At 68.1% G+C, this 113,146-nt stretch carries 105 protein-coding genes, 2 pseudogenes and 1 riboswitch (2 of these 108 cut by a window edge); of the genes and pseudogenes, 40 read left to right on the top strand and 67 right to left on the bottom strand.

The window, feature by feature from the left end; all coding sequences use genetic code 11:
- The 19 genes from G6N56_RS03325 to G6N56_RS03240 all read right to left on the bottom strand — a co-directional run.
- Positions 1 to 497, bottom strand: the 5' portion of a protein-coding gene (locus G6N56_RS03325; protein ID WP_085256900.1) for an Rv1815 family serine proteinase. It extends 175 nt beyond the left edge of the window; the window shows 497 of its 672 coding nt (coding positions 1-497); its start codon is at positions 495 to 497; its stop codon lies off the left edge, out of view.
- Between the two features lie 100 nt (positions 498 to 597).
- Complete coding sequence (locus G6N56_RS03320; protein ID WP_085256702.1) at positions 598 to 1,536, bottom strand: sterol desaturase family protein; 939 nt, start codon at positions 1,534 to 1,536, stop codon at positions 598 to 600.
- 96 nt (positions 1,537 to 1,632) lie between these two features.
- A complete protein-coding gene (locus tag G6N56_RS03315) occupies positions 1,633 to 2,340 on the bottom strand; it encodes an MgtC/SapB family protein (RefSeq protein WP_085256901.1) in 708 nt (235 codons plus the stop codon).
- Between the two features lie 146 nt (positions 2,341 to 2,486).
- Positions 2,487 to 2,810 (bottom strand): DUF732 domain-containing protein, encoded by a 324-nt coding sequence (locus G6N56_RS03310; RefSeq protein ID WP_085256703.1) that lies wholly within the window; start codon positions 2,808 to 2,810, stop codon positions 2,487 to 2,489.
- A 29-nt stretch (positions 2,811 to 2,839) separates the two neighbouring features.
- On the bottom strand, positions 2,840 to 4,243 hold the full coding sequence (locus tag G6N56_RS03305; RefSeq protein WP_085256704.1) for a PPE family protein: 1,404 nt from the start codon (positions 4,241 to 4,243) through the stop codon (positions 2,840 to 2,842).
- 70 nt (positions 4,244 to 4,313) lie between these two features.
- Positions 4,314 to 5,624 (bottom strand): PPE family protein, encoded by a 1,311-nt coding sequence (locus G6N56_RS03300; RefSeq protein ID WP_085256705.1) that lies wholly within the window; start codon positions 5,622 to 5,624, stop codon positions 4,314 to 4,316.
- Positions 5,617 to 5,889, bottom strand: a complete 273-nt coding sequence (locus G6N56_RS03295) for a hypothetical protein (RefSeq protein ID WP_142280687.1) — start codon at positions 5,887 to 5,889, stop codon at positions 5,617 to 5,619. The genes G6N56_RS03300 and G6N56_RS03295 overlap by 8 nt, the downstream gene beginning before the upstream one ends.
- A gap of 375 nt (positions 5,890 to 6,264) precedes the next feature.
- Entirely contained in the window at positions 6,265 to 6,399 is a 135-nt protein-coding gene (locus tag G6N56_RS29380) for a hypothetical protein (RefSeq protein ID WP_264020926.1), read from the bottom strand.
- A 222-nt stretch (positions 6,400 to 6,621) separates the two neighbouring features.
- On the bottom strand, positions 6,622 to 7,797 hold the full coding sequence (locus tag G6N56_RS03290) for a PPE family protein (protein WP_085256706.1): 1,176 nt from the start codon (positions 7,795 to 7,797) through the stop codon (positions 6,622 to 6,624).
- A gap of 413 nt (positions 7,798 to 8,210) precedes the next feature.
- Positions 8,211 to 8,382, bottom strand: a riboswitch (M-box (ykoK) riboswitch).
- 138 nt (positions 8,383 to 8,520) lie between these two features.
- Positions 8,521 to 9,732: a PPE family protein gene (locus tag G6N56_RS03285; RefSeq protein ID WP_085256707.1), complete on the bottom strand. Its 1,212-nt coding sequence runs from the start codon at positions 9,730 to 9,732 to the stop codon at positions 8,521 to 8,523.
- Positions 9,733 to 10,541: 809 nt separating this feature from the next.
- Positions 10,542 to 12,374 (bottom strand): type VII secretion AAA-ATPase EccA, encoded by a 1,833-nt coding sequence (gene eccA / locus G6N56_RS03280; RefSeq protein WP_085256708.1) that lies wholly within the window; start codon positions 12,372 to 12,374, stop codon positions 10,542 to 10,544.
- Complete coding sequence (eccE, locus tag G6N56_RS03275) at positions 12,371 to 13,573, bottom strand: type VII secretion protein EccE (RefSeq protein WP_085256709.1); 1,203 nt, start codon at positions 13,571 to 13,573, stop codon at positions 12,371 to 12,373. The genes eccA and eccE overlap by 4 nt, the downstream gene beginning before the upstream one ends.
- A 19-nt stretch (positions 13,574 to 13,592) precedes the next feature.
- Complete coding sequence (locus G6N56_RS03270) at positions 13,593 to 15,431, bottom strand: type VII secretion-associated serine protease mycosin (RefSeq protein ID WP_085256710.1); 1,839 nt, start codon at positions 15,429 to 15,431, stop codon at positions 13,593 to 13,595.
- Positions 15,409 to 16,926, bottom strand: a complete 1,518-nt coding sequence (eccD, locus tag G6N56_RS03265) for a type VII secretion integral membrane protein EccD (protein ID WP_085256711.1) — start codon at positions 16,924 to 16,926, stop codon at positions 15,409 to 15,411. The genes G6N56_RS03270 and eccD overlap by 23 nt, the downstream gene beginning before the upstream one ends.
- Positions 16,927 to 17,201: 275 nt before the next feature.
- Entirely contained in the window at positions 17,202 to 18,104 is a 903-nt protein-coding gene (locus G6N56_RS03260) for an ESX secretion-associated protein EspG (protein WP_085256712.1), read from the bottom strand.
- An 84-nt stretch (positions 18,105 to 18,188) separates the two neighbouring features.
- Positions 18,189 to 18,473 (bottom strand): WXG100 family type VII secretion target, encoded by a 285-nt coding sequence (locus G6N56_RS03255; RefSeq protein ID WP_085254792.1) that lies wholly within the window; start codon positions 18,471 to 18,473, stop codon positions 18,189 to 18,191.
- A gap of 50 nt (positions 18,474 to 18,523) precedes the next feature.
- Positions 18,524 to 18,820: a WXG100 family type VII secretion target gene (locus G6N56_RS03250; protein WP_085256713.1), complete on the bottom strand. Its 297-nt coding sequence runs from the start codon at positions 18,818 to 18,820 to the stop codon at positions 18,524 to 18,526.
- A 218-nt stretch (positions 18,821 to 19,038) separates the two neighbouring features.
- The gene (locus G6N56_RS03245) at positions 19,039 to 19,338 is read right to left on the bottom strand and encodes a PE family protein (protein WP_085256714.1); all 300 of its coding nucleotides are present in this window, start codon (positions 19,336 to 19,338) and stop codon (positions 19,039 to 19,041) included.
- A 351-nt stretch (positions 19,339 to 19,689) separates the two neighbouring features.
- Positions 19,690 to 19,989: a PE family protein gene (locus tag G6N56_RS03240; protein ID WP_085256715.1), complete on the bottom strand. Its 300-nt coding sequence runs from the start codon at positions 19,987 to 19,989 to the stop codon at positions 19,690 to 19,692.
- A 1,053-nt stretch (positions 19,990 to 21,042) separates the two neighbouring features.
- Between G6N56_RS03240 and G6N56_RS03235 the strand changes: the two genes are divergently transcribed.
- The 4 genes from G6N56_RS03235 (at position 21,043) to G6N56_RS03220 (ending at position 25,682) form a co-directional block, all read left to right on the top strand.
- Positions 21,043 to 22,359 (top strand): PPE family protein, SVP subgroup, encoded by a 1,317-nt coding sequence (locus tag G6N56_RS03235; RefSeq protein ID WP_142280688.1) that lies wholly within the window; start codon positions 21,043 to 21,045, stop codon positions 22,357 to 22,359.
- A gap of 18 nt (positions 22,360 to 22,377) precedes the next feature.
- Positions 22,378 to 23,751 (top strand): PPE family protein, encoded by a 1,374-nt coding sequence (locus tag G6N56_RS03230; protein ID WP_085256717.1) that lies wholly within the window; start codon positions 22,378 to 22,380, stop codon positions 23,749 to 23,751.
- A 192-nt stretch (positions 23,752 to 23,943) separates the two neighbouring features.
- Positions 23,944 to 24,255 carry a DUF732 domain-containing protein gene (locus G6N56_RS03225; protein ID WP_232069203.1) on the top strand — a complete coding sequence of 104 codons (312 nt, stop codon included), beginning with the start codon at positions 23,944 to 23,946 and terminating at the stop codon, positions 24,253 to 24,255.
- A 191-nt stretch (positions 24,256 to 24,446) separates the two neighbouring features.
- A complete protein-coding gene (locus G6N56_RS03220) occupies positions 24,447 to 25,682 on the top strand; it encodes a tetratricopeptide repeat protein (protein WP_085256719.1) in 1,236 nt (411 codons plus the stop codon).
- Between the two features lie 74 nt (positions 25,683 to 25,756).
- Here G6N56_RS03220 and G6N56_RS03215 read toward each other — a convergent pair whose 3' ends face one another.
- The 4 genes from G6N56_RS03215 to G6N56_RS03195 all read right to left on the bottom strand — a co-directional run bounded on the left by G6N56_RS03215 (position 25,757) and on the right by G6N56_RS03195 (position 32,120).
- On the bottom strand, positions 25,757 to 26,848 hold the full coding sequence (locus tag G6N56_RS03215; protein ID WP_180150470.1) for a hypothetical protein: 1,092 nt from the start codon (positions 26,846 to 26,848) through the stop codon (positions 25,757 to 25,759).
- A 50-nt stretch (positions 26,849 to 26,898) separates the two neighbouring features.
- Positions 26,899 to 28,551, bottom strand: a complete 1,653-nt coding sequence (locus G6N56_RS29930) for an ATP-binding cassette domain-containing protein (RefSeq protein ID WP_232069202.1) — start codon at positions 28,549 to 28,551, stop codon at positions 26,899 to 26,901.
- Complete coding sequence (locus tag G6N56_RS03200) at positions 28,548 to 29,576, bottom strand: ABC transporter substrate-binding protein (RefSeq protein WP_232069201.1); 1,029 nt, start codon at positions 29,574 to 29,576, stop codon at positions 28,548 to 28,550. Before G6N56_RS03200 ends, G6N56_RS29930 begins: the two co-directional genes overlap by 4 nt.
- Positions 29,577 to 29,768: 192 nt before the next feature.
- Positions 29,769 to 32,120 (bottom strand): hypothetical protein, encoded by a 2,352-nt coding sequence (locus G6N56_RS03195; RefSeq protein ID WP_085256721.1) that lies wholly within the window; start codon positions 32,118 to 32,120, stop codon positions 29,769 to 29,771.
- An 85-nt stretch (positions 32,121 to 32,205) separates the two neighbouring features.
- Here G6N56_RS03195 and G6N56_RS03190 point away from each other — a divergent pair, with 85 nt between their 5' ends.
- Positions 32,206 to 33,132 (top strand): LysR family transcriptional regulator, encoded by a 927-nt coding sequence (locus G6N56_RS03190; RefSeq protein ID WP_085256722.1) that lies wholly within the window; start codon positions 32,206 to 32,208, stop codon positions 33,130 to 33,132.
- 171 nt (positions 33,133 to 33,303) lie between these two features.
- On the opposite strand, the gene G6N56_RS03185 is transcribed toward G6N56_RS03190, so the two are convergent.
- The 4 genes from G6N56_RS03185 to G6N56_RS03170 all read right to left on the bottom strand — a co-directional run bounded on the left by G6N56_RS03185 (position 33,304) and on the right by G6N56_RS03170 (position 37,008).
- Positions 33,304 to 34,536, bottom strand: a complete 1,233-nt coding sequence (locus tag G6N56_RS03185; protein WP_085256723.1) for a PPE family protein — start codon at positions 34,534 to 34,536, stop codon at positions 33,304 to 33,306.
- 11 nt (positions 34,537 to 34,547) lie between these two features.
- On the bottom strand, positions 34,548 to 34,847 hold the full coding sequence (locus G6N56_RS03180) for a PE family protein (protein ID WP_085256724.1): 300 nt from the start codon (positions 34,845 to 34,847) through the stop codon (positions 34,548 to 34,550).
- Positions 34,848 to 35,013: 166 nt separating this feature from the next.
- Positions 35,014 to 36,264 (bottom strand): PPE family protein, encoded by a 1,251-nt coding sequence (locus G6N56_RS03175; protein WP_085256725.1) that lies wholly within the window; start codon positions 36,262 to 36,264, stop codon positions 35,014 to 35,016.
- Positions 36,265 to 36,813: 549 nt separating this feature from the next.
- Entirely contained in the window at positions 36,814 to 37,008 is a 195-nt protein-coding gene (locus G6N56_RS03170; protein ID WP_085256726.1) for a ferredoxin, read from the bottom strand.
- Positions 37,009 to 37,253: 245 nt separating this feature from the next.
- Here G6N56_RS03170 and G6N56_RS03165 point away from each other — a divergent pair, with 245 nt between their 5' ends.
- Positions 37,254 to 38,426, top strand: a complete 1,173-nt coding sequence (locus tag G6N56_RS03165) for a cytochrome P450 (RefSeq protein WP_085256727.1) — start codon at positions 37,254 to 37,256, stop codon at positions 38,424 to 38,426.
- A gap of 40 nt (positions 38,427 to 38,466) precedes the next feature.
- Here the strand turns inward: G6N56_RS03165 and eccCa are convergent, their stop codons facing one another.
- Together eccCa and eccB are read right to left on the bottom strand one after the other, a co-directional pair.
- Positions 38,467 to 42,630 (bottom strand): type VII secretion protein EccCa, encoded by a 4,164-nt coding sequence (gene eccCa, locus G6N56_RS03160; RefSeq protein WP_085256728.1) that lies wholly within the window; start codon positions 42,628 to 42,630, stop codon positions 38,467 to 38,469.
- A complete protein-coding gene (eccB, locus tag G6N56_RS03155) occupies positions 42,627 to 44,141 on the bottom strand; it encodes a type VII secretion protein EccB (protein ID WP_085256729.1) in 1,515 nt (504 codons plus the stop codon). The genes eccCa and eccB overlap by 4 nt, the downstream gene beginning before the upstream one ends.
- 410 nt (positions 44,142 to 44,551) lie before the next feature.
- Here eccB and malQ point away from each other — a divergent pair, with 410 nt between their 5' ends.
- The 4 genes from malQ to G6N56_RS03135 all read left to right on the top strand — a co-directional run bounded on the left by malQ (position 44,552) and on the right by G6N56_RS03135 (position 48,505).
- The gene (gene malQ / locus G6N56_RS03150; protein WP_085256730.1) at positions 44,552 to 46,693 is read left to right on the top strand and encodes a 4-alpha-glucanotransferase; all 2,142 of its coding nucleotides are present in this window, start codon (positions 44,552 to 44,554) and stop codon (positions 46,691 to 46,693) included.
- Positions 46,694 to 46,749: 56 nt separating this feature from the next.
- Positions 46,750 to 47,631 carry an LLM class F420-dependent oxidoreductase gene (locus tag G6N56_RS03145; RefSeq protein ID WP_085256731.1) on the top strand — a complete coding sequence of 294 codons (882 nt, stop codon included), beginning with the start codon at positions 46,750 to 46,752 and terminating at the stop codon, positions 47,629 to 47,631.
- 10 nt (positions 47,632 to 47,641) lie between these two features.
- Entirely contained in the window at positions 47,642 to 48,112 is a 471-nt protein-coding gene (locus tag G6N56_RS03140) for a nuclear transport factor 2 family protein (RefSeq protein WP_085256732.1), read from the top strand.
- Between the two features lie 129 nt (positions 48,113 to 48,241).
- The gene (locus G6N56_RS03135) at positions 48,242 to 48,505 is read left to right on the top strand and encodes a LapA family protein (protein WP_408632684.1); all 264 of its coding nucleotides are present in this window, start codon (positions 48,242 to 48,244) and stop codon (positions 48,503 to 48,505) included.
- A 24-nt stretch (positions 48,506 to 48,529) separates the two neighbouring features.
- Here G6N56_RS03135 and G6N56_RS03130 read toward each other — a convergent pair whose 3' ends face one another.
- Positions 48,530 to 48,958, bottom strand: a complete 429-nt coding sequence (locus G6N56_RS03130) for a type II toxin-antitoxin system Rv0910 family toxin (protein ID WP_180150468.1) — start codon at positions 48,956 to 48,958, stop codon at positions 48,530 to 48,532.
- A 111-nt stretch (positions 48,959 to 49,069) separates the two neighbouring features.
- A complete protein-coding gene (locus G6N56_RS03125; protein ID WP_085256735.1) occupies positions 49,070 to 49,627 on the bottom strand; it encodes a hypothetical protein in 558 nt (185 codons plus the stop codon).
- 229 nt (positions 49,628 to 49,856) lie between these two features.
- On the opposite strand from G6N56_RS03125, the gene G6N56_RS03120 reads away from it, so the two are divergent.
- From G6N56_RS03120 to G6N56_RS03110, 3 genes are all read left to right on the top strand, one after another.
- Positions 49,857 to 51,641: a DUF4407 domain-containing protein gene (locus G6N56_RS03120; RefSeq protein WP_085256736.1), complete on the top strand. Its 1,785-nt coding sequence runs from the start codon at positions 49,857 to 49,859 to the stop codon at positions 51,639 to 51,641.
- A gap of 138 nt (positions 51,642 to 51,779) precedes the next feature.
- On the top strand, positions 51,780 to 52,121 hold the full coding sequence (locus G6N56_RS03115; protein WP_085256737.1) for a DUF732 domain-containing protein: 342 nt from the start codon (positions 51,780 to 51,782) through the stop codon (positions 52,119 to 52,121).
- Between the two features lie 167 nt (positions 52,122 to 52,288).
- On the top strand, positions 52,289 to 52,738 hold the full coding sequence (locus tag G6N56_RS03110; RefSeq protein ID WP_085256738.1) for a DUF6941 family protein: 450 nt from the start codon (positions 52,289 to 52,291) through the stop codon (positions 52,736 to 52,738).
- A 26-nt stretch (positions 52,739 to 52,764) separates the two neighbouring features.
- Here G6N56_RS03110 and G6N56_RS03105 read toward each other — a convergent pair whose 3' ends face one another.
- Together G6N56_RS03105 and G6N56_RS03100 are read right to left on the bottom strand one after the other, a co-directional pair.
- Positions 52,765 to 53,559, bottom strand: coding sequence for a DAPG hydrolase family protein (locus G6N56_RS03105; RefSeq protein WP_085256905.1), 795 nt, complete (start codon positions 53,557 to 53,559; stop codon positions 52,765 to 52,767).
- On the bottom strand, positions 53,556 to 54,896 hold the full coding sequence (locus tag G6N56_RS03100; protein ID WP_085256904.1) for an FAD-binding oxidoreductase: 1,341 nt from the start codon (positions 54,894 to 54,896) through the stop codon (positions 53,556 to 53,558). Before G6N56_RS03100 ends, G6N56_RS03105 begins: the two co-directional genes overlap by 4 nt.
- A 73-nt stretch (positions 54,897 to 54,969) precedes the next feature.
- Here G6N56_RS03100 and G6N56_RS03095 point away from each other — a divergent pair, with 73 nt between their 5' ends.
- The gene (locus G6N56_RS03095) at positions 54,970 to 55,707 is read left to right on the top strand and encodes an IclR family transcriptional regulator (protein WP_408632683.1); all 738 of its coding nucleotides are present in this window, start codon (positions 54,970 to 54,972) and stop codon (positions 55,705 to 55,707) included.
- A 6-nt stretch (positions 55,708 to 55,713) separates the two neighbouring features.
- Here the strand turns inward: G6N56_RS03095 and G6N56_RS03090 are convergent, their stop codons facing one another.
- Genes G6N56_RS03090 through G6N56_RS03070 form a run of 5 tightly spaced genes read right to left on the bottom strand, consistent with a single transcriptional unit; the run spans position 55,714 to position 59,123 of the window.
- On the bottom strand, positions 55,714 to 56,721 hold the full coding sequence (locus G6N56_RS03090; RefSeq protein WP_085256740.1) for an aromatic/alkene monooxygenase hydroxylase subunit beta: 1,008 nt from the start codon (positions 56,719 to 56,721) through the stop codon (positions 55,714 to 55,716).
- Positions 56,722 to 56,725: 4 nt separating this feature from the next.
- Complete coding sequence (locus tag G6N56_RS03085) at positions 56,726 to 57,037, bottom strand: MmoB/DmpM family protein (protein WP_232069200.1); 312 nt, start codon at positions 57,035 to 57,037, stop codon at positions 56,726 to 56,728.
- Entirely contained in the window at positions 57,018 to 57,383 is a 366-nt protein-coding gene (locus G6N56_RS03080) for a Rieske 2Fe-2S domain-containing protein (protein ID WP_085256742.1), read from the bottom strand. The genes G6N56_RS03085 and G6N56_RS03080 overlap by 20 nt, the downstream gene beginning before the upstream one ends.
- Positions 57,376 to 57,624: a toluene-4-monooxygenase system B family protein gene (locus G6N56_RS03075; protein WP_085256743.1), complete on the bottom strand. Its 249-nt coding sequence runs from the start codon at positions 57,622 to 57,624 to the stop codon at positions 57,376 to 57,378. Before G6N56_RS03075 ends, G6N56_RS03080 begins: the two co-directional genes overlap by 8 nt.
- An 11-nt stretch (positions 57,625 to 57,635) precedes the next feature.
- On the bottom strand, positions 57,636 to 59,123 hold the full coding sequence (locus G6N56_RS03070) for an aromatic/alkene/methane monooxygenase hydroxylase/oxygenase subunit alpha (RefSeq protein ID WP_085256744.1): 1,488 nt from the start codon (positions 59,121 to 59,123) through the stop codon (positions 57,636 to 57,638).
- A 193-nt stretch (positions 59,124 to 59,316) separates the two neighbouring features.
- On the opposite strand from G6N56_RS03070, the gene G6N56_RS03065 reads away from it, so the two are divergent.
- Positions 59,317 to 59,943, top strand: a complete 627-nt coding sequence (locus G6N56_RS03065) for a MarR family winged helix-turn-helix transcriptional regulator (RefSeq protein WP_232069199.1) — start codon at positions 59,317 to 59,319, stop codon at positions 59,941 to 59,943.
- 65 nt (positions 59,944 to 60,008) lie between these two features.
- On the opposite strand, the gene G6N56_RS03060 is transcribed toward G6N56_RS03065, so the two are convergent.
- The 6 genes from G6N56_RS03060 to G6N56_RS03035 all read right to left on the bottom strand — a co-directional run bounded on the left by G6N56_RS03060 (position 60,009) and on the right by G6N56_RS03035 (position 64,563).
- The gene (locus G6N56_RS03060; protein WP_085256745.1) at positions 60,009 to 60,299 is read right to left on the bottom strand and encodes an ANTAR domain-containing protein; all 291 of its coding nucleotides are present in this window, start codon (positions 60,297 to 60,299) and stop codon (positions 60,009 to 60,011) included.
- A gap of 303 nt (positions 60,300 to 60,602) precedes the next feature.
- Positions 60,603 to 61,967, bottom strand: coding sequence for a wax ester/triacylglycerol synthase domain-containing protein (locus G6N56_RS03055; RefSeq protein WP_085256907.1), 1,365 nt, complete (start codon positions 61,965 to 61,967; stop codon positions 60,603 to 60,605).
- Positions 61,968 to 62,091: 124 nt separating this feature from the next.
- A complete protein-coding gene (locus G6N56_RS03050) occupies positions 62,092 to 62,457 on the bottom strand; it encodes a carboxymuconolactone decarboxylase family protein (protein ID WP_085256746.1) in 366 nt (121 codons plus the stop codon).
- A gap of 17 nt (positions 62,458 to 62,474) precedes the next feature.
- A complete protein-coding gene (locus tag G6N56_RS03045) occupies positions 62,475 to 62,897 on the bottom strand; it encodes a DUF302 domain-containing protein (RefSeq protein ID WP_085256747.1) in 423 nt (140 codons plus the stop codon).
- A gap of 37 nt (positions 62,898 to 62,934) precedes the next feature.
- Positions 62,935 to 63,204 carry a metal-sensitive transcriptional regulator gene (locus tag G6N56_RS03040; RefSeq protein WP_085256908.1) on the bottom strand — a complete coding sequence of 90 codons (270 nt, stop codon included), beginning with the start codon at positions 63,202 to 63,204 and terminating at the stop codon, positions 62,935 to 62,937.
- Positions 63,205 to 63,318: 114 nt separating this feature from the next.
- Complete coding sequence (locus tag G6N56_RS03035; RefSeq protein WP_085256748.1) at positions 63,319 to 64,563, bottom strand: CaiB/BaiF CoA transferase family protein; 1,245 nt, start codon at positions 64,561 to 64,563, stop codon at positions 63,319 to 63,321.
- Between the two features lie 266 nt (positions 64,564 to 64,829).
- Between G6N56_RS03035 and G6N56_RS03030 the strand changes: the two genes are divergently transcribed.
- Genes G6N56_RS03030 through G6N56_RS02995 form a run of 8 tightly spaced genes read left to right on the top strand, consistent with a single transcriptional unit; the run spans position 64,830 to position 73,475 of the window.
- Positions 64,830 to 65,693, top strand: a complete 864-nt coding sequence (locus G6N56_RS03030; RefSeq protein ID WP_085256749.1) for a mycofactocin-coupled SDR family oxidoreductase — start codon at positions 64,830 to 64,832, stop codon at positions 65,691 to 65,693.
- A 59-nt stretch (positions 65,694 to 65,752) separates the two neighbouring features.
- Positions 65,753 to 66,700 (top strand): thiamine pyrophosphate-dependent dehydrogenase E1 component subunit alpha, encoded by a 948-nt coding sequence (locus tag G6N56_RS03025; RefSeq protein ID WP_232069427.1) that lies wholly within the window; start codon positions 65,753 to 65,755, stop codon positions 66,698 to 66,700.
- A 2-nt stretch (positions 66,701 to 66,702) separates the two neighbouring features.
- Positions 66,703 to 67,713 (top strand): alpha-ketoacid dehydrogenase subunit beta, encoded by a 1,011-nt coding sequence (locus tag G6N56_RS03020; protein ID WP_085256751.1) that lies wholly within the window; start codon positions 66,703 to 66,705, stop codon positions 67,711 to 67,713.
- A complete protein-coding gene (locus tag G6N56_RS03015) occupies positions 67,706 to 67,942 on the top strand; it encodes a biotin/lipoyl-containing protein (protein ID WP_085256752.1) in 237 nt (78 codons plus the stop codon). Before G6N56_RS03020 ends, G6N56_RS03015 begins: the two co-directional genes overlap by 8 nt.
- Before the next feature lie 16 nt (positions 67,943 to 67,958).
- The gene (locus tag G6N56_RS03010; RefSeq protein ID WP_085256753.1) at positions 67,959 to 68,831 is read left to right on the top strand and encodes an enoyl-CoA hydratase/isomerase family protein; all 873 of its coding nucleotides are present in this window, start codon (positions 67,959 to 67,961) and stop codon (positions 68,829 to 68,831) included.
- Positions 68,832 to 68,841: 10 nt separating this feature from the next.
- The gene (locus G6N56_RS03005) at positions 68,842 to 70,368 is read left to right on the top strand and encodes an acyl-CoA synthetase (protein WP_085256754.1); all 1,527 of its coding nucleotides are present in this window, start codon (positions 68,842 to 68,844) and stop codon (positions 70,366 to 70,368) included.
- Between the two features lie 15 nt (positions 70,369 to 70,383).
- Entirely contained in the window at positions 70,384 to 71,778 is a 1,395-nt protein-coding gene (locus G6N56_RS03000; protein WP_085256755.1) for an aromatic ring-hydroxylating oxygenase subunit alpha, read from the top strand.
- Positions 71,775 to 73,475 (top strand): FAD-binding protein, encoded by a 1,701-nt coding sequence (locus G6N56_RS02995; RefSeq protein WP_085256756.1) that lies wholly within the window; start codon positions 71,775 to 71,777, stop codon positions 73,473 to 73,475. Before G6N56_RS03000 ends, G6N56_RS02995 begins: the two co-directional genes overlap by 4 nt.
- A gap of 85 nt (positions 73,476 to 73,560) precedes the next feature.
- Here the strand turns inward: G6N56_RS02995 and G6N56_RS02990 are convergent, their stop codons facing one another.
- Both G6N56_RS02990 and G6N56_RS02985 read right to left on the bottom strand, forming a co-directional pair.
- Positions 73,561 to 74,397 (bottom strand): enoyl-CoA hydratase-related protein, encoded by an 837-nt coding sequence (locus G6N56_RS02990; RefSeq protein ID WP_085256757.1) that lies wholly within the window; start codon positions 74,395 to 74,397, stop codon positions 73,561 to 73,563.
- Positions 74,398 to 74,549: 152 nt separating this feature from the next.
- On the bottom strand, positions 74,550 to 75,101 hold the full coding sequence (locus G6N56_RS02985) for an SAM-dependent methyltransferase (RefSeq protein WP_085256758.1): 552 nt from the start codon (positions 75,099 to 75,101) through the stop codon (positions 74,550 to 74,552).
- Positions 75,102 to 75,113: 12 nt separating this feature from the next.
- On the opposite strand from G6N56_RS02985, the gene G6N56_RS02980 reads away from it, so the two are divergent.
- Positions 75,114 to 75,749 carry a TetR/AcrR family transcriptional regulator gene (locus tag G6N56_RS02980; RefSeq protein ID WP_085256759.1) on the top strand — a complete coding sequence of 212 codons (636 nt, stop codon included), beginning with the start codon at positions 75,114 to 75,116 and terminating at the stop codon, positions 75,747 to 75,749.
- A gap of 124 nt (positions 75,750 to 75,873) precedes the next feature.
- Here the strand turns inward: G6N56_RS02980 and G6N56_RS02975 are convergent.
- Positions 75,874 to 76,626 (bottom strand): annotated as a pseudogene (locus G6N56_RS02975) (hypothetical protein); the annotation flags it as partial.
- 234 nt (positions 76,627 to 76,860) lie between these two features.
- Here G6N56_RS02975 and G6N56_RS02970 point away from each other — a divergent pair.
- From G6N56_RS02970 to G6N56_RS02960, 3 genes are all read left to right on the top strand, one after another.
- The gene (locus G6N56_RS02970) at positions 76,861 to 77,532 is read left to right on the top strand and encodes a TetR/AcrR family transcriptional regulator (RefSeq protein ID WP_085256909.1); all 672 of its coding nucleotides are present in this window, start codon (positions 76,861 to 76,863) and stop codon (positions 77,530 to 77,532) included.
- Between the two features lie 151 nt (positions 77,533 to 77,683).
- On the top strand, positions 77,684 to 78,115 hold the full coding sequence (locus G6N56_RS02965; RefSeq protein WP_180150543.1) for a hypothetical protein: 432 nt from the start codon (positions 77,684 to 77,686) through the stop codon (positions 78,113 to 78,115).
- Between the two features lie 62 nt (positions 78,116 to 78,177).
- On the top strand, positions 78,178 to 78,807 hold the full coding sequence (locus G6N56_RS02960; protein ID WP_085256761.1) for a cutinase family protein: 630 nt from the start codon (positions 78,178 to 78,180) through the stop codon (positions 78,805 to 78,807).
- Between the two features lie 34 nt (positions 78,808 to 78,841).
- On the opposite strand, the gene G6N56_RS02955 is transcribed toward G6N56_RS02960, so the two are convergent.
- The 3 genes from G6N56_RS02955 to G6N56_RS02945 form a co-directional block, all read right to left on the bottom strand.
- Positions 78,842 to 79,219, bottom strand: coding sequence for a DUF5073 family protein (locus G6N56_RS02955; RefSeq protein ID WP_085256762.1), 378 nt, complete (start codon positions 79,217 to 79,219; stop codon positions 78,842 to 78,844).
- Positions 79,219 to 80,004, bottom strand: a complete 786-nt coding sequence (locus tag G6N56_RS02950) for a heavy metal-binding domain-containing protein (protein ID WP_085256763.1) — start codon at positions 80,002 to 80,004, stop codon at positions 79,219 to 79,221. Before G6N56_RS02950 ends, G6N56_RS02955 begins: the two co-directional genes overlap by 1 nt.
- Before the next feature lie 68 nt (positions 80,005 to 80,072).
- Positions 80,073 to 80,963: an SDR family NAD(P)-dependent oxidoreductase gene (locus G6N56_RS02945; protein ID WP_085256764.1), complete on the bottom strand. Its 891-nt coding sequence runs from the start codon at positions 80,961 to 80,963 to the stop codon at positions 80,073 to 80,075.
- A gap of 605 nt (positions 80,964 to 81,568) precedes the next feature.
- Between G6N56_RS02945 and G6N56_RS02940 the strand changes: the two genes are divergently transcribed.
- From G6N56_RS02940 to G6N56_RS02920, 5 genes are all read left to right on the top strand, one after another.
- Entirely contained in the window at positions 81,569 to 82,378 is an 810-nt protein-coding gene (locus G6N56_RS02940) for a SigB/SigF/SigG family RNA polymerase sigma factor (protein ID WP_085256765.1), read from the top strand.
- A 105-nt stretch (positions 82,379 to 82,483) separates the two neighbouring features.
- The gene (locus G6N56_RS02935; RefSeq protein WP_085256766.1) at positions 82,484 to 83,116 is read left to right on the top strand and encodes a hypothetical protein; all 633 of its coding nucleotides are present in this window, start codon (positions 82,484 to 82,486) and stop codon (positions 83,114 to 83,116) included.
- 57 nt (positions 83,117 to 83,173) lie between these two features.
- Positions 83,174 to 83,665 (top strand): DUF2231 domain-containing protein, encoded by a 492-nt coding sequence (locus tag G6N56_RS02930; RefSeq protein WP_085256767.1) that lies wholly within the window; start codon positions 83,174 to 83,176, stop codon positions 83,663 to 83,665.
- 157 nt (positions 83,666 to 83,822) lie between these two features.
- Positions 83,823 to 84,293 (top strand): hypothetical protein, encoded by a 471-nt coding sequence (locus G6N56_RS02925; RefSeq protein ID WP_085256768.1) that lies wholly within the window; start codon positions 83,823 to 83,825, stop codon positions 84,291 to 84,293.
- A 123-nt stretch (positions 84,294 to 84,416) separates the two neighbouring features.
- Positions 84,417 to 85,295 carry a DUF4344 domain-containing metallopeptidase gene (locus tag G6N56_RS02920; protein ID WP_085256769.1) on the top strand — a complete coding sequence of 293 codons (879 nt, stop codon included), beginning with the start codon at positions 84,417 to 84,419 and terminating at the stop codon, positions 85,293 to 85,295.
- On the opposite strand, the gene G6N56_RS02915 is transcribed toward G6N56_RS02920, so the two are convergent.
- Positions 85,279 to 85,800 carry a nitroreductase family deazaflavin-dependent oxidoreductase gene (locus G6N56_RS02915; protein WP_085256770.1) on the bottom strand — a complete coding sequence of 174 codons (522 nt, stop codon included), beginning with the start codon at positions 85,798 to 85,800 and terminating at the stop codon, positions 85,279 to 85,281. The two genes, G6N56_RS02920 and G6N56_RS02915, sit on opposite strands and share 17 nt — an antisense overlap.
- Before the next feature lie 139 nt (positions 85,801 to 85,939).
- On the opposite strand from G6N56_RS02915, the gene G6N56_RS02910 reads away from it, so the two are divergent.
- The 4 genes and pseudogenes from G6N56_RS02910 to G6N56_RS02895 all read left to right on the top strand — a co-directional run bounded on the left by G6N56_RS02910 (position 85,940) and on the right by G6N56_RS02895 (position 91,021).
- Positions 85,940 to 87,202 (top strand): M24 family metallopeptidase, encoded by a 1,263-nt coding sequence (locus G6N56_RS02910; RefSeq protein ID WP_085256910.1) that lies wholly within the window; start codon positions 85,940 to 85,942, stop codon positions 87,200 to 87,202.
- The gene (locus G6N56_RS02905) at positions 87,192 to 88,310 is read left to right on the top strand and encodes a M24 family metallopeptidase (protein WP_085256771.1); all 1,119 of its coding nucleotides are present in this window, start codon (positions 87,192 to 87,194) and stop codon (positions 88,308 to 88,310) included. Before G6N56_RS02910 ends, G6N56_RS02905 begins: the two co-directional genes overlap by 11 nt.
- 307 nt (positions 88,311 to 88,617) lie before the next feature.
- On the top strand, positions 88,618 to 89,991 hold the full coding sequence (locus G6N56_RS02900) for an HNH endonuclease signature motif containing protein (RefSeq protein ID WP_085256772.1): 1,374 nt from the start codon (positions 88,618 to 88,620) through the stop codon (positions 89,989 to 89,991).
- Positions 89,992 to 90,003: 12 nt separating this feature from the next.
- Positions 90,004 to 91,021, top strand: a pseudogene (locus tag G6N56_RS02895) (IS630 family transposase).
- On the opposite strand, the gene G6N56_RS02890 reads toward G6N56_RS02895, so the two are convergent.
- From G6N56_RS02890 to G6N56_RS02865, 6 genes are all read right to left on the bottom strand, one after another.
- On the bottom strand, positions 90,985 to 91,749 hold the full coding sequence (locus G6N56_RS02890; protein ID WP_085256773.1) for an SDR family NAD(P)-dependent oxidoreductase: 765 nt from the start codon (positions 91,747 to 91,749) through the stop codon (positions 90,985 to 90,987). The pseudogene G6N56_RS02895 and the gene G6N56_RS02890 sit on opposite strands and share 37 nt — an antisense overlap.
- Positions 91,746 to 94,112 carry a CaiB/BaiF CoA transferase family protein gene (locus G6N56_RS02885; RefSeq protein ID WP_085256774.1) on the bottom strand — a complete coding sequence of 789 codons (2,367 nt, stop codon included), beginning with the start codon at positions 94,110 to 94,112 and terminating at the stop codon, positions 91,746 to 91,748. The genes G6N56_RS02890 and G6N56_RS02885 overlap by 4 nt, the downstream gene beginning before the upstream one ends.
- A 7-nt stretch (positions 94,113 to 94,119) precedes the next feature.
- Positions 94,120 to 95,091: an enoyl-CoA hydratase/isomerase family protein gene (locus G6N56_RS02880; RefSeq protein WP_085256911.1), complete on the bottom strand. Its 972-nt coding sequence runs from the start codon at positions 95,089 to 95,091 to the stop codon at positions 94,120 to 94,122.
- 35 nt (positions 95,092 to 95,126) lie between these two features.
- A complete protein-coding gene (locus G6N56_RS02875; protein WP_085256775.1) occupies positions 95,127 to 95,963 on the bottom strand; it encodes a mycofactocin-coupled SDR family oxidoreductase in 837 nt (278 codons plus the stop codon).
- Positions 95,960 to 97,165, bottom strand: a complete 1,206-nt coding sequence (locus G6N56_RS02870; protein ID WP_085256776.1) for a cytochrome P450 — start codon at positions 97,163 to 97,165, stop codon at positions 95,960 to 95,962. Before G6N56_RS02870 ends, G6N56_RS02875 begins: the two co-directional genes overlap by 4 nt.
- A 276-nt stretch (positions 97,166 to 97,441) precedes the next feature.
- Positions 97,442 to 98,101 carry a TetR/AcrR family transcriptional regulator gene (locus G6N56_RS02865; RefSeq protein WP_085256777.1) on the bottom strand — a complete coding sequence of 220 codons (660 nt, stop codon included), beginning with the start codon at positions 98,099 to 98,101 and terminating at the stop codon, positions 97,442 to 97,444.
- A gap of 138 nt (positions 98,102 to 98,239) precedes the next feature.
- Here G6N56_RS02865 and G6N56_RS02860 point away from each other — a divergent pair, with 138 nt between their 5' ends.
- The gene (locus G6N56_RS02860) at positions 98,240 to 99,058 is read left to right on the top strand and encodes a sugar phosphate isomerase/epimerase family protein (protein WP_085256778.1); all 819 of its coding nucleotides are present in this window, start codon (positions 98,240 to 98,242) and stop codon (positions 99,056 to 99,058) included.
- Here G6N56_RS02860 and G6N56_RS02855 read toward each other — a convergent pair.
- From G6N56_RS02855 to G6N56_RS02840, 4 genes are all read right to left on the bottom strand, one after another.
- Positions 99,046 to 100,035: a Gfo/Idh/MocA family protein gene (locus G6N56_RS02855; protein WP_085256779.1), complete on the bottom strand. Its 990-nt coding sequence runs from the start codon at positions 100,033 to 100,035 to the stop codon at positions 99,046 to 99,048. The genes G6N56_RS02860 and G6N56_RS02855 overlap by 13 nt on opposite strands.
- Positions 100,036 to 100,053: 18 nt before the next feature.
- Positions 100,054 to 101,289, bottom strand: coding sequence for an FAD-dependent oxidoreductase (locus G6N56_RS02850; RefSeq protein ID WP_085256780.1), 1,236 nt, complete (start codon positions 101,287 to 101,289; stop codon positions 100,054 to 100,056).
- Between the two features lie 31 nt (positions 101,290 to 101,320).
- Positions 101,321 to 102,946: a purine-cytosine permease family protein gene (locus tag G6N56_RS02845; RefSeq protein WP_142280705.1), complete on the bottom strand. Its 1,626-nt coding sequence runs from the start codon at positions 102,944 to 102,946 to the stop codon at positions 101,321 to 101,323.
- Positions 102,947 to 103,235: 289 nt separating this feature from the next.
- Positions 103,236 to 104,864 carry an arylsulfatase gene (locus tag G6N56_RS02840; RefSeq protein ID WP_085256912.1) on the bottom strand — a complete coding sequence of 543 codons (1,629 nt, stop codon included), beginning with the start codon at positions 104,862 to 104,864 and terminating at the stop codon, positions 103,236 to 103,238.
- Positions 104,865 to 104,970: 106 nt separating this feature from the next.
- Here G6N56_RS02840 and G6N56_RS02835 point away from each other — a divergent pair, with 106 nt between their 5' ends.
- The gene (locus tag G6N56_RS02835; protein ID WP_085256782.1) at positions 104,971 to 105,999 is read left to right on the top strand and encodes an NAD(P)H-dependent flavin oxidoreductase; all 1,029 of its coding nucleotides are present in this window, start codon (positions 104,971 to 104,973) and stop codon (positions 105,997 to 105,999) included.
- 22 nt (positions 106,000 to 106,021) lie between these two features.
- Here the strand turns inward: G6N56_RS02835 and G6N56_RS02830 are convergent, their stop codons facing one another.
- Positions 106,022 to 106,246: a hypothetical protein gene (locus G6N56_RS02830; protein WP_085256783.1), complete on the bottom strand. Its 225-nt coding sequence runs from the start codon at positions 106,244 to 106,246 to the stop codon at positions 106,022 to 106,024.
- 417 nt (positions 106,247 to 106,663) lie between these two features.
- On the opposite strand from G6N56_RS02830, the gene G6N56_RS02825 reads away from it, so the two are divergent.
- Positions 106,664 to 107,761: an FHA domain-containing protein gene (locus tag G6N56_RS02825; protein ID WP_085256784.1), complete on the top strand. Its 1,098-nt coding sequence runs from the start codon at positions 106,664 to 106,666 to the stop codon at positions 107,759 to 107,761.
- A gap of 8 nt (positions 107,762 to 107,769) precedes the next feature.
- On the opposite strand, the gene G6N56_RS02820 is transcribed toward G6N56_RS02825, so the two are convergent.
- From G6N56_RS02820 to G6N56_RS02800, 5 genes are all read right to left on the bottom strand, one after another.
- Positions 107,770 to 108,588 carry a class I SAM-dependent methyltransferase gene (locus tag G6N56_RS02820; protein WP_085256785.1) on the bottom strand — a complete coding sequence of 273 codons (819 nt, stop codon included), beginning with the start codon at positions 108,586 to 108,588 and terminating at the stop codon, positions 107,770 to 107,772.
- A gap of 3 nt (positions 108,589 to 108,591) precedes the next feature.
- Positions 108,592 to 109,860, bottom strand: a complete 1,269-nt coding sequence (locus G6N56_RS02815; protein WP_085256786.1) for an amidohydrolase family protein — start codon at positions 109,858 to 109,860, stop codon at positions 108,592 to 108,594.
- Positions 109,861 to 109,911: 51 nt separating this feature from the next.
- Positions 109,912 to 110,685, bottom strand: coding sequence for a class II aldolase/adducin family protein (locus G6N56_RS02810; protein WP_085256787.1), 774 nt, complete (start codon positions 110,683 to 110,685; stop codon positions 109,912 to 109,914).
- Positions 110,672 to 112,288: a class I adenylate-forming enzyme family protein gene (locus G6N56_RS02805; protein ID WP_085256788.1), complete on the bottom strand. Its 1,617-nt coding sequence runs from the start codon at positions 112,286 to 112,288 to the stop codon at positions 110,672 to 110,674. Before G6N56_RS02805 ends, G6N56_RS02810 begins: the two co-directional genes overlap by 14 nt.
- Positions 112,289 to 112,378: 90 nt before the next feature.
- A complete protein-coding gene (locus G6N56_RS02800) occupies positions 112,379 to 112,687 on the bottom strand; it encodes a hypothetical protein (protein ID WP_142280690.1) in 309 nt (102 codons plus the stop codon).
- Between the two features lie 190 nt (positions 112,688 to 112,877).
- On the opposite strand from G6N56_RS02800, the gene G6N56_RS02795 reads away from it, so the two are divergent.
- Positions 112,878 to 113,146, top strand: the 5' portion of a protein-coding gene (locus tag G6N56_RS02795; protein ID WP_085256789.1) for a hypothetical protein. 46 nt of this gene lie beyond the right edge of the window; the window shows 269 of its 315 coding nt (coding positions 1-269); its start codon is at positions 112,878 to 112,880; its stop codon lies beyond the right edge, outside the window.

Genomic DNA, 113,146 nt, shown 5'->3' with positions numbered 1-113,146 from the left:
CCGTGCGACATGGTGAACCACCCGTTGTTGACGCTTTCCACGGTGCCGCAGGTTTCACCGGTGATGATGCCGAAGTGGCAGACCGGTTGCCCCTGCTGGAGCGCCGCGCCCGGATTGTTCTCCAGCCGGCGCCCACCGGGCAGCACGTTGCTCACCGCGACGCTGTCGTCGAGCACGATCGCCTCGTAATCGGAAATGACCTGGTCGGTGGTCACCGTCGTGCCGCTGGGCGTGTTGTCGCGGAATGTCGCGAGACGGCCGATGGGGCGGTTGTCCCGGTCGAAGACGACCCCCGCCCCGCGGCAGTGCCCGGCGGTGAAGGCGACCCGCATCCCCGGGTCGACATAGCCCAGCGTGCAGAGCCGGGTGTCTTGGTGGATCTCCATGCCCGGGAAGACCAGGATGGGATCGGCGTTGGCTGGCGCGGGCGGCAGCCAGCCCAGAACCGCAACGGAGACCGACGCGGCGAACGCGCGTAAAGCCAGGCGGCGCACCATGAACTCCGATCCGTCGTGGTGATGAAGTACCGACCGCAAAGTCGAGAGTACGGCGTTATGTGTCCCCTCTGTGACTGTTTCGTTATGCGGGGCCCGGGCGTTACGGGGAGGTCACGACGGCAATGGGATCGGCCGCCCGGGCGGCCGCCTGCGGCGCCCACCCCGGCGGCCCGAAGACGTAGCCAAGCCGGTCCCGGAGGCGGTTGGCCCTACGCCAGTCGCGGGCGATGGCGACGTATTCACGCGTCTGCAGCTTCCAGATGTTGAACGTGTCCACCGGCTTGGTGAGGCCGTAGTGCGGCCGGAACACCTCGGCCTGGAAGGTGCCGAAGAGCCGGTCCCACACGATCAGGATCCCGCCATAGTTCTTGTCGAGGTACAGCGCGTCCATCCCGTGGTGCACGCGGTGGTGTGACGGCGTGTTGAAGACGAATTCCAACGGCCGCGGCAACTTGTCGATCCGCTCGGTGTGGATCCAGAACTGGTAGATCAGGCTCACCGAAAACGAGAAGAACACCATCCAGGGCGGAATGCCCAACAGCGGCAACGGGACCCACATCAGGATCTCGCCGCTGTTGTTCCACTTCTGGCGCAGCGCGGTGGCGAAGTTGTAGTACTCGCTGGAGTGATGTGCCTGGTGCGTCGCCCAGATCAGCCGTACCCGGTGGGCGATGCGGTGGTAGGCGTAATACAGCAAGTCGACCCCGACCAGCGCGGCGACCCAGGTGTACCACCGGGTGGCCGAAAGGTGCCACGGCGCCACGTAGGCATAGAGGGCTGCGTAGCCGAATAGGGCCAGGGTCTTCCAGGCGGCCGTGGTCCCCACCGAAACCAGGCCCATCGAGATGCTCGTCAGCGAGTCGCGGGTGAGGTGTGCCCCCGAGGCCGGCCGGGCGGCGTCGCTTTCGACGAGGCGTTCGAGCTTGCGCGCCGCAGTCCATTCGAGGGTCAGCAGCAACAGGAAGAAAGGGATGGCGAACAGCACCGGGTCCCGCATCTGCGGGGGCAGTCCGGACAGGAAACCGGTGACGGTATTCACACGAACAGGTTACGACCCCGGGTACGACGCTCGCCGCGAGTGGTGCACGTTTCACTCGTCTGGCACGGGCCCGCCCGGCGCTTGAGCCGCGCGCCGTCACTCCGACTGGGCCTTGTCCCCCGCGTACCACTGCACCGCACGGACACCCGGCTGCAGGGACAGCTCCGCGACCAGCTGCTCCAGGCGGGCCGGCGGGTGGCCGTCCATGAGCAGATGGGCGGTCAGGGTGATCTCGTCGTCAGTCACGTTCCCGGTATGGATGCCGCGCAGCGTGATGTCGTTGCCGGTGAGGTTCTGCACGATCTGGGCACGGGCATACTTCTCCGTTTTCGGCCGGCACACCACCTGCACCAGGTAAGGGCGCAGGCTCTCGTCGTCGTCGCCGCTGTTGTCATGGTCGATCAGCCGGCCGAGCGGGCGCCCGAACAGGTGGATGGCGATGACGGTGGCGGTGCCGATCAGCGTGAAGACGAGGTGGCCGGAGGCGGCCAGCACGCCGATCGCGGCCGAGCACCACAGGGTCGCCGCGGTGTTGAGGCCGCGCACGTTGACTCCCTCGCGCAGGATCACCCCACCGCCCAGGAATCCGATGCCGGACACCACATAGGACGCAACGCGGGTGGGGCTGCTGTCCTCGGTTGCCGCCGCGTACAGCACGAACAGCGTCGCACCCCCGGCGACCAGCGCATTGGTGCGCAGGCCGGCCCGGCGCGCGCGCCACTGCCGTTCGAAGCCGATCAGCGAGCCGCAACCCACTCCGACAGCGAGCCGGACCGCGAAATCGGCGACGCTCAATGTCTGCATGCAGCGCACCCCCTTCCCGCCCGCCGCCGGTTACCCGCGATCGGTCCGGACAAGCACGGGCGGCGCGGGTCGGCGCAGCTAACCACGTCCGGGTGAACGACAGGTAGACCGGGGGCTAACCGGGTCGACCGTCGGCCACCGCGGCGCTACGCCTTGGAAAGCTGATGCGGGCAGTAGAACTTCGCGGCGATCATGGCGAAATTGGACGCCTGCTCCATGTCCATCCCGGGGTTGTGGGTCTTCACGTCGTGCACGAGCTCCAGGCCCGATTCGCCGTTGTTGAGGCATGAGCAGACCGCCTTGCCGGACGCGATGACCGCGTCGGGGTTGGCATAGGTCATGCCGACCTGGTGCAGCGCGGCCAAGAAGCCCGCGTCGTCGCCGGCCGGTGGCGGCGGTGGGTCCGCCGATGCCGGCGACGCGAATCCGATCGCAACGGTCGTTCCGAGCAGTGCCAGAAGCAGTCTCATAACTGACCATCCTCCAATCGCGTTGGGCGCTAACCTATTTGCGCGTCCGTGGGCACGACCTGTGGCTTGTCGCCCTTCTTCAGGTGCACCGCGTGGATCCCGGGTTTCTTCGCCAGCTGCTCGAGCAGAGCGTCGAGACCCTCCTGGTCGACGTTGTGGTGCTGCACGCTTTCGGGCTTCTCCGATATCTGGGCGACGATCCGCTTCAGCTTCTCCGGCGAGTGGGCGTCCTTGAGTTCCTTCATCGGCTTGACGCGGCCTCGGACGCCGTTCCGGCTCAATGCGCTGGGAGCCCCGGCGCCCAGGGCGCTGCCGAGCATCCCGGCCACCGACATCGAACTGAGCAGCCCACCCTGACCGAGCGCCGCAGCAGGCACCGCTTCCGGCCCGGCGGCGGACAAGGCCGCGGCGACCGTTCGGATGGTGGGCGTGGCCGCGGCCCAGCTCGGCGGGACCGACAGCTTGCCGACCAGGGTGCCGGCGTTGCCCATGCTTCCCGTGACCGCGTTGAACAGCGTGCCGCGGGTGAATCCGGCGGCCCCGAGGCCGGCGCCCAGCGCGTCCTTCGGCAAAGCGCCATACGCGATGGGCGGGGCGAACTTCAGGAACTGCGAGACGGGGAAGTTGGTCAGCAGCCCGATGTCGTTGAACCCGGTGGTGAAGCTCAACGGAACCTTGACCGCGTTGTACAGGTTCGTGTACAGAGTTGACGCGCCGGATCCGAACAAGGAGTTCAGCAACCCGTTCAGGGTGGTGGTGTAGTCGGTGCTGAGATTCGACAGCGTGGCCAGCAGCGGGTTCCCCGCTCCCAGCGGGTCCAGGGCCTGGGTGAGCAGGGTCCCCACGTTGCCGAGTGGGCTCGCGGCCGCCTGGGTCACGGCGGCGGCCTGGTTGGCCAACCCGCCTGCGTTGGTGATCTGGGGCGCTTCCTGGAACGGCGTGACATTGGCGGCGGCGGCCGACGAGCCCGCATAGTCGTCCATGGCCACCGCGTCCTGCACCCACATCTCGGCGTACTGGACTTCGGTCGCCGCGATGGCCGGGGTGTTCTGCCCGAAGACGTTGGTTGCGACCAACTGGGCCAGCAGGCTGCGGTTGGCCGCGATCTCGGTCGGCGGCACGTGCGCCGCGAAGGCCGTCTCGTACGCGGTGGCCGCCGCGGTGGCCTGCGACGCGGCCTCGGCGGCCTGCGCGGCGGTGCCCTGCATCCAGGCGAGATAGGGCGTCACCGCGGCCGCCATGTTGAGCGACGAGGGACCGGTCCATACCCCGTTGGTCAAGCTGTCGATCACCGATGAATACGAGGACACTGTCGACTGCAGTTCGCCGGCCAGCCCCTCCCAAGCCGCCGCCGCGGCCCGCAGCGAGGCGGAGCCGGGACCGTCGTACATCCTGGCGGAGTTGAACTCCGGGGGGAACGCTGCGTAGATCATTTCTGTACCCCTTGCCTGGTGATGCGCGCCTGGGTGGATGGTGCTGGGCGGACGTGGGTCGGCACGGCGCTCAGTCCTCGAGCGCCGGGATCACGATGATGGTGGCGGCGGCGGGGTCGGCCTCGGCGACGATGCCGCCGAGCGAGCCCATCGCGGCCCCGCTGCCGCCCGCGGGCTGGAAGGCGACGGCGCCGACTGCGCGTCCGGCCAGGCTGGACAAGGCCATTTGGCTGAAGACGCCCTCCTCGCCCGCGAACGCGGTAGCGGCGGTGGCGGTGTTGGCGGGCAGCACCTGGGCGAGCGTCTTGATCGTGGGGGCCGCCTCGGTCCAGCCCTGCGGGACCGACATGCTGCCGACCAGCGCCGACTTGCCCATGGAGCTCGAAATCGGTGTGACGGCCGAGCTGAGCATCGGCTTCACCGCGCTGGCCCCCTGGGTGAGCGGTGCCAGGGCCCCCGTGATGGCCTTTGGTCCAGCGAAGTAGGCGGCGGCGCTTTGCCCGTTTTGGCCCCACGCGTATGCCTGCCCGAACGACAGGAAGGGACCACCGGGGATGGAGCTGAGGCCCTGGAGTGAATACGGGCCGGAGGCGGCGGTGCTGAAGATGTTGTTCCACGCCGTCAGGTCGGCCTGCAGCCCGGCCGGGAGCGGCGGCAGGTTGACCAACTGCGGCAGATCGAGTCCCGACAGCAGATTCCCCGACGTGGTCGGTGAGTTCAGCAAGCCGCTGCCCAGCCCCTGCAGCGCGCTCGGCAGCGAGTTGATGAACTGGGACAGCTCCGTTCCGATGTCCGCCGCGGGGGTGGCGGTGGCCTGGCTGGCCGCCGCGGCCTGCATTGGCGCCGCCGCGGAATTTGTCGTCTGCGGCGGCTCGACGAACGTCTGGAGCTGGGTCGCCCCCGCCGAGGAGGTGGCGTAGGCGTACATGGCGGCGGCGTCCTGCGCCCACATCTCCATGTACTGCGCTTCGGTCGCCGCGATCGCGGGGGTGTTCTGCCCGAGGAAGTTGGTGGCGATCAGGGCCATCAGGAGCGCGCGGTTGGCGGCGATGACCGGTGGCGGCACCGTCGCGGCGAAGGCGGTCTCGTAGGCGGCGGCGGCGAGCTTGGCCTGGGAGGCCGCTAGCTCGGCCTGCGTGCCGGTGGTGTTCATCCACGCCACATAAGGCGCGGCCGCCGAGGCCATCGCGATCGAGGAGGGACCGGTCCACGGGCCGGCGGCGAGACCCTGAACGGTGGCGCCGTAGGAAGCCGCCGTCGATTGCAGCTCAGCGGCCAGGTCGTCCCACGCAGCCGCGGCGGCCAACAGCGGCCCCGATCCCGCGCCGACGTACATCCGGCCCGAGTTGATCTCCGGCGGAAGCGCCCCGAAATCAAACATCGATATCCTCCACTCCCCTCAAGTGGCCGCCATGGTAGGCGCCGCTCAACTGCTCCTGCCGCATCGGCGCCGAAGCTCTAATCAAATCCATCGAAACGGTTCCGCCGAGCGACGGTAGGGCCCCAATCTCTTTTTTGGGAGAAATGGCGATGACGGCCCCATTCCGTTCACCCACAAGCATCGCCCAATGTAGCGACCATCGTGACCGAACGGTATTCGCATTGCGTTCCTGTGCAGTAATCAAAAGGTTAAAAGTAAATGTCATGAGCCGACCCCCGGGTGTGAGATCCACTCATTCGAGCTAACTTTCGGACAGCCATAAGCCCTAATCAGCGACTACCACGCAGCACAAAATTAACGAGCGCCGAGGCGTTTCGTCAGAAATCGAATTGCTTGCGGGTTCACACGAGAGCCGCCGCTTTGGCGGGTTTTTTAACAGTTTTCTAACGTCGCTAGTAATTGGACAGTGCGCCCATTCCCGGCGACCTCCTATGTCGGCGTAAACAAAAGAATTGGTTTATTCGACACGCATAGAACTACGCCGATCCGAGGCCGATCAAGATTGGCCGACGAGATCGGCTTCATTTGTGCGTTATGGCAGCGGCGGTGTCCGTGCCGGCCACGTGGAGCCGACGAGCCGCTACTGCCGGCCGTTGCGGTTGGGCTGCCCGTAGACCACTGACCCGACCGTCGTAGGCCATCCGACGACGCGGCCCCGGGCGCACCCGGAGGCGCAGTGGGCGTCGAAGTCGCCGAATTGGTGGTTGATCGTCATCCGCTACTCCCCTGAATTTCATCTAGCGTACGCATCCATAGCTGCAGTAGCACTGGTTAGCTACTGGGTGTTTACTGTGAGGGCAGTACGTCTCGTTTGCCGTGGTAGGCGCCCTCAGAGAGGCCTGGCCGCGGCGCCACCGGGTGGCGAGGATGTTGCGGAGCGGTCAATCCGCGCTCTCCCCCGATGTGAGGACGACGCTTCCACCCGGCGGCTATCGGGCTAGCCGGCGGCGGGTGGGCGAGCCACGAAACTGGGACGGAAACCGTACTGTGGCATCGCACGCCCGTACGGCTGGCCCCCCACGGCCCCGATGGGCATGCCGGGCGCGCCGGTCGCCATTGCGGGCGGCGGGGCGACCATCGGCGTGCCGCCCAGTGTCGAAGCGAGCGGGCTCGTCAGGGGTGCGGGCGCCGTCCAGCTAGGCGGCACCGAGACCGGGCCGACCATCGACGCGCGGCCCAGCCCCGCCGACACCGGGGTGCCCGCGCCGCCCAGGCTCGCGATACCCGAGATCCCCTGGCCGCCCGCTCCGATAGCAGCACCGGACAAGGGCGACGCAACCGACCCCGCCACGTCGCTGGTGGCACTGCCGCCGGCGCCCAGCAGCGTCGAGCTCGTCACCGCCGACACCACCTGTTCGGGGTTGAACGCCCCGGTCGACGTCAGCGTGTTCCAGAAGTTGCTGTTGGGATCCAATACCGAGGTGACGCCCGATGACGGGGCCGACGCCGGCGAGGCGAGATTTTGCAGCACCGCAGGCACGGCGGTGGTGAACTGCGCCAGGGTCGATTGCTGGGCGCCGGCCGGCGTCCCGGCGGCCTGCGTGACCGCGGCGGCCTGGCCGGCAATCCCGCCGGGGGTGGTCGTCTGCTGCGGCTGGGTGAACGGGTCGAGTTGCGCGGCCGTCGCCGATGAAGCCGCGTAGCCATACATTGCGGCCGCGTCCTGGGCCCACATCTCCGCGTACTGCGCCTCCGTGGCGGCGATCGCCGGGGTGTTCTGTCCCAGGATGTTCGTCGCGATCAGCGCCATCAGCTGGACGCGGTTGGCGGCGATCACCGGCGGCGGAATGGTGGCGGCGAATGCCGCGTCGTAGGCCGCCGCCGCCCCCTCGGCCTGGGCACCGGCCTGCTCCGCCTGCGCGGCCGTCGAGCCCATCCACGCCACGTACGGCATCGCGGCGGCCGCCATCGCCGCGGCTGCGGGGCCGTGCCACTCCTCGCCCCACAGGGCGGACAGCACCGAGTGATACGACAACGCGGTGGACCGCAGCTCCGCGGCGAGTCCCTTCCACGCCGATGCCGCGGCCAGCATGGGGCCGGAACCCGCACCCGAATACAAACGACCCGAATTGATTTCGGGTGGCAGCGTTGCAAAGTCAAGCACCGCGGTCATCGCCGGCCCCCCGACTGAAGAGCGGCCGCGGGTGCGGTCAATTGCGTTGCGGCCAAGAACGATATGCGGTCGTCCCGGGTCGCTGGTGCGGAATTGGTGGCTACAAACGACATCGGAGTTCTCCTCGCGGCAGGCGAGCGGCCCGCGCCCCGGCAGCCATTGATCACCGCCGCCCGCGCATGCTCGCACCGCGCACGCGAAGCGGCGCGATCGCGTGCGGGTAAGTCCTTGCGGGAGAACCTGTTCAGGCTGCGGAAGCAGAGCCGGGGCCGGATCGCAACGAAATGGTCGTCGATTTCGGATACGGACTGTCGTCGGAGCTCATCTCGCTCTCACCTCCTCACGGCCAGGGCACACGGGGATGCCATAATGCGCACGCGCGGGAGAGGGCACACGGGAGAAATTACCCGGACGCCGCACCCCTCTCGTCAGAGCTTTGGCACCACACGGCGTATCCGATCTCGACCGGAAGCCACTTGGGCTCAACCCTTAAGCCGGGAAGAGCTGTCCTGACCCTGGGCGTCTTTCGACGTTCGAGGTCAGTGGCCTATGTCCGTGCAGACGCCTCACCTAGCGAGGTGCATGCAAGGGCCATGGTGCACCGAACTCGTCGACGCGTCAAGCGCAACCGCGGCTGTCGACCGTTGCTGCGGCGCCGCGCCGTGTCGTGGCATCATCCCGCACTGCGCGAACCCTGTGTCGCACTAAGGTTTTGGCGACCCCCTAGCCGGCGGCCGGCGGGCGCGGCATGACCGTCACGTTGAATCCGTACCGCGGCCCGTTGCCGAAGTGGCGCCCAGCGTTGCTCACGGCGGGGATGCCCGGCATGCCCGGTACGCCGGCCGGGGTCTCCGGCAGGGTGGTGCTGTTCCACCCGCCACCCGAAAGCGCCGCGCCGGCATGGTTTTCCACCTGAGCGGCCACGGTCCAGGCCTGCGGCACGGACAAACGCCCAACCGCTGCCGCCTGGTTCACGCCGGCCGAGACGCCGCCGAACTGCACATCCGGCACGGCCGGCGAGCCGAGCGGCGCGACGGCCGAGCTGTATGGCACGACGGGCGTGCCCAGCGGCGCCCAGGTCTCGTTGCCGGAACCGGCGCCCATTGGCGGCAGTGCGGTGGCTCCCGGTTCCCCGGCGACGGCCACCGCGTTGATGTCGGCCATCGACGCCGTCACGGTCTGCTGGACGATGGCGGGGCTGGTATACCCCGCCGACACGAACCCGTTGACGAAGTTCGAGTCCAGGAAGTCCCAGAGGCTCGTCGGGCCGTCGGCCGCCGGCGTCGCTAGTTGTTGCAGCGCCGCCGGAACCGCGGACGTCAGCTGACTGAGGGTCTCCTGCGCGCCGGAGGCCGCCGGCGCGCCGGTGGCCTGGGTGACGGCCGAGGCCTGATCGGTCTGTCCCGTGGGATTCGTCGTCTGGGGCGGTTGCACAAACGACTTCAGGTCGGCCGCCGACGCCGAACTCGCGGCGTAGCCGTACATCGCCGCCGCATCCTGCGCCCACATCTCGCCGTACTGAGCCTCGGCCGCGGCGATCGCGGGCGTGTTCTGGCCCAGCAGGTTGGTCGCCACCAACGCCGCAAGCTGAGCGCGGTTGGCCGCGACCGCCGCCGGAGGTACCGTCATGGCGAACGCCGCCTCGTATGCGGCGGCCGCCGACGATGCCTGGGCCGAGGTTTGCTCCGCCTTCACCCCGGTGAGAGTCATCCACAGCATGTACGGCGAGACGGCTGCCGCCATGGTTGTCGACGCGGGCCCCAGCCAGCCCTCACCGACCAGCCCCGAAATCACGGTTTGATACGACGACGCCGTCGAATGCAGTTCGGCGGCCAAGCCGTCCCAGGCGGCCGCGGCGGCCAGCATCGGTGCCGAGCCGGGACCAAAATACATTCGCGTGGAATTGATTTCCGGCGGCAATGCTCCGAAGTCCATTGTCGGCCCCGTCAACCTTTGATAACCGCGTTGGGGGCTTCGCTGGACACCGATAAGCTCGGCGGGTTTGCGAATGAATTTCGAGCGCGCACCGCGAATTGCGGTGGCCTGGGGCGTGATGCACCGGCCGGTTCGGCCGGCGGCCCCAGTCTTGTCACAGCATGGAACATCGGACTTCTCCTTACGGGATTGCCCGACCCGGCCGTGGCCCAGGAACTGTCACAAACTGCCGGCAGGCGTGCGCATCGTCGGGTCAGCGCGCTCGGTCGCTTGGCCCACACCTGCCCAGACGGAGGACATGCGCCGCGGCCGGATCGGGGGAATTCTCATCGATTCGATACAGCCGCTGTCAATCGGACCAGTTCACGCACCTCCCGTCACGTGTAGGCACGGGGTGCCCTGATGGTTGCACAACAGCGGAGAAGGTCACCGGCCGCGATCTGCCCGGTGCAGCGCCCTCTCATCGGAACTTCATAGCTACGAAAGCGTATCCGGCGCGCATAAAGTCAGGCGGCTTTTCCGCTCATTTCAACCCCAAACGATAGACGACACAAATGGTTTGGCATCCCGCTGGAAGCCGGAGTTGCCGGCAGATATCGGAATTTACGCGACAGAAACTGCGGGTAACCGGGTGTCAATGCAAATCGAGGCAATCAGGGCGCCGAGCGGTGAGTGACTCGCCGTGCGGCGGCAACGGACACCGTTTGCGGCGAACCATGACCCGCTGCGCCGGCTGCAACAAAACCCGCCGACGGCCGCCGCCGCGGCCGCGGAAGTTAGCTGCCGAGGAACTTCGACGGCCTGGGAGGCTAGCTCGACTTGTTTTCGGCTACCGCCGCGCCCAGGCCCTCCGCGAGGTCTTCGCGGGTGAGCCTGGTGAACCGCAGCAACTGAGCGTTGCTGAATTCCGTGAGGTCGCTGGCCAGCACGTCGTCCAAATCCTCGTCGTCCAGGCGGAAGCTGCGGTGATCGCGGGCCTTTTCCACCACGTTCCGCACAAAGCCGGCATTACCGAGCGTGTCGATGCCGCGAATCAGGTCCCCGTCTTCCGAGTAGCTCTCGTCCAGGTAGAACTTCGTGTACGACGGCAGGAGCACCTCGACGTCCTCGTCGGTGATGATGTCCTGGTTCTCCTGCCCCATCAGCTTTGTCAGCGCGACCAACTCGTCCGGCTTGTAGCTGAAGAACTCGATAACGGTCGAAAAACGCCGGCGCAGACCCTGGTTCACGTCGAGCATCTTCTCCATCGCCTTGGCGTAGCCGGCGCCGAAGACAACCAGCTCGTCGCGATGGTTCTCCATGTAGAGCAGCAGGGTGTTGATGATCGCGTTGCCGTAGGGGTCGCCCTGCTGGTAGCCCTTCTCGTGCAGGGTGTGCATCTCGTCGAAGAACACCGCCCCGCCCAGAGCGCCCTCGAGCATCTCCTCGGTGTTCTTCTCGGCGTCGGCCATGTACCGGCCCAATAGCTTGGTGCGGCTCGTTTCCACCACCACGGGCTTACGCAGCACGGTCAGCCCGCACAGCTGCTTGCTGAACGCGCGCGCCACCGACGTCTTGCCGGTACCTGGGGGGCCCAGCAACAGGGTGTGGCGCGACGTCACGGGCACCGGCAGTCCCATCTTGGCGCGCGCCAGGTTCACCTTGGTGGTCGACTTGATCAGCTTGATCTCACGCTTGGCACGCTCCATGCCGAGCATCGCGTTCAGCTCGGCATCCCCTTCGGCCAGGTACTTGGCGGCCTCCACGGCGTGGCGGGCCGCCTCGGTCTGGGCGCGGCTCGGCGCGCTGTCCGCGTCCCACGGATCGGTGCGGGCCTCGATCGTCTCGGGGTCGGTGACCACGAGCCGGTAGTTGGGGTTGTCCAGCGCCTCCCGGGCGGGGGCGAATTTCGGATCGCGCGAGTAGACCCGGCGGAGCAGCTCGATGGCCTCTTCTTCCCGGCCGACGTGCCGCAGGCACATGCCCTGGGTGTAGAGGGCAATGTTGGCCGCGCCGGGCACGCGGTCCCCTTCGATGGCGGCCTCGCCGCGGCGGAAGGCCTCTTCGAAGACCCCGAGGGAGGCCAAAGCCGTCGTCGCCATCGCCGCGCCCGCCGCCTTCAGCTCGGGTTGGCGCCACTGCTTCCCCTCCGGGAATTGCAGGAGCACGTCGGGCCAGCGTCCGGTGCGGAAGAACAACACACCGCGGACGTAGGCGAACAGTTCCTCCTCGAACGGCTGGCGCGGCTCGACGCCGTCGAGCAGCTTCGCCGCCTCCTCGTAGCGCTTGGCCTCGGCAAGGACGGCGGCAAATGCGCAGGCCAGCGACTCGACGCTGGTGACGGCCAGCCGAAGGAACAAGCCGTCGGAAACCTCGGGCCGGAACTGCAGCTCCGTCACGCCGAGCCGGCGCGTCTCCCAGCCGAACGTCCTGACGGCAGCCCACGCTCCCGCGAGCACCTCGATGCTCTGCTCGCCGGCGAGCATCCGCGCCAGCCAGGCGTCGCACATCCCGGGATCCAGGGCGGTCGCGGTGGTGAACATCTGCGCCGCGACCTGGGGGTTGTGGCTCGGTTGCAGCCCGTTCACCGAGATACCGGATGCCAGCAGCCCGGCGACCAGTGCGTTACGGGCGTCTTCGGCGATTGATTGCGAGCGCGTCATTGCGCCGCGGGCACGCCCGCCGAGCTCTCCTGCACCTGACCGACGGACAGGACCAGCTCATCGTCGTCGTGCAGACCACGGCTCGGCACGACCAGCTGCGTGCGGATCGTGGGGGCGGGCAGGCTCGCGCGCACCGCCGCCAGCTGCCGGCCGGTGAGCCGGTTCAGCCCCGCCGAGACTTCCCGCGGCAGTCGGCCGTCGCTGTGGTAGCGCACCCAGGCCGACACCTGCGGCCGGCCGGCCCAACTCGTGAGCCGGATCGTGAGCACGGTGGCGTCGGTGTCGGGACGGAACAGGTCCTCCAGCGTCTCAGTGCTGATGTCCGAGGGCGTCAACCAGAAGCTGGTCGCGAACCCGTTGAAGTGCTTGAGGTGTCGCCATCCCGGGCGGCTCCACGTGGGCTCGAGGTTGGCGAGCACGGCTTTGTCGACCTCGACGAGCTCGTCGGCCGTCAGCGGCCGCGCCGCACAGCTCTGGCCGTCGAGATCCTGCGCCAGCCGCTCGGTAGCCGCGACCAGCGTCGATGCCAGCGAATCGCGGGTCGCCACGGCGGCGACGTTGCGCTGCGGGTTCATCCGCAGCACCAGCCAGGTGCGGCGAACGTATGAGGCCGGCTGGTCGGTCACCAGCCCCCACTCCTCGGGGCCCCAGTCGTCCAGCTTCGACAGCTCGGCGGCGCTGTCTTCCGGGCCCCCGCGGCGTACCTTCACCGAGACGATGTCGATGCCGTCGAGGTTGATGTCGAACTGGCGCAGTCCGGCGGCGACCGACTGCACGAGCAGGGCGGCCTGCGAGGTGCGATGGCGATGACGTCCCGCCGGGTCCTCCCCGCCGTCGATCGCGATCACGGTGACCAGGCGACCCTGGTAGCCGCGCACACCCACCTTGTCGCGCCCGTACTTGCGCTGGTAGTCGGCCGCCGGGGTGCAGCCCGCGGCCAGCGAGCTGCCCGGGTCCGCGGACCAATCCCACAGCCACGAGGCCAGCCCCGCGGTCACCGTGAGGCCGTGGTGGGTGACCAGTGACAGCAGCGTCACCAGTACCGCGAGACCGACACCGACCCAGAACGCGATGCGATGCTCGCCCTGCCACGATTCCGGGCAGTGGCTGGCCACTACCAGGATCAGGATGTCGACCAAGAACACCGCAGTGACGCGCGACCACGCCAAAGACAACCCAAAACTGCGCTGAGCCTTCATTGCTATTGCTGCTCCGCCCTTATTGCTGCTTCCGCGATCGCTTCATCAGCGTCGTGGTACCGAAGATCGCCCCGCCGATCAGTAGCGCACCGGTGAGCCCGCCAGCGGCGACCCACACCGGCACCATATCGCGGCCCGGTGTCGCACGAGGAATGTTCAACGGGGCCGACAAGCGCTGCGGCGGTTTGAGCGGACCGTCGGGAACGTCCCATGTCAGGGCCGCCACCGGGTCGACGAGACCGTAGCCGATCTGGTTGTCGACGCCGCGTGCGGGCGCCCTGGCGGTGCGTTCCAGGCGGTTGATCACCTGGTAGGCCGAGAGCTGCGGGTACTTGGCGCGGACCAGGGCGGCGACCCCGGACACGATTGCGGCCGAGAAGCTCGTGCCGGACGGAACCAGCAGCGAGTTGTCCGGGCCGTCGATCGCGTTGATCAGGCCGTCGTCCCGGGGCGAGAGCCCGACGACATCGGTCCCGGGCGCGGCGAGCCCCACCCACGGGCCGGAGACGCTCGTCGACCCCTGGCCCTGGCCGCCTTGCGTCAGCGGCCGGCCGTCGGTGTCGACCGCGCCGACGGTCAGGACGTAGTCGCTGAACCAGGCCGGCGTCACGACAGTCGTGACTCCGCTCCAGTCGCGGGGGTCCTTCGGCTGCATCGGATCGAACGCCGGGTTCTGCTTGCAGTCCTTCTTGCTGGTGTCGCCGGCCGCGGCCACGATGACGGCGTTCTTGTCGACGGCCGCGTACCGCACCGCGGCGCCCAGCGTGCGCTGGTCGATGATGTTGCGCGCGCTCATGCAGGTCACGTCGGAGATGTTGATCACCGAGGCCCCCAGGTTGGCGGCGTGCACGATCGCCCGCGCCATGGTCTCGACGTCGTCGATCTTCGCCCGCGTCTGCGGATCCTCGTCACCGGTGTACGCGTCCTTGAGGCCGAAGGCCTGGCTGGACTGCCGGATCGCGATGATGTCGACGTCCGGTGCGATCCCGCTGAAGGCGTCGGGCGCGGCCGAGGGAGCCGGCGCCGGCGGCGGGGGCGGCTTGGGCGCCGGATCCAGCGGCCGCGGGCCGCGCTGATTGTCGACCGCGGCGATCCGCCCGCCACCGGAGTAGCTCGGGATCGTGACCGTGCCGCCGCCGTGGTTGGCCGCGCCCGGGGCCGCCGGAGCGCCCGGGGCTGCCGGAGCACCCGGCCCTGGCGGCGGGCCCTGGGGCGGCGGTGGCGGGGCTCCGAAGGGTCCGGGAGGCGGAGCGTCCGAAGGCGGCGGGGGCACCATGGTGACGGTCTGCGGCAGAGGCGACAGTGTCACCGTCTGCGGCGGAGGCGCTTTGGGGGGCGGCTCGGTCGTGGGGATCGTGACCGGCCGGCGCGGCGCCGCGGGCGGCGCCGCCACGCCGTTGGCCGGGGCCGCGCCGATCATCGACGCCACGATGGTGCCGTGCGCGTCGCAGTCGGACAGGCCGTCGCCGCCCATCACGTAGTCGCCGCCCGGGATCAGGTGCGGGAACCTCGGGTGCGGGGTGACACCGGTGTCGATGACCGCAACCTTCTGCCCGGCACCGCGCCCGAACTGCCACGCCTCCTGGAGGTTCAGCAGGTCCATGTACTTCGGCTGCAGTCGGAAGTCGGTGCCCGGCAGGACACCCACCTCAGTGCAGTACGAGTTCTGCTTCATGGGCGCCGGCGGCCCGGGCGGGCCGTCCGGCGGCACCGCGGCCGGGTCGACCGTAGGAGGTGAGATCGCGTACGCCGGGGGCAGCCCGGCCAGGGCACCCGAAGCAAGCAAGAGCGCGGCGATGGTCACGCGGGTCGCGCGACCACGCCGCACCTTGCGACTAGCGGTATCGGATGGCTGCATAAACGTTCATCAACCACAATGCCAGGGGGAAGATCGGCATGAGGCAGAGGTACTCGATCCATTCCACGAACTTGCGGAACAGCGGGCTGTAGATGGTGTTGGGCACCACGGCCGCGGCCGTCAGGCCCGCCGCGGGCAGCAGCACCAGGATGGCCGCGCTGATCGAGACGGCGAGCGGCGACTGCAAGACCAACGCGTACCGGGCCACCACCGTGAACACGATCAGCACGGCGGTCACTGCCAGGGTGATGGCCTGCCAGCGGTCCACGTAGGAGCGGCCGCGAAGCATCAGGAAGCCCGCGCTGAACCCGGCCAGCAGGAGCGGCAGCCAGCGCTGTCCGGTGTGCGGGTCGGCCAGCGCGGTCAAGGACACCACCATCAGCACGCCCAGCCCGACGAGCAGGCCGGTCAGGAAGGAGCGGGCCCGTTCGGCCTGCAACAGGACGTCGCGGACGGACGCCGGGCCCTCGAGGACCGGCGGGCCACCCTCGGAGCGCACCACGGTGGTGGGCAGGTCGGGACGCGCCTCGAACACCCACCGGCTGGTGGCCGACGGGAACACGGGCAGGCGGATGCCCGCCAGCCGCCGCGACAGCGCCGGCGCCCCGTGGTAGACGAGCACGCACAGCAGCACGACGGACGTGAACAGGGTCACGGCGCTGGTGTTGGCGATCATTCGCGCCAGGGCGGCGATACCGGTCACCAGGGTGACGGTGACGATCGCGGTGTAGAGCCCCAGCCGGCGCCCGGTGAAGCGCAGGGCGAGCATCGCAGAGATGGTGAGCACGCCGAAACCGAGCACGGCGTGGGGTGAACCCACTCCACCCGGGGGCGCCGCGGCCGCGGCCACCGACAGCGGGGCGAGCGTGCTCAGCAGCAGCAGGTCGCCCACGCGGCGGTCCTGCTGGGTCTGCGCCCGCATCAGCATCAGGAGCGAGACTCCCAGCATGACTGCGGCGATCACGGCGGCGTAGACAGTGGGCAGCCACGAGTTGTGGTGCCAGCGGTACCAGCCCAGCAGGGCGGCCGCGGAGGTGACGCCGACCGCCACCATCGAGGCGCCCACCTGCACGGCGACGACGGGGTCGATCGCGGCGAATCGTTTGCTGAGATTCGCCGCAACCGCGGTCGAGATGTGCTCGATGACCTGGGAGCGGTGCTCGGTGTCTTGGATGAACCGAATCCACAGCCGGTCGCCGTCGTAGACGTCCTGCTCGGTGAGGGACTGGGTGGCCCGCAGCGGCGTTCCGTCCACGAGGCACAGGGCCCACCTGCCGCGGCCCTTGGCCTCCAGCGGCGTCTCACCGAGCTCCCGCAGCCGGCTGTTGACGACCTTCAGCAGCGGGTCCGTCATGACCGAGACAGGGGCGTTGGCGTCCAGCAGGACGCCGATCTGGACGCCCTCGCCGGCCATGATGCCGACCACTACCGCCCGAGGCTGCGAGATTCCCTCGACATCAGCCTGTGGTGCTTCAACTCCCACTACCGCAGTCATCGCCCTACGGCCCCTTTCATGGTGAATGAGTAAGCCCGTGCCGCCAGCCCCGCGGGAGCCGCCGGAAGCTGGGTCGATCGACTCGCCGAGGCGCCAGGGCCCCCCGGGAGGTCCAGCTCGACTAATTCGGATTTCATCTGCCTCGCCTTGCGATCAAGAGTCGTGGTGACACTGGTTTGGGATTTGCTGATGATTCTAGAGAAGTATGCCGCGTTCGCATCTCGACCGCTTGTTATGCGCAAAAGCATTGGTAAACATTGTGTTTCGCGACCGATTCACACCCTTCGGTGCGTTTTCCATTCGCCGTAGGGCAGCGTGTCGAGCACCGTCTTGACGCCGACCTGCACTAGCTGGGGTGTGGCGGGGCAGATAGCCAGCCACGCCTCGCCGGAACCCGCGGTGCGCGCCTGCTGGTACATCGCGATGCGGCCGCCCGACCCGTCCTTGAGTGACAGGACGGAGGCGCTGGGGCCTTTGGCGTCGTCGCGGTACTGGCGCGCGTACACGGCCACCTCGGCCGCCGGGTCGGACAGCGCCTGACCCAGGGCGGCCACCGTGGCGGCGCTGATGCCCATCCGTCGCAGGTCGCCGCCGGAGAACACGTTGAATCCCGACTCCTGCCACGACTTCGTCGCTTCCAGCATTTCCTCGAGTGGCACGTTGACGGCGTTGATCGCCGCCGGCTCCGCATGGTGAATGGATTCGAGGCCGTCCATGACCAACGCGGCGATGGAGGCGCTGTCGGCGATGGCGACGTCGTCGACGGTGATGTCGCTGCCGACCCGCACGGCCGACACCCAGTGCTGCCCGCGCCGGGCGAGGACGACGCGGAACTCGTTTTCGGGGATGTCCCGCGATCCGGGCGGCTGGTTCTCGTCTTCGACCACGCCGTAGAGCAGCTTGCCCCGGGACAGCAGGGCGACCACCTCGAGGTCAGGCGCCGCGAGAACCCGCATCCGGGCGGCGACCTGCTCGTGTACCTCGTCACCGACCACGATGCCCTGCTCGCGCATCACCGCCATGCCGGGATGCTCGTTCAGCCAATCACTGGAGTCGGTGGAGACGTAAGGCCGGCACCGCAACTCCGGAGCGACGTGCCGGATGTCCAGGAGTGCCTGAAGCATCCAGAAGCCGTCGACGTTGACGGTGATGTCGGTGCGGGTGCTCTGTTGGTCCATCTGTCCCTCGAAGTCGAAGTGGTCGGTAACCGCAGGACGCGGCAGCACACCGACGTGGTGTGCTGCCGCGCCTGAAGTTGGGAGTTAGGCCCAGCTGGACCCGACGGCGCTGTCGGTGCTCGCCATGTTGCTGCCGGCGGTCTGCACCTTCTGGCCGTGGGAGTTGGCCTGCTCGTAAATCACCTGGAAGTTACGACCCAACTGGGTGATGAACTCCTGGCACGCCACCGAACCGGCGCCGCCCCAGAAGTCACCGGCGGCCAGCACATCGCGAACGATGGCCTGGTGCTCGGCTTCCAGCGATGCGGCCTGCGCGCGGATCAGGGCGCCGTGCGAGTCGACATCGCCGAACTGGTAATTGATGGTCATTTCGGTGTTCTCCTAACGTCTGAGAGGGTACGCAGCCTCAGCTTTTAGCGCTAGCTGCCGAGGATCTGCTGGGAGGCCTGCTCTTGCTGCTCGTAGTTGTTCGCGTCGCGGATCAGTCCGTCGCGCACGCCGTGCAGCATGTTCACGATGTTGCGGAAGGCCTGGTTGACCTGGCCCATGGTGTCGTAGGAGGTCGCCTGGGCCTGGCCGCTCCAGCCGGCACCGGCGATGTTCATCGACGACGCCCACATCTTGCGGGCCTCGTCCTCAACGGTCTGCGCGTGGGTCTCGAAACGACCGGCCATCGCCCGCATCTCGTGCGGGTCAGTCATGAAGCGTGTAGCCATGATCCTTTTCTCCTTAATATTCGGGATTTGCTGTGTTCTCAGGGATGGTCTGATGGCTACGCGGAAAGCAACCACCGAACCGGATAGTTGAAGATAAGTTCCCCCGCCCGTCGTTCCTCAGATAGTCGCGTGGCACGGCGGGCACGCCAGACCCAAACCGCGGTGTTTGGGTACGCGGAGGTCAATCACCGACTGCGTGGCCGGCGTGGTGTGTTCGATCAGCCGGCGGCGGCCGCGTTGGCGGCCTCGGTCGCGGCGTACGAACCGGAGCTCGTCGCCAGGGTGTTGACGAACATCTCGTGAATCGCGGCGGCCTGGGCGCTCACCGCCTGGTACATCTGCGCGTGCGCGGCGAACTGGGCCGCGGTCAGCGCGGACACCTCGTCGGCGGCGGCGGGCACCACCCCGGTCGTCGGGGCCGCAGCAGCCGCGTTCTGAGCGCTCATCGCCGAGCCGATGCCCTGCAAGGTCCCGGCTGCCGCGGCCAGCGCCTCGGGCTGTGTCGTCACGAACGACATAGTTGTTTCCTCCTAAGTAGATCCCCCACACTCTGCAGAGAGAGTAGATGAAGGCGCTCTCCGGGAGGCCGTCCCGAAGGAGCCCGTTTGCAATTGTTCACTGAACGGTACGGCGAATTCACTTTTAGTAACGACACAGTAACAGCGACGGGGCCCGCTTGGCCTCTTCATCAGCAAACTCACAGCGCCGCGACAGGAAGCCATAGCATCGCCGCTCCCCGAGCTGGCCGGTTCCGGGATCCCAGGACGGGCGCTCGCCGGCCCAACGAGCCACGGCACCCGTCGTCCGGTGGACCCCCGCCGGGGAGGCGAATCCCGTCGGTAGCCAGCCGAGGCTGCTCGCCAACTTCCTCAGCCGGCCGCGGCCGCGTTGGCGGCCTCGGTCGCCGCGTACGACCCGGAGCTGACCCCCAAAGCGTTGACGAACGCCTCGTGAATTGCCGTGGCTTGGGCACTGACCGCCTGGTACAGCTGGGCATGGATGGCAAACTGAGCCGCCGTAAGCGCGGACACCTCGTCGGCCGCTGCAGGCACCACCCCCGTGGTCGGAGCCGCTGCGGCCGCATTCTGGGCAGTCAGGGCAGAACCGATCGACTGCAAGGTGCCGGCCGCCGCGGCCAATGCCTCCGGCTGCGTGGTCACATATGACATCTTTAGCTCCCTCGTCGAGTAGCCGTTTCAACGGAAGTTCCGTCGGGCAGCACAGTACGTCGCTTCGGCGGAACGCCGCTCCGGGGAAATTCGGCGGCCGCCGGGACAGGTACGGCTTCGCCTCCGCCCACGGTCGTTCATCGGCGGTTAGTCCGCCGTTTGGACGGCAGTTAGGTCTCCGTCGTCTACCTGCGGGTCTTGGCTTCGGGGAGGATCCATGGGCACGCGTGCGCATGACGCCGTGGCCATGGGCGTGGATCATCGCCGGCGCCGAAAGCATTGCGGCAGGCAATAAAATCCGGCAGCAGAAAAGCCGATCACGCGCACAGCTAACGACTCAGTTTTCGGTGTCCGGCGTCGCCGCGGCGACTCCTAGTCGAATCCCTCGGTGTGGCCGAATTCCGGGCGACACCGAAACGCAGCGGACCGCCGGCAAACTCGCCACACACAACGCGGGCGGCTTCGCCGTCGCCGGATGGCGATCATGCGAAGGGTCATGGGAATTACCGCGCCCGGCGTAACGCCGCGCCCCGCGCCGACCCGGCATGCTGCCCGGACGCGCCCCGCCTGAACCCGGGGGCCGCCCGTGCGTCCGCGCCCGAGCTGGCCGCCGGGCTCCCCAAATGGCCCTTACGACAACGCCTTTCGTGGCGGCACCCGGCGGTCGTCCGTCGCCTCGCGGTATCGTCGTCATGCGGGCGTCCTGCCCGGGTCGTTCCCACCCGCGTTTGAAGGTTGTCGAACTTATTCGCGGCAAGATTCTATCCGGGACGTCGGGACGGCCCGTCGTCCGCACTCGCGTCCGGATGCGTGTCCGGATCTCCGATTTGTGCAGGCCACACCCGCTCAGCTAGGCCGTCGCCACCGAACCGACCACCTGACCCGCGCCCACCCGGGTGGGAGTAACGGGGCATCGCCCGTCGTCTCGGCAGACCTGGAGTGCGGCAAAGCCAGCTAATGTGCCGACAGCAGGACGTACACGAAAATTCCGTCCCGTCCGCGCAAGCATTTCAGGGCGTTGGGGGCCCTCACGACCGGAACGAGGGGAAGCTGATGGATTTCGGAGCGTTACCGCCGGAAATCAATTCAGGCCGGCTTTATTCCGGACCAGGCTCGGCGCCATTGCTGGCCGCCGCCGCGGCCTGGGATGGATTAGCCGCAGAGTTGAATTTCACCGCGGCGTCTTACGGGTCGGCCATCTCCGAGCTCACAGGCACTTGGCAGGGGCCGTCTTCGGCGGCGATGGCGGCCGCGGCGGCGCCGTACGCGTCGTGGTTGACCACCACCGCGGCGCAAGCCGAACAAGCGGCGCTGCAAGCCAAAGCGGCGGCGGGCGCTTACGAGGCCGCCTTCGCGGCCAGTGTGCCGCCGCCGGTGATCGCGGCCAACCGCGCACTGCTGGCCGCGCTGGTTGCAACCAACTTCTTCGGCCAGAACACGTCGGCGATCGCCGCCGCGGAAGCCACCTACGCGGAATTCTGGGCCCAGGACGCCGCCGCAATGTACGGCTACGCGGGCTCCGCGGCGGCGGCCAGTCAGCTCGCCTCGTTCAGGGAACCGCCGACAACCACCAACGGCAATCCGGCGGCCAATCAGACCTCGGCGGACGCCCTGTCGGACATCTCCACGTTCCTCGCCACCGTGCAGAAGCAGCTCGCGACCCAGATCGCCCAGCTGCAGAGTCAGGTGGTGAGCTTTACGAACAGCGTGGTCGGGCAGACCCCGAACCTCGTTCCCCCGTCGACTTGGACCGGGTTCACGGCGTTCACGGACGCGAACAACGTCATCAAATCCCTCACCGCGGTGATCAACGCCACCGGAGCGTCCCCCTACACGCCGTTCGGCGTCGCGAACATCATGAAGAACTGGTACCAGGTTTCGATCAGTATCCCCAGCCTGGGTACCGGCATCCAGGGCATCGGCCCGCTGGTGCACCCCAAAGCCCTCACCGGCGTGTTGGCGCCACTGCTGCGCAGCGACATGTTGACGGGAGCCGCCGGGGCCCACGTGGCGGGTTATTCGGCGGTCACCGGGGCGACCGGCCGTGCCGAGCTCATCGGATCGCTGTCGGTGCCGCAGAGCTGGGCCGCGGCCGTCCCGGCCGTCAGGTTGGCGGCGACGTCGATGCCGGAGACCGCGGCCGAGGCGGCTCCCGCGGTCGCTGCTAACGGTCGATCGGCGATGTTCGGCGAGACCGCGCTGGCGAGTCTGGCCGGACGCGCGTTCGGGGACACCGCTACGCGGTCGGTTGGCAGAACCCCCACGCGCGCGCTGGCGGGAAACATCCCGCGCTTTACCGACGGTGTGGTCGCCGAGGACAACATCGCAACCACAGCGACAATCATCGTCATACCGCCGAACGCGGGATAACCAGGGAAAGGCACGGCAATGGCATTGGGGATATTTGGGGATTTCGCATCCCAGCCGCCGGAACTCATCTCCGCCAAGATCTATTCAGGGCCCGGTGCTGGCCCGCTGCTTGCCGCGGCCCAGGCGTGGGAGGCGTTGGCGGGAGAGCTGCAGACTACGGCTGCGTCCTACGGAGCGGCCATCGCCGAGCTCGGTGCGTCATGGCAGGGTCCCTCGTTCGATTCCGCGGCCGCCGCGGCGTCCCCCTATGTGACATGGTTGTCGACCACAGCGGCTCAGGCCGAGCAGGCCGCCGCCCAGGCGCGGACCGCCGCCAGCGCCTACGAGGCCGCGTTCGCCGCCACCGTGCCGCCTCCGGTGATCGCCGCCAACCGCGCCCAGCTGGCATCGCTTGTCGCGACGAATATCTTCGGGCAGAACAATTCGGCGATCGAGGCCACCGAAGCCGAGTATGAGCAGCTATGGGCCGAAGACGTCGCAGCCATAACTACGTACGCCGGCTCGTCGCTGGCCGCGACTCAGCTGACCGCGTTCACCGAGGCGCCGCAGACCACCAGCGGCGGCGCGGCGGCGGCTGCCACCACGGCCGCCGCCGTCACTCCGCAGTCGATAATCACCCAACTGGAAGCGATTCTCACGCAGCTGACCACGGGCGTCACCACGTTCACCACGGACTACTCCACCTTCTGGGAGAACTTGATAACGAAAATCACCGGCAATACGCAGATCGCGACTGTCTGGGAGTCCCTGTATTCCTTCATCTCCGGTGCCGGCAGCCAGGCGACGTGGACCAACGTCGTCAACAGTAGCTCGAGCCTTGGCATCGGCCAGTGGAAGAACTTCTTCGTCTATCAGCCGTGGAGCGCGAATATGGCGAAAGGGAGCCTGGCCGGTGGACTGTCATCGGGGGCGCCCGGAATCCTGGCGAGGCCCGCGTCGGCAGTCCTGGGTAGTGCGCCGGCCGTGGGGAAGCTGTCCGTGCCCGCGAGTTGGGCAAGCGCGACTCCGGCGATTCGGCTCGCCTCTACCGTCTTGCCGAGCACCAGCGCGGCGGCGGCTCCGGCGGCTGGTTTGGCGGACCTGTTCAACTCGGCTGCCACCGCGGGCAGCTTCGCGGGAGGCGCGCTGGGAACGCCGCTCGCCAACGTTGCCAGTAGGACGACCCGCGTCCAGCCCGCTCCGAGCACCGCCAAGCGCAAAGCGCCAGTCGCGCTGGACCGCGTCATTGCGCAGTTGCAAGAGCAGCCCGACGTGGTGCAGCACTGGACCGTCAGCGAATCCGAACTCGATGACCTGGTTGCGGAACTCTCGATGAAACCCGGCGTCCACGCGGTGCACGTCTGCGCCGAAGGCGAAGCCGCCGTAGCGGCGCCCCAATCCCATTCGGGTTGAGCGAGTATCCCATGGGCATCGAGCGTCGAAGGATCGCGGCATCCGGGACCGGCCGTCCCGGAATGGCTTCGGCCGCGGGCCAATTCGTCAGGAGTCGCCGACCGGAAGGACGTCCGAGGAGAGGGGCGGCATTTCATGCGGTATAGAGGACCATGGTTTGCAAAGCTGCTGCTGGCGCTTCTGGGCACGCCGATGGGAATCGTCGTTGCGTGGCCTGCCCACGCGGAACCCGGCATCGACGAGCCGCCTAACGGAGACGATGGGGCATTTCTGTCTTCCCTGCACCAGTTGGGAATCAATTTCGGCGACCCCAGCCAGGCGATAGGCGCCGCGCACTCGGTCTGCGGCCTGATCCAACGAGGCGAATCGGGCCTGGAGGTGCTCAATGATCTCCGCGACCAGAACCCCGGGCTTTCCACTAACGGTGCTGCCCAATTCGCGACGGTCGCGGCTAAACACTATTGCCCGCGGCAACTCGAGCCGAACGACCACGGGATCAAGTAGCGCCGAATCTGCCTGCATGACTTGCCGGTACCCACGCGAACGCGATTCGGAGATGCCTACGGCGCCGGTTTGGTCGATGACATTGCAGGACAGCGCGAAAGACGGAGCAACCAGAGTTTCGTCATTCGCCGTCTCGGCCGTAGGTTTAACGGTTCTTCGACAGCCTGTGGGCAGAAAAGCTGAGGAGACGGGTGCCGCAATCTGAATCGCCGCCGACGGCGGGCCTCTGGGACGCCGAACGTTTGATGCGCGCCAGAGACTTCGCGTCGGCGGCGGAGATCCTCGAGGATATCGTCGAGCACGACGACAATCTTCAAGCCCTCTGCATGCTTGCGTCGTCGCTGCTGGAAGTCGGAGAACATCGGCAAGCGCTTCACTACGCCTCGCTCGCGGCGCAACGGGAACCCTCCCTCGCGCCCGCCAGGGACTTGCTTGGCAGGGCGAACGCGGCGTTGGGGCACTTCGCGTCCGCGTTGTCGGAATACCGCGCTCTCGCCGCCCTTTGTCGCGAACAGAGCCCGGCACCGCCCGACGAGTTCTCGATACCGGCGCACTTCGCGTTGCACAACATCGAACAGATCGCCCATATCCTGGCCGCCGAGGATTCCGAAAAGCGGGCATTCGCTGGCGTGGCCACAGACGAACTCCCCGCCTTGCGCCGCCAGCTCACGGACCTGATTGATGCGTCCGATGGGGCGGCGCCCTGGGTGTCCGTCCAGGGGAAAAACGGCCGTATCCTTGCGGATCCGCCCTACGTACGCGCTTCGGAGGAGCGCCTGCCAAGGTATTTGAACCCGGGCATCGACTACGCAAAGTTGCAAAACGCCATCGTCGCAGACCGGCGCAGGGTCCAGGTGATCGACGAATTTCTGACGCCGGCCGCGCTGGCTCAAGTCCGGAAGTTTTGCCTGCAGTCGACGGTCTGGCGTCATTCGTACGAATACGGCTACATAGGTGCCTTCCCCCAGGACGGATTCGCCAGCGTCTCGCTGTTCGCCATAGCCGAAGAGCTCTTGGCGGCGCTCGGCGAGGCGCTCGACGGCTATTACTTCGCGCAGTGGTGGGGATTCGTCTACAACGCCAACCTTCCGGGTGTCGACGTCCACGCCGACGATTCCGATTTCGCCGTGAACCTCTGGATCACTCCGGATTCCGCAAATCTGGACCCGAGTCGAGGTGGCCTCGTGGTGTGGGACAAGACAGCACCGAGCGACTGGACTTTCGAGGATTACAATGCCGGAGGGACCCGGGTCAGGCGGTTCCTCGAACAGCAGAGCGCCAAGCCGAACATCGTGCCCCATCGCGAGAACCGGGCGGTTCTGTTCGGCGAGCATCTCTTTCACCAGACAGACGAGTTCACCTTCGCGCCCGGGTTCGCCAATCGGCGACGCAGTTTGACCTTCTTGTTCCGACGCCGCAAGCAGTAGCTCGGGGAGGCGCGGCAGCTACCGAACCGCATGTTATTCACGATGATTTGGCGCCTGGATCGGCACCCCCCGGTTCATCGGACCTTCCCGGCTGCGGTGAATGCTGTGTCGAGGGTGATGGTTCTTTCGGCCTTCGCGTACCAGCCCTGCGGGGCGTGCTGGCTGGTGTGCAGGTAACACTGAACCCTCACGTCCCGGCTGCCGGGGGTGAAGGTGAGTAGCCTGCTGATCGGCACCGTGGTGATGGGCATGTGATACCGGCTCAACGATGCGGCGTTGACGAACCATGTGCCCCAACGCTTTTCGATATGCGTTTTGCCGCCGTAGGTGTCGTCGGGATGCGTATGCGTGTGCCCGGCGAACCAGAGCTGGACGCGACCGGGGTGGTCGGCGAGGAAGCGCTCGAAGATCCCAGAGTCAGGTTTGCTGTCTACCCAGTATAAATAGGATGCGGCGTGCGGGGTTCCGCGCTCGAATGGTCGGTGGTAGTGCTCACGCAAGCTGCCGTCCGGCCCTCGGCGTACACCCTCCCATTCGCCGGATGCCACGGTGGTGTCCTTCAGCACGTAGTGGTGCACGGTGACGATGATCGAGTCCGGATGGGTCAGCACCATGTGGTTCCACCAGTCGAAGGTTGCCCCGCTGACGACGCCGCCGGGGTTGCCGCCGAGCGGCCCCCGGCCGACGGTCTGGGTGGGCTCGTTGCGGTCACTGAGCATGAGGAACAGCAGGTTGCCCACCCGAAAGGAATAGTGCTGCCATACCCCGACGACGGGGTAGCGCCGCGCGCTCGGATCCACTCCGGAGAACCGGGTATGCCCGCCGAGCGGGTCGACCCACTTCTGCCACCACCACGCTTCGGACTCGTGCAGGCCGCTGCGGTCGTGGTTGCCGCAAACGCTGTAGATATCCTCGCGCCGGTGGCGGCGCAAGGCGGCGAACTGTCGGCGAACCTCCTCGCCCTCGGCGTCGTCGGGGACTTGGTGATGACCGCCAGACATGTCGCCGACGTCGATCGCAACGTCCCACTCGAAGGGTGGTCCCCCTTCGGATCCACCGAATTCCGACTGGGTGATCGCCTCGGCCAGGCTCAGTCTGCCGTGACGACGGTCGGTCCCGACGTGGGCATCGCCGAAGACCCAGAGCCTGAAGGGAATTTCCGCCATGTCCGGAGTGTCATCGGGTACGGGCGTGCCGCCAGCCCGCCGCGGCGAGGTCATCGACGGTCCGTCTCGAGCAGGCCCCAGCGGTGGCGGATGCGCAGGTCGACCGCAGTGAAGACTGTGTCGACCACGAGTCCGATCAACAGGATCACGACCATGATGGCGATGGCGGAGGGCATGTCGGATAGATTCTGGGCGTTCTCCAGCAGAACCCCGATCGACGCCGTGTCGGCCACCAACACCACCAGTTCGCCAGCCATCAAGCTGCGCCAGGCGAACGCCCATCCCTGGCGCAGGCCGCTGACGAACATCGGCATCGACGCCGGCAGGATGACGTGGCGGTACAGCGCTAGTCCGCGCAGCCCCAGGTTCTTTGCGGCCCGGAGCAGGAGGGGCGGGATGTGGTCCGCCCCGGCGATCACCCCGATAGCCACCGACGGCGCTGCACCGATGACCATTACGAAGAGAATCGCCGAGGTGTGCAGGCCGAAGAAGATGATGGCGAACGGGAACCAGGCGATGGCCGGCATAGTCTGCAATCCGGTGATGACGGGTCCAAAAGCCTTGCGCAGCAAAGTATTGCGCGAGACTACCGCACCGACGAGCGACCCGATGAGCAGTGCCAGCCCGAACCCGGCCAGCGCACGGTACATTGTGGTCCCGATCGCCTGCCACAGTAGTGGCTCATTGAGGTGCTGCCACAGGGCGTAAAGGACGACCTGGGGTCCCGGTAGCACGAACGGCGGTTTCCAGCCGCTGAGATAGACCAGCTGCCAGGCCGCCAGAACCAACGCGACGGCCAGGATCTTCGTCCCCAGCGAGGCCAGCGTCGACTTGATTTGAGCGCCAAGGGGGCGCCGTGGCGGCGTGAGGTGGTGATCCGCGGATGGCACTCCCCCGCTGGCTGCGCCGGCGGAACCTTCGGCATGTAGCCGCGCCGTGATGTGAGCGGCCAACCCGTCGCCCACCGTGGTTTTGGCGTGGCGGGGTCGTAGCTGCGGCACCGTGAACTCTTCGACGACACGACCCGGTCGCGGGCTGAGCAGCACGACCCGATCGGCGAGCCGAGCCGCCTCGCCGACGTTATGGGTGACGAAGACGACGGTCAGGCTTCGTTCGGCAACGATGGTCTCGAGTTCTTCGTGTAGGCCATCGCGGGTCGGGGCGTCCAGTGCCCCGAACGGTTCGTCCATCAGCAGGACATCGGCGTCCTGGGCAAGTGCGCGCGCCAGCGCCACGCGCTGCTGCATGCCGCCGGAGAGCTGATGCGGGCGTTTGTCGGCGAAGTCGTGCAACCCGACCGACCGCAGCAAGCGACTGACTCGTTCGTGCCGCTCCTGGCGCGGGACCCCGCTGGCCCGCAGGGCCAGGCCAACGTTGGCCGCGGCGGTCTGCCACGGGAAGAGGGCCGGTTCCTGGAACATCAGCGCGACCCGTCGCCCGCCGGTGTCGATCACGCCCGACGACGGTCGATCCAGGCCAGCGATCAGTGACAGCAAAGTGCTCTTGCCGCAGCCCGACTGCCCGACGATGCAGACGAATTCCCCCGTATCGACCGACAGACACAGGGCGCTCAGTGCGGCGACCATCGAGCGACCGGTTCCGTGAAGCTTGGTCACGTTCGTGAGCCGCACCGCTTCCGGTGCGGATTTGGGGGCGACACGTTCCTGCACGGCGAGTTCCACAGGTTGCGGATAGTGCGTCACGCGGCCACCTGTGGCTTGCCCGTTGCGGCGAGGATCCGGTTCAGCGGCTCCGGGTCGAACAGCCCATTGATGTCCAGTGGCTGTAGCAGACCGAGTGCGACAGCCTTCGTGACCAGTTCGTGCAGCGACGCCATTCCAGGATCATTGGTGAAGGTGGTCTCCTGGAATGACGCGGCGAGCACGTCGGGATCAAGACCCTTGCCGAGGGTCTTCGCCAGCGTCGTATTGGCCGATTGGGCCGCGGCCTCGGGCTTTGTGGCGATCCTGTCGTTGGCCTGAACGTTCGCGCGCAGCAGCGCTGCCACCGTGTCGGGGTGGGCCGCGAGGAAGTCCTGGCGGACGACGAGAACGGTGATGGTGCTGGGATCTGACCACAAGCGCACGGCGCCGGCCTTGATCATCTGCACGTCGAAAGGTGCGGAGTCGAGGGCGCCGGCGATTTGTCCGCTGCGGAATTGTTCGACGATCGCCGATTCGGGACTGGTGGGCTTGACCGAGACATCACCTCCTCCTCGGATATTCGTCTTGAGACCGTTGCGGGCGAGCCAGTCGCGCAGGCTAACGTCCTGGTTGCCGCCGAGGGCCGGGTCGGCGACGGTCTTGCCTTTAAGGTCCGCGGCGCCGGTAATGCCGGGTTTGACGACCATCGACGTGCCGCCGCTCGCGGCGCCCGAGATGATCTTGATGGCTTTGCCGCCCGATTTCTGCCAGCCATTGAAGGCGGGGTTGGGGCCCACGTAGGCCGCGTCCAGCTGGCCCGAAAGCAGTGCGGTCACTTCTTCGGTGCCCTGGCTGAAGGGTTGCGCGGTCAGGTTGACGCGCGGCCCGAGCTGGGCCGTGAAAAAACCATCAGCGATTCCCACCAGCGCGGTGGCATGGGTGATGCGCGTCAGATAGCCCAACCGTAGCGGCGCAGCCGACGCCGTGGGCGAGGTGCCATCGGCCGAGCAGCCGGTGAGCACGATCGCCATGGCCAGGGTGGCAACCAGTGAGACGGTCTTGACGATTGGTCGTTGGGTGAACACGGTTTTCCTTGCAGGGTGAGGCGCGAGAGGGGCGGGCTCGCCGCGTCGACCGCCCACGCAATGCGGCCGCGCGGCAGCTTCGGGAGCTATCGGCGGGTCAGGGCAGACGGAGTGTCGATGCCGGACAAGCGGCGGCCGTGACGCGGAGCAGGTCGATGTGCAGGCGACGGGTGAGACCTTTCTCGCGGCAGCTCATCGTGGTCCCGCCACCCGGTGCGCGAACAGTGGACTCGTCCATACTTGATGGCCGTCGAACTGGTTGGCGCGCAAATAGACTGCGCTGTCGCCCTTGGGAATGTGCATTGCCAGCTCCCCGGTGACGGTGATCGGCAAGGCGGCCGGTTCCGCTATGCGTTCGACGCGGACCCGTAGATTGAGACCGCCCAGGGCGAGCTCGCGGTGCCCGTCGGCGATCAGGTCGGCCCCGGTAACGGTCATGCTGGCGCTCAGGTCCTCTTCGTGCACCTTGGTGTCGAGTACGATTCGCGCGCGGTCCAGGTCCGAGATCCGCACCACCACACCGATATCCGAACCGTACGTTATCGTGTTCCACGTGACGGTACTCCCGTCATCGCCGATGTTCTGTTCTGGATGGGTGATGGCCCACGGGCTGACGTCGTCGACGCTGGCGCCTTCGACGCGAAGCCGGCCGGACCAAGTGGCCCAGCGGTAGCGGTCGCGGTGCCGCGCCCCGCCCCAGCGAATACGAATCAGGTGCTCGGATGGTCCGTACTCGGCGTGTAGATCACGGTGCCACAGGACGCCGCCACTGTCGTAGGCGGCGATGCTTTCCCATCCGGTGGTGCCATACAACGCATAGGCAGCACGCAATTCGGCTGAGACAGTGGTGAACTCATCGCCCATCCAGTTGTCGCCGCTGCGCAGAAGCGCCACCGCGCGCACTCCGGTCGTCGCCCAAGTGCGCCGGGCGCGCAGCGCACGACCGACGTCGCCCGGTGTGAGCGCGGAGGCGAGAACGCCGGTGAGGCCGCCGAAACCACCGAAGATGTTCGCTCCGGGCGCGCCGCCTCCCGGCCGGCCGCGATGTTCGTCGCTGGCGGCGCTGACGCCCAGTCGCAGTCCACGCCGCAGCGCGTCCTCCAAGAACCAGGGGCTGCTTCCCCATGTGGAATGGACTTCGATGAGCCGCTCCAGCTCAGGATGATGCCAGTCGAGGATGGCCCGCCGTCCCCCGACATGCGGGATCAGCAGGTAAGACTCGGGATCCTTTTCGTAGGCGGCGTACAACTGTGTGATAGGCCAGGTCTGCGGCGCCGGCACCGTGCTCGCCATGCCTTGGCGCCATTCGAGCGAGCGGGCCAGCGTGGTGTCCTCGCCGAGGAAGACGACGTTGTGGTCACCCCCGACACCGGCGGTACCGCACCACTCGACGCCCGGGAAGCACACGAAGTCACCGCTGCGCGTTATGTCTAGGCAGGCCGCGACGACCTCGTCCCAGGCATCATCGGTGATCTGAAAGTCGTTGGCCGTGTAGCCGAGGACGTCAAGCGCTCCGATGTCGCGGCCGTAGCGCAGATTCCAATCGGTGTTCTGGGTTCCGACGGTATCGTCGGAATGGACATGCAGGTCGCAGAAGTATGCTCGCGGCGACGGGAAATCCTCGACGACGTCCAGTGCGGTTTCACCGCACGCGACCGGGTTGGTACCCGTCTCGGCCGCGACTGTAAAGCGCGCGGTGACGGCAGGCACGCGCAGCGCTGCCCACGACCACCCCACGCCTGGAGTCGTCGCGCTCGCCACCGTGACGCCATCGATCTGCGCGCGCAGCGTCACCGCGACATCGGTGCACGTGTTGCCCCATCGATCCTCCAGATGCGCGTGCAGCTCCGCGGTCGGAGTGCCGCGGCGGACGATCCGAGGGCCATGCACGACGACCCGTTCGGGTTCACCGGGCACCACCGCGATTCGGTGCACGCCGGCGTGCGCCATGCGGGAGGTGCCCAAGGGGTCGACGAACAGGTGTACCTCGAATGCGTCCTCGACGAATGTCTGCACCCGGGTGCCCGGACCGCCCAAACGGCGGTCGCCGAGCCGGATCTCGATCACGTCGCCGGGTCTCAGATAGCCGTCCACAGCGTGGATCAACAGTGACTTCTGAAAGGGCCGTTCGCCGCCTTTGACGTCGTAGCGGGTGGCGAGTCGCTGTACGGTCGCCGCGCTGTCCGCAGTCGCGCCGCCGATTAGCGAACGGCTCAGCAGGCGGGCGCTCGCGAAGTCACGACCCGTGGGCGTCGTGGTCTGCAGGTCCCAGTCCGAGTAGTACCGGAAGCAAAACTTCAGCCAACCGCTGTCGGCGATGCCCGATCCGCCGACGGTGTAGGTGAAGATGACCTCCTCGAGCGAACCGGCAACGACCCGACTGTGTTGACAGCGCAACTCACCGAGAAAGGGCAGCGCCTCGAACTGGGCGGTGATGTCATCGCGCACCGCGGTGACCGAGCAGTCGTTGCTGGCCAGTGGCGGCTCCGGGCGCACTGCGATGCCGCGAGCAACCCGGGGTGCCCGTGCCGCGTCGGTAGCCATGCGTCTAATGCTGGAGCCGCCGCAACAAGGAGTCCAGTTAATAGATATGATGCGATTTATCATCAGCGGTGAATAATTGATCGCCGTGAACCTGCAGCAGCTGCGTTACGTGGTCGCACTGGCCGAAGCCAACAGCTTTACCAAGGCGGCTGACGCCATGTTCGTCGTGCAATCCGCGCTGAGCCAGCAAGTTCGCCGGTTCGAACACGAACTTGGCGTGCGATTATTCGACCGGACAACGCGGTCAGTCTCGTTGACCCCAGCCGGCGAAGCGCTGATGCCGCTGCTCCGTCAGGTGGTGGCCGGCATCGACCAGATCACCGCTGACGCCCAAGCGCTCAGTGGCAAGGTCGGAGGCCGCCTCACCGTCGGGATGATGGAGGTTCCGTCGGAAAGCCTAGACGTGGCAACCCTGATGGCGACGTTCCACGAGCGCTACCCCGACGTCAGCGTGACGTTGCGCAGTGGCGGCAGCGACGTGTTGGTCGAGGCGGTTCGCGAGCGCAAGCTGGACGCGGCGATCGTCGGGTCCAACGTGTCCGGGTCGGCGGCCCGACTCACCTTCACCCGCCTGTTCGGCGAGTCTCTCATCGCGGTCATGCCCGCCGAACACGCCCTTACGCATTACTCATCGGTGTCGCTGGCCGACCTTGCTTGCCTGCCGTTCATCGATTTTCCTGCCGGCTACGGCCTTCGGCACGAAACGGACCGAGGCTTCACCGGCGTTGCCCGGCGGGTGGCCTTCGAGGTGACCCGCGTCGACGAGGTCATCCATTTCGTTCGGAAGAATCTAGGCATCGCCCTGCTGCCCGAATCGGTTGCCCGCACCCGCGCCGACAACGATCCCACGCTAGCGCTGCGCCCGGTCGCCGGCGCCGACATGCGCCGCCAGGTGCACCTTGTGACCTCGCACCCACACGCGCGTTCGGCGGCCTGTCAAGCATTCGTCGCCTGCGTTGCCGAGCACGTGAGGCACGCAGAACGGCTTGGGAAGACGGCGCGGGATAGCTAGCACCCCTGCGCCGGCCCGTCATGACGAGAGCGAGGGTGATCTGTCCGCAAGCCTTGCAAACTCGTGCCGCCACCCGTCCGCCGTGCCATGTGCCAGTGCTGTACCGATGGCACCGCCGAACGGGCGCCCGGCCCCCGCGGCATGCGGTGCCGGACGCCCGAACCTGAGCGGTTACCCGCCGAGGGGCGGCCGGGCCATGACGGTCGGCTTGAAGCCGTAGCGGGGTCCGGCACCGCCGACGCCACCGTTGCCGACGCCCGCGAGCGGCATCCCGCCGAGCAGGTTGCCCGGCTGTCCGGCCGCCTCCGGGGCGGCGCTGATCGAGCTGACCGGAACGGCCGTGGCGTGGCTCACCGCGTTGGTGGCGCCCGCCCAGGACGCCGGCACCGACAGCTTGCCAATGGAGCTCGCGCCACCGATCGACGCGGCCGTGTGGGCCGCCGCACCGCCACCGAGCAGACCGCCAAGGCCGGGCAGGGCCTTCGGCACGGCGGCTGCGGCGGCGGGCGCCGCACCGCCGATCATGCCCGTGGTCTTGGCGATCTGGACACCGAAGTTGCCCATACCGACGCTGAAGTAGGGCAGACCCTCGGTGTTGTAGAAGAAGCTCGCGTAGTTCGAGTAGCCGCTCAGGAAGGTACCCATGTTGGACGGCAGCACGGTCTGCCCACTGACCAGGAACCAGAGCTCGGTCAGCAGCGGGTTAGAGCTCGACAGCTGATTGACCAGGGAGTTCGTCCCGGATGGCGAGGCGAGCAGGCCCAGCTGGCTCTGGATTTGCGTCAGGAAGCCCTGCAGCTGCTGCTGAAGCGACGCGGCCGGGGTGGTCGCCGCCGCCGCCGTCGCGGCCGCCTGCTGAGTCACACCCGCCTGGTTGACGATGTTCGGCGAGCTCTGGAACGGCGTCACCTTGGTCGCGGTCGCGGACTGGCCGGCGTAGCTGTACAGCGCCGCCGCGTTCTGCGCCCAGAACTGGGCGTACTGGGCTTCCAATTGCGCGATGATCCCGTTGTTCTGGCCCAGGACGTTCGTCGACATCGCCTGCGACAGCTCGGAGCGGTTGAGCGCGATCAGCGGTGGGGGGACCACCGAGGCCAGGACCGTCTCGTAGGCGGCCGCGGCGGACTGCGCCTGGGCGGCGGCCTCCTCGGCCTGGCCGGCCGTCGTCGTCATCCACTGCACGTACGGCTGCACCGCCGCGGCCATCGAGGCCGAGGCCGGCCCCAGCCATTCCTCGCTGGACAGCGAGGTGACGACCTTGTCATAGCTCAGAGCGGCCGAGGTCAGTTCAGCCGCCAGGCCGTTCCAGGCCGAGGCCGCCGCCATCAGCGACGACGAGCCGGGACCGGCGTAGATCTGCGCGGAGCTGATCTCTGGAGGTAACGAACCCAAGTCGATAGTCATGTCCTGACCCCCTAGCCGGCCGCGGCCGCGTTGGCCGCCTCGGTCGCCGCGTACGACCCCGAGCTGACGCCCAGGGTGTTGACGAACATCTCGTGGATGGCCGCAGCCTGCGCGCTGACGGCCTGGTACATCTGGGCGTGCGCGGCGAATTGCGCCGCGGTCAGCGCCGACACCTCGTCGGCGGCGGCGGGCACCACTCCCGTGGTGGGTGCGGCCGCCGCGGCGTTCTGGGCGCTGAGCGCCGAGCCGATGCCTTGCAAAGTACCCGCGGCTGCAGCCAGCGCCTCGGGCTGCGTGGTAACGAACGACATTGAAAATCCCTCCTCTACCTCAGGCTCGTGACCTTCAAGGAATGCTTCTTGCTGCTGAAATTCATTCAGACATGGCTTGCTAGTGAGACTAATTGGATCCGATCTGCCCGCGCCTCCTTAGCGGCCAACTGTTCATTGGTGGACAACTGGTGTTCATGTGGGCTCGTCATCCGGCCGAGGGCGGTCGTGTCAGCACGCTGTGCTTGAACCCGTATTTGTTCGTGTAGCCGTACCCGGCGCTGCGCCTGCCGACGGCGCCGGTCGGCATGCCGCGCAGCAGGCCGTTGGTCGCGCCGCTGCCGCCGGCACCGGCGGCCGGGGTCTCCTCGGACACCGCGCTGACCAGGGTCGCCTCGGCCACCGGGTTGGACCAGCTCGCGGGCACCGACAGTGCGCCGACCTTGCCGGCCGAGCCCGCGCTGGCCAGCAGCGCCCCGCTGCCCGTGTTGCCGCTGACGGCGCTGACCCCGCTGATGGCCCCCAGGTGCAGGCCGGCGAACTGCGGCGTCGGGAACCAGGCACCGCCCGCACCGGCGGTGGTACCCGCACCGAACGTGAGCTGCTGTCCGATCGACCAGCCGAAGTTCGCGATACCGACACCGAAGTAGGCCTGCAGGAACTGCCGCGCCTCGTTGTACAGGCCGGGCGTAATCCCGAACCAGTTGTTGGCCGGGGTGGGCAGCCCGTACATCAGGAAGTCCTGGATCTGATTCTGGATCATCGAGAACGGCCAAGTGGTGGCCGTGTACGTCGACAGCTCCTGGAGCAGGTTGGGCACCGTGGCGGCGGGCGTGAGCTGGGTGGTCGCCGCCGCGGTCTGTCCGGAGTTGCCGGCGGGCTCGGCGACCGCCTGCGCAACCGCCAGCCCCTGGTTGGCCGTGCCGTCCTGGTTGGTCGTGTTGGGCGGCGACGGGTAGGGCGTCAGCTGGGTTGCGGCCGCCGAAGAGGCGGCGTAGCCGTACATGGCGGCGGCGTCCTGGGCCCACATCTCCAGGTACTGGGCTTCCGTGGCCATGATCGCCGGCGTGTTCTGCCCGAAGAAGTTGGTCGCGATCAGCGTCATCAGCAAGACTCGGTTGGCGGCGATCACCGGCGGGGGCACGGTCATCGCGAAGGCGGCCTCGAACGCCCCCGCGGCCGCGCGGGCCTGGCCGGCGCTCTCCTCAGCCAGGCCGGCCGCCGAACTGAGCCAGCTCACGTAGGGAGCGACGGCCGACAGCATCGCGGTCGACGACGGACCCACCCAGGGGGCGCTCGTCAGTTCCGTGATCACCGAGTCGTAGCCGCTGGCCGCGGTCTGCAACTCCGCCGCCAGCGCGTCCCACGCCGTCGCGGCAACCATGATCGACTCGGCTCCCGGACCCGCATACATACGACCGGAATTGATTTCGGGCGGTAACGCTCCGAAGTCGAACACCGTGTCCTCCTCAGTCGGCCGCGATCGCGGTGGCGATCTCGGCTCTCATATAAGAACTCTATGAGCTTGTGGCGGTCGCGCGCACGACCTTCGTCAACGGTCTTCGAGACCGGGGCTTCGTTGACCTTCTCTGACGTTGCCGACAGGCCCGAACCTTCGAGCAGCAAACCTTTTGCAGGAGTGGTCGGCGGCAAACAACGCACTCGTTCGCTGCATCCGGTCAGGTGGCGTACCACCAGCATTCCCGGACTTCTGATCAGGAACAACGTGCACTATCAGCACCAATCACACCCGCTGTCAGCAACCGAGCGACAGTTCGTTCGTGCCGGAACTGTCGCTCGCCAACGACATTAGCGGCTGACATCCGAGACACCGATACGCGATTCCAACTGTTCACTCGCTGCCCACCATTGTTCAATCCCGGCTAACCACCGTTCACTGAGAACAACCGAGTGTTCAACTCCAGTTTGCTTTCCGCCCGGCGGGTCGCTACTGGCGCGCGAGCCCTCGGCAATTTCGGCGATCGGCGCCGGATAGGCGGACGCGGCGCTAGTCGTCCTCGATGATCAGGGCCATCTCCGGGCAGGACGCCACGCCGTCACGCGTGAGCTGCTCGTCCTCGGGACGGACCTCGTGCTCCTCGACGATCGAATAACCCGACTCGTCGATGGGGAACAGGTCGGGATCGACGGCGTAACACTGGGCATGACCCACGCACCTGGACTTATCGAGACGAACCCTCACGCGAATTCCTTCTTCGACGGCTGGAGAACGGGCGAACCGGACTTGCACATCGATCGGCAGATCAGTCCGTCGACAAAGTGTAGAAGACGGTGCCCGAAATCGGTCGGCCGATCCTGCCCGTCATCCCCCGGTGGTGACGGCCTGGTCATCATGCGATATTGGTGTGCCACCAGACCGACGGCATCGCACGCCGACGCAGTCGTGGTTTATCCCAAAGAGACCCAGACAAGCGGAGATCAGGGCGCATGAGCACTCTTGGCGAGAGCCAGCCAGGCACGTTCCATCTACCGCGGCTCGACTACTTCAAGCTTCCGATGTCCGCCGATCGGGGCGTCGGATGGAAAACGCTGCGCGACGCGGGCCCGGTCGTCTTCATGAACGGCCACTACTACCTCACGCGCCGCGAGGACGTGCTCGCCGCGCTGCGCAACCCGCAGGTCTTCTCGTCGAGGCTGGCGCTTCAGCCCCCGGGCTACCCCCTGCCGGTGGTGCCGCTGGCGTTCGACCCGCCGGAGCACACGCGGTACCGCAAGATTTTGCAACCGTTCTTCAGCCCGCAGGGACTGAGTAAGTCCAGGCCAGTGCTGCAGCGCCACGCCTCCGAGATGATCGCCGCCTTCGCGGGCCGCGGGGAGTGCGAGGTGATGGCGGACTTCGCACGCCTGTACCCCTTCCAGGTGTTCCTGGACCTCTACGGCCTGCCGCTCGAGGACCGGGACCACCTGATCGCCCTGAAGGACGCCGTCGTCGCCGACAAGCCATATCTGAGCCCGGACGACATCGCCAAGGGCGAGGAACTGCTGGCCTACCTGGCCAAACTGATCCAGGAGCGCCGCCACAACCCCGGCTCCGACATGTTGTCGCGGGTGATCGCCAGCGACGGTAACTTCACCGACCTGGAGTTGCTGGGCATGAGTCACCTGCTGATCCTGGCAGGCCTGGACACGGTGACCGCGGCGATCGGGTTCTCCCTGTTCGAGTTGGCCCGCAGGCCGGAATTGCGCGACAAGCTGCGCGACAACCCCAGGCAGATACGGGTTTTCATCGAAGAGATCGTCCGGCTGGAGCCGTCGGCGCCGGTGGCGCCGCGGGTGACGACGCAATTCGTCACGATCGGCGGCATGACCCTGCCACCGGGGACACATGTTCGGCTGTGCATGGCGGCGATCAACCGGGACGGCAGCGACTCGGTGTCCACCGACGAGCTGGTCATGGACGGAAAGGTGCACCGGCACTGGGGATTCGGCGGTGGACCGCACCGCTGCCTGGGCTCCCATCTCGCGCGGATCGAACTGACGATCATCGTCGCGGAATGGCTGAAGCAGATCCCCGACTTCGAGCTGCCGGCCGACTACTCCCCCGAGATCAAGTTCCCGTCGAAGACGTTCGCGCTGAAGGAACTTCCCCTCAGCTGGTAGAGCCGGGGCTGACCAAGTCAGCCCCGGCTCCATCGACCGGCTACTTGCGGAATTCGGTCGCCGCCACCTGGACGAACACACCGGTGTCCTCGGCCATCAGCAGGCCTCGGCCACGGGGCAGCGGGCCACCCTTCATCTTGCCGCGGATGAAGCCCTCGTCGGGGTCGGCGTCCATCACCAGCAGCGGGGCGTTCGCCTGGTGCAGGGCCCGCAGCATCGGGTCGCTGCCCGCCGAGGACCAGCCGCCGAAGCTGCGCGTGACGATCACATGCAGGCCGACGTCGGCGGCCCGGGTGACCCACGGCGCGGCCTTGTGCAGCGGCGAGTCGAAACCGGTTGGCAGCTGCTGGATGTCGTCGACGATCAGGAAGATCTCCGGACCGCTCCACCACGACCGCGACAGCAGCTCCTCGGCCGACAGCCCGGGTGGCGGTTCCCGACCGGCCAGCACGGCGGCCAGCTCGGTCATCATCGCCTGCACACCGTCGAGGTTGTACGCGAACTTCTCGACGTAGTCGGAGCCCAGCACGGTCAGCAACTGCCGGCGCGGGTCGACCAGCCACACCTGCGCCGAGGGTTGCGACGTCGGAGGTGCCGAGGTGGAGCCGGGCGCGTACAGCCGGCCGATCTCGGACATGATCGTGGCCACCGTCGTCGTCTTCCCGCATTCGCGCCGACCCGTCACCATCAGGTGCGAGTTCTCCGCGAAGTTGAGGTAGACCGGCGACAGGTCCAATTCCGAGATGGCCCAAGCGATCCCGCCAGCGCCCACACCCTGGCGGGTGTCTCGAGCCGCCAGCTCGCGCACCTGCTGCACGCCAAAGATCGCGGGCAGGCGGCGCACCGGGGGCGCCTGGGCGCTCGTCAGGCGGCTGACCGCCTCGACGATGCTGTCGGACTCGAAGATGTTGTTCGGCGTGCGGGCCAGGGCGGGCCGGGCGACCAGCGTGTGCAGGCCGGCCTGGGGGTCGGCGTCGAGGCGGACGTAGTTGACCGCCACCATGCCGCGGCCCGGCTTGACCGGAACCTCCTTGGCGAACCGCGACCGCACCAGCTTGGCGTCCTCCACCGCGGCCAGGCGCAGCTCGACGCGCGAACCGAACCCACTGCGCACCGGCGGCCGCAGCTCCGACTCCCGGTCGGCGGTGACGATTACGTGCACGCCGAACGACGGGCCCTGGTTGATGATCACGTTGACCTGCTCGATCAGGACCTCGTTCTCCTCGGCCAGCGCCCGGTAGTTGTCGACCACCAGGTACACGTCGCCGAACCCGTCGTTGGGCACCGGGCCCGGCTCGCCGCCGAACTTGCGGCGCCGGAAGACCTCCATCGAGGCGATCCCGTACTCGAGGAAGGTGCGCTTGCGCTCGCGTACCAGGGCCAGCAATTCGGCGACGGTGCGCCGCACGCCGTACGGGTCGGTCGGACCGGCCACCTCACCCACGTGGGGCAGCCGGGCGACGGTGGTCAGCGCGGTGCTGCTGTATGCCAGGCAGTAGAACTGGACCTGCTCGGGGGTGTGCGTCAGCGCGGCCGAGCAGATCAGCGTTTGCAGCGCCGTGGTCTTGCCCGACCCACCGGCACCCAGGATCAGCACGTTGGCGCCCGGTCCCGAGGTGTCGACCGTCCACGGCGGCTGGTCGTGCTTGAAGGGGCGGTCGATGATCCCGATCGGGAACACCAGGTCCTGCGCGGTGCCGTAATCCTGCTGCCACTCGTGGCCGAGGAACCGGTTGACCAATTCGTCGATGGCCACCGGCTGGCTCAGCGGCGGCTGCCACAGCCGGTACGGCTCGAAGTCGATCTTGCGGAGCTGGTCGATGATCACCGTGCCGACCTTCGGCACCCGGATGCCCTCTTCGTCCTCCTCGACGGCTTCGGGCTCGAGCAGGTCCCCGTGGGAGCCGTTCGACCCGTTAGTCGTCGCGACGTCGGGTCCCTGGACGCTGACCTCGAGCGGCGTGAACGAGTTGGTGAACAGCTGCGGGCGGACGTAGTCGATGCTGTGCACCAACGCAGGGGTCTCCTCGCCGTCGGCGTTGATCCCGCGCGGGATGTAGTCGCGCCACAGGAATTCGGCCTGGAACCGGATGATGTCCTCGAGGCTCTTCCGGAAGTAGCCGAGGCCGGCCTGCGCCGGCAGGTTCACCGCGTTGGGCACACCGGCCGCCTGCGCCGCACCGGCGGTGCGCGCTTTCAGCACCAACCGGTAACCCATGTTCTCCATGAGCTTTTCGGCCCGGCTCTCGATCGTCTGCGACGCCATCATCAGGTGGATCCAGTAGGCGCGGCCCTGACGGCCGATCGAGTCGAGGACGTCGACCGCCGTGGGCATGATGCGGAACCACTCGTAGAACTCGTCGATGACGACCACGAGCATCGGCAGCGGCGGCATGTCCTGCCCGCGGGCCCGCATCCGGGACCGCACCGAGTTGTATTCCTTGGCGTCGTCGACGCCGGCGCTGTCGCAGATGGCCTTGCGGCGCGCGATCTCGCCCCACAGCGCGTCCAGGAAGCGCTCCATCAACGCCTGGTCCTCTTCCAGGTCGGTGATGATGCGGGACACGTGCGGCACCCCGGCGAAGGGCTTGACCGCGGACCCACCCTTGAGGTCGGCGAGCACGAACTGCAGCTCTTCCGGCGGGTGGCTCAGCATCAGCGATTCGATCACCGTCCGCACCAGCGTCGACTTACCCGAACCGGTGGTTCCGGACATGACGCCGTGCGGACCGTCACCGCCCTCGTCGAGCGACTTCATGTCCAGGAACAACAACTCGCCGTTGTCGGAGCGGTTACCGAACGGGGCCCGCAGGCGGGACCGGCCCATCGTGTCGGTGCGCGCGCCCCACAGCTCGTGGAAGTCGATGTCGGCCGGGTCGTCGATCCCGTAGTAGGACAGGATGTCGCGGGCACCGATGTGCGCCACCCGCTGGCCGATCTCCTCGTAGGCCTCGGCGAGCCGCCAGCGCGCCAGCTTCTGCGCGAACTCCTCGGCCTCCGCGATGCTCAGGTGGTCGGTGAGGGCGAAGAACCACGGCTTCTCGTCGATCACCATCCAGGTGTCGCGGTCGCGGGGCAGCGCCTCGATCACGCCGCGCTCGTCGAACCGCAGCGTGCGCTCCGGGACCGAGGACCACATCGACCCGCCGGTCAGGTCGAAGAACGTCACCCCGTCGATGCCCTCGGCGCTGATCACGTACTCCCACTGGGGATCGGTGGCATCGGCGATGATCACCGTGTGCGGCGTCGGCGTCTGCGCCGACGAGCTGGCGTGCCGCGGCGTGAACGACCCACGGCCGGCGAACAGCTCGGCCTGCTCGGCGGCGAACTCGCGCACCGAGGCGTACACCATCCGGGCGTTGCCCGCGGCGTCATGGCGGCGGGGGTCGCCGAAGTGGGGCAGCCACTTCACCCAGTCCCACTCGTCCAGGTCCGCGCTCACCACGATCATCTGCACGTGGTCGGGCCCGTGCGAGAAGGCCAGCTGGCAGATGATCGCCCGCATCAGCGACAGCACCTGCTCGCGGTCCCCCACCAGCGAGTACCAGGGCTCGACCAGCAGCGAGATCATCTTCGGCAGGTTGTACACGACGCTCTGGTAGCGACCGAATTCCTGCAGCGCCTTACCGGTCACCGGCTCGAGTTCGATGTCGGTCGGCATGTTCTGGGGCTCACCCCAGGTCACCTCGGGACGGGTCATGCCGACGCCGACGCGGACGACCCCGAAGTTGAGGTCCTTGCCGTCGGGCTTGCGCTCCCACATCCGCGGAGAGCCCACGGCGGCGGTCAGCGTGGTGGGTGCCGGGTGGAACCAGCGGTAGTTGGCGTCCATGCTGTCGGCCGACTCGTGCGCGGTCTCGCGCAGCATGTCGAGCATCAGCATGAACTGGGCGCGCATCGCGTCCAGCTTCGGCCGACTCATCTGCTGCTGGCCGCCGAACCGGCCGCCGAACATCATCATCGCGACGCCACCGATCATGAAGATCGGGAAGATGGCGCCGGCGCCGCCGAAGACGTGCGAGCCGCTGGCGAAGGTCATCGAGACCATGCCGATCAGCAGGCCCACCACCAGCACGCCCACCACCACCAGCCACCAGGGCTTGCCCTCCGGCGGCGGGATGCTCAGCGGAGTCGGGAGGACGATGTTCTCCGGCTTGATTACCGGGGGCTTCTCCGGCGTCGGCCGTGCAAAACCACGTTTCACTTAGGTACCACCAACTCTGCAGGGGACATGTCCATCGGAAGGGTGTCGTGCTCCACCAACGCGTCCGCGCGGGACAACGTCGGGCCTTGCGGCAGCAGCCGCAGCGCCACCCACGGTGCCAGGCTGGGCTGGGTTTTCAGGCCGAGGGCCTCGCGCGCCTCGCGGGTGTCGTCCACCCCGAACCGGGCGCCCGCATCGGTGAGCCACCACAACGACTCCGTCGTCTTGGCGCCGGCGTCGTTGCCGGTGACGGCCACAAAGTTCGCGTGGTCCGAGGCGAAGTAGACCTGGTCGGCCTCGCGGCCGGTGCTGTCGGCCTTCACCAGCGAAACCACCCTGGACATGTCCTTCTGCTCGACCGGAATCGTCGGCCCGGACACGACCTGGACGCGCGCGCGGTTCTCGCCGGAGGTCTTCTCCCACCACCAGCAGGTGGCGGGGTTCTCCCGGATGTCCATCACGTTGAGCGGGGTGTCCGGGTAGGAGGACAGGTCCAGCTTGTTGACCACCGGCATCTTCGCCAGCGCCGACGGTTCCACGGTCACCGGCTTGGTGTTGCCCGGCCCGGCGTTCTGCAGGATCTGGGCCACCAGCGGCGGCAGCGTCTGCACGCCGTCGGCCAGCACCAGCGAATACTGTTGCGGCCCACTGATCTGCGGGGTGACGATCACCGTGCCGATCGGCCCGGGGGCATTGGGGAACGTCGCGGCGGCGCCCGCGTTCTGGATCTCGGGCACCGTCAGTTCGGGGCCCACCGGCAGCGCGTCGAACAGGGCGCGGCTCATCGGCTTGGCCATGCTGACCTGCTCCGGCGTCAGCCCGAGCGGCAACAGCACCGACCGGTTGGTGGCGTCGATGCGCGACCGGCGTCCCTGCCGGATGACCCAGGCGTCGCCGCCGTAGTTCAGCACGACGGCGTCCGAACCGTTCAGGACCCGACGGTGGTTGCTCAGGTCCGGGGTGCCGTCGATGACGGTCACCGTCACGCCCGACGGCACGCCGACCCCGGTCGAGCCCACGGTGTCGCACACCATCCAGGACGAGGTGGTGGGGCTCTTGGGCGCGAAGTGGTTGGGCGCGCCCGGGATTCCGACGAGCGGCCCGTGCGGCATGCTCGCGATCTGGCTCGACCGCACCGGGTGCGGGTTGTCGGGGCGACCGGTGATCAGCCGCGCCGACGCCAGGTTCAGGGCCGGGTACAGCTTGTCGCCCACCCGGACGTACAGCGCGCCGGAGTCCTTGTCGGCGATGATCGGCGACTCGTTGATCTGGCCGGAGGGGCTGATGAACGACCACAGCAAGGCGCCCAGGCAGATCACCAGCGCCGCGGAGATCGACGCCACGACGGCCAAGGTCTGCCGCCGTCCGGGCTCGATCTCCATGCGGACGCGCCAGCGGGTCAGCGCCATCGCGGTTCGGCGGGCAAGGAACTGATAGCCCGTAACCTGCGTCCGCGTCGACAACCCGAGGCCGTACCCCGACCCGCGCTGCCCGCGACTCTCTTCCGCCACGTTATTCCACCATCCGGTCTGCTAGAACGCCTGCAAACGGTCCCTCCGGACCAGTCAAGCGCGACTTACTTCCACAACCGTGACAACCGTAAGGCACCCGTGGGACCCTCGCCACGCGGCGCCGTTTCCGCCTCTATTACATCTCGCTGTTTGCACGAATCCCGCCGCTTCGTCCAGTCGCCGGTTGCCGACGGGGCCGTCCGCGGCTCGCGCCGCCGAACTGCAGTTTCGTGTACCCCACTGACCCCCCGACCGGATTCGCCGGTCTCATGCTAGCCGCGAACGCGCGGCTCGTCCTGCCGAATCTCAGCTTTCGGCGAAACGACGGGTGACCCGGGCGAAATCGCGCTCGCCTGGAGAATGCCGCGCGTACCGAGTCGTGACGGCCGAACCCTGCGACGATGACCGGTATGACGGAGCTCGCGCCCTCGCTGGTGGAACTCGCCCGCAGGTATGGCATCGCGACCGAGTACGAGGACTGGACCGGTCGGAAGGTCCCGGTCCCCGAGACCACCCTGACGGCCGTGCTCGCGGCCCTCGGCGTGGCCGCCGGTAGCGAGCGTGACCGCAACGCCGCGCTGGTCGCGGAGCTGCGCGCGTATTGGGCGCGCCGGCTGCCGCCGACGATCGTCGGGCGCACCGGCGCCCCGACGAAGTTCTGGGTGCACGTGACGCACGGCGACCCCGCCGAGGTGTGGCTTCAGCTCGAGGACGGCACGGTGCGGTCGTGCGCCGAGCAGGTCGACAACTTCACTCCGCCGTTCAACCTGGACGGCCGCCTCGTCGGCGAGGCCAGCTTCGTGCTGCCCGCGGACCTGCCGGTCGGGTATCACCGGGTGCACCTGCGGTCCGGGGCCATCGAGACGAGCGCGGCGCTGATCATGACGCCGGACTGGCTCGGCCTGCCGGAGCGGCTCGGCGCCCGGCGCGCGTGGGGGCTGGCCGTCCAGCTCTACAGCGTGCGGTCGCGGGGATCCTGGGGTGTCGGCGACCTGACCGATCTGAGCGACCTGGCGGTGTGGTCGGCGTCGTGCCACGGCGCCGACTTCGTGCTGGTCAATCCCCTGCACGCGGCCAGCCCGGCGGCCCCGATGGAGCCGTCGCCCTACCTGCCGACCTCCCGGCGCTTCGTCAATCCCCTCTACCTGCGCGTCGAGGCGGTCCCGGAATTCGCCGGCCTGATCAAACGGAGCCGGGTGCGCCGGTTGCGGTCCGACGTCCAGCGCAGGGCCAGGCGGCTCGACGGCATCGACCGGGACGGTGCGTGGGCGGCCAAGCGGGAAGCGCTCGAGCTGTTGCACCGGGTGCCGCGATCGGCCGGCCGGGAACTGGCGTACGCGGCGTTCCGTAAGCGGGAGGGGCGCGCGCTCGACGACTTTGCGACGTGGTGCGCGCTCGCCGAGGAGTATGGCAGCGACTGGCGTGGTTGGCCGGAGTCGCTGCAGCAGCCGGCCGGCAAGGGGGTCGCCAAGTTCGTCAGGAAGCACGCGGATGTCGTCGACTTCCATCGCTGGTTGCAGTGGCAGCTCGACGAGCAGCTGGCCGCGGCCCAGTCGCAGGCGGTGCGCGCCGGGATGGCGCTGGGCATCATGCACGACCTGGCCGTCGGCGTGCACCCCGCCGGCGCCGACGCCTGGGCCTTGCAGGACGTGCTGGCGCTGGGCGTGACCGCGGGGGCGCCCCCCGACGAGTTCAATCAGCTCGGCCAGGATTGGTCCCAGCCGCCATGGCGGCCGGACCGGCTGGAAGAGCGGGAATACCTGCCCTTCCGGGCGCTGATCCGGGCGGTGCTGCGCCACGCGGGCGGAGTGCGGATCGACCACATCATCGGACTGTTTCGGCTCTGGTGGATCCCCGACGGCGCAAGGCCCACCGAGGGCACCTATGTGCGCTACAACCACGAGGCCATGATCGGCATCGTCGCCCTGGAAGCCCACCGCGCCGGGGCGGTCGTGGTAGGCGAGGACCTGGGCACGGTCGAACCGTGGGTGCGCGACTACCTGTTGCTGCGGGGGGTGCTCGGCACCTCGATCCTGTGGTTCGAGCTGGATCGCGACGGCACCGGTGGACCTTTACCGGCCGAACGCTGGCGGGAGTACTGCCTGTCCTCGGTCACCACCCACGACCTGCCGCCGACGACCGGCTACCTGGCCGGTGACCATGTGCGGCTGCGCGACGCCCTCGGACTGCTGACCCGGCCCGCCGCCGACGAGCTCGAATCCAGCCGCGCGGAGCTGGCCGCCTGGATCGCCGAGCTGCGCCGCGTCGGCCTCCTCGGCGACGGCGACGACGATCCTGAATCGATCGTCCTGGCGCTGCACCGGTACGTGGCCCGGACGCCGTCGCGGCTGGTGGCGGCCGCGCTGACCGACGCGGTGGGTGACCGCCGGACCCAGAACCAGCCCGGCACCACCGACGAGTATCCGAACTGGCGGGTACCGCTGACGGGCCCGGACGGCCGGGCGATGCTGCTCGAGGACGTCTTCACCGATCGCCGGGCGGCCGCGCTGGCCGAGGCCTTCCGCGCCTCGATCGCGCCGACGCTTGGCTGACGCCTTCGGCGCCACACAAGCGGTCACGCCCTATCTGCCCTGTAGTTTGAACGGCCATGAAGGTATCGGTCGTCGCCCCGGTGACCGACGGGATCACCGCGGACCCCGAGTGGATGGTGGGCTTCGCGCGCCACCTCGAGCTGTGCGGCTTCGAGTCGATCGTGGTGGCCGAGCACACCGTCCTGGTCACCCGCTACGACAGCGTCTACCCGTACGACAAGTCGGGCCGGGTCGGCATGGCGTCCGACTGCCCCATCCCCGACCCGCTCGAGATGCTCGCGTTCCTGGCGGGCCAGACCAACCGGCTCGGCTTGGCCACCGGCGTGCTCGTGCTGCCCAATCACCATCCGGTTGTGCTCGCCAAGCGCGCGGCGACGGTGGACGTGCTGTCGGGCGGCAGATTGCGGTTGTGCGTGGGCGTCGGCTGGCTCAGGGAGGAGGTCGAGGCGTGTGGCGCGGACTTCGACAGCCGGGGTCGGCGCGCTGACGAGCAGCTGGCCGTCCTGCGGGCACTGTGGGCCGACCGGCCCGAGGGCGTGTCGCACCACGGTGAGTTCTTCAGCTTCGACGACGTGATGTCCTACCCGAAACCCATTGCAGCCGAACATCTTCCGGTGCACATCGGCGGCCATAGCCGGGCTGCGGCCCGCCGCGCCGGACGGTTGGGCGACGGGTTCCAGCCCCTCGGTGTGGCGGGCCCGGAGCTGGCTGCCCTGCTCGCGTTGATGCGTGCGGAGGCGGCGGCGGCGGGCCGTGACCCGGAGGCGTTGGAGGTGTCCCTGGGTCACCTGGTCACCAAGATCGACGCCGACCGCGCGGGCGGCCTGGTCGAACAGGGGGCCGACCGGATCGTGCTCGGTATGCCGCCGACGGCCGACATCGAGCAGGCCAAGGATATGCTGTCGGCCTGCGCGCAACGGTTGTCGCTGCCCTCGTGAGCTGCCCCCGATGAACCTGTCTGCCGACGTCCGCGGCGCGCTGAGCGACCTGGTGCACCGGTACGCCGCCAGCATTGATGATCGCCAATTTCGCACTGCCGCGGCACTTTTCACCGCCGAGGCGGAGCTGGCGGTGCCGGATCCCCCGGGCGAGCTCGGACCCGTCCGTCGGCACCGCGGGCTCGAGGCCATCGCCGCCGCCGTCGCCGCCGTCGCGACGGTCGAGCGCACCGAGCACGCGATCGTCGGCGAAGTCTACGACGGCGCCCCGCGGCCGGACGCCGCCACGGGGCGCGTGGTCTGTGTCGCGCGCCACTGGAACCGCCGCGGCGACGAATTGGCCGACGTGGCCTGGCATTTGCGCTACGACGACGAGTACGCGCTGACCGATGTGGGTTGGCGGATCAGCCGACGGGCCCTGACGATCAACGCCATCGAGATCCATCCCGTGCGCCGGTTGCGCCCGCACGACCCGGCCTAGCGTCGCCGCGGCCCCGAAGTCGTTTGTTCCGGCGGGATTCGGGGTAAGTCAAGCGGCATAAGCCGGACGACATAAGCCGATCGGACCGGACGAACGGAAGCGACAGCAGAGGAGGCCCCCATGGGGCACATCACGCGCAGCCCTGTCGACCGCGAGGCGGCCCACGGGACGATGGACTCCCCGCAAACGCCGGGACTGCTGATAGTCGCCGCCGCGGCGCTGGCTTTCGTTGTATGCGTCGTGAACTTCGCGCTCGGTGATGCCGGGGCGGGTGTCACCGCGGGGATCGTCGCCCTGCTGGGCTTCGGCGCCGGATTGGCCTGGCTGTCCATGGACCGCAGGCGGATTCGGCAGGCCGAACGGGATTGGGTGGTCAGCCGCCCGGCGCGGTGACGGGCCGCCGCAACCGCGGCACCGTCATTGCAGCGCGGCGAGGTTGTTCACGGATTGGCGCACGTCGCTACGCAGCATCCGGGCCACTAACCCGCCGACCGGTCCGCTGAGAACGCCACCGCGGATGTCGGCGGTGAGGTGCAGCTCCGACCCCTCGTAGTTGCCGTCGACGCTCATCGCGACCCCGATGCGGACTCCCCCGCGGCCACGGCCTTGCAGCTCAATCTCTTTCGGTTCGTCGTACCGAGTGACCTGCCAGTGGACGACGTTGCGGAAACCCTTGACCTTGATGCACGAGGAAACGCAGGTGCCCTCTTGGATGGTGGACGGGACCTCCCCGCGCCAGCCGTTGAAAATCGTCATCCACTCGTCGAAGCGACGCAGATCGGAGGCCAGCTTCCAGGCGGCTTCCGGGTCCAGACCCGACGACATGGAAACGTCTACGCGTGCCAACTGTCACTCCTCCTGAGACGGTGGGTTGGGAGCCCGGGCGCGACGGTGCGATCAACAGTGCGGGCCTTAACCGTTGGTACCCGAGAGCGTCGAACCGGAAACCCGGGTCGGTTACGGCCAGGCCTCCTGCAGCTGGTGGGCGACGTTGATGACCTGGGCGGCCTGCGAGGCCGGCGCGTCAATCTCCTCGGCGACGTACTGCGCGATGAAGCGCCGGATCTCCCCGTCGACGCCCGCCAGGATGCGCAGCACCTCGCCGCGGAGGGACTTCGACGAGACGTTGACGGTGATGTCGGAGGGCCGCGGTTTGGAGACGTCGACGATCAGCAGCAACGGCTCGGCTGCGCGGGCGGTGGCCCGCAGGGCGATGTCCCCGGACACCTTGAAGCGCTGCTTGTCGAGCCGCAGGTCCAGGAGCAGGTCGATCGACAGCGGGATGTGGATGACGAACGTGATGGTGTCGCCCAGCCGACGGGTGACCCGCGGGTCCTCGATCTTGACGTTCGCGCTGACCTTGGCGATCTTGCCGGGCCCCTGAGCGATCGGCTCCATCGCGAACTCGTTGCCGGCGATGTCGGCGAATGCGGCGGCGACGCGTTCCGGCGTGACCGCGACCTCGAAGAATCGGCGACCGAATTCCTCGTAGGTGACATAATCATGGTTTTGCATAGGCTTATACCGTCTCATGTCGCCCGACCGAACGGTCGCTGATCCGCCCGCGTCGCAGGAAATTCGGCCCCAGCCGAGCGGGGATCGACGGTAGCTGACCACGGCGGTTACCACGGCTCGGCCGGCCGCGCCCATCCCCCGCGTGTGAAGCCCACCACAGCCGGGCCGTTCAATTCGGTGTGTCGGCCGGTGCCCTGGGACGCTGATGGTTTGGAGGTGTTGGAGTTTGATGGGCGCCCACGAAAACACTGAGTCCGGCTCGACCGCGTCCCGGGCCCCGGCCCGGGTCGAGGGCCTGCTCACCTGGCTCGGCGGCGGGCACCGGCGCGAGCTTGGCGAGGACCACGAACGATCCGCCCATGCCGTCGCCGGTGCGATCGTCTTGGTTGGAGGGGCGGTCGCCTGGGCGGTCGCCGGCCTCGCCCTGGGCGAGTCGACGGGCTGGTCCGCGCCGGTCGTGCTTCCGTTGACCCTGGCGTTCGGCGTGCTGGTCGGCGCGATCACCCGCGCCACGGCCGGTGGGCCCGGCCGCGGGCGCGGGGCTCTCGGCGGGCGCGCGGCTGTCGCGGCGTTGGTCGGGGTCGTGGTCGGCGAGCTCGCCGCGCTCGCGGTGTTCTCCAGCGCCATCGATCGCCGCCTGGACGAAGCGGCCCTGCGCACCGCCGAGTCGGCGCCGGCGGTCACGCAGGCGTCGGCCGCCCTGCGGCAGGCCAGAGACGCGCGCGGTGCCCTGGACCGGGCCGTCGACGACGCCCGCCAGCAACAGGACCGGGCCCTGGTCGTGGCGCGCTGCGAATACCACCCCACCCCGGCCTGCCCGCAGACGCAGATCACCGGCGTGCCCGGCGTTGGGCCTGAAACACGCACGGCCAACGACCTTCTCGCCGACGCGCAGCGGCAGCTGGACGACGCGGTGGCGGCACGCGACCGCCAGTCGCCCGAGTTGGACGCCCGGGTCTCGGGTGCGCAGCGCGCCGTCGACGAGGCGCGCCGGACCGAGGTCGCCGGCGCCGGCCGCGGCCTGGGGGTTCGCTGGGTCGCAATGAACGGCCTCACGGCCGCCGATGCCGGGGCGTTGTCGCTGAGGCTGGCCACCGACGCGTCGTGCGCGCTGCTCTACCTGCTGCCCCTCATCCTCGGGCTGTGGCGCGGCCAGACCACCCACGATCGCCGGGTGAGGGCGCGCGCGGAGCGCGAACGCGCCGAGCTCGAGGCCGACACCGCGATCGCGATCAAGCGAGCCGAGGTGCGTCGCGAGGCCGAAATCCTCTGGGCCGAACACCAACTCACCCAGGCCCGGCTCGCCGTCGAGGCGCAGATCGAGATCGATCGCGCGCGGCAACGGCGCCGGGTCGAGGATGCCCTCGAAAGTGCGCTGCCCGCGTCGTCGTCGCGCGATGTCGAGCCGACAGATGAGGACATGTATCTGCCCATCGCCGCCGAGGCGGAGGCCGCCGCCAGTCGCGCGGTCGCCGCGCTTCCCGCGGACCCGGGCGACGAGGTGCGTACGCCGGAAAACCTGCCGGCGCCGCCCGGGCGCGCGGCGGACATCGAGCGGCACGAGGAGCGGGCAACCCCGCTGATCCCGTCGCTGCCGGACGCCACCAGGGCCGCGGCCCGCTGGGTTCGGCCCCTGGTGCCGCCCTTCGTCGCACGAGTGATCGACAACACGACCGCGCCGCTGCGCACCGCGCGCCAGGTGTTCGAAGAGGTCGAGGAGATCACCTTCTCGTTCAGGCGCACGCGCAAGGTGACGATCGACTCCGAAAGCTCTGCGGGCCGGCCGCCGCGGGAATCGGAGCCCGCCGAGGCCGCCGTCCCGGAGGGCCGCATCGCCTCGTGGCGCGGAGGCGCCACGGGCTATGCGGCCTTGGCGGACACGCCGACGGAAGGCGCGAGCGGCCGAACACTCGGGTCCGCGGAGCGCGACGCGCGATTGGAGCTTGTCGAGCGAGAAAGCCCGCGTCGGCTCGGCGCGCCCGAGGGTCCGCGGCAACTGCCGCCCGCCGAATAGGCCCGTCGCTATTTCATCTGGCGGGGTCGTTATTTCATCTGGCGGGTCGGTATTTCATCTGGCGGGTAGGTGCCGTCCAGGTTCCGTTAAAGTCCCGTTGGCCCGAGCCCCGCGCCGCTTTGGAACAATCACAAAACTATGAAGAAGGCATTGCTACTGGCCGGCATCGCCGTGGCGATCGGCGCGGCCGCCCCCGCCCACGCGGACCTGACGAGCAAGGATCAGGCGTTCCTCAACACGCTCAACCAGGCCGGGCTGGTCTACCTGAGCCCGGACCGCGCGGTGACGGCGGGCAAGTCGGTGTGCACGTTGGCCGACAACGGCATGGACGGGGCCGAGATCGTCCAGAACCTGCAGGAGAAGAACCCGGGGTTCCAGGGTGACGGCGCCGCCAAGTTCACGGCGCTTGCGGCCCAGGCCTACTGCCCGGAGAAGCTGACCAGCGGAGACGCCCCCGCCCCGAAGAACGACAACGCCTGACACCGCGGGACACTGAAGTCCCCCGCCTCCGGAAAGTCCCCGCCTCCGGCCCGGCACCAGGCGGATCCAGCCCACGCGAGCAGGCTACGATCTCGTGAGGATCGGCCACGGGAGGGGTTGGATGTCGCGGTGAGGACCGAACGATCGATTGTGGCTTCGGCCGACGCATGAAGATCAGCCTGTTTCTTGCGGATGCGGCCCAGGCCGATGCCCAATCCGGCAAGGTCCACGCCCTCGGGTTGGGCTGGCGGCAATGCCAAACGCCCACTCCCCCTTTCGCGTTGGTGCTGTTCCTCGATATCGACTGGGACGAGACCAACAAGCCGCACAAGTTGACCTGCCAGCTGTTGACCACCGACGGTGAGCCGGTGACGGTGGTGGGAACGCAGGGCCCGCAGCGCATTTCCTTCGAGGCATCGGCGGAGGCCGGTCGTCCTCCCGGGGCGATCCACGGAACGTCGGTGCGCATGCCGCTCGCGTTGAACATCCCGGCCGGCATACCGCTGGAACCCGGGCTGTACGAGTGGCGCGTGGAGGTCGAGGGCTTCGAACAGGCGACGGTCGTCGAGGCGTTCGTGGTGGTGCGCCTGCCGCAGGTGGCGAAGCCCTCGCCCTAAGCGCGGCAAGCGTTTCCGCCGCCGCGCTACTCCTCGCCGAGCGTCCCGTGCAGTTCGGGCAGGAATCCTGCGAGATGATTCATTTCCTGCGCGCAGTGGACCAACAAGTTACGGGCGGTGGCCTCCGAGGAGCCAAGGATGCGCGATGCGATGGGGCGCACGGCGCGGGAGGCCATGCCGGGGGCATTCCGGACGGCGATGTGCGGCCCACCCATCCAAAACCGCGAGCGCATTTCGGCGCCGGACGGTGTCGAGCGAACGTGGTGCACGAACCAGCCGACGTCGACCGGGGCGTCGCCGGAGCCCAGCCGGGCGCAGATCGCGACCGCGTCGTCGGCGTCCGGCGGCAGGCCGAGGGCCGCCGGTTCGACGAACTGGATCGCGCCCTTGAGCAGGGTCGAGCCGATGTACTCGCTGATCATCGACCAGCGGCCCAGGTATCCCCGCTCCCGTCCCCCGTCTTTCCACTCGGCCGACAGATGCGCGCGCGGGTGCCAGAGCTTGTAGCGGCGGGTGTCGCAGCCGTGCCAGCCGAACCACCACGCCCACATCGCGGGAGTGACTCCGGGCATGTCGGTGCGCACCGCCACCGCGAAGCTGCCGTCGTCAAGCACGCCGTACCCGTTTTCTGTCTGCTGGTATCCCGGCTCCGCGACGCTCGCGGCGTCGTCGAACGCCAGCAGGGCCATGCCGCCCTGCGGTCCGTGGTGCAGTGCCTCGACGACATGGCCCGGCAGCGGCGCCATCTGCGGGGTGAAGAACTTGCCGAACGGGGTGTCGGCGTCGTCGTTGCGGTAGCCGAGGTACAAGCCGGTCATCAGAGCCGTCCCATCCAGCTGTTGAACAGCCCGTCCGGATCGTAGGCGGCCCGCGTCTTGTCGAGCCGCTCCATCGCTTCGTCTGTGGCGAACCTCGCCGGCCGGTTCCCCAGGTTTTCGTCCGCCAGCTGGATGCCGGTGGCCAGGTGCGACATGGCGGCCATCCGGGAGCCGGCCCAGTCGCCGTACTTGTCGTCGTCGGCGGGGTCCTTCCATGAGCCGTAGAGCGCCAGGTAGAGCTCGTCTTCGACGCTGTAGGCCATGTCCTGGCGCTGCGGGGATGGGCCCCAGTTCAGCCACAGGAAGTGCGACGGGGCCGGCGGCATGGTTTCCAGGATCGTCCGGATGCCCGGCAGCAGATCCCGGGCCGACGCCGACGTCCACATGTTGTCCGCCGTGTAGCGGTAGTCGGCCAGATAGTGGGTCATCACGGCGGTGTACCAGGTCGGCAGGTCCGTCGGCATGTACGGGACCTTCACCAGCGCCTTGTCCACGACCGGGCAGCTGCCGAAGATGGCGAGGGCCTGCTCGGCCTCCTCATCGGAGTCGGCGAAGGCCGGGGACGCGAACGCGATGCCGGGGCTGTCGATGCCCATCTCCGGGAGGCTGCGCGTCGCGATGGCCTGCATCTCGACCCGACGGTCCACCTCGGCGCTGATGCCGCGCGCCCACGTGTAGATCTCGTCGGCGACGTCCCACGGGTAGACGTAGACGCTGGTGCCGCAGGCGGCGGGCCGCGGATAGAGCTTCAGGTGGAACGACGTCACCACGCCGAAGAAGCCCGGCCCGGCGCCGCGGGCGGCCCAGAAGAGGTCGGGGTGATTTTCGGCGTCGCAATGGACCTGTTCCCCGTCGGCGGTGATGACGTCGAGGCCGATCACGCTCTCGCACGCGGGGCCGAAAACCCGGCTGTTCCAGCCATATCCGCCCTGCAGCAGGTACCCGCCGACGCAGACGCCCTTGCAGTGGCCGCCGGGAAAGAACAGGCCCAGCGCCTCCAGGTCGGACATGAGCAGGCTGCCGCCCTTACCCGGGCCCACAACGGCGGTCCTCTTCTGGGCGTCGATGGTGGCGTGATCGAGGCGGCTGACGTCGAGCAGCACGGCGCCGTCGCGCAGGTGGCTGGCCGCGAAGCTGTGGCCGCCCGAGACGATGCTGACCTTGTGCCCGTTGGCCTTTGCGTATCGGAGGCCCGCGACGATGTCGGCGGAGTCGACCGCCTGCACGATCACCTCCGGATAGCGTTCGGGCACGCGCTGGTGCCACACGGTGCCGCGGCGGGCGGCCTCGTACCCGTCGTCGGTCCGGAAAAAGTGCCGCCCCGCCGGTAGCGCACCCATGGGAACTCCTTTGATCCGCATTTCGGTCTTCATGGTCCGTGATGCGGAACACTATAGTGGAGTGGTGCAATCGATGGGGGAAAGTTTGCCAACTGGTCGCGACGAGGGCATCCAGGTGTTACGTCGCGCCGCCGCCGCGCTCGACGAGATCGCCGCGGAGCCGGGACGGCTGCGCCTGGTCGACCTCGGCGAGCGGCTGGGGCTGGCCAAGTCGACGGCACGCCGCCTGCTGGTCGGCCTGGTCGAGGTGGGCTTGGCCAGTGTCGATTCCCAGGGTCGGTTCGCCCTCGGCGAGCGGCTGCTGGGGTTCGGGCGGGCCGACGGGGCACACATCGCGGCGTTCTTCCGGCCCACGATCGAGCGGGTGGCCCGCGCGACCGAGGGTGAGACGGTCGACCTGTCGGTCCTGCGCGGGCAGCGCATGTGGTTCATCGACCAGATCGAGTCGTCGCACCGCCTGCGGGCCGTCTCCGCGGTCGGCGTCCGCTTCCCGCTCGAGTCGACCGCGAACGGCAAGGCCGCCCTGGCGGCGCTCGACGACGCGGATGGTCAGAACTTGATTTCCCGGTTCGCACCCGAGGTCGCCCAGCGGCTGCACGACGAAGTCGCCGAGATCCGCCGCACCGGAATCGCTTTCGACCGCGACGAGCACACGCCCGGGATCTCGGCGGCGGCCATCGCGCGACGCACCGCGGGCGACGGCGTGGTTGCCATCTCGGTCCCGGCACCGACGGAGCGCTTCGCCGAAAAAGAGCAGCGCATCACCGAGGCGTTGCGCAAGGCCGCCGAGTCGCCCGCCTGGACGCGCTAGACGGCGCTACGTATCGAACGACGAACGGAACCGAGCCACCGACGCGTCGACCTGCCGGCGGACCGTCGACGGGTCGGCCGGCTGTGGAGCAGTCGCCAAGATCGTCGCCAACCCGTCGACCGCGCGGTCGGCCAGCGGCTGCCAGGTGTTTTGCCACTGCACAAAGACGCCGCGATTGGCGGGATTCGCCGCGACGCTGTAGCGGACGAGCGCGGCGCTCCAGTCCTGGCTCCTGGTGGTGTCCACCCGTGACTCCCGCAGCAGCGCGGCGGTCAGCCCGTCGCTGTGCGCGGCGGCCAGCTCGGGCAAGGCCTCCTTGAACAGCGCGTCGAGGGTTGGCTTGACGACAAGGTTCAGCGCCGTGAAGGCCTCGCCCCAGTCATAGGCCACCAGCAGCCGCTCGAGGAGTTCCCGTGCGGGTTGCCAGGCCTCGTCGTTTTCCCAGATCGACCGGGTGGCTTCAGAATTCGCCAGTGCGGCGCCGTGGGTGAGTGACAGGGACTTGGCGCGGTAGGCGATCCATTGCAACGCGCGGAGCTCGTCCGCGGCTTGGAAGAACGCGGCGTTGGTGATGTAGGCGCTGGGCGCCAGCTGGCCGACGTAGAGGCCGGTGATCTGCAGAACGTGGAAAACGAACCGGGCAGGAACGTAGATGCGTTCGAGGGTCTCGACCCATCCGGGATCCAAATTCGAGTCGTGGTCGAGCGACTCGTGGTGGTCGACCACCCCCTCGGCGTAGATTTCGCGGTCGTGCTGCAGGGCAATGTAGCGCCGATAATTTAACGCCGCCGGGTCGCGGAATCCTTCCCAATCAGCGGCGCGCAGGGGGGACCCTTCGCGGTGTTCGAGGTACCAGCGGTTGATCGGGCTGTCGGGGTCGAGGTCGAACGGTGCCGGTCTGCGGTTGAAGTGGTAATGGAATTGACCGGTGACGATCTCGTATTCGGTGGGCTTGCGCCGCGTGTCGCCGGCGATGCTCCACGTCTTGAGTCGGCGCGGTGACGCAGTGGCCATCGGCTCAATCCTTCCTTTCCAGATACCAGTGCAGCTCGTCGTCGCCGACGTAGCGCATCCGGCCGGCGAATCCCGCGATCGCCGGCTCGAGTGACGACAACGGGAGTTGTTGCCCGGCGGCCAGTTCCAGGCTGATCCTGGTCACCTTCAAAAACGATGGCGCGTGAATGCGGACGTAGCCCGAGTGATCCTCGACGAGGATGTCGGAGTCGGGGTTGTCCGCCCGGATGGCTTCGGTCAGGGCACTGACGATGTCGGGGTCGAAACCGCGAACGATCGGTCCGACCAGCTTCCGTTCATCGGTTGACGACGTCACGGGCTTCTCCATTCGGTGGTAACGCCACGACGATGTGGTCGCCGTCGCGGCGAACCTGGTAGGGCTGCAGCCGACAGTTATCGGGATTGAGCCCGGCGCCGGTGTCGAGGTCGAATTCCCAGCTGTGGGCCGAACAGGTGAGCACACTGCCCTCAACGTCACCGTCGGCCAGCGGGAAGCCGGCGTGCGGGCAGGTGCCGGCGAATGCCCGAAGCTCACCACTTCGCAAGTGCACCAGAAGGATCGGGAGATCGCCGGCGTAGAACTCGCCGACGTCGCCCTCCCACAGCTCGTCGACGCTGGCCACGACCCTCCATTCGGAAGCAATGCCGTACCGGTCAGTCACCGTAGGACACTTCGATATGATCCAGCGGCTTTACGCCCAAGGTCCCAATGACGGCCTCCGGCGCCAGGATTTGGCCGTCATGACGGACGCGGAGCGGCGCGTCGCGGCGCGCCACGCGGTGGCCGACGACGTGATGGGCGACCTGCCGGCCCACCTGCTCGACGGTGTCCGCGTCATCGACGGGAATGAGCAACTCGAGAATGTCACCGCGAAAGAGTGCGGTCAGCGGAAGCAGCGCCACGATCGTCCCTCTCAGCGTTCCCGCGCCCAGGCGTAGTTGTCGGCGTCTTGGCCCTGCTCGTCCGGCGAGAGGCCGAAATATTGCAGTACCGTGCCCAGGTCGGGTGGGCTGATCTCACCGGAGAGCACGCGGTCGATCAGCGACTGGTGTCCGGCGAACCGCTCGGGGCGCTGGGTGAAGATCCAGCGGCACGGTTCGGAGCAGAACAGGTATCTGCGGCCGTTGTGGACGTGGGTCAACGGGGCCGGGTCGGTGTGGGCGCCCACGATGACCCCGGCGGCCCGGACGATCGGCAGTTGGCACAGGTTGCACGTGATCGGCAGGGTTTCGGGAAGCGTCGCCGCGATGTCGCCCTTGCGGACGTTGTCGGTGATGACGTCCCAGTGCCGACCGAAGTCCCGGTTCCAGCCGGGGTACTTCTCCTCCAGCCAGAGCCGCTCCGCGGCCGAGACACCCGCGTCGGGATTCCACCACACGGTGGGCCGGTAATACCACACGCCCAGGTGGATGGCGTGGTGATACCAGGTCAGCTCGTTGATGAATTCGTCCCAGTACCAAGGGTGTTCGAGACCGAAGTCGCGGAATTGGTCGGCGAACTGCTTGACCACCCAATCCTCGATGAATTCCTTGAACGACATCCGGCGGCTTTCCAGCGGTGTGTAGTAGTCCATCGACAGCCCGGTCAACAGCGCGAAGACCCGCCACGACCGCCAGAACATGTGATCGATCAGGAACTGTCCCCAGTCCTTGTGGCCGTTGTCGATGAGGACCCTGATCGTCGGCTCGCCCTGTTGGGCGTGGCGCGCCTCATCGGTCTGGATCGACGAGATCAGGGCGCCGAACTCCAAGTCGCCGACATCGATCGCATCGGCTGCCATGCCCAGGAATTGCAGGTTCGTGAAACCGGTTTCGAGCGTGAAGGTCAGCTGCAGGGCGATGGACGCGGCGTCGTTGGCGACGAACATGTCGTCGAATAGGTAGCGCACGGCCAGGACGATCCACTCGTTGGTGTGAAAGGCTTTCAGGGCCCAGTCGCCGCGCGGCTCCTTGTCGAGAAGCCCGTAGGGGAAGAACGCCTGAATCTGGCCGTGCCGGACCTCGTCGAGAGTGCCGAATGTGGCGGTGTTGCGCCAGGCCGCGACGCGCCCGAACCGTCCCATCCGCGCTTCCCCGATCGACGCCAGGTACTCGGGCATCGTGATTGCGCCGTAGTGCGCGACGATCACCGATTTCCAGCCGGGATCGAGCTTGTCGAACAGCTTTGAACGCCGGATCGTGTTCTTCAACGAGTATGTCGTGGTGTCCTTGGTGACCTGGTTGTGCACGTACTCGCGATAACCGATCTTGTAGGGCTCGTCCCACTTGAGCCACGCCTCCGTTGGGACGCGCTCCGTGCCGGACAGCTCCTCGGGGAACACGGCGTCTTCACTGACGTAGCGGAAGGTCCAGTTGGTATCGCGGGCCAGGTCGTACCAGTCGCTGCGCGATAGTTTGGGCATCTGCGGTCCTCGTGTCGTCGGTGGACGGCGCGGCGGTGGGTCGCCGGTCGATACCCGCTAGATGCTAGTCAGAATACCAAGGAGTCCTACATATACGATCACCCTGATTTTCACCGGTGACGCGCGATAGCCTGATCGCGAGCATCGGCCTGAAGGAACACACGAGTCGAGGAGCCTGCCGTATGCGTGACTCGTGGCGCCCGATTGGAGTCAAGCCCTGAAGCACATCGGGGAGCGCCATCCCAGCCTCGATTCGAAGGTCGTCGCCGCGCTCGATCGCGTCGGTGACGCGCTACACGTGCTGGCACGGCGGGTGGCAGAGCGACACGACCTGTCCAGCACCCAGATGCGGGTGCTGGTGTGGCTGTACGTAGGGCCGCCGCCGCAGGCGCGCAGCAGCGCGCTGGCGCACGAACTGAATGTCTCGGACGCCACCGTCAGCGACGCCGTCGCCGCGCTCCTCCGCAAGAAGCTGGTGGCGCGCCGCCGGGACCCCGACGACGGACGGAGCCAGCAGCTGGCCCTCACGCCGTCCGGGCGGCGGATCGCCGCGAGCGCTTCGCGGTGGAGCGCCCCGGCGGAGATCGCGGCGTCCCAGCTCGACCGCGCCGACGCCGAGGCGCTCCTGGACGGATTGGTGGCCCTGATCGGCAAACTCCATGATGCGGGACTGGTTTCTGTCAGCCGCGCGTGCAGCACGTGCAGCCAGTTAGGGGCGTTGGGTCCCCGCACCTATTGGTGCAAGTTCTACGACACCGCGCTGCCGGTGGACGAGCTTCGGGTGGACTGCGCGGATCACGTTCCGGCAGCTGCAGGTTAGCCGACCCCTGCCGTTTGGCCGAGCTGGCCGGCCGCGGTACCCCCCAGGACCCCGGCCGTGCCAACTCAGCAGCTCATTGCGGCCGGCCTGCCGAACAGTGAACCCCACTCACGGCGAGCCGCGCGCTGGGCATCGGTGAAGCTGGGCGTCTTCTCCCCGTCGCCGGCGAGGTGCACCAGAGCCCACGCCATGGCGAACACCGGGACCTTGTGACGCAGTGCGGCGCTGTGTAATTCGTCGAACGCGGCGTCCGAGGGACAGCGGCGTAGGCCGATGAGAATGCCCCGGGCCGTGTCGAGTATGCGACCCGAGTGTGGACCGAACGAAGTGTGGGCGGGAATCCAGTTCGCCATCATGCCGTGGTTACCTCCTGTTGCGCCGTAACGAAATCCGCTACCCGACAGCGGACGGGGAATCCGGTGCGTGCGCGTCGTCGCGGCGCTGGATCCTCAAAAGGCGCCTTGTGCCATGATTTGTGGAACTTCCGCGTTGCGCCAGACCGCGGGCCCATTTCGGTATGCCCTTGTGATCGTTTCGCGACCGGTCGCCCCCGCGGCGCGGGGCTTCACCAGATATAAACGGCTGCTCTGCGTTTCGGCGTGTCGTCACAGACGTTTATGTGTCGCGGTCATGTCCCATCCACCGCGACCGGAGGCGAATCAAGTTGCCAGCGAGAGTATTTCGTCGAATCCCGCGACCAGCGCACCGTGGAAGACGTCGAAGTCGGGGATCGCGGCGGTGTCCACGTTGATGCCCAGGGCGCAGGTGTCGACGTAGGTGAGCAGCGTGACGTTGACCGAAGCGCCAATGGTGGGGCCGAAGGCGTATTGCGAGCGGACCGGGGCGCCGCCCAGGAAGACGGGCACCGGCACCCCGGGCACGTCACTGGCCAGGAAATCGACGTGCCGCAGCACCGAACCGATGTACCAGCGCGGCATCAGGTTGAGCGCGGCGGCGATCAGCTGGGTGTAGGGCAGTGATTCCTCCCCACGCACGGCGCCGGTCCGCTGGTTGACGGCCCTGATGCGGGCGGCGGGGTCCGGCTCGCCCACGGGCACGTCGAACCGCATGAGGGTGATCCGGTTGCCGCCGATGTCGTCAGCCTTGGTCCGCAGGCTGACCGGCATCGTGAGATGCAGGTCGCCCACCGTGATCCCGTGCTTCTCATGGTACCGACGCAGCCCGCCGGCCACGCCGGCGACGAACGCGTCGTTCAACGCCCCGCCGCACTGGTGCGCCGCTTCCCGCAGGAGCGGCATCGGCACCTGGTGCACGCCTAGGCGTCGGATCAGGCCGCGCTCGGTCACCAGCGGCGAACCGGTCCGGCTTATCGGCCGGACCGTCCGATAGACCGACGCCGCGGTGGCCGCCGCGGACCGGAGGGTGGCGACGGGCCGCCGGACGCCGGCGTATACCAGGCGCGGCGTCGACCTGGCCACCCCCGCGACGGCGCCGCCCAGCACTCCGGCGTCGTAGCGCCACGAGTCACGGTAGCCGCTCAGCGGCGACGGCTCGTGCACCGCAGGCTCGGGCGGTAGGGCCTCGTGCCCGTAGGTGTCTTCGGACAGGTTGAACAGGTTCATCGCGATCTGAACGCCGCCAATCCCGTCGGTCAGGGCGTGGTGAAACTTGCAGATCATGGCGGCGCCGCCGTCCTGCAGGCCGTCGATCAGTGTGATCTCCCAGAGCGCCCGGGCCCGGTCGAACGCCTGCATCTCGGCGACGCGGGCGAGTTCGAGCACGCTGTCGAAGGTTCCGGGCGCGGGGACGGCCGCTCGCCGCAGGTGGTAGTCGAGGTCGAAGTCTCGGTAGTACTCCCAGCGTGGCGGTGCCGGGGCGGGTGAGCCCACCACGCGCTGGCGGAACATCGGCAGCTTGCGGCTGATCAGGTCGAAACGCTCGCGGACCTCGTCCCAGTCCGGGGACCGTTCGAGGACTACCACGCTCACCACCGTGGACCGCAGCCGTGGGTCGCTTTCCATCGCCCAGGTGAAGGCGTCGCTCGCGCGCATGAATGCAGTCATTATGTGCTCCTCGCACAGCAACCTACGACGCGCGGCGGCCGAGGTCAGCAGGTTCTTGGCACGCAATGACCTTGGTCCCGGCAATTCATGACGTTCGTCGACTGCGCGGAGCGTGGAACGGCGGCTAGGACTGCGGTGTGGCTGTCTCGGCGAATTCGCAGAAGGCCGTGTATGCCCGGGCGCCGTAGATGGTGGCGGGGCCGCCGTGCATGAGGAAGGTGACGCCGATGGCCTCGGCGGCCTCCTCGGGGGTGGCCCCGGCCCGCGCCGCGGCCTGGGCGTGCGACGCGATGCACCCGTCGCATCCCTCGACGACCCCGATCGCCATCGCGATGAGCTCTTTCATCTTGCGGCTGAGCGCGCCATCGGCGAGGGCCGCACCGCTCAGGGCGGCGAATCCCTTGTAGACCTCGGGGATCTGCTTGCGCAGCGCGCGGTGCTGGGGCAACAGGCCGTCGAGGACCTCGTGGTGGTGCTGGTGGTCCGACACGTCGGATTCCTCCCGAGCTATTCGCCGGCGGCGACGGGGGCGTCGCGGCGCAGCGAGTCGATGGCCGCCTGCAGCTTGGCCGTGACCTCCTCGGAGACCGGGCGCAGGCCCGGCTCCCCGGTGACCTCCACCAGCATGGCCGGGTTCATCGCCTCGACGAGCACGGCGCCGGCATGATCAGGGTCGGTGCGCACGACGACGTTGCACGGCAGCAGCAGGCCGATCTGGCGATTCGCGTCGATCGCGCGGTGCGCCAGCGGCGGGTTGCAGGCCCCGAGGATCAGGTAATCCTCCATGTCGTGGCCCAGTTTGGCCTTCAGTGTCGCCTTGACGTCGATCTCGGTCAGCACGCCGAAACCCTGCTCCGCGAGGGCCGCACGCGTGCGCGCGACCGCGTCGTCGAACGAGGTGGTCAGCGACGTCGAGATGCCCAGGTTCATGGCATTCCCCTTTCCGTCCGGTTCTCCGGCGGCCGCCTCAGGCGAGCGCCAGGAACAATTTCTCCAGTTCGGCTTCGCTGAGCGGAGCACCGCCGTCAGCCGTGCTGCCCGTGACGCATTCCTTCAGGCCGGTTGCGACGATCTTGAAGCCGGCGCGGTCCAGCGCGCGCGACACCGCGGCGAGCTGGGTCACGACCTCCTTGCAGTCGCGACCCTGTTCGATCATCGAGATCACCCCGGCAAGCTGTCCCTGGGCCCGGCGCAACCGGTTCAGCACGGCGTCGATGCTGCCCTGATCACCAATCACTGCGTCCTCCATCCATGTCGACTTACCGCCATAGTACCCAGGGGGGTATCCCGACCGCAGCCGCGAATATACCCCTGTGGGTATATTTTGTCACTAACGCCAGCGGCGCGGTCGCTAGAGGACGGCGCCGAGGTCCTTCGCCCGGGCGATGTCGTCCCAGTCGACGTCGAGCTCGAGCAGAATCTCCTCGGTGTGCTGACCGTGTTCGGGGGCCCGCGCGGGGCCGGGCGGGGTCTCGTTGAATTGCACGGGCGCGGCGACGATCCGGTACTCCTCGCCGTAGTCGTCGACGTTGGTCACCACATACCCGTTGGGTTCGACCTGCGGGTCGTTGAGGGTCTCGCGCGGGGTCGCGAGGGCGCCCCACACCCCGGGCTCGTCTTCGAGCACCTTCTGCCAGTGCGCGAGGTCGTGGCCGGCGAATGCGTCGTTCAGTATCTGGGTCGCCGCGGCCGCGTTGGCGATCAGGTTGCTCGACGGGACGAACCGCTCGTCGTCCGCCAGCTCCGCGAGGCCCATGCGTTGGCAGAAACCGGCCCAGAACTTGTCGGGCTGCAGAAAGACCAGCTGGATCCACCTGCCGTCCTTGGTCTTGTACCTGTTCACGAGCGGGTTGATCGCCAGCCCGGGCGGGGCGCCGGGGATACCGTCGATGTCGAAGAAGTCGGCCGCGCAGATCGACGGCGCGATCGCCCACATGGCCTGGGACAGCAGCGAGGAGTCGACGATCGTCGCCTCGCCGGTTCGCTCCCGGTGGAACAGCGCGGCACACACGCCGCCGGCCAGCGTCGCTCCTCCCTGCAGGTCGCCGAACGCCGGCCCCTGGACGGCCGGGTTCTCCGAGCCGAACGGCGTCAGCGTGTACGCGACGCCGCCGCGCGCCAGGTACGTGGCCGCGTCGAAACCGCCGCGGTCCCGGTCGGGGCCCCGCACCCCCAGTCCCGTCCCCCGGGCGATGATGATGTTCGGGTTGAACGCCCGGATGTCGTCGACGGTCAGCCGCGCCCGCTCGAGCGCGCCCGGTAGCCAGTTCGTCAGGAAGACGTCGGCGCTGGCCAAGAGTCGGCCGAACAGCTCGCGTCCCAGTTCCGACTTGATGTCGAGGGCGATGCTGCGCTTTCCCCGGTTGCCCAGTTCGAGGATGAAGTCGGCGTCCGGGCGGGCTGTCTCGCGGGTGAAGCCGCCGACCACCAGTGCGCGCCCGGGATCCCCGAAGGCGACGCCCTCGACCTTGATCACGTCGGCGCCCCAGTCCGCCAGGGCGGCACCGGCGGACGGCACGTACGTCCACGAAGCGAGCTCGACGACGCGGACGCCCTGCAGGACGCCGTTCGGGACGCCCCGGTGTACATCCGGCATCGCAACCCCCTCGGGTTCATTCCTTGCTATTTTAGATATTCTAGCTACTGTAAGGGATATCGATAGCCCCGCTGCAGGCCACGGGTGGTTTTTCGCGGAAGAGATGCGATGGAGCCGATCATCGGACCGACCCGAATCCCCGATGCGGTGGGCGCGCACGTGCTGGCGCCGCTGCGTCCGAACCATCGGTGTGGCCGCGAATCCCCCTGGGGCACAACGGTACTAGTGGTGCCCGTTCGCGTGGGGGTGGCCACGAAGGGCGGACGATGGGCAGGGTAACGGGCAAGGTCGCCGTGATCAGCGGGGCCGCCCGTGGTCAGGGACGCTCCCACGCGCGCATGCTGGCCGCCGAAGGCGCCGACATCATCGGGGTGGACCTGTGCGCCGATATCGAGACCAATCAGTACCCGCTGGCACGGCCGGAGGACCTCGACGAGACCGCGCGGCTGGTCGAGAAGGAGGGCCGGCGGGCCTACACCGCGGTCGCCGACGTCCGCGACCGCGTCGCCCTGGCCGCCGCGATTGACCGGGGCGTCGCCGAGTTCGGCCACCTCGACATCGTGGTCGCCAACGCCGGCATCTGCCCGCTGACCGCCGGACTGCCGCCCCAGGCGTTCGCCGACGCGGTCGATGTGGACCTGATCGGCGTGCTGAACCTCGTGCACGCCAGCCTCATGCACCTGCGGGCGGGCGCGTCGATCATCGTGATCGGATCCAACGCGGCCTTCATGTCGTCGATGAACACCACCGGCATCGACGGCGGACCCGGGGGCGCCGGCTACGCCTTCGCGAAAATCGCTGCCGCGCACTACGTCAACGACTTTGCCCTGGCGCTGGCCCCGTTCTCCATCCGGGTGAACGCGGTGCATCCCACCAATGTGAACACCGACATGCTGCACAGCGCCCCGATGTACCGGGCCTTCCGGCCCGACCTGAAGGAACCGACGCGCGCGGACGCCGAACCCGTCTTTCCGGTGGTGCAGGCGATGCCCATCCCCTACGTCGAGCCCGAGGACATCAGCGAGGCCGTGCTGTTCCTCGCATCCGACGCGGCGCGCTACATCACCGGCCAGCAACTGCGGGTGGATGCGGGCGGCTTTCTCAAAGTGAAGCCGTGGTCGGGTGCATGAGTGGCGCCGTGACCGAACGCGTTTCCGGCACCGGAGCCGAGCGTCGCCTGTACGAGCTCATGGTGCTTATGAAGGCGGCCGACGACCGGCTGTCCAAGGGCATAGGCACCGGCGAATTCATGTGCGTGTACTGGCCGTCGCGCGGGCAGGAGGCCATCGCCGCAGCGATGGGGGTGAGCCTGCGGCCCGACGACCAACTGGTGACGACCTACCGCGGGCTGCACGATCTCATCGGCAAGGGCGTCCCGCTCGAGGAGATCTACGGCGAGATGATGGGGCGCTCCGTCGGGGCGAGCCGCGGCAAGGGCGGAAGCATGCACATCGCCAATCCCGGCAAGGGGGTGATGCTTTCGACCGGCATCGTCGGCGCCGGGCCCCCGGTTGCCGTGGGACTTGCGATGGCCGCGAAACTCAAGGGCCTGGACCGCGTCACGGTGGTCAGCTTCGGCGACGGTGCGACCAACACCGGCTCGTTCCACGAAGCGGCCAATATGGCCGCCCTGTGGGATCTTCCGCTGGTCTTCGTCTGCCAGAACAACCAGTACGCGGAGATGACCCCAACTTCGGACACCATGAAGATCGAACACGTGGCCGACCGGGCGGCGGGCTACGGAATGCCCGGTGTGCGCGTCGACGGCAACGACCCCCTGGCGGTGAAAGCTGCGCTCGACGAGGCGCTGCACCGGGCGCGCTTCGGCCCCGACGGCGGAGGCCCGACCTTCCTCGAGTGCGTCACCTTCCGCTTCCGCGGTCATTACTTCGGCGACCGAATGCCCTACATTCCCAACGAACAACTCGCCGCGGCGATGGCGGCCGACCCGGTGCCGCGGTTCCGCGCCCGGCTGGCCGAATCCGGTCTTTGTGGCGAGGACGAACTCGACCGCATCGACGCTGAGGCGCGGGCGGCGGTCGAGATCGCGCTACAGACGGTCATGAGCGCCGACTCGGCATCGATCGACGAACTCGACCGCGACGTGTACGCGACCCCGATCGGTTTCCCGGTGTGAGCATGCAAGAAGAAGAGATGACGATGCGCGAGGCGCTCAATCTCGCGCTCGACGAGGCGCTGCGGTCCGACGACCGAGTCTTCCTGCTGGGCGAGGACATCGCCGATCCCGGGGCCTCGGGCCCAACCGCGGGGTTGTCGACGAAGTACGGTCACGACCGGGTGCTGGACACGCCGATCTCCGAAGCCGCCATCGTGGGCGCCGCCATCGGCGCGGCGATCGACGGCCTGCTGCCCGTCGCCGAGATCATGATCATGGATTTCATCGGCATCGCCGCCGACCAGCTCATCAACAACGCCGCCAAGCTGCGGTTCATGACCGCCGGCAGAACGACGGCCCCCATCACCATCCGCACGCAGGTCTACGGGGGCCTGGCTACCGGCGCCACCCATTCGCAGAGCCTTGAAGCCTGGTTCATGCACATCCCGGGGATGAAGGTGATCGTGCCTTCCACCCCGCGCGACGGCAAAGGCCTGCTCACGGCCGCGATCTTCGACGAGGACCCCTGCCTGTTCGTCGAGACGATCCGGCTGCAAGGCAAGAAGGGTCCCGTCCCGCTGGAGCCCGGATTCGCAATCCCGCTGGGCCGCGCCGACGTCAAGAGGCCGGGCACCGACGTGACGCTGATCGGCTACGGGCGCAGCGTGCACGACGCGCTGGCGGCCGCGGCCACGCTGGCCGAACACGACATCAGCGCGGAGGTCGTCGACCTGCGCACCCTGGTCCCGCTGGACGTCGAGACGATCGTCAATTCCGCCCGGCGCACCAGAAGAGTCGTGATCGCCCACGACGCCGTGCAATTCGCCGGCCCGGGCGCCGAGATCGCGGCGATCCTGCACTCCGAGCTGTTCGGCGAACTGGCCGCGCCGGTCCAGCGGGTGGCGCCCAGGTTCGTGCCAACCCCCGCGGCGGCCGCGCTTGAGGCGCAGGTGTATCCGTCGCCGGCCCGGATCGTCGACGCCGCGTTCGCCACGTTCCAGGACACCCGCGATCGCGCCAAAATCCATGGCTGACTTCGTGATCCGCATCCCGCGCGTGTCGGTCGCCGTCTCCGAGGCCGAGCTGACCGGACTGCTCGTCGATGCCGGCGAGCATGTCGAGGAGGGCACGCCGATCTACGTGATCGCCACGGAGAAGGTGGAACAGGAAATCGAAGCCGGCGCATCGGGCACCGTGCAATGGACCGGCCAGGTAGGGACCGTCTACGACATCGGCGCCGAAATCGGCGTCATCATGTCCTAACGAAAGGTGAGCAGACATGGATCTCAACGAGACCCGCGAGAGAATCATCTACGAAAAAGAAGGCCCCATTGCGCGCGTCACGCTGAACTGGCCGGAAAAGGCCAATGCCCAGGACCAGAAGCTCGCCGAAGAAGTCGACGCCGCCCTCCTGGATGCCGACCGTGACTACGACATCAAGGTCCTGATCCTCAAGGCCAACGGCAAAGGCTTCTGCTCGGGCCATGCGATCGGCAACAACGCCGTCGACTACCCGGCATTCGTGGAGGGCGCCAAGGTGATGGGGACGCCGTGGAAGCCGCAGACCGACCTGTTCGTCAAGCCGGTGCTCAACCTGTGGGAGTTCTCCAAGCCGACCATCGCCCAGGTGCACGGCTACTGCGTCGGCGGCGGCACCCACTACGGGCTGACCACCGACATCGTCATCGCGTCCGAGGACGCGTACTTCTCCTACCCGCCGCTGCAGGGTTTCGGCATGCCGTCGGGTGAATGCTCCATCGAGCCATGGGTTTTCATGAACTGGCGGCGGGCGGCCTACTACCTGTACCTCGCGGAGGTGATCGACGCGAAGAAGGCGCTGGAATACGGCCTGGTCAACGAGGTGGTGCCCCGCGAGCAGCTGGGCGACCGGGTCGAGGCCATCGCCCGGCACATCGCCCAGGCGCCGATGACGACCCTGCTGGCCACCAAGGCCAACCTCAAACGCGCGTGGGAACTCATGGGCATGCGGGTGCACTGGCAGAGCTCCAACGACCTCGTCGCGCTCGCGTCGATCAGCAAGGACGTGCAGGAGCTCATCCAGACGGTGTTCAAGGACAAGGTGCTGCCGTCCGAGCAGGCCCGGCGCCAGGCGGCCGCGGCCGCAGCGACCGACGGCGCCGCCACCTCCTGACGGTCCCCCGGTGAACATCACCGATCACGCCGCCGCGGCCCCCGACGCGCCCGCCCTCGTCGTCGCGGACGGCGACACGATCTCGTATTCCCAGCTGTACGAGCGGAGCCGGCGGGTCGCGGCGCTCCTCTACGACGCCGGCCTGCGCCGCGGCGACGGCGTGGCCCTGGTGCTGCCGAACCGGCCGGAGTTCTTCGAGATCGCCTGGGGCTGCCAGCTTTCCGGGCTGTACTACACCGCGGTCAACACCCACTTCACCCCGGACGAGGCCGCTTACGTCATCGACGACTCCGACGCCAGTGCGCTGTTTGTGGACGCCTCGACGCCCGACCTTGCAGAACACCTGGCGCGGGCGGGCGTCAAAGCCCGCTTCAGTCTGGGTGCCCGACTGGCGGGCTGGTGCGGCTACGAGGACGCCGTCGCCGGGGCGGGCGCTCCACCCCCGCTGTCGGACGGCTCGGAGATGCTCTACTCGTCGGGAACGACGGGGCGGCCCAAGGCCGTTCGGCGCCCGCTGCCGACCGACGGCAACGGATCCTGGGCGCAGGCCGTGCTCGAGCTGGCGCTCACCCACAAGTACGGGATGGAGCGCGACAGCGTGTACCTCTCCCCCGCTCCGCTCTACCATGCGGCCGGGGTCAACTACACCATGGCGGTCAACCGCGTCGGCGCCGCGTCGATCATCGTGCCCAGGTTCGACGCCGAGACCGTGCTACGGCTGGTCGAAACGCACCGGGTCACCCACGCCCAGTTCGTCCCGACGATGTTCGTGCGGATGCTCAAGCTGCCCCAGGCCGTCCGGGACGCCTACGACGTCTCCAGCCTGCGCTGCGTGATCCACGCCGCCGCGCCGTGCCCGGTCGACGTCAAGCACCGAATGATGCGATGGTTCGGGCCGATCATCCACGAATATTACGGCGGCACAGAGGGATTCGCCGGGACCACGATCGGGCCCGAGGAGTGGCTGGCCCATCCCGGCTCGGTCGGCAGGCCGATGTCACCCGTCCACGTCATCGGCGCCGACGGCGACGAGCTGCCGCCCGGCGAGCCGGGCGAGCTGTACTTCGAGGGCGGTCCCGCCTTCGACTACTTCAAGGACCCCGCGAAGACCGCGTCGGTGTCGAACGACTGTGGCTGGCGCTCGCTGGGTGACATGGGCTTCGTCGACGAGGACGGCTACCTGTACCTCACCGACCGGTCGACGTTCATGATCGTCTCGGGAGGGGTGAACATCTACCCGCAAGAGGTGGAGAACCTGCTCGTCATGCATCCCAAGCTGGCCGACGCCGCCGTATTCGGCGTGCCCAACGACGAGTTCGGCGAGGAGGTCAAGGCCGTGGTGCAGCCGGCGCCGGGCGTCGTGGCCGGACCCGGTCTGGAGGCCGAGCTCATCGAGTACTGCCGACAGCACCTGGCCGGGTACAAGTGTCCCCGCTCCGTCGACTTCGACATCCTGCCGCGCGACCCGAACGGAAAGCTCTACAAAAGGCGCGTGCGCGAACGCTACTGGCAGGGGCGGACTTCACGGATTGTGTGAACGAAGGATGGCGCGATGGTGGTAGACCGGGGTTCGGTGCGGCCCGAGGCGAATTGGGCACGGCGGCCCGTGCCGTGGGCGGTCCGGGCCGCCGACCGGATTCCCAAGCAGCGGTACTACGACGCCGAGTTCTACGCGCTTGAGGCGGAGCTGTTCTGGCCACGGGTGTGGCAGATGGCATGCCGCCTCGAGGAGATTCCCAGGCCGGGCGACTACGTCGAGTACGAGATCCTCGACCAGTCGATCGTCGTGGTGCGGGTCGACGACGACACCGTCGGCGCCTACTACAACGCGTGCCGTCATCGCGGCGTGAAACTGGTGCAGGGCAACGGCTCCGCCGGTGCCGGGCGCACCCTCGTGTGCCCGTTCCACGGCTGGTGCTGGAACGTCGACGGGCGCAACACGTTCGTGGCGCGGCCCGAGGCCTTCGCCGAGGGCAACATGCGCCCCGACGACCTCCGGCTCGTCTCGGTCCGGTGCGAGCTCTGGGGCGGCTGCGCGTGGATCAACCTGGACGACGGCGCGCCCGCGCTGCGGGACTGCCTCGAGCCGTTCGCATCGATCTACGACGCCTGGAAGGTCGAGACGCTGCGCACCGAATGGTGGCAGTCGTGTCGGCTGCCGGTGAACTGGAAGCTCGCCACGGCGGCGTTCATGGAGGGCTACCACGTCCCCCAGACCCACCCCCAACTGCTGCCATCCGCGCGAAACGGCGGCCCGGCACGGGACACCGTGCACCCCGTCGTCGCCAGCAGCCTGTACTTCATGCGCACACTCGGCACCGGGATGGGTGGCATGACGCACGAGAACGACATTCGTATTGCCGAGGGCCTGCAGACGATCGCGCTGCCGCCGGACCCGGCCGAGGCGATGACCGTGTGGCGCGGCGCCCTCAACGACGCGGTGGTCGGCTGGCACCGCGCCCGCGGCAGCAACATGCCCGACCTCAACGATCTGGTCCGCCGCGGGATCACGGACGCGATCGGGTTCTGCTTCCCGCACTACTTCATCCTGCCGACCTACAGCAGCGCATCCTCCTACCGGATTCGCCCGCTTGGTGCGGAGGAGACGCTGTTCGAGATCTGGTCTCTGACACGACTTCCCGGCGACGCCTCCGCGGGCCGGCCCACCCCGCCGCAGCCCATGGCGCCCGACGATCCGCGTTGGCCGCCGATCCCCGCGCAGGACTTCTCCAACCTGCCCCGCCAGCAGAAGGGGCTGCACTGCCGGGGTTTCGAGTACATGCGGCTGTCGGATCAGCTCGAGGGACTGATCTCGAACTTCGAGCGCGTCGTCGACGGGTTCCTCGCGGGCCTGCCGCACGAGCGGCTGGTGCCGGCGATTCAGAAGACCAACACGACCATCGACGTGCCGATCGCGGACCTGGGTTTCGGGGCGGGGGCGCGATGACCACCCACTGGGACCGCTCCGTCGACCTATTGATCGCCGGCAGCGGTGGCGGCGGCATGGTGGCCGCGCTGGCCGCGCTGGACGGCGGCATCGAGCCGCTGATCCTCGAAAAGCAAAGCCTCGTCGGAGGTTCGACGGGTCTTTCCGGGGGCATCGTCTGGCTGCCCAACAACCCGTTGATGCGCGCCGACGGCATCGCCGACTCGCACGAGGACGGCCTGGCCTATCTCGCCGACGTGGTCGGCGACATCGGCGCGCCGTCGTCACTCGCACGCCGCGAGATGTTCCTCACCGCGGGCTACGAGATGCTCACCTTCCTCATCCGCAGGGGTGTCCGCCTGATCCGGTGCGCCGGGTGGAGCGACTATTACCCGAATCACAAGGGCGGCAACGAATCCGGCCGCGCGGTCGAAGGGATCCCCTTCGATGCGGCGGAACTCGGGGTCTGGAGCGACAAGCTGCAGCCGGCGCTGGCCAAGAACTATGGCTTCGCGGTGCTGACCAACGAACTCCGCTCGGTGCAGTACTTCAACCGTTCGCCGCGCGCGTTCGCCGTGGCGAGCAAGGTCTTCCTGCGCACCGCCGCCGCGCGAATCCGTCGGCGCCAGATCCTGACCAACGGCGCCTCGCTCATCGGTCAGATGCTCAAGGCGCTCATCGAACTCGGCGATGGGCAGCCGCCGCTGTGGACCGACGCCGCGATGGAGGATCTGATCGTCGAGGACGGGCGGGTCGTCGGAGCGCGGGTATCCCGCGCGGGTGTGACCCTGAACGTCGAGGCGCGCAAGGGCGTCCTGCTGGCGGCGGGCGGGTTCGGCCACAACAAGGAGATGCGCCGCCGGTACAGCGGCGACCAACCGAACGACGCGCAGTGGTCGATCGCCAACGCCGGCGACACCGGTGAGGCGCTGCAGGCGGCGATGCGGCTCGGCGCGAAGACCGATCTGCTCGACGAAGCCTGGTGGCTGCCTTCGGTGTTCATCCCCAACGGCGGCGCCGCGGCCGCGTCGCTGGGATCTGGCCGGCAGCGGCCCGGCGCCATCTACGTCGACTCCACGGGACGCCGGTTCTGCAACGAGTCCAATTCCTACGTCGAGGTCGGCAAGGCGATGTACGCCAACAAGGCGGTGCCGTGCTGGATGGTCTTCGACGACGGTTACGTGCGGCGGTACGTCACGAGCGCGAACCCCTTCAAACGGAGTCAAGGGTTGCCACCCGGGCTGAGCGAGACCGGCGCGGTCAAGACCGGCCACACCGTCGCCGAGCTCGCCGATCGCATCGACCTGCCCGCCGACGAGTTGGCGCGGACCATCCAGCGGTTCAACCACTTTGCCGCCAAGGGGCTGGACCCGGACTTCGGGCGTGGTCAGTCGGCATACAACGATTGCCTGGGCGACCCCGGCTACCGCCCGAACGCCGCCGTCGGCCCGCTGGACCGAGCGCCGTACTACGCGACCCGGGTCTTCCCGGCGGATGTGGGGACCTGCGGCGGCGTCGTCACCAACGAGCACGCCCAGGTGCTCGACGAGCAGGACCTGGTGATCGAGGGCCTGTACGCCACCGGTAACACGACCGCAACGGTGATGGGCCGCACGTACCCCGGCGCCGGGGCGAGCATCGCCAGCTCGATGGTGTTCGGCTACGTCGCCGCCAGGCATGCCGCCGGGCGCAGGGTCGCCGGCGAGCGCAGCCGGTAGTTGCCGAGCGCAGCCGATATTTCCCCGAGCAGACGCAAAAGCATGCCGACACGCCGTGCGGCGGGGGCTTTTGCGTCTGCTCGCGCTAGGAATTCTCGTCGCGCTCGACGAAGTCGCGCGGTTTCATGCCGGACTGCTTGAGCTCGGCCCGCCGCGCCTGAACGTCGGAGGCGGCTCCGACCATGTTGGTCAGGATGTGGCTGACCTGTAGGTGAACCCGCATGCCCATCAACTCCCAGGCCCGCTTCACGTTGTTCTTCACGGCCATCAGCGTGGTGAGCGGGATCTGCGCGATCCGGCGGGCCATGTCCTCGACGGTGTCCTCGAGGTCCTCGCGCGGCACCACCCTGTTGAGCAGGCCCCAGTCGAGCGCCTGCTGCGCGGACAGCGTGGGCGCGAGCAACAGCCAGTCCATGGTGCGGTGCCAGTTCATCATCAACCACGGCTCGATCATGGTGTGCCCGCCCGGCTCGCCGAGGCTCTGGGCAAGCGGCATCTGGAAATACGCGTCCTCGGACGCCACGCAGAAGTCGGTCAGCAGCCCGAGGTAGATGCCGCCGCCCATGCAATAGCCGTGAATCTGCGAGATCGTCGGCTTCGGAAACTCCCACAGGTACAACGTGGGCCACAGGAACAGGTCCGCGGTGCCCTTGTAGAGGTCCTCGAACGTGTTTCCGAAGTCCGGGTAGGGGTTTTCGTCGGGGCCCCAGCGGGCCACGTGGCCGCCGCAGAAGCCCTTGCCGTTGGCCTTGATGATGACGACCTTGATCTCGTTGTCCCGGTCCGCCTCGCGCAGGCATCCGTCGACCTCCGTAACCAGCACCGCGTCCTTGGTGTTGGCCTTGTCAACCCGATTCAGGATGATCCGGGCGATCGGCGGTTCGCGTTCGTAGATGATCGCTTCCAGCACGCGACGCTCCATGCCACGTGACATTACCGGACGACGGCTCTCCCCTGGGCGATTACCGAAAACCGCCGCCATTTCGCATGATTCCGCGTGCAGGGGCCAGCGCCCGGGCACCGCGGACTATGGCCGGGATTACGAATCACGTAACAGCACAGAGACTTTGGCCATCACCGTGACGCGCGCGCCAGCAGCCACGCCTGGCCTTGTCCTTCGCCGGAGTCGATCGCCTCGAGATCGGCGAATGCCGCGGCCAGCTCACCCGGCGCCGCGCGAAACGGCCCCGGAGCCGCGCCCACTTCGCTGAGCACGGCGATCGCGAGCAGGCCGCCGGGCGCCAGCCGATCGCGGATCGGCCGGTCCAGGCGGGCGTCGCGGAACCGGTGGCACACGATGACGTCAACAGGCGCGCCGGCCGGCAGCCCGCGGTCGAGATCGACGACGTCGAACCGGCACCGCTCGCCGACGCCGGCACGGCGGGCGAGATCGCACGCCTGGCTCACGGCCACCGGCGAGACGTCGAGCCCGTATACCTCGAGGCCCCTCCGGGCGAGCCACACGCCGGCCAGTCCTTGCCCGCACGCCACATCCAGGGCACTTCCCACGGTGGGAAAGACGTCGGCGTGGCGCGCGAGGGCGCCGGGCGGGCCGACCGCGCCGAGCGGGGGCGGCCCCTGGGCCGTGTAACGCTGGTCCCACCGCCGCCGGTCGTCCTCCGCCATGTGCGCCACCCTATGACCGAGCCGCGGGCCGCGCCGGCGGCGTCTCCCTACACTGGACCGGTGTCCAAAGTGTCCGCGGCCAGTACCGCCGCCGTTGCGGGCCGCCGGGCGGATCGGCGGCCGGGGCAGACCATCCGGAAGGTCCTCGACGCCGGCCTCGACGAGCTGCGCGAATCGTCGTACGCGAAGCTGACGATGCGCGCGGTCGCCACCCGCGCCGGCGTGTCACCGGCCAGCGCCTACACCTACTTCCCGTCGAAGAGCGCGCTGGTCGCGGCGGTGTACCTGCGCTTCCTGCGTGACCTGCCGCTGCACACCGATGTCAACGAGACCACCGAAGCGCGCGTCAGCGCGACCCTGCGTGATATGGCGGTCATGGTCGCCGACGAGCCGGAGCTGACGGCCGCCTGCGGGGCGGCGATGATGGCGGACGACCCGGCGGTCAAGCCCATCCGGGAACAGATCGGCGACGAGGTGGCCAGGCGGATCGGCGCCGCGCTCGGACCCGGTTGGCCCCGCGCGGTGAGATCGACCCTCCAGATGACTTTTGCGGGCGCACTGATGACGGCCCGGTTCGTCACCTTTCCCGAGATCGCCGGGCAGCTTGACGAGGCCGTACGCCTCATTCTGCGGGCCGCTAAGGAATGAATCATGTGCTGCCGCAAGCGGTTTGGTCGGCCGCTGATGGACCAGCTGTTGGCTGCCGAGCGCGGCCGAGGGCGCACCTGCGGCGAAGGCCAGCTGCTCGGCGTGGCGATCGAGCGAGTCGTCCAGTTTGTCCGGGGTTGCGCAGCGGTTCGGGCCGGCGGCTGGAAATCGCGGTGCGCCAACGCAACTTATCGCCATGCTCCACCACCAAGTCGAGGAACGCGTCGACGGGATGAACGCCGCAGCGATCCAGACCCACTTGCCCGAACGACTACCCCACCGCCGATTCGTCGGGCAGGCGACGATCTCGGCGCCGCATTAATCGCGGTGCCACACCCGGGGCCGAATCTCTTGTCGCAGTCCTTGCAGAACCAGCGACGATATTCCTCGGTGCGCAGCAACCGGTTGCGGTCCACCTCGTCCTGCAGGTGCAACGCCGCGGCGCCGGCGCCGAACTCCTCGAAGACCACCAACGAGTTTGCGTCGGCGTACACCTCGAACGGCACCGGCGGGTGCTGCCAGCGGAAGTCGGCGTCGAGCGCGTTCACCGTCCGCGCGAGCGCCTCCATCACGTAGATGGCCGGCGGCAGGGCTTTGATGTCAGGCCCGAATTGCAGAATCTTGTTGCCGCGCCCCAGGATAGCGTTCAAGCGGCGCAGTTCGCGCGGCCTGGCGTACGTCGAGGGCGGCGTGCGTGTCCTGCAGACCTCACCGTCGAGCTTGCCGGACAACAACTGCTGCGAAGACACGCCGACGAACCCTTCGCCGAGTGCTCTTCGAGCATCGAGTCCATGCGCCTCAATTCCGCCGCCGAGGGCCGGACGTCATTGAGCGTTGCCCGGTCCAGGCCCATGACGGCGGCCCGCATGTCCAGGTGCGCGCCGAGCAGAGGTGTTCGGTGGCGTGGCGCACCATCGACCGTCGGTGATCACCATGTCGTAGCGCATTACTGGCCTCTTCGTCCCCGGAGCCGCCGCGGGCGGGTGGTCGCCACCCCAAGCTGCGGTGTCATACATACGCTCGGCGCGGTGTTCTGCCATGGTCGCAGCGCCACCAGTGGAGCGCTGCTGATCAGCATTGAGTGCCACTCGCGGACGTTATGATCCAGCGCATGCGCAGCCACGGATGGGCAGGCAACACGCCCGCCTCCGACGAGGAGGCGATCACGCGCATCCTCGATGCCGCCGACCGGATCATCGCCGAGTGCGGCTCGGCGATGCGGATCGCGGACGTCGCGCGGGCACTCGGGGTGACGCGGCAAACCGTCTATCGCTACTTCCCCGGAACCCAGGCGTTGCTCGTGGCAAGCGCCATGCGATCGGCCGACGGGTTCCTCGACCGCATGGCGGATCACCTCAAAGGCATCACCCATCCGGTCGTGGCGCTGACCGAAGGCATGGCATTCGCGATCGAGGAACTGGCCTCGGACAACCAGGTCCAAGTCGTCCTGAATCAGCGTCACCGCGGCGGCCAAAAGGTCAGCATCATCTCCGACACCGCGCTGGCCTTCGGTCGGTCGATGTTGCACCGCTACGACATCGACTGGCCGCGTTATGGCTTCGATGAGGCGGGCCTCGACGAACTGAACGAGTTCTGCCTGCGGGTGTTGCATTCGTTCCTCGCCGACCCCGGACGGCCGCCTCGAAGCGGTTCCGACCTACGGCGGTATCTGTTGCGCTGGATCGGCCCGGCGATCGCCTATCCGCAAATCGCACGCGCTACCGACCCGCTCCGGGGGGCGGAGCCCACACAGGCGCGCCGCCGCCCGTCAAAGGCGTCCTGACCATACAGATCGCGCGTCTCGTCCTGGATGGTTGATCGGGTGACACGGTTCGGCGATTCTCAACGGGCCGGCGTTGACGACGACCATAGGAGCGAACGTGGTGGGTCTGGGACAACTCGCGCTGAACAGCGCCCCCGTCTTCGGTGGAGCGATGCTGGCCATCGCGGCCGGTCAATTCAAGGGACCCGATTACCGTGGCGTGATCAAACAGGACATGGACCTGCTCGACCGGCTGCCTCCGGAGGACACCCAACGACGAGCCGATCTGCAACGCACGATCGATGAGCGCATCGACGACCTGGTCGACGCAGCCGACAGGAGCCGTGCGTTACGGAAAGCCGCGCTGTCGTACCGGGGGAATTGGCGCGATGCGGTCCTCTTCCTGTGTGTCCTGTTGTTCACCATCATCTGGTGGGACGTCGACCACAGCCGCAGCAATTGGTTGCCAATGTTCGTCGTGTTGATTCTGCTCTCGATTGTGGCCGCCGCCTACGCATTCCGCGGCGTCCTGAGTTCCGCCAGTTCGTTCGTGCACCGGCAACGCGGGGGCGTGCGGGCCGAATCGCTCGAGGAGCGGCCGTAACCCTCCTGTGACAAGATTTCGGCGTGATACCACGTCCCCTCATCGGTCTCGTGTGCGCCGCGATGGCGCCTCTCGCGATGCTGCCGATCGCACCCGTCCCGTCGGCTTTCGGCGACCCGTGCCCCGACGTCGAGGTGGTGTTCGCCCGCGGCACCACCGAGCCGCCGGGTGTGGGGCACGTGGGACAGAGTTTCGTCGACACGCTGCGCTCGCACGTCGGAGGCAAGTCCGTCGGCGTCTACCCGGTGAACTACCCGGCGACGACCGATTTTCCGACGGCCGTCGACGGCATCAGCGACGCCGGGTCGCATGTCGAGCACATGGCGGCGACGTGTCCCCGCACCAAGATGGTGCTCGGGGGCTACTCCCAGGGCGCGGCCGTGATGGGCTTCGTCACGTCCAGCGCCGTCCCGGAGGGGGCGCACCTTGTGGCGGCGCTGCAGCCCATGCCGACCGACGTCGCCAACCATGTCGCCGCCGTCACGCTCTTCGGGAAGCCGTCCAGCCAGTTCATGAGCATCATCAATGAGCCGCCAGTGACGGTGGGCCCGCTCTACGCGCCCAAGACCATCGAGTTGTGCGTGCCCGGCGACCCCATTTGCACCGGCGGTGGCGACGTCACAGCACACCGCCGTTATGTGGAGGCGGGGATGGTCGACCAGGCCGCCGATTTCGCCGCCAGTCGCCTCTGACCGGCACCGCGCCGAACTGTTTCCTAATAGCGTCCTAATAGCGCGGCGCGGTTTCGAGTACCTCGAGAGCCGCATCGATGTTGGGGATGATCGGCGGGCCGTAACTGCTCACCAACTGTCCGAGTGCGCGCGCGATGTGCGGACCGACCGCGCCGGCGGCGAGCACTTCCTCGGCGAGCACGACACCGCCCACCACGTGGGCTGCGCGAAGGCGCCCGTCGGGCGTGACCTCGTACCGCCAGTCGCCGATCTGGATGCGCTCCGGTTGCGACCGCAGAAGTCCCCGCCGGGCCGGCGTCACCAGGACTCCCGGGACGCCGCAGAACACCCTGACCACCATGCCGACTCCACCGGGACCGCCCAGCGCCGCCCCGACGGCGCCGCTGACCCGGTCGTAATCGAGGCTCGTCATCAATCGCTCATCGGCAGGACGAACGACGGCGTCAGCGTCTGCCCCTCGCCGGTGCGGCGCACGGCCGTTCCCGCGACGTAGAACTCGACCGTGTGGTGTCCCCACGCATAGTTGGAGATCGCGAAATGCACGCCGACGACGCCGCTTCCGCCGTCCCGCTCGGCTTCGCCCTGCATGCGCGACATCGCCAGCTCGCGGGCTTGGTAGTTGCCCTGCGTCCATTGCGGCATCTCGGCGTTCCTCCCGACCTGGCTAAGCGTGCGCAGGAACCCTTGCACCGCAACGTGAAACACGCAGTTTCCCATCACGAAAGCAACCGGGGCGTAGCCGGACCGCAACAGCGTCGTCAGATCCTGTCCGGACAGGTGGCTGGTGAAGGCCTGGCCGTTGGCCCGGCGGTACGCCCCCGGCTTCTGGGCGAACCGCACCGCGGTGCCGACGGCGATGAACTCGAGGTGTTCGCCCTCGCCCTGATGGCGCCATTCGAGGCGGACCCCCACCACGCCGTCCGCGCCGAGCGAGTCGGCCTCGGCCTGCATCCGCGACATCGCGTTCCAGCGCGCACGGTAGGTCGCCTCGGTGAGCACCGGCAACTCGGATTGCTGCCGGATCCCGGTGAACTGGTAACCCACGTGGTAGACCGAAACACCCATCACCAGTTCGATGGGTTCGAACCCCGCCCCGTGCAGCAGGGCGAATTCGTTGATCGAGAGGTCGGACGTGAACACCTTGCCGGCGTGGGACAGGCGTTCGCTGGCAACGGGGTCGAGCGGATTCGGCTGCATTGTCACCCTCCTGCGGTTCTCGGGTCAGCGTAGGCCGCGGGACCGCCGCGCACACCCACTCCCGCCGTTCACGGCCCCGGCGCGGCGCCGCCGATCTTCTCGTGCAGCTCGTGGATCGACCACGGAGCGGCGCGACGGTGATCGCGGTATGCCAGCACCCGCGGTGTCGGCCGGTCGAAGCTGCCGACGAATCCGCCTGCGGCGACGAACATCCGGCCCGTCACGTCGCGCGCCAGATCGCTGGCCAGGTAGGCGTAGAGCGGCGCCACAAAGGAAGCGGGAGCGCCGTCGAGCGACGCGCGCATCGTCAGCTCGTCGAGCAGTCCCCGGCGGTGGAGATCCTCGATGTGGCTTTCGTAGGCCGGACCGGTGGAGAGCCGCGTCCTGGCGCCGGGGCAGACCACGTTGGCCCGCACCCCGTAGGCCTTCAGTTCGGCCGCGACGGCCATCGTCAACGCGTTGACGGCGCCTTTGCCCGCGGGATAGCCCGTGCCGCCGTAGTCGCCGAGGAACGCCACCGAGCCGGTGTTGATGATCGCGCCCCGCCCCCGCTCTGCCATCACCCGGGCGGCCGCTCGGCACGTCTGGAAGGCGGTGCCGAGGTGGGCGTCGATGAGGCGGTCGAACTCTTCGGGCGGGATGGTGAGGATCGACGAACCGGGCGGTTCGGCAATCCCCGCGCAGTTGACGAGGATGTCGAGCGTCCCGAACGCGCTGAGGCATTCGTCTACCAGGGCCGCGGCCACCCGGCCGTCGTTCGCGGGCCCTACCACCCCGGTCGCGCGACCGCCGGACGCCCCGATGGCGGTGATGGTCTCCCCCACGGCTTCGGCGTCTCGGCCATTGACGACCACCGCCGCGCCCAGGCGGCTCAGCTCCTCGGCCACGGCCCGCCCGATTCCACGGCTGCCGCCGGACACCACCGCGCCCCGTCCGCGCAGAAGATCGGATCCGCTCATCGGCGTCTCCCAGAGGCGCTGCGCGATAACGAATTCCGACCAAGGCGGTTGGATCTCGCCCCCGGTCGGCTATTCGGCATCAGCCGACACTACCCAGCCGACGCGCGGATGAGAACCGGGGGCGGGTTCCTCTCCGGCCGATCGCCGCCGGGCTACGAGCGATGATTTGCTGTCGAGGCTAAAAGAGGGCGATCGAATGGCAGGCCGTAGTTAGAGTTAGCTATCGCGTGGCCCGGCGGCCCTGGGCCGCCCGGGGCCGATCTTTCGGTGACCAATCGCGATGTCAGGTGCGGAGGCGTATAGTCGCAACTGAAGTTCGTTGAGGACTTGTCGCCGTTTAGCTCAAAGCGGCCAGCCAGCCGCACGGCTGCTGGGCTTGGAATGGCTCCGGCGATGGCACTCCGAAGTCACCGAAGTCACCCTCCCCGCCTGCCTGTGCGCTGCAACACCCGATCCAGCTCTGACACGGGTGCAGAGAGGCGACTGCGCGCAGTTGCGCCGTCCGCTGCACACGACATCAAAGGATGTGTGCCAGCAATGCATTTCTGTTCATGCGTGCCCCCGTTCCCGCGTTGCCGTCGGGCCGCTAGGAGGCGCTTCAGCCGATGACCGACTTGATCACCCGGCCGGTTTCGCACCGGCCCGCCAGCAACCGTTCCGACGATTCCTACGACGATGTGGTCGAAATGTTCCTGGCGCTCCGCCAGATGCCCGCCGAATCGCATGAGTACAGCCGGCAGCGTGAACGCATCGTGGCCCGATGCCTGCCGCTGGCCGACCACGTGGCGAGCCATTTCGCCCGCCGCGGCGAAGGCCTCGACGACCTGATCCAGGTGGCTCGCCTGGGGTTGATGAACGCGGTGAACCGATTCGACCCCGACAAGGGTCCGAGCTTCATTGGGTTCGCCGTCCCCACCATGATGGGCGAGGTCCGCCGCTATTTCCGCGACTATAGCTGGGGCATGCGTGTGCCACGCCGCTTGCGTGAGCTGCATGTTCAAATCAGCCGCACGACAGCCGATTTGTCGCAGAAGCTGGGCCGCGCGCCCACCGCCGGTGAGCTGTCCCAGGTGTTGGAGGTCCCTCGCGAGGAGATCATCGAATGCCTGGTTGCCGGTGACGCCTATCGACTGGATTCGCTGGATGCGCCCGTCGGCGCCGACAGTTCGGGGACGCCCCGGCTGGTTGCGGATTCGGTCGGGGACATCGATCCTCAGATCGAACACATCACCAACCGGGAGGCGGTGCGCCTGCTGGTGGACGGACTCCCCCAGCGCGAGCGCGACGTGCTGCGGATGCGGTTCTTCGAATCGATGACGCAGAGCCAGATCGCCGAGCGAATAGGGGTGTCGCAGATGCAGGTCTCGCGGATCCTGGCCAGTACCCTGCGTTCCCTGCGAGACCAGCTCGAGTAGCGCTCGCCTCGCATCGGACCGTAACCCCGCGTCGGCCGCTGAGCGATGTACTGTGCGATTCGGACGGACTTCACAGGTCGCCGGACTGGACGGGAGCACGATGCGATGAGGTTTTCTCAGACGGTGGTCGCGGGCATCGCGGCGATCTCGGCGCTGACGGTGTCGCTGGCGGGTTGTGGTGGCAAATCGTCGGCGCCGGGGTCCACCACGGGGTCGACCAGCCCGGCCGGCAGTAGCCCCAGCTCAGCGGGCCCGTCATCGTCGCCGTCCGCATCGGCGCAGCCGACGGCCGACTACAGCAAGCTGTTGATTCAGGCGTCCGACATCGATGCGCCGATCCCGTTCAACGGCAGCCCCCCGACGTCCAACCCGAACGGCCAGCCCGGTGCCGCGACCACGTTCAGCACCGATGACGGCAGTCGCGTCATCAAGGACACGATCCAAGTGCTCGCGGATCCCGGGGCGGCCACGAACGCGCTGAATGCCGCCAAGGGCGGGCAGGGCAACGTCATCAAGGATCCGACCATCCAGCCCTCGAGCGTCGGCGCCGGCGGAACGACGCTGCTGGGCAACTCCCCGGACAATTCCAAGGGGGTGACGTTGTTGCTGTTCACCGAGGGCAGGGCCTTCGTTTCGCTGGAGTTCGACGGTCCGCGGGACATGTTGGCGCCGCCGGACTTCGTGACCGATGTCGGGCAGAAGCAGGACGCGGCCGTCAAGAAGGGCCTCGGTGGTTGAGCCGGTAGCCGCGACAGGCCGCACATAGCCCACTGACCATCAGCCCAGGAGTTTCCCATGGATGTCATCAGCGGCCTACCGGCCCATGCCCTGTTATTGCACTTCGTGGTGGTACTCGCACCGCTGACCGCCACCCTCGAGATCGTGTGTGCATTCTGGACGCCGGCCCGGCGCGGCCAGCTGTTGTGGCTGACGCTGATATTGGCGGCCGTCACAATGGTTTTGACGCCCATCACGATCAACGCCGGTCAATGGCTGTATGACTTGCGGGCCACGCCCAGCCCCATACTGAACGAACACGCCGACCGCGGCGCCGCGATGGTCTACTTCTCGGCCGCCCTGCTGGCGGTTGCCATCGGCCTGGTCGTCCTGCGCCTGACCGAACACCGATTCGAAAAGCGCCGCGTCGCAACCAACATCGTTGTCGGGGTGGTGGCCCTCGCCGTCGGGGTCGCATCGATGATCCAGATCTACCGGATCGGTGATGCCGGCGCCCAATCGGTCTGGGGCGGCGAGATCGCCCGGTTGAAGAAGGGGAACGGGGGCTGACCGGCACGCCGACCCACACGCCGACCCACAAGCAGACAAGAGGCCTGCGGCGGCAGGACTTCGGTCCCTAGCGCTGCACCGCGAGCGGGTGTCGGATGGCTCCAAGGGGCATCTCCGCGATGCCCGCTGCGAGACGGAGCGAGAGGGAGGTCCAGCCATGACTGCCGCACCACAACCCGCGGATCGGACACGCATGTTCGCCCGCGTCATCGGGCCATACCTGGTCATCGTCACCGCGACGGCGCTCGCGCACGCGCCGCAGATGCGAACGCTGCTGTCCGGTCTCGCGGCAAACCCCATGTGGCCGTGGCTGACTGGCGCTTTCGTGCTACCGATGGGTCTGGTCGTCGTCGCGCTGCATCGATCCTGGCGCGGCGCCGCGGCGATCATGGTGTCGGTGCTCGGTTGGCTGACGACTCTGAAGGGGCTGTTGCTGATGGCCGTTCCCCGGGCCTACGTCTCGGCCGCCGACTCCTGGGTTGGTTCCGGGGGCGGCTGGTGGCGCGCGGGCATGGTGGTGGTCGGGATAGTGGGCCTGTACCTGTCTTACGTGGGCTGGGCCTCCGCCCCGGCCGGTCCGGAATCCGGGGCGTCCGGGTCCATCCGGCATCTGCGCCGCGCGGCCTGAAACGGGTCCGCAACAGGCCGCCGGGTTGCCCCGGGCTTTGGTTGAACACGCGCCAAAGTTCGCCCTGCGATCGATCGAGATGTCGTACCGTTCTGGCAGATCTGATCGACGAGAGGCGGCGCGATGGGGACAGCCGGCACGGTTGTCGCGCTGTGTGCCGGCCTCCTTGTGACGGCCGGCTGTGGCGGAGCGGGCGGGCACCAGGCCGTGCCCAGGTCCCAGGCGTCGACGCAGGCGGCGCCGGAAGCGCCGTCGACGCAGGAAGCGCCGGAAGCGCCGCCGCCGGCGGGCACGGTGAAGATTCGCTACGAGGACGCCCAGACGCCGGAGGCGCAGCGTGGTCGCCAAATCCTGCAGGACGCAAAGGTTTTGGAGGGCCTCGCGCAGCACATCGAGGACACCCTGGTGCTGCCGTCGGACTTGGGCGTCGTTGGTAAGCAATGCAACACCGACAACGATTTCTACAATCCGCCGAGTAACGAGATAGAGCTCTGTTACGAGGCCAGGGAGCACGCCGAGCGGCTCGCCGCGGCGAACGGTGTGCCGGACCCGGTGACCCCCGCGGTCGACGAAGCGGTCTCCGCGGCCTATCACGAGCTGGGCCACGCCACGCTCGCGATCTACGACCTGGCCTTCACCGGCCGCGAAGAGGATGTCGCCGACCAGCTGTCCGCCTTCATGCTGCTGTCCCCGGGCGCCGACGGTAAGCCCTACCCGAACGGGGTCCGCATCGCGACCAACACCGCCCAGGAGTGGAAGCTGAGCGCGAAAGAATCCGGTGACGCCAACGATCTGCCGTTCTGGGACGGGCACTCTATGGACATCACCCGGATGTACAACTGGGAGTGCTGGATCTACGGCTCGGATCCGTCGGCCAACGCCAGCATTGTCGCCTCCGGCGACCTACCCGAGGACCGGGCGGGCGGCTGCGAAGAAGAGTTCGACAAGATGTCGCGCGGCTGGCAGCAATTGCTGGGTCCCCACCTCAGGAAGCCGAGCTAGCCTGCTCGCGCGCGACGCGGGTTTGGCCGGGATCGATCGGCGTGAGAAGGAACACCCGGAACCGGCGGCCGCCGGCCCGGGCCTGGGCGATACGGAAGTTCGGCCAGTGCGCCAGGGCGGTGGCCCAGGCCTCCTCACGCTCCGTGCCCGTGAGCAACCGGACTTTGGCGACGATGCGGTCGCCCCGCCGGCGAATGATGACGCGTTCGCAAGCCTTGAGGTTCGCCGACCAGGACGGGTGGCGCTCCCGCCCCCAGTTCGACCCGACCACCAACATCCCGTCGGCGGCGGGAACGTATTGCACCGTCGCCGTGCGAGCCAGGCCCGTCTTGCGACCCGACGTCGTGATCTGCACGTTCGGGATGCCCAACAGGTCCAAGACACCGAGGCGCCCGTTGCTGGCAAACCGGAGGACCGCCTCGAGTCGCTCGGCGATCCGATGCCCGTTCAGGACCAGCCAGCGGTAGGCCGTCGGGTTGCGGGCGACCCGCTGCAGCGGATTCATGACGCGACCATATGGTCCGCGGGCCGGACACGGGCGTCCGGTCGATGAACTCACCGTGACGAGTCGGCCTTGAACAAATTGCTTGATTTGCTCCGGCTTGGTGCGTTCACTGAACTTCCCGTGGCATGGTGAGGTGACGATGATCCAGGGCTACACCTCGCTTCCCGGCCGCGGCTCGCCCATCGACATCCCGGACGAGCCAGACTGGGCCCGCATGCGTGCCGAGACCGGCGCGCGGCTGCGCGCCGCGATGGCCGAGCGCGGCGTGGACGCCCTGATCCTGCTGATGAACGGACACGTCGGGTACGCGACCGGTGTCACCTGGCCACTGCTGGATGCGGGCCTCTCACACGTCGAACGCCCGGTGGCCGTCGTGCTGGCCGACGACGCACACCCACACTTGTTCCTGCCGTTCCGCAGTGGAGCCGCCGCGGACCCGCCGGTCCCCGAGGACCACCTGCACGGTCCGGTATACCTCGAATTCGACTCTGGTGTAGCACAATTCGCTCGCATCCTGGCCGGGCTGGTCCCACCCGGCGCGGCCATCGCGGTGGACGAGCTAACCGGTGCGATGCGGCGGTCGGCGGCCGCCCTCTTCCCCGCCGGACCGCCGTCGGACGCGACGACCGTCCTCGGCGGTGCACAGCTCGTCAAGACGCGTGACGAACTTTCCTGCCTGCGCCGCGCCTGCCGTATCACCGAAGAGGCCATGTCGGAGGTGCAGGGCGCGTTGGCGCCCGGCGTGCGGCAGACGGATCTCTCGGCGATGCTCGTGCGCCGCGCCTTCGAACTCGGCGCGACGACGAACATGCTGGAGGCGATCTGGCAGGTGATGCCGCCGTCGCGGAAGGCCGGGGTATGGACCACCCACGGCGATCTGGCGCTGCCGCTGCTCACCTCCGGCCGAGAGCTGGCGGCCGGCGACGTGCTGTGGACCGACATCAGCATCACCTACGCGGGGTACTGCTCGGACTTCGGACGAACGTGGCTGGTCGGCGAGCTCCCGTCGCCCCGCCAGCAGGACCAGTTCCACCAGTGGCGGGCGATCCTGGATGCGGTGCTCGCGGTGACCAAGGGCGGCGCGACGTCCGGTGACCTGGCGCGTGCCGCGATCGCCGCCAACGGCGGCCGGAAGCCCTGGCTGCCGCACTTCTACCTCGGGCACGGAATCGGCACCTATCCCGCCGAGGCGCCCATGATCGGCACCGACCTCGGGGAGGAGTTCGACGACAACTTCGTTCTGGCGCCGGGCGTGGTTCTCGTGCTGGAGCCGGTGGTATGGGAGGACGGAACGGGCGGCTATCGCAGCGAGGAGATCGTGGTGATCACCGACGACGGCTACACGCCGATCACCGACTACCCGTACGCACCCTACGGCCCTTCCACCCCCTATGGCGACTGAGGTCGCGCCCGACGCCCCGGCGCTGCGGACAGGCCGACGGCAGCGCGCGCTGGCGCAGATGGACGCTCACGGTCTGGACGTCTTGGTGCTGGGCCGGCAGGCCAACGTCCGGTACGTGACCGGCGCCCCGCAGCTGTGGATCGCCGGGACGCGCCCGTTCGGGCCGGTCTGCGTCGTGGTGCGCGCGACCGGTGACATCTACCTCAACAGCACGGACGACGAGGGAGTGCCGGAGGAGATCGGCCGCGACCACCTCTACGGGCTGGCGTGGAACCCGCTGACGCTCATCGAAGTGCTGAAGAACATCGACGGCGCCGCAACGGCCGGCCGCGTCGGGACCGATGCGATCACGCCGATGTTCGCCGCGCTGCTGCCTCAGGCGTTCCCCGGCGCCGAGATCGTCGACGCCGAGCCGGCCATGCGTGCCGCGCGCCGCGTCAAGACGCCCGACGAGATCGAGGCGATGGGAGCGGCGCTTCGAGTGGCGGAACGCGGTATCGCCGCTGCCGTCGGCGAACTGCGGCCGGGCGTCGCGGAGCGGACGCTCGCGGGCGCGATGCTGGAGGCCATGGCCGCGGGCGGGGTGAGCACACCCGCCATCCAGGACGCGGCGTGGGTGACTTCGCGCGAGCAGCCGTGGCGGCGCGCGCGGACGGGCGGAGAGGTCCGGCCCGGTGACCTGGTGGCCTTCGCCGCCGGCGCGTTGGCCGACGGTTACGTCGCCGAGGCCGGCCGCACTTGGCCGGCCGGTGCGGCCGAGGGTTCTGACTCCCTGTTTGGGCGCTCAGCGGCGTTGCACGACAGGCTTATTGCGGCCTGCCGCCCCGGCGCTTCCACCGCCGAGCTGCTTGCCGCATATCGCGCCGCCGGTGAACCGTTGCCGCCCATGCCGGTTGCGTACGGCCTCGGGCTCGGTTTCGACCCGCCCGTCGTGTCCGAAACGCTTTGCGCCGCCGGCGAGGACGACCGGCTCGACGTCGGGATGGTGTTGGCGGTCACCGCATACGTGTGGGAAGCGGGCATCGGCACGGTGCTGCGCCGCGACACCGTGCATATCACCGACGGTGGCGCGGAGGTGTTGACCGACTGCCCGTGCTGGGAGTCCTGACGGCGCGGTGCTGCGCCGCGAGATGCGTTGACCGACAGCCCGTCCTGGGACTTCCTGACGGCGCGGTGCTGCGCCGCGAGATGCGTTGACCGACAGCCCGTCCTGGGACTTCCTGACGGCGCGGTGCTGCGCCGCGAGATGCGTTGACCGACGGCCCGTTCTGGGAGTTCCTGACGGCGCGGTGCTGCGCCGCGAGATGCGTTGACCGACGGCCCGTCCTGGGAGTTCCTGAAATCACTTGTGTCACTGTGGTTTCAGTGGTATCACCATGCCGTATTCTGTCGGTGCCTCCCGATAGCGTTGCAGTATGAGTTCCGGTGGCGCCGTTGACCGTGAGGCGATCACGGCGGCCTTCGATGCTCTGGACGCGGCGATGGACCGTGTGGCGGACCTGGACTTCGACACCTTGACCACGCCGGAATGGTTTGCGTTCTTGGAGCGTTGCGAGAGGGTTCGCCGTCGGCTGCCGGTGCCCGAGCATCAGCTGATCAACAATCTGGGCCGCCAGGCCACCGCCGAAGAGTTGGGCGGCAAGCTATCTCATGCCATCGCGGAGAGGACGCTGATCAGCCGCAGCGAAGCAGCCCGGCGCATCAAAGAGGCCGGTGATCTGGGGCCCCGGCGGGGGCTCACCGGTGAACCGCTGCCGCCGGTCCTGGCCGGGGCCGCCGCCGCGCAACGCGCGGGCGAGCTGGGCGCAGGGCAGATCGCGGTGATCCGCAAGTTCTACCACCAACTACCCGGTTGGGTTGACCAAGTCACTCGTGAGCGGGCCGAGGCGGACTTGGCCACGAAGGGTACGCAATATCGCCCCGAGCAACTTGCCGGGCTCGCCGAAACCCTGGCCGATTGCCTCAACCCCGACGGTAATTACACCGACAACGACCGCGCACGGCGGCGCGGGTTGACAATGGGCAGTCAGCAGCCCGATGGGATGAGCGAATTGCGGGGAATGATCAGCCCCGAACTTCGGGCCACCATCGAGGCCGTGTGGGCCAAACTGGCCGCCCCCGGTATGTGCGACCCCCTCGACGAGACTCCTTGCCTCGACGGCACGCCCACCCAGCAAGCGATCGATGGGGATGCGCGATCGGCGGCCCAGCGCAATCACGATGCGCTCAACGCCGCGTTACGCGGTGTGTTGGCTTCTGGCGAGCTGGGACAACACAACGGGCTGCCCGCCTCGATCATCGTTACCACCACGCTTGCCGAACTCGAAGCCGCCGCCGGACGAGGCCTCACGGGAGGCGGCACGATTCTGCCGATGGGCGACGTGATCCGCTTGGCCCGCCATGCCCATAACTACCTCGCCATCTTCGACAACGGCAAAGCCTTGGCGCTCTATCACACGAAACGGCTGGCATCTCCAGGTCAGCGGATCGTCTTGTACGGCAGGGACCGGGGATGCTCCGCGCCGGGCTGTACCGTGCCGGGCTACTACAGCGAAGTGCACCACGTCACCGACTATGCGCAATGTCGCACCACCGACGTCAACGATCTCACCTTCGCCTGCGGCCCCCACCATCGGCTGTTGCGACCAGGGGGCTGGTGCACACGCAAGAACGCCAAAGACGACACCGAGTGGATACCACCACCCCACCTGGATCGTGGACAGCCACGCACCAACACTTTTCACCACCCCGAGAAGTTGCTGCGCGCCGAAGATGACGACGAGCCCTAGTGTCGTAAGTCGTTGGTTTGCTCCGACGTTGACCGATTCGGAACGTGCCCGTTGGTGGCATGGTCCAGGCGGTCGAAGAGCGCGAATGCGTTGACGACGCGGTCGAGAATTGTGTTACCAGCCGTTGACGGGTCGGGTAACACCGCGATCGCCGACAAGCTCGATATTCGTGTCAGCAATGCCCGTAAATGGCGGCCCGTAAATGGCGGTCGCGGTTTGTGGCCGGGTAGTTCACGTACGGTGTGCGATGAGCAGGTTGAGGTGGTGATCACCCGAACCCTGCAGACCACGCATACCGATGCCACCCACTGGTCCCGCTCGATCGTTGGCCGCCGAGCTGGGCATGAGCCAGACGGCGCGGTCGCGGATCTGGCGGGCGTTCGGATTGGCGCCACCCAACAGGATTCGCGAAAGCTGTCCAAAGATCCGCTGTTTATGGACAAGGTCCGCGACGCGGTGGGGCTGTACGTGAATCCACCCTAGCGGGCGCTGACGCTGTGCGTGGACGAAAAGACCCAGATCCAGGAGCTGAGTCGGTCCCAGCCGGTGTTTCCCCTGCTGCCGGGTGTATGCCGCCCTGGACCTGACCACCGGACAGGGTCATCGGCGCACTGCACGGCCACCACCGCGCCCAGGAGTTCGTGGCGTTCCTGAAAACCATCGACGCCAAAGTGCCCGCCGACCTCGACATGCACGTAGTCCTCGACGACGGCTCCGCCCATACGATCCCCGCCGTACAGCGTTGGCTCACAGCACATCCCAGATTCGTCCGCACGTCACCCCGACCAGCTCCTCCTGGCTCAACTCGTCGACCAAGAAACCGGGCCGCGACACCCACACCTCGGTACGTCAACTCGACGCCGACATCCGGGCCTGGATCGACCGGCCCTACGTCTGGACCAAGACCGCCGACCAAAATCCTGGCCAGATCGGCCACCACTGCGCCCGAATCAACGAGGCCGTCCGGATTGGTTGCCACTTCTCAGTGCGCCTTCACCAGGTCTGTTCGGCGGCGCGCACCAGCATGTGATTGACCGCCACCCTGCGGTCACGCGTCACCATGAACAGCACCGCGTCGGCGATGTCGTCGGGCCGCAACATGACCATGCCCGCGGTCTGCCGTTCGATGGCCTGGCGCGACGGCGCCGCCAGGTGGGAGAAGATCTCGGTGTCCACCGTCCCGGGGCCCACCACGCCGACGCGGACGCGCTGGCCGAGCACCTCCTGGCGGACGCCCTCGCTGAAAGCGTTGATCCCGAATTTCGTCAGTGAGTAGACGGCGGTGTTGGGCCGGGCCACCCAGCCGGCGGTCGAACTGATGGTGACGAGATCCGCGACACCGCGCGGCGAGTCGGCGGCGGCGTCGATCAGGTGCGGCAGCGCGGCTCGCGTCACGTACAAGACGCCCTGCACGTTGACGGACACCATGTCATCCCAGTCCTGCAGGCGGGCCACGGCCGCCGGCCCGGATTGCATCAGTCCGGCGTTGTTGACGACCGTGTCGAGGCGTCCGAGTTCGGCAACGGTGTGCTCGACGGCGGCAGCTACCTGTTCGGCGTCGGTGACGTCTGCCGCGACGACGAGCGCGGCGCCCCCGGCCGATTCGATGTCGGCCTTGAGTTCGGCGAGCCGGTCGGCGCGGCGTGCGAGCAGGGCCACCGCCGCGCCTTCCGCCGCAAGCGCCTTGGCGGTCGCGGCCCCGATGCCGCTGCTGGCGCCGGTGACCAAAGCCGCGGTGTGTGCAAGTGTCCCCCTCATGCGCCCAGTATCTCGCGCATCGCGTACTCGGTGTCCTCGCCCAGGTCCGGTGCGCCGCGCTCGATCACCGCCGGGTTGCGGTCCAGCCGCCACGAGGGGCCCACCACCGGGCGCTGGCCCTCGCGGTGGTCGGTGACGAAGCGGTACAACCCCCGGTCCCAGAGTCGCTGGTCGCCGATCACGTCGATCGCCGTGGCGCTCTTTGCCGCCGCTATTCCGGCCTCCCGCAGGCGGTGTGCGAGCTGTCCGGCGTCGTGGGCGCGGGTGAGTCGCGCGAGGTCGGCGTCGAGTGTTTCGGCATGCCGCTGCCGTTCGTCCGCGGTGGCGTAGCGGCGGTCATCGGCCAGCGCCGCGGCGCCGAGCACGGTGCACAATCGCCGCCATTCCGCGTCACCCGCGACGGCCACGCTGACCCAGGAGCCGCCCGAGCACGGGTAGCAGCCGTGCGGACAGAGGTCCGGATGGTAGTTGCCGGTGGGGCCCAATGGTTTTCCGGTGAGGCTCTCCTCCAGCAAACGGTCCCCGATCATGGCGGACAACGTTTCGACCGCCGATACGTCGACGAATTGTCCCGCGCCGGTGAGGTCCCGGTGCAGCAAGGCCACCACGGCGGCGTAGGCGGCGGCCGCCCCGACCGTGGAATCCCCGTAGCGCATGCTCATCCCGAGCGGTGGGCCGCCGGGATAGCCGACCAGCGACGCCAGCCCCGCCAGCGCGGCAAAGCAGGGCGCGTAGCCGGTTTGATGGCCCAGTGGCCCATCGTTTCCCCACATCTTGACCGATACCGCGATGACGTCCGGCTTGATCGCGGTGAGCTGTTCGTACCCGAGGCCCTGCCGCTCCATCGCGCCCGGGCGAAGGTTGTTGAGCACGACGTCGCTGCGGGCGATCAGCTCACGCAGGCTGGCCATCCCCGCGGCGGACTTGATGTCGAGGTCGACGCTGAGGATCTCCGGGTTGATGCTGAGGAAGTAGGGCGCGTGGTTGATGTCGGTGCCACCGTAGGCACGCATTTCCTCGGGGCTGGCGGCTGTTTCGATCTTGATGACTTCGGCGCCGAGCATCGCCAGGAGCTTGCCGGCGTAGGGGCCCGCCCAGACCTTGGTGAGCTCGACGACGCGCACCCCCTGCAGGGGGCCGCCGCGGAGCCTCCCGGGTGGCTTGAGTTGCGCCGACTTGGCCACCGGAGGAACCCGTCGCTGGCCCCCGCCATGCAGTAGCACCGCGGTGTGCTCGCCGAGAGTCGGTGAGGGACGCGGGGTGTCGGGCGGCGACGCGCTGAACCTGTACGGCACGGTCGGATATTCCGCATCCCCCAGAACCGGATGCCGCACGGGCCGAAAGAAACCGCGGTGCCGGTATTGCGGCGAATGGCGCAGGTCGGCGGCGGTGTTGACCGGGACCAGCGGGACACCCAGCCGCTGCGCCTCGTCCGCCGCGGACTCCTTCGCCAGGTCCCTCACCCAAGCGGCGAAGCCGCGCCGAAAGGCGGTCACCTTGTCGGGGGTGACGGCGAACTCCAGCCAGTCGTCCTCGAAGGCGTCGAGCCATTCCGGTTGACCCATCAGCGTTTTCAGCCCGATCCAGTGGGCACGGCTGGTCATGTAGAGGTAGACGAAGCCGTCGGCGCACGCGAAAAACGCCGCCGGGCCGGCCTGGTCATAGTCGCCGCGGGCGCCCGACGCCTCCACCTCACCGGTGATGAACCGCCCCACGATGGAGTCGGCCCGTGACGCGAGGACGGCGTGCTGCGAGATGTCGACGAACTCGCCGCGGCCGGAGTGCAGGCGATCGAACAACGCCGACGCGACGCACAGCGCGGCCTCCAACCCCGCTTCGTAGTCGGCGAGGAAGCGGCCGGGTCCCTGCAGTGGAGGTTTGGTGGGGTCGGCGTGACTGGGGGTGTGGTAGCCCCAACCGCTGGCATGAAAGACGTTGATGCTCGTGGCATTGTCGAATTCGGGCGCCGCATCCCGGCCATACGGGGTGACCGAGCAGAGCACCAGCCCGGGGTAGCGTTCCCGCGCCTGCGACGCCGACACCCCGACCGCATCGGCCCAGGCGGCGTTGTGGTCGTCGACGACGGCGTCCGCGGCACCGATGAGGTCGTGGAGCCGCTCGAGCTCGGCCGGTGAGCTCAGGTCGAGCACGACGGACTGCTTGTTCGTGTTGAGGTAGGCGAACAGCGCGCCGCCGTCGCATCCGTCGGCCAGGACGGGCGCCATCGCCCGGGTGGGGCTGCCGCGACCGGGCGCCTCGACCTTGATCACCTCGGCCCCGAAGTCGGCCAGCAGCCGCCCGCAGTACTCCCCCGCGACCGACTCCGCCAGCTCGATGACCCGGATACCGGTCAGCGCCGACATTCCGGGGTCACGGCTTGTTGCGACCCGAGCGGCTGAGGCGCCACTCCGGCGGGAAGTTCAGGTCGTTGTCCTTCACCACGTTGTTGAGGCCCTTCTCGAAGGTGCCTCCGGTCAGGTCGACCTCGTTCTCCCGGTCGTTGCTGATCAAGGGAAGCATGCCTTCGACCATGCCGGTGAGCAGGCTGCCGAAGTACTCGCCCTTGTGCTGCTTGTACAGCTCGAGGAAGGTCTTCTGCACGGCGACGGTGTCGGTGGGCCGCGAACGCGAGCACGCCGTCGCGTACTTCAGCGTCTCGTCTTCTAGTTTCTCGCGCGGCACCACGCTGTTGACGAACCCGCACTCGTACATTTCTTTCGCGGTGAAGGGCCTTCCGGTGAACAGCATTTCGGAGAACTTGCGCAGGCCCATGGTCTCGGCCCACCACCACAGGCGCGGGCCCCAGCCCACATAGCGGAAGGCCGGATGCCCGAACAGGGCGTCGTCCGAGGACACCACCAGGTCGGCGTCGCCTGCCTGGTAGAAGTGCCAGCCGTAGCAGTACCCCTTGGCTTCGATGATGCTGATCTTGCGCAACTCCTGCAGCGGCCGGCAGCCGGCACGGGCCTTGGCATAGAAATCCGTGACGGTCGACAGGTACCGGTACGACTCGCCCGGCGGGTACTTCACGTCGTCGTCGTTGATTGCGAGCTCGTGCAGCAGCGGCATGCCGGGGTTTTCGATCATTCCCCGCTGTTCAGGCAGGTCCCCGCCGCTGCCGAAGTCCTCGCCCTCGCCGCGGATGACCACGACCTTGACGTCGTCGTCCACGTTGCACTTGTGGATCAGATCGGCGTAGTTCTGCCGCATGCCCAGCGTGGCGGAGTTCTGCGCCTCGGGACGGTCGAAGGTGATGTAGGCGATCCGGTTCTTCTTGTCTTTCTCGAACTTGATGTACGGCTCGGCTTCCTTCTTCATTTCCTCGTAGTCGTATTCGGGCATGGTCTTCTCCACTCTCTCCGACTTCTCCTGGCTGCCTACTTGAGCAAGCTGCCCGCGTCTACGGGAAGCGAAACGCCGGTGACATAACGCGATTCGTCGGATGCGAAGAACAGCACCGCGTTGCTGACGTCGGCGGCCTCCACCCAGGGCACCGGCAATGTGTGCATCATCTGCGAGATGGGGGCGAAGTCGCCGGGACCCGGGTTGGGCAGGTCCGGGCGGAACAACCGGAAGGTCTGGTCGTTCATCACCATCTTTGTGCTGACCTGGGTGGGCAGGACCGCGTTGACGCGGATCATGTGCTGGCCCAGCTCGACCGCGAAGGACCGCATCAGGCCGATGACGCCGTGCTTGGCGGCGACGTAGTGGCCGGTGTTCGGATAGGCCTTACGCCCGCCCACCGAGCTGGTGAGGACGATCGACCCGCCGCGGCCGCCCGAAAGCATATGTGGGACCGCCGCTTTGACGGTGTGCCAGACGCCGCTGAGATTGATGTCGATCATGTCCTGCCAGACGTCTTCGCGGATCTTGTGCAGTTTCGTGCCGTCGGTGCCCACGCCGGCGTTGGCGACGATGACGTCGAGCCGCCCGAGTTCGTGCACGCCGCTGTCCGCCGCGGATTTCAGCGCCTCGTAGTCGCGGACATCCACCTGTGCGGTGACGATGCGACGATCCTGCGCCTTCACCAGCTCCACCGTTTGGGCCAGGTCCTCCGGGGTCGAGTGGGGATAGGCGAGGTTCTCGATCGGCCCGCAGACGTCGACCGCGATGATGTCGGCGCCCTCCTGGGCCAGCCTGACCGCGTGGCTGCGGCCCTGGCCCCGCGCTGCGCCGCTGATGAAGGCGACCTTGCCCGCGACCCGTCCGGTCATCTGGGTACCGACGTCGGCAGGGTTTCCCAGCCCCGCACCGTCGACGTCGGGCTGAGCGTCGCGTTGGCCAGATCGAGGTCCCACTCCGGAAACCGTTTCAGGATTTCCTCCAGAGCGATCCGGCCTTCCAGCCGCGCCAGCGCCGAGCCCAGGCAGAAGTGGGCGCCCACGCTGAACGTGAGGTGCGGCCGGGCCACCCGATGAATGTTGAATTCGCCCGCGTCGGGACCGAATTGGCGTTCGTCACGGCACGCCGCGCCGATCAGCATCAGCATCACGCTGCCTCGCGGCACGGTCTGGTCGTACACCGTGAAGTCGCGGGTCACATACCGCGCCATGTGCGGTGCCGGCGGCTCGAAACGCAGCAGCTCCTCGATCGCCTGCGGGATGAGCGCGGGGTTATCGACGAGTTCGCGTCGCTGGTCGGGGTGTTCCGCGAGAACCTTTCCCGCCCAACCGATCAGCCGTGTTGTGGTTTCGTTGCCCGCGCCGGCCACGACGTTGACATATACGAGAATCTCCTCGCGTCTCAGCCGCCGGGTGACGCCCGTCTCGTCGACGAACTCGACGTTGAGCAGTTCGGTCATGATGTCGTCGGAGGGATTGTTGGCGCGCCAGTCGATATAGGCCTCGAACTGCTCGCCCACGGACAGGCCCTGTTCGGCGGCCTTCATCGGCTTTCCGGCCTCGGTGCGCAGTTGCGCGTTGCCGCGGTCGCGGATGTATTCCTGGTCGTCCTCGGGAATGCCGAGCAACATGCTGATGACCTTCATCGGCATGATCGCGCCCAGATCGGTGACGAAGTCAAACCTTCCGGAACCCACCAGCGGGTCCAGCGCTTCGGCGCAGAACTCGCGGATCATCGGCTCCAGCGCGGCGATCTTGCGGGGGGTGAACATACGCGACAGCAGCTTGCGGTGCACGTCGTGGATCGGCGGGTCCTCGAAGATGAGCATGCCCGGTGGAATCTCGAGGTTGGCCTTGATCAGCTCCAGGATCACCCCCCGGGCCGAGCTAAATGTCGTGGTATCGATCAATGCCTTATTGACATCGGCGAACCGGCTGAGCGCGTAGAAGTCGTATTCGGCGTTGTAATACAGCGGCGCCTCGTCACGCAGGCGCGCGAACATCGGATACGGGTCGGCGATCAGCTCGACATCGTACGGGTCGAAACGAACATGGCTATCGGTGCTCGTGGTCACGAAATCCCTCCTACCGCCGCCACTTACGAAGACCGGTACAGCCGCACCCGGGCTCCCGGCACCGCTGTGCCAGCGCGGATTCCGGTTCGGACAATTTGTACACTCCGCTTAATTGCATTGCTTTTGACATGCGCACGGGTTGGGCCGAAAAGGGGTTCACCGGCGGCCCGTGAACACCGGATCACTCTATTGTTGTAGAGGACATTGTTGTAGAGAACCATACGGCAGTTGCGCTGGCAAGGCCCGGCGCCGACTTCCGTGGTTGGTGTCGGCACGCTAGGTGCCGGGCCGGCCGCCGTCGCCGGTCAGCCGGCCCCTGGCCGGATTCCGGAGGATGCCGGCGGCGATGGCGGAAAGGATGTCGTCGAGTTGCTCCGGCGTGTTGACGATCTGGTCGCCGTGGGCGAACCGCATCAGCAGCCCGTTGATGAACGTGAGCGTCACGTTGCTGAGGTCCTCCACCACGGCGGGCTCGAGGTCCGCGCCGTGCGGCATGAGCTGCACCAGGATTTCCCGATGCAGCTTGGTGAACCCGTCCGTCGCCTGCTGCAGGATGGCCGCCAGGGCCGGGTCGCGGCTCGCCTGCATCGTCAGCTCGTATCGCGCTTTGGTCCGGTACAGATAAGGCTCGCTGGCAGATTGGATGACCACCTGCGACAGCCGCGACGGCGAGGGGTTGTCGCCCCGCCCGTCCGAACTGTCGGCGACCGACTGCAGGTCGGCGAGGTCGAGCTCGGCGAGCCGTTCGGCGACGGCGCGCAGCAGCGCCGAACGGGTTCGGAAGTAGAACGACGTGGTGCCGTCCGGGACGCCGGCCCTGCGGTCGACTTTGAGATGGCTCAGCCCTTTGGCCCCGTCGTCGGCCAGCAATCCGATGGCCGCGTCGCACAATTCGCGGCGGCGCTCAGCGGGATTGGGCTTTCGTCGTCTGTCCATCCGGTCTCGGGTCCGGAGACTACTCTACATTCATAGTGTCGTAAAGGAACGGTAGCGTGGTTTGGGCGCTAGGACATTGGCGCTAGGACATTGGCGCTAGGACATTTCGGGCGCGCACAACATTCGACCGGAGCGCACATGGACCGGCTGGGCATCGGCTTTCTCAACGCCTTCGGGCTCCCCCCGGTTGAGTTCGTCGAACTCACGGCGGACCTCGGCTGCCGCCTGATGTCGACCGTCGTGCACGGCAGACCCTTGCTGGCGCTCGGCTACCCGCGGTACTCGCTGACTGATGCCCCGCTGAGGAACGAGATTCGCGCCGCCCTGTACCACCGCGGTGTGCAGATTTCGCTCGGCGACGGCTTCCTGGTCCTGCCCGGCACCGAAACGGGCTCGTGGGCAGGGGATCTCGACGCCCTGGCCGAGCTCGGCGTGCCCCGGATCAACGTGGTGAGCCTGGACCCGGATCTCGGGCGTACCTTCGATCAGTTCGGGGCCCTGGCAGAACTCGCCGGCCAGCGGCGCATCGAGACGCTCGTGGAACCGGTACCGGGACTCACCGTCGGGGACCTGGCTAGCGCGCTGGCGGCCCGCGAGCACGTCGCCCGGCCGGACTTCCGATTGTTGATCGACGCCATGCATATCGCGCGTTCCGGCTCTGACGCCGCCGATCTGGCGGCCATCGACCCGCAGCTCATCGGTTACGCACAGCTGAACGACACGACGGCACGGCCCCGCCTCGGCAACTACCTCGAGGAGGCCATGTTCGAGCGGATGGTCCCCGGTGAGGGTGAACTACCGCTTCGCAGAATGCTTTCCGCACTTCCCCGCGACGTCGTCATCGAGATCGAAGTGCCCAGGCGATCGCTCGCGCTGGCCGGGGTGAGCCCGATCGAGCGCCTGCGCCCGTGCGTCGCCGCCGCGCGCAGGCTGCTGTCGGAGGCTCAGCTGGGGTAGCGCAGCGGGAGGCCGGCGGCGCGATAGATCGCGTCGATGACGGTCATGTTCTCGATCGCGTCCGCGGGGGTCGTCTTCACCGGCTGGCCTCGGAGCACCGCTGCGGCGAAGGCGTCGAGCTGGTAAGCGTAGGACGCTCGCCGGGCGAAGCGCTCCACGCGCCGGCCGTCCGGGGAATGGACCGACAGCCGGTTCATCAGGGAAGGCAACACGGGGTTGAGGATTCGGAGTTCCCCGTGTTCGCCCACCACGCGAGCGCTGATCTGCAGCAGCCGCGACGACCACAGCGAGCAGCGGATGCGGCCGGTGTGCCCGCCGCCGAAGACCACCTCGGCCGTCATCGCGCGGTCGACCCGGGCGTCCCGCGTCTTCGCGTGCGCCCAAAGCACTTCCGGCGTCGAACCGCCGAACGTGCGGACCATGTGGACCGCGTAACAGCCGGCGTCCATCGTGGCGCCACCGGCCAGCGAGTAGTTGTACCGGATATCGGAGAACTTCGGCAGGGGGAAGCACATGGCGGCCTCCACGCGCAGCAGCCTGCCCAGCTCGCCGGAGGCGATGATCTCCTCGGCGCGCAGGGTCAGGGGGTGGTAGCGATAGTGGAAGGCCTCCATCACCACCCGCTCGGAATCCTCGGCCAGCCCGGCGATTTCGCGGGCCTCGGCCGCGTTGGCGGTGAAGGGCTTTTCACACAGCACGTGCTTGCCGGCGGCGATGGCGGCGCGGGTCCACCGGCCGTGCAGACCGTTGGGCAAGGGGTTGTAGACCGCGTCGATGCCGGGGTCGGCGGTCAGCGCCTCGTAGCTTTCGTGCACCCGGCCGATGCCGTGCTTGCCGGCGAAGGCCCGGGCGCGCGCCACGTCGCGGGCGGCCACCGCCGTGACCACCACCTCGTCGTTGTCCTTCGCGGGATTGACGACGGCCAAGGGCGCGATGCGTGCGGCGCCCAGGATGCCGATCCGCAGTTGCCCAGACACGGAGCCGACGCTAGCACCTCAGCCACCGCCCCCAGCGGGGCTGCGACGCGCAAATGGCGGTGCGTGCTCGGGCCGGACGCCGACGCCGATGAAGTACGCCGGCACGACCGACAGCCACGGCAGCCGCTGCATCAGGCCGAGCAGGGCGGCGGGCGGGGTGGGATCGGCACCGCGCAGCAGCGGCCCGAGCAGGACCCGGTGCAGGACCCGCTGCACCGCCTGGGTGAGGGCGGCCGGGAAGAGCCGGCGGCGCCGCACCCGCGCCAGATCGCGCCCGGTGACATGGTGCCGGCGCAAGGGGCCGGCCAGCAGGGTCGCGGCCGCGACGGCGTCCTGGACGGCGAGGTTGATGCCTACGCCGCCCAGCGGGGACATCGCGTGGGCCGCGTCGCCGATACACAGCAGGCCGTCCGTGTGCCAGCGCCGCAGCCGATCCACCCGGACGTCGAGATGCTTTACCTCGTCCATCGACGCCAGCGCCGCCACCGAGGCGGTCATGTCCGGGAGTAGCTCGCCGACGTCGCGGCGGAACGCCTCGACGCCAAGCGCGCGCAATTGCCCGTCCGTGCCCTTGGGCCCGATGTACGCAATCTGGTAATACCCTTCGCGCGGGATGACGCCCAGGGCCTTGCCCGGGCCGACGCGCGGCAGGAAGGAGTATTCCGTGTCTTCCTTGTGCGGCAGCCTGAACCACCACACGTCGAACTTCACCGGGAACTCGCGCGTCTTCAGCCCGGCTTCGCGCCGCACGACCGACCAGCGGCCGTCGCAGGCGACGGTCAGCTCGGCCCGCAATTCACCAGGACCGTCGGGACCCCGATAGCTCACCCCGGTCACCTTGTCGCCCTCGCGCAGCAGGCCCGTGACCTCGGCGTTCATCCGCAGCGTGAAGTTCGGCTCGGACTGGGCGGCGTCGGCGAGCAGCTTCAACAGATCCCACTGCGGGACCATCGCGACGAAAGGGTGCGGCTGGCGTAGCCGCCCGAAGTCGACGTAGGTCACCGACCGCCCGCTGGCCTCGAGTGTCGCCGTGTGCACCTCGGTGTGCGGCAGGGCCGCGAAGCGCTCCCACAGGCCCAGCTCGTCGAGCAGCCGCATGGTGGTGGGATGCACCGTGTCGCCACGAAAGTCGCGCAGGAAGTCGCCGTGCTTCTCCAGCAACGTGACCTCCACGCCGGCGCGCGCCAGCAGCAACCCGAGAACGATTCCGGCCGGGCCGCCGCCGACGATCGCGCACGTGGTCGTCTCACCCATCACCGCTCAGCATAGGATGCGCCGGGGTCGGTCAGCCGCGAGCCGGGAGCACGTGGTCGGCGAGCCGGTCGGTGGACAGGCACAGCGAGCAGACGTGGGCGCCGTGGGTTTCGCAGGCCAGCACGTCGGGTCGCTCGTAATTGTGTTGACAGACATGGCATTTCAAGTGAGCCGCAGAGGGATTGCCGTACTCGTCGAACATCGGCAGGTCGATGCCGTCGTCCGTGCGGCGCAGGTAGTACTTCCCTCTTGTCGCGGCCGCGATCGCCGGCGGCATCACCAGCGCCACGACGATAGCCACCAACGGTGAGTAGGGCCGCAGGGTGGCGCCCAGGCCGCCGAAGAACGCGACGATAGACAAGCCCGCAGCCAAGACCAGCGAGCCGAACCCGACCGGATTGATCGCATAAAGCATGCCGCGGCGGAATTCGGGCCGCTTCGGTGACAGCTTGAGGACGTACTTGTTAATGACGATGTCCGACGCGACCGCCACCACCCAGGCCATGCCGCAGTTGGCGTAGAACCCGAGGATCGTGTTGAGGACGTCGAACATGTCGGCTTCCATCATGATCAGTGCGATCGCCAGGTTGACGCCGAGGAACACGACGCGCCCGGGGTAACGCTTGGTGACCCGGGTGAAGGAATTCGTCCATGCCAACGAGCCGGAGTAGGCGTTGGTCACGTTGATCTTGATCTGGCTGAGCACGACCAGGATCACGGCCAGAGTCAGCGCGAGCCAGCCCGGCATGAAGTTGCGGTACACCAGCAGGAACTGGTGCACGGGCTGGTTGGCGATCGCGGCGGAGCCCGCGACATCGGAGATGAGATACACGGCCAGGAAGAGCCCGATGATTTGCTTGGCCGCCCCGAACACCACCCAGCCGGGCCCGGCCAGCAACATCCAGGTCCACCAGCTCCGCGAGTTGGCCGGGGTCCGCGGCGGCATGAAGCGCAGGTAATCGATTTGCTCGGCGATCTGGGCGATGAGCGACAGGCAAACTCCGGCCGCCAATAGTGTTGGGCCGATGTTCATTTCGCCGTTACCCGCCTGGCCGCCATAGGCAAAGAATCGCCCGATCGAGTGCGGGTGGCTGACGAGGAGATAGGCGAATGGCAACACCATCAGGACCAGCCACAGCGGCGTGGTCCAAAGCTGCAGCTGGGAAAGCACTTTCATGCCGTAGATCACGAGCGGGAAGATGAGCAGCGTGGACGCGGCGTAGCCCAACCACAGCGGGATGTGCAGGCCCAATTTGAGGCCCTGCGCCATGATGGAGCCCTCGAGCGCGAAGAAGATGAACGTGAACGTCGCAAAGATGACGTTGGTGACCACCGAGCCGTAGTAGCCGAAACCGCTGCCGCGGGTGATCAGGTCCAGGTCGACGTTGTAGCGCGCCGCGTAGTACGCCAGCGGCAAACCGGTCAGAAAGACGACGGCGGCGAAGATCCCGATGCCGCACAACGCATTCCCCGTGCCGTAGGAAATGCCGACGTTCGCGCCGATCGCGAAGTCGGCAAGGTACGCGATGCCGCCGAGGGCGGAGATGCCCACGACCGCCGTGGACCATCGCCGGTAGCTGCGGGGCGCGAAGCGCAGCGTGTAGTCTTCGAGCGTCTCCCGGGTGGCGGTCAGGGTGTCGAGATCGGCTTCTCCCAGCGAAGAAGCCCGAGACGAATCCTGGTTGCCCGTCTCGGTTTCCGGCGTCACATCAACCCCCTGAGGCGAAATTCCGGGGAAACCTCCCCCTGACGACACCAGCCGAAGATAGCCGATCCGGGTTGCGGGCCGGTGACGCCGGGTTTCCGGCGGCTTGCGGCCGCGGCTCGAGTTCTGTTCGGCGCCGAGATCGCCGGAGTGGTAGCGATCCGCGGCGGAACACGACCCACCCCGCGATCCCGGCGGATGGCACCCAGCGACCAGCGACCAGCAACCAGCGAAGGCCAGACTAAGCCGAGGGGTCGTGGGCGAACGCCTGCAGGTCGGCGTCGAACACCGAGACGGGCTCGGTGAGCACGCCGTTCTCCTCGACATAGCGGTCCCACAACGCGAGCAGCTCGCCGAGCTTCTCCGGATTCGAAGCGGCCTGATCGTCGATCTCACCGGGGTCGCGGGACAGGTCGTAGAGCTGCCAGGCGCCCGGGCCGTAGGGCGCGGGCAGGTGCAGCGCCTTCCAGTCGCCCTGGCGAATCGCACGGCGGCCGAACAACTCCCAGCCGGTGCTGGTTTCGGCGTCGTGCACGGCCGCACGGTCCCCGGACAGGTAGGGCACCAGCGAACGGCCCCGCACGGGCTCGATCCGGCGGTCACGGTAGGTCGTGCCGGGGTGCTCGACCCCGGCGAGTTCGAGGAGCGTCGGGGCGATGTCCATGACGGTGCTGAACGCAGTGCCGATCTCGCCCTGCCGGGCAAATCCCGGCCAGGTGATGAATCCGGTGACCCGGATTCCGCCCTCGGTGGTGAACGCCTTGTGTAGCCGCGATGGCGCGGTGGCGGCCTGCGCCCAGCGCGGGCCGTACCAGCAGAACGACGTCGGCCCACCGAGGTTGTCGAGGCTGTTGTCACAGTTCTCCTCGATCCGGGCGGCGATCTCGGGGCCGCGCAGTGGCATCGCCTCGACGATCGCGCCCTCGGCGCCGTTGTCGGACAGGAAGATCACGACCGTGTCATCGAGCTCCCCCGTCTCAGTGAGGTAGTCGAGCACCCGGCCGACGTTGTGGTCCATCCGGTCGACCATCGCGGCGTAGACCTCCATGGTCCGAGCAGACACCGCCCGTTCGTCGGCGCTCATGTCGGCCCACTCCGGGGCACCGTCGGCCACCACCGGGTGCGCCTCGACGTCGGGCGGGCACAACCCCATCCGTTTGAGGGCGGCCAACCGCTCGTCGCGCAGGGCGTCCGGGCCGGCGTCGTAGCGGCCTCGGTAGGTGGCGATGGTCTCCGACGGCGCCTGCAGCGGCCAGTGCGGCGCCTGGAAGGGCAAATAGGCGAAGAATGGCCGGTCGTCACCATCGGCCCGCTCGCGGAAGTAACGCAGCAGCGTGTCGGTGTAAGCGTCCGACGAGTAGAAGTCGGCGCCGACCGTGACGAACCGGTCGTCTTCCGTGTACAGCGTCGGAACGGGCGAGAATCCCCCGCCCGCCTCGGCTCCGTAGTGGCTGGCGCCGGCCGGCAGCAGCGCGAACGAGCGCTCGAATCCCCTTGCCCACGGCGATGTCTCGATCGTGCCGCCCAGGTGCCACTTGCCCGACATCAGCGTCAGATAACCGGCGTCGTGCAGAAGCTCGGGCAGCGCCGCCACCCGGTCGTTTAGGTGCCCCTCGTAGCCGGGCGCACCCTGGAACCCGGGGACCGCCACCTCGAGCATCGTGCCGATGCCGGCCACGTGGTGATCCGTTCCGGTCAGCAGCATCGCCCGGGTGGGTGAGCAGGCGGGCGCGGAATGGAAGTCGGTCAGGCGGAGCCCGGCGTAGGCCAGTCGGTCGAGGTTGGGCGTATTGATTTCGCCGCCGAAGGCGCCGAGATCGGAGAACCCGAGGTCGTCCGCCACTATCACCAAGAAGTTGGGCCGCTGCACGCTGATGAATCTTGTCAGGTCCGCAGGGGCGGGCGCCGAGCGGGCGCCGGCACCGATAGTGTCGAGGCATCCGCCGTCGAGTCTCGCGACGCCGAAGGGGAGCAAGATGCTGGCGCAATTCGGGATGTCCGTTCCACTGATCGCTGCCCCGATGTCGGGTGGCCCCACCACCCCGGCCATGGTGTCGGCCGCGACGCGCGCCGGCGCCTTCGGCATGCTCGCGGCGGGTTACAAGAGCGTGGAAGCCGTCGAGGCCGAGATCAAAAGCGTTCGCGCCGAAGGTATCCCGTTCGGCATCAACCTGTTCGCGCCTAACCCGCTCCCCGTCGGCCCGGACGCGTATCGAACCTACGCCGCCACGATCCAGAAAGACGCCGACCAGTTCGGGTTGACGCTGCCCACCGAGCCGATCGAGGACACCGACAAGTTCGACGAGAAGATCGCGCTGCTGCTGGATGACCCGGTGCCGATGGTGTCGTTTACCTTCGGCATACCGCCGCGCGATGTGATCGCGGCGCTGCAACGGACCAAGAGCGTCGTCGTGCAAACGGTGACGAACGCCGACGAGGCGGCGCTGGCCCACGCCGCAGGAGTCGACATGCTGGCCGTGCAGGCCGCCGCGGCCGGTGGACACTCGGGCACGCTGTCACCGCGCAAGTCGTGGGAATTTCCGGCGCCGGTGCCCATCGTGGACCTCGTCAGGCGGGTCGCCGCCGCGGTGCCGCTGCCCATCCTGGCCGCCGGCGGACTCGCCACCCCCCGCGCGGTGGCCGAGGTCATCGGGGCCGGCGCCGCGGCCGCGGTGGTGGGGACGGTCCTGCTGCGTGCCGACGAGAGCGGCGCGTCGGCCACCCACCGGTCGGCCCTCGCCGATCCCGCGTTCACCGAGACGGTGATCACCCACTCGTTCACCGGCCGCCCGGCCCGCGGGCTGCGGAATGCGTTCATCGACGCGCACGAGTCAGAGGCGCCGCTCGGATACCCCGCGATTCACCACCTGACCAGTCCCCTGCGCAAGGCCGCCGCGGCGGCGGGCAGGCCGGAGTATGTGCATCTGTGGGCGGGCACCGGGTACCGCCACGCGACGGCCGAACCCGCGGCCGACATCCTGCGCCGGCTCGCCGCCGACCTCTGATCGGCGGCGGCCCGCCGCGGCATCAGTTGCTGAGGTACAGGTACCAGAGGCCATCCGGGTGCTGAACGCAGGAGAAATGGGTCCAGGTCCCGGGGTGGTCGACTTCGACGTGCGGGCCGTCCACCACGCAAGCTGCCTCCGTCGAATAGTTGCCCTCGACCTGAATCTCGTCGGCGTTGCTGATCCCCACGCCCGTGGTCAGGAATCCGCAAAATGCCAGCGCACCAGCGGCGATAGTCTTCCTCACGTCAACCCCTCCAGTTTCCGGCGGCCCTCGCGGTCCGCCCGCCAACACGTTGCTGGCTGCTCTGCTCGACGCTAGCGAGCGCGGGCGAGTCCCGCAGGCAAACGCGAAGAAGCTTTGCACCCGCATAACATCCCGCTCGCCACGCCCAGGTCGCAGTCCTGCCGGACGGGACGCCGCCGGTGCTACGGAACGCGGCGGGGCCGAAGTGTGGCGGGCGGCGGCGGCCAGGACGGCGGTGGTCGACCGGTGACGCCACATCGGCCCAGCTCAGCGCCGTTGGTTGCAGATCGGCCGTTTCGGGCGCCCGCCGCAAGGCGGAGCGCGGTGCCACGGAAACCAGGGGTGCCCATGCTAGCGTTGCGTAGCATTTCGGTGCATTTGGGTGCAGTTCGGGCTGGCGACGCGGGAGTGTGATCGATGGTGACCATGGGCGGCACGGGGGCGCCCGCCTACCGGCGGCCGTCGTTGACCATTCGGGTCGGCGACCAGGCCTACACCGCCCAGGACGGCGACGCGCCGATCACCATCGGTCGCGAATTTCCGGCACAGGTGCGCATCAACGACGACCGCATTTCCCGTACCCATGTCCGGCTGGACTGCACGCCAAGCGGCTGGGTCGCCGTCGACCAGAGCCGGAACGGTGTCTTCGTCGACGGCGTTCGGCAGTCCATGATTCCGATTCGGGACAACATGACGATTCATCTGGGCAACCCCCGGGGCATCCCGGTCGGCTTCTCGTTCGCCGCCCCGACGGCGGCCGAACACGGGTCCGACGCCGGCGCCGACGACGAGGAGAGCGAGCGCACGCTCGACACCGTCGATGTCGGCATCGCCCGCGCCGGCGCCGCGGTGGCCGCGCGGCGCGAGGAACTCAAGCTCACCCAGCGGTACCTGGCGCGCAGCGGAATCGTGAACGCCGGCGCGCTGATCGACTTCGAGAAGGGCCGGCGCTGGCCCCGCAAGGCCACGCTCGCCAGGCTCGAGGATGCGTTGCAGTGGCCGCACGGCACCATCGCCCGGATCCGCCGCGAACAGGCCGACACCAACGGCGAGGACACCGTCGTCATGACCAATACGGTGCGGGCCCCCCTGCTCGCCGAGGCCGTGGAGGTCGCGCTGACCACGATCACCACGGCGATCGAGTCGTTGCCCGACACCTCAGACCCGGCCTTCAGTCAGCGGGCCGCCGGGATCCTCGCCGACCTGCGCAAGCTCGAGGGCGTCGCCGCGGGCGCCGCGCGCAGCGCCAAGGGCGCGCCCGAGGTCGCCCTGGTGCTCAGCGCCGTTCGGCGCAGCTACAAGGACCTGATGCTGCGCGCGGCGCGCGCCCCCGGCGCGACCCTGGGCCAGCGGCTGTACGCCGCCCGGTATCGCGCCGAGCTGACCGCCGAGGAACTGGCCAACGCGGCGGGGGTGCCGGTCGACGTGGTCACCGCCGCCGAGGCCGAGGTGCCGCTCGATGCCGACACGGTGGCCGCGCTGTCGGCGGCCCTGAGTTCGCTGACCCGCCGCTGAGGGCCGGTTCAGAACTCGAAGCGGTTGAGCACGTCGTAGGAGCGTGACGGGGTGACCCACATCAGTCGGTAGATCCAGCGCACCGCGGCGTTCGGGATTTGCCGGTAGCCGGCCAGGGTGGGTGTCTGCTCGACCAGGCGCAGCCGTGGGTTCCACGCCTGGATCTCGCGGGCGTCGCGGATGCCCCACTTGATGATGCCCCTCGTGAACAGCTTGGACATCAGCGGTGCCAGCGCCGTGAGCGTGTCGAATTGCATTTCGCCACAACCGAATCGGTCCGTGACCCGCTGGAGCAGCCGCCGGACCTCACTTTCCGTCAGGTACATGACCAGGCCCTCGGCGACGAGGAGGGTGGGGCATCCGGCGGGGATCTGGTCGAGCCACCCGGGTTCGGTCACCGACGAGCCGATCATTCGGTAGCGTTCGGTGTCCTCATACAGGCGTCGGCGCAGTTCGATGACCCCGGGCTGGTCGACGTCGAACCAGAGCACCGACGGGGGCAGCGTGAGGCGAAACGCGCGGCCGTCCAGGCCACAGCCGAGGTGCAGCACCACGGCATCGGGGTGCCGGCGCAGGAAGTCCGCACACCAGTCGTCGAGCCGCCGGGCCCGCAACGCGACCAGGTACTGGTTCGACCACGGCAGGGAGCTGCGCCGGATTCGGTTGAAGTCGTAGTCGATCCGATCCACCGCCTCGGCGGCCGAGCGGTCGCCCAGGATCGGGTGCGGCGTGCGGCTCTCGTAGGCGCGCAGGTAGAGCGTGACGAGGTTGGTCCACTCCACCGAGCCCCAACGGACCGAGCTGAAATCAACCTTGGCCGCCGTCATCGGTCAGAAGGCCTCCGGACTCCGCTGTACCTCCTCGGGCACCGGGTGGCGGTACAGGCGAGAGGCGTTCTCCCAGGTGAACTTTCGGATCACGTCCGGCGGGAGGTCGCCGATCTCCTGGTGGATCGTTTCCTGCGTGTGCGGCCACGTCGAGTCGCAGTGCGGGTAGTCGGCCTCGAGCATGATGTTGTCCACGCCGATGCGGTCGCGCTGCACGAACGACGATTTGTCCTCCACGGCGCAGAACCAGAAGTTGCGGGTGAACACCTCGGCGGGCGTGAGGGTTTCGCCGAGCGCCCGCCAGGTGCCGTACATCTCGTGGTAGCTGAGCATGTGGTCGAGGCGGTCGAGCAGCCCCGCGACCCAGCCGATTCCGCCTTCGGAGAGGCAGATCTTGAGGTCGGGGAACCTGCTGGGCAGCCCGGAATACAGCCAGTCGACCGCGGCGGATATGGCATAGGCGAAGAAAAGGACGCCCTGCACGTCGGGCGGCGCGTCCTCGGTGGTGGACGGCGAGGACCCCGACGACCCGATGTGCAGGTTGACGACGGTGCCGGTCTCGGCGCAGGCGGCCATCATCGGGTCCCAGTGCCCGGAGTGGATGCTGGGTAAGCCCAGCAGCGCCGGGTTCTCGCTGAAAGTGACGGCGTGAAAGCCGCGTTCGGCGTTCTCGTAGATCATCGCGGCGCCGAGCTCGGGGTCCAGCAGCCACGGCAGCTGGCACGGGATGATGCGCTGCGGGTAGGACCCGGCCCAGACCTCGAGGTGCCAATCGTTCCAGGCGCGGACCGAGGCCAACGCCAGGTCGCGATCGGTGGTCACCTGTTGCAACCTTTGGCCCGCGAACCCCGGAAGGAAGGAGGGGAAGTTCAGCGATGCGTAGATGCCGTTGAGATCCATGTCCTTGACGCGCTCATGGATGTCCCAAGCGCCGCGGCGCATTTCGTCGAACCGGACCGGTTCGAAGCCGTACTCCGACACCGGCCGCCCGACGACGGCGTTGAACCCGACGTTGGGCAGTTCCCGGCCGTCGTAGACCCAGGTCTGTCCCCCGATGTCGGTGTCCACGACCTTGGGTGCGCGGTCGGCGAACCGACGCGGCAGCCGACCGGTGAAGGTGTCCGGCGGCTCGACGATGTGATCGTCGACCGAGATCACGGTATAGCGGCGCGGCGCGCGGGGAGGGTCCGGCAGGAAGGTGACCGAACGGTCGGCGCCGGTCCTGGCGGTGGTGAAGTCCAGGTTCGCGGCCAGTTCGTCGATCGATTTCATCGGCCAAACTCCTTGCCTGTCAGGGTCGCCCGGCTGCGCTCGGCGTGAGGCTCAGCTGAGCACATCGGGTTCCGCCTTGATGGTCATCCGCGCCGCTCCGGCCCAGTAGACGTCGGCGGCCCGTTCGAGGAGCGATCGCTGCATCCCCGCCATGTCCGCCCAGTTCATGGTGACCGGCTCGCGCCCGGTCAGCATGACGTCGTAGGCCAGCTTGCAGACCCGCTCGATCGACGCCGCCCGGTAGACTGCCTCGGGGAGGGTGCGCCCGGTCGCGATGACGCCATGGTTGGCCAGGATCGTCATGTTCGCGCCGCCGATGCGCCCCGCCAGTTCCGCCGCGCGGGCCGGGCTGTCGACCTCGCCGTCGTAGGTGTCGACCAGGCACAGGTCGTCGAGGAACAGCGAGCCGGTTTGGTGGACCAGTTCCGGCAGCCGTCCCAGCGCGGCGAGCACGCACACGTGATAAGGGTGATTGTGGATGACGACGCGCGCGTCGTCGCGGACCCGGTGCAACTCGGTGTGGATGTGGATCGCCGGGGTGACGTCCCAGCGACCGCGGACCACCCGGGCGTCGCCGTCCACCACGCAGATGTCCGACGCGGTGATCTCCTGCCACCACAACCCCCAGGGGTTGACGAACATCTCCGTCTGCCCGTCCAACTGCCAGGTGATGTGTCCGGCCATGTTCTCGGAGAATCCGGTGGCGGCCAGGTGGCGGAACGCGACGGCGAGCGCCTGCTGATGGGACAGCTCGACCCCGATCGGGGGCACCACCGACGGCGCCCAGACCTCCAGACCGCCACGCCGCGCGTTAGGAAGGTTCATGAGCGGTCCTTACTCTGATGTCCTCGCGGAGTGTGCCTTTGGCGACCTTGCCGCCGGACGACCGCGGGATCTCGTCGACCACAATCAGTCGTTCGGGGAGCAATTCCTTGGAAACACCCAGGTCCAGCAGGTGTTCGACGAGCCCGGGCAGGTCGACGCTGTGCGATTCCGCGAGTTCGACGTACACGCAGACCTTTTCACCGAACACCGGGTCGGGCATGGCGACCGCCGCCGCCAGGGCGATCGCGGGATGGGTCATGACTGCGTCTTCGACCTGGCTCGCGCTGATGTTCTTGCCGCCGCGCAGGACGAAGTCCGACGTTCGGCCGGTGACCGTGAGGTAACCCTCGGCGTCGATCTCGCAGATGTCGCCCATGCGCATCCACCCGTCGCGGGTGAACAGCTTGTCGTGATCCGTGCCGCCGAGGTAGCCCAGGCTGGTCGCCGGGCCGCGACAGGCGGGCTGCCCCCGCCCGGTCTCGGTGACGTCCCGGTCGCCGTCGAAGAGCCGGACCGCCATCTCGGGAACGATCCGGCCGCCGGTACGCAGGCGGCGTTCGCGGCTGTCGGCGAGCGTGGTCGCGCTGAGCATCCCCGTCTCGTTGGAGCCGTAGAACTGCAGGATCGTCGCCCCCGTGAGGTCCTCGAACTCTGCGGCCGGTCGATACGGCAGCGCCTCGCCGCCGGCGAAGACCACCCGCAGCGAACTGAGGTCGTAATCGCGGCAGGCGGGGTCCGCCATCAACATGGTCAGTTGCGTGCTGACGCAACACAACACGCTGACCCGGTGGCGCGCGATCGCCTCGCAGGCCGCCTTCGCGGTGAACCGTTCCATGATCACCGCGGTGGCGCCGAGGTAGATGGGGGTGGTGTGGCTGGTCCAGATACCGAAGCCGAAGGGCGTTGGGATTACCGGCAGGAAAATGTCGTCGGGGGTGAGTGCTCCGTTGGCGACCGCCTTCTGGTGGAAATAGCGCCAGCGGTTCTGCGTGTGCACGACGCACTTGGGTAGACCGGTCGTCCCGGAGGTCGAGTTGATGAGGAAGACGTCGTCAGCACCGAGCCATGACCGGCTCCCCGGAGGGCGGGGCTCCGTGGCGACGTTCAGGTTCGGGCCGACCGCATCGTGGCCCAGGATCAGCGCCGCCACGGGTGTGCCCGCCAGGGCCTGCGCGGCGGCAGTGGCGCGCTGTTCGTCGCTGATCAGCAGCGCCGGTTGCGCACCGCGCAGGATCGCGGCGACCTCCCGGACGCCCGCCCGTGCGCCGATGCCGACGACGGTGGCGCCGCATCGCTCGATCGCCAGGAACAACACGTGGATGGCGGCGGAGTCGCCGTGCCACACCGCGATTCGGTCACCGCCCCGCACGCCGACGGCGGCTAGCTGCCCGGCCAGGCGGGTCGCCGTTTCGTCGAACCTGCGCCAGGTCAGGGCCGTGCCGGGGTGGTCGACGTAGGCCAGGCGGTCCGGCGACCGTTCGGCGTTGTGTCGCACCGCGTCCGACAGCGTCGAATCTGACCACCAGCCCCGGGCGCGGAAGCGGGCCGCGTCCTCGTCGGTGAATGCCGGCGAGCCCTCGGTATCCAGCGCACGGGAGCCCATCACCAAATGATAGGAAACCGGAAATGATAGGAACCGGAAATGACAGGAAACCGGGCGCCGACCGGTTGAGGGCACGAGCCGCCGCAGCGCCTACGGGCTGTCCGGCGCGGGGGCTTGGTGTTGCTGGTTGTTGGCGTTGCCCGGGTGGGGATGCGGCCTAGAGCCGGGGCAGGTCACGTTGCGAATGCAACCGCAGTTGAGTCCGATTACGCAGCCACCGCCGCCGACGGGCTGGACGGGCAGGGCACCGCCGGGGTTCGATGGCGACGGGGGCGCGGGCGTCGTGTGTGACGACGCGGCCGCGGCGGTCGCGCCGGCGGGCGGGGCGCCGACCGGCAAGAGGAGCACCGCCGCGCAGCCGCATAGCGCGGCGGCCGTCCTGAGCATCCGGTGGGTCATGGTTCCCACTGTAGTCGCTCGACGCGTGTGCGCAGGCCGCCGCGCACGGCTCCAAGAACTTGCCAAGGATCCTCCAAGGTCGGTGCCAGACGCTCCCGCTGCCCGCGTTTCTTGGGATCGGTAGCACCGCGGGCCGTTTGCACTTGCGTCACGACCGCTGTCGCTGCTCATGAACCGGGAAGGTGGCCGAATGAAGACCAAGGTCAGCGTGGTGTTGGCCGGTGGCCTGATCGCCGCACTGCTGCTCGCTCGCTATGTCGCGCTGAGCAGGTCGGGCCTGCCGATGGGATGGATGCTCTACCTGGGCTTGCCGATCACGGCGTCCGGCGTGCTGTTTGCGTTGCGGCTGATCAATCTCGGCGCGGGGTGGGGCTCCAGGCCCGATGGCATGCCGCCGGCCGCGCCGTCGCAATCCGAGCGGCTGCGGCAGCTCGACGATCCGCACGCCACGCGACAAGC

It is taken from the genome of Mycobacterium saskatchewanense, from assembly GCF_010729105.1.
GTDB classification, from domain to species: domain Bacteria; phylum Actinomycetota; class Actinomycetes; order Mycobacteriales; family Mycobacteriaceae; genus Mycobacterium; species Mycobacterium saskatchewanense.
Note: the sequence above shows the minus strand (reverse complement) of the source record. Positions and strands in the feature narration are given on the sequence as shown.

Bases quoted from the DNA above. Each gene is read 5' to 3' on its own strand.
- G6N56_RS03315 (WP_085256901.1), bottom strand. From the start codon at position 2,340: ATGCAGACATTGAGCGTCGCCGATTTCGCGGTCCGGCTCGCTGTCGGA.
- G6N56_RS03310 (WP_085256703.1), bottom strand. From the start codon at position 2,810: ATGAGACTGCTTCTGGCACTGCTCGGAACGACCGTTGCGATCGGATTC.
- G6N56_RS03260 (WP_085256712.1), bottom strand. From the start codon at position 18,104: ATGGACCAACAGAGCACCCGCACCGACATCACCGTCAACGTCGACGGC.
- G6N56_RS29380 (WP_264020926.1), bottom strand. From the start codon at position 6,399: ATGACGATCAACCACCAATTCGGCGACTTCGACGCCCACTGCGCCTCC.
- G6N56_RS03215 (WP_180150470.1), bottom strand. From the start codon at position 26,848: ATGGCGGAAATTCCCTTCAGGCTCTGGGTCTTCGGCGATGCCCACGTC.
- G6N56_RS02885 (WP_085256774.1), bottom strand. From the start codon at position 94,112: ATGTCGGCGCTGACCGGTATCCGGGTCATCGAGCTGGCGGAGTCGGTC.
- G6N56_RS03020 (WP_085256751.1), top strand. From the start codon at position 66,703: ATGCAAGAAGAAGAGATGACGATGCGCGAGGCGCTCAATCTCGCGCTC.
- G6N56_RS03305 (WP_085256704.1), bottom strand. From the start codon at position 4,243: ATGATCTACGCAGCGTTCCCCCCGGAGTTCAACTCCGCCAGGATGTAC.
- G6N56_RS02955 (WP_085256762.1), bottom strand. From the start codon at position 79,219: ATGACGAGCCTCGATTACGACCGGGTCAGCGGCGCCGTCGGGGCGGCG.
- G6N56_RS02965 (WP_180150543.1), top strand. From the start codon at position 77,684: ATGCTGGCCATCGCGGCCGGTCAATTCAAGGGACCCGATTACCGTGGC.
- G6N56_RS03180 (WP_085256724.1), bottom strand. From the start codon at position 34,847: ATGTCGTTCGTTACCACGCAGCCCGAGGCGCTGGCTGCAGCCGCGGGT.
- G6N56_RS03030 (WP_085256749.1), top strand. From the start codon at position 64,830: ATGGGCAGGGTAACGGGCAAGGTCGCCGTGATCAGCGGGGCCGCCCGT.
- G6N56_RS02905 (WP_085256771.1), top strand. From the start codon at position 87,192: ATGGCGACTGAGGTCGCGCCCGACGCCCCGGCGCTGCGGACAGGCCGA.
- G6N56_RS03055 (WP_085256907.1), bottom strand. From the start codon at position 61,967: ATGACTGCATTCATGCGCGCGAGCGACGCCTTCACCTGGGCGATGGAA.
- G6N56_RS02860 (WP_085256778.1), top strand. From the start codon at position 98,240: ATGGACCGGCTGGGCATCGGCTTTCTCAACGCCTTCGGGCTCCCCCCG.
- G6N56_RS02810 (WP_085256787.1), bottom strand. From the start codon at position 110,685: ATGAACCTTCCTAACGCGCGGCGTGGCGGTCTGGAGGTCTGGGCGCCG.
- G6N56_RS03255 (WP_085254792.1), bottom strand. From the start codon at position 18,473: ATGACCATCAATTACCAGTTCGGCGATGTCGACTCGCACGGCGCCCTG.
- G6N56_RS02880 (WP_085256911.1), bottom strand. From the start codon at position 95,091: ATGCCCGAATACGACTACGAGGAAATGAAGAAGGAAGCCGAGCCGTAC.
- G6N56_RS03145 (WP_085256731.1), top strand. From the start codon at position 46,750: ATGAAGGTATCGGTCGTCGCCCCGGTGACCGACGGGATCACCGCGGAC.
- G6N56_RS02925 (WP_085256768.1), top strand. From the start codon at position 83,823: ATGACTGCCGCACCACAACCCGCGGATCGGACACGCATGTTCGCCCGC.
- G6N56_RS02800 (WP_142280690.1), bottom strand. From the start codon at position 112,687: ATGACCCACCGGATGCTCAGGACGGCCGCCGCGCTATGCGGCTGCGCG.
- G6N56_RS03000 (WP_085256755.1), top strand. From the start codon at position 70,384: ATGGTGGTAGACCGGGGTTCGGTGCGGCCCGAGGCGAATTGGGCACGG.
- G6N56_RS03010 (WP_085256753.1), top strand. From the start codon at position 67,959: ATGGATCTCAACGAGACCCGCGAGAGAATCATCTACGAAAAAGAAGGC.
- eccA (WP_085256708.1), bottom strand. From the start codon at position 12,374: ATGACGCGCTCGCAATCAATCGCCGAAGACGCCCGTAACGCACTGGTC.
- G6N56_RS02805 (WP_085256788.1), bottom strand. From the start codon at position 112,288: ATGGGCTCCCGTGCGCTGGATACCGAGGGCTCGCCGGCATTCACCGAC.
- G6N56_RS02920 (WP_085256769.1), top strand. From the start codon at position 84,417: ATGGGGACAGCCGGCACGGTTGTCGCGCTGTGTGCCGGCCTCCTTGTG.
- G6N56_RS02815 (WP_085256786.1), bottom strand. From the start codon at position 109,860: ATGAAATCGATCGACGAACTGGCCGCGAACCTGGACTTCACCACCGCC.
- G6N56_RS02960 (WP_085256761.1), top strand. From the start codon at position 78,178: ATGGCGCCTCTCGCGATGCTGCCGATCGCACCCGTCCCGTCGGCTTTC.
- G6N56_RS02900 (WP_085256772.1), top strand. From the start codon at position 88,618: ATGAGTTCCGGTGGCGCCGTTGACCGTGAGGCGATCACGGCGGCCTTC.
- G6N56_RS03235 (WP_142280688.1), top strand. From the start codon at position 21,043: ATGGATTTCGGAGCGTTACCGCCGGAAATCAATTCAGGCCGGCTTTAT.
- G6N56_RS03290 (WP_085256706.1), bottom strand. From the start codon at position 7,797: ATGACCGCGGTGCTTGACTTTGCAACGCTGCCACCCGAAATCAATTCG.
- G6N56_RS02890 (WP_085256773.1), bottom strand. From the start codon at position 91,749: ATGAGGGGGACACTTGCACACACCGCGGCTTTGGTCACCGGCGCCAGC.
- G6N56_RS02945 (WP_085256764.1), bottom strand. From the start codon at position 80,963: ATGAGCGGATCCGATCTTCTGCGCGGACGGGGCGCGGTGGTGTCCGGC.
- G6N56_RS02935 (WP_085256766.1), top strand. From the start codon at position 82,484: ATGAGGTTTTCTCAGACGGTGGTCGCGGGCATCGCGGCGATCTCGGCG.
- G6N56_RS03100 (WP_085256904.1), bottom strand. From the start codon at position 54,896: ATGGGTGCGCTACCGGCGGGGCGGCACTTTTTCCGGACCGACGACGGG.
- malQ (WP_085256730.1), top strand. From the start codon at position 44,552: ATGACGGAGCTCGCGCCCTCGCTGGTGGAACTCGCCCGCAGGTATGGC.
- G6N56_RS02820 (WP_085256785.1), bottom strand. From the start codon at position 108,588: ATGACGGCGGCCAAGGTTGATTTCAGCTCGGTCCGTTGGGGCTCGGTG.
- G6N56_RS03025 (WP_232069427.1), top strand. From the start codon at position 65,753: ATGGTGCTTATGAAGGCGGCCGACGACCGGCTGTCCAAGGGCATAGGC.
- G6N56_RS03195 (WP_085256721.1), bottom strand. From the start codon at position 32,120: ATGGCTACCGACGCGGCACGGGCACCCCGGGTTGCTCGCGGCATCGCA.
- G6N56_RS02850 (WP_085256780.1), bottom strand. From the start codon at position 101,289: ATGGGTGAGACGACCACGTGCGCGATCGTCGGCGGCGGCCCGGCCGGA.
- G6N56_RS03230 (WP_085256717.1), top strand. From the start codon at position 22,378: ATGGCATTGGGGATATTTGGGGATTTCGCATCCCAGCCGCCGGAACTC.
- eccE (WP_085256709.1), bottom strand. From the start codon at position 13,573: ATGAAGGCTCAGCGCAGTTTTGGGTTGTCTTTGGCGTGGTCGCGCGTC.
- G6N56_RS03285 (WP_085256707.1), bottom strand. From the start codon at position 9,732: ATGGACTTCGGAGCATTGCCGCCGGAAATCAATTCCACGCGAATGTAT.
- G6N56_RS03115 (WP_085256737.1), top strand. From the start codon at position 51,780: ATGAAGAAGGCATTGCTACTGGCCGGCATCGCCGTGGCGATCGGCGCG.
- G6N56_RS03250 (WP_085256713.1), bottom strand. From the start codon at position 18,820: ATGGCTACACGCTTCATGACTGACCCGCACGAGATGCGGGCGATGGCC.
- G6N56_RS02875 (WP_085256775.1), bottom strand. From the start codon at position 95,963: ATGACCGGACGGGTCGCGGGCAAGGTCGCCTTCATCAGCGGCGCAGCG.
- G6N56_RS03165 (WP_085256727.1), top strand. From the start codon at position 37,254: ATGAGCACTCTTGGCGAGAGCCAGCCAGGCACGTTCCATCTACCGCGG.
- G6N56_RS03140 (WP_085256732.1), top strand. From the start codon at position 47,642: ATGAACCTGTCTGCCGACGTCCGCGGCGCGCTGAGCGACCTGGTGCAC.
- G6N56_RS03070 (WP_085256744.1), bottom strand. From the start codon at position 59,123: ATGCCCAAACTATCGCGCAGCGACTGGTACGACCTGGCCCGCGATACC.
- G6N56_RS02835 (WP_085256782.1), top strand. From the start codon at position 104,971: ATGCTGGCGCAATTCGGGATGTCCGTTCCACTGATCGCTGCCCCGATG.
- G6N56_RS03300 (WP_085256705.1), bottom strand. From the start codon at position 5,624: ATGTTTGATTTCGGGGCGCTTCCGCCGGAGATCAACTCGGGCCGGATG.
- G6N56_RS02980 (WP_085256759.1), top strand. From the start codon at position 75,114: ATGACCGAGCCGCGGGCCGCGCCGGCGGCGTCTCCCTACACTGGACCG.
- G6N56_RS02985 (WP_085256758.1), bottom strand. From the start codon at position 75,101: ATGGCGGAGGACGACCGGCGGCGGTGGGACCAGCGTTACACGGCCCAG.
- G6N56_RS02970 (WP_085256909.1), top strand. From the start codon at position 76,861: ATGCGCAGCCACGGATGGGCAGGCAACACGCCCGCCTCCGACGAGGAG.
- G6N56_RS03045 (WP_085256747.1), bottom strand. From the start codon at position 62,897: ATGAACCTGGGCATCTCGACGTCGCTGACCACCTCGTTCGACGACGCG.
- G6N56_RS02915 (WP_085256770.1), bottom strand. From the start codon at position 85,800: ATGAATCCGCTGCAGCGGGTCGCCCGCAACCCGACGGCCTACCGCTGG.
- G6N56_RS03240 (WP_085256715.1), bottom strand. From the start codon at position 19,989: ATGTCATATGTGACCACGCAGCCGGAGGCATTGGCCGCGGCGGCCGGC.
- G6N56_RS03295 (WP_142280687.1), bottom strand. From the start codon at position 5,889: ATGACATTTACTTTTAACCTTTTGATTACTGCACAGGAACGCAATGCG.
- eccD (WP_085256711.1), bottom strand. From the start codon at position 16,926: ATGACTGCGGTAGTGGGAGTTGAAGCACCACAGGCTGATGTCGAGGGA.
- G6N56_RS03090 (WP_085256740.1), bottom strand. From the start codon at position 56,721: ATGGCCACTGCGTCACCGCGCCGACTCAAGACGTGGAGCATCGCCGGC.
- G6N56_RS03270 (WP_085256710.1), bottom strand. From the start codon at position 15,431: ATGCAGCCATCCGATACCGCTAGTCGCAAGGTGCGGCGTGGTCGCGCG.
- G6N56_RS02995 (WP_085256756.1), top strand. From the start codon at position 71,775: ATGACCACCCACTGGGACCGCTCCGTCGACCTATTGATCGCCGGCAGC.
- G6N56_RS03015 (WP_085256752.1), top strand. From the start codon at position 67,706: ATGGCTGACTTCGTGATCCGCATCCCGCGCGTGTCGGTCGCCGTCTCC.
- G6N56_RS03095 (WP_408632683.1), top strand. From the start codon at position 54,970: ATGGGGGAAAGTTTGCCAACTGGTCGCGACGAGGGCATCCAGGTGTTA.
- G6N56_RS03035 (WP_085256748.1), bottom strand. From the start codon at position 64,563: ATGCCGGATGTACACCGGGGCGTCCCGAACGGCGTCCTGCAGGGCGTC.
- G6N56_RS03125 (WP_085256735.1), bottom strand. From the start codon at position 49,627: ATGCAAAACCATGATTATGTCACCTACGAGGAATTCGGTCGCCGATTC.
- G6N56_RS02940 (WP_085256765.1), top strand. From the start codon at position 81,569: ATGACCGACTTGATCACCCGGCCGGTTTCGCACCGGCCCGCCAGCAAC.
- G6N56_RS03225 (WP_232069203.1), top strand. From the start codon at position 23,944: ATGGGAATCGTCGTTGCGTGGCCTGCCCACGCGGAACCCGGCATCGAC.
- G6N56_RS02950 (WP_085256763.1), bottom strand. From the start codon at position 80,004: ATGCAGCCGAATCCGCTCGACCCCGTTGCCAGCGAACGCCTGTCCCAC.
- G6N56_RS02990 (WP_085256757.1), bottom strand. From the start codon at position 74,397: ATGGAGCGTCGCGTGCTGGAAGCGATCATCTACGAACGCGAACCGCCG.
- G6N56_RS02910 (WP_085256910.1), top strand. From the start codon at position 85,940: ATGATCCAGGGCTACACCTCGCTTCCCGGCCGCGGCTCGCCCATCGAC.
- G6N56_RS03110 (WP_085256738.1), top strand. From the start codon at position 52,289: ATGAAGATCAGCCTGTTTCTTGCGGATGCGGCCCAGGCCGATGCCCAA.
- G6N56_RS02930 (WP_085256767.1), top strand. From the start codon at position 83,174: ATGGATGTCATCAGCGGCCTACCGGCCCATGCCCTGTTATTGCACTTC.
- G6N56_RS03120 (WP_085256736.1), top strand. From the start codon at position 49,857: ATGGGCGCCCACGAAAACACTGAGTCCGGCTCGACCGCGTCCCGGGCC.
- G6N56_RS02825 (WP_085256784.1), top strand. From the start codon at position 106,664: ATGGTGACCATGGGCGGCACGGGGGCGCCCGCCTACCGGCGGCCGTCG.
- G6N56_RS02865 (WP_085256777.1), bottom strand. From the start codon at position 98,101: ATGGACAGACGACGAAAGCCCAATCCCGCTGAGCGCCGCCGCGAATTG.
- G6N56_RS03060 (WP_085256745.1), bottom strand. From the start codon at position 60,299: ATGATGGCGAACTGGATTCCCGCCCACACTTCGTTCGGTCCACACTCG.
- G6N56_RS03245 (WP_085256714.1), bottom strand. From the start codon at position 19,338: ATGTCGTTCGTGACGACACAGCCCGAGGCGCTGGCCGCGGCAGCCGGG.
- G6N56_RS03185 (WP_085256723.1), bottom strand. From the start codon at position 34,536: ATGACTATCGACTTGGGTTCGTTACCTCCAGAGATCAGCTCCGCGCAG.